The sequence below is a fragment of the Acidithrix sp. C25 genome (assembly GCF_904848545.2).
In genome coordinates, this window is the sequence record NZ_CAJHCI020000008.1 from 57,672 (window position 1) to 173,014 (window position 115,343).

Annotated in this window: 94 protein-coding genes, 2 tRNA genes, 2 pseudogenes and 1 riboswitch (2 of these 99 cut by a window edge); of the genes and pseudogenes, 41 read left to right on the forward strand and 57 right to left on the reverse strand. The window is 47.6% G+C overall.

What is annotated here, in order from left to right:
- Nucleotides 1-17 carry the final stretch of a LysR family transcriptional regulator gene (locus ACIDITHRIX25_RS85595; RefSeq protein ID WP_201733633.1) on the forward strand. It extends 898 nt beyond the left edge of the window, so 17 of the gene's 915 nt are visible here — the last part of the coding sequence; its start codon lies beyond the left edge, outside the window; the stop codon is at nt 15-17.
- A 315-nt stretch (nt 18-332) separates the two neighbouring features.
- Here the strand turns inward: ACIDITHRIX25_RS85595 and ACIDITHRIX25_RS85600 are convergent, their stop codons facing one another.
- Nucleotides 333-1,535 carry an alpha/beta fold hydrolase gene (locus ACIDITHRIX25_RS85600; protein ID WP_201733634.1) on the reverse strand — a complete coding sequence of 401 codons (1,203 nt, stop codon included), beginning with the start codon at nt 1,533-1,535 and terminating at the stop codon, nt 333-335.
- 1,265 nt (nt 1,536-2,800) lie between these two features.
- Here ACIDITHRIX25_RS85600 and ACIDITHRIX25_RS85605 point away from each other — a divergent pair.
- Complete coding sequence (locus tag ACIDITHRIX25_RS85605) at nt 2,801-3,421, forward strand: hypothetical protein (RefSeq protein WP_152626102.1); 621 nt, start codon at nt 2,801-2,803, stop codon at nt 3,419-3,421.
- Here ACIDITHRIX25_RS85605 and ACIDITHRIX25_RS85610 read toward each other — a convergent pair.
- The 5 genes from ACIDITHRIX25_RS85610 to ACIDITHRIX25_RS000000104355 all read right to left on the reverse strand — a co-directional run bounded on the left by ACIDITHRIX25_RS85610 (nt 3,378) and on the right by ACIDITHRIX25_RS000000104355 (nt 9,988).
- Nucleotides 3,378-3,686 (reverse strand): hypothetical protein, encoded by a 309-nt coding sequence (locus ACIDITHRIX25_RS85610; RefSeq protein WP_201733635.1) that lies wholly within the window; start codon nt 3,684-3,686, stop codon nt 3,378-3,380. The two genes, ACIDITHRIX25_RS85605 and ACIDITHRIX25_RS85610, sit on opposite strands and share 44 nt — an antisense overlap.
- 1,101 nt (nt 3,687-4,787) lie before the next feature.
- Nucleotides 4,788-6,116, reverse strand: a complete 1,329-nt coding sequence (locus tag ACIDITHRIX25_RS85615) for a hypothetical protein (RefSeq protein ID WP_201733636.1) — start codon at nt 6,114-6,116, stop codon at nt 4,788-4,790.
- Nucleotides 6,117-6,193: 77 nt separating this feature from the next.
- Nucleotides 6,194-6,928, reverse strand: coding sequence for an ABC transporter ATP-binding protein (locus ACIDITHRIX25_RS85620; RefSeq protein ID WP_201733637.1), 735 nt, complete (start codon nt 6,926-6,928; stop codon nt 6,194-6,196).
- A 1,934-nt stretch (nt 6,929-8,862) separates the two neighbouring features.
- Nucleotides 8,863-8,935: transfer RNA gene (locus ACIDITHRIX25_RS85625), tRNA-Gln, on the reverse strand.
- 246 nt (nt 8,936-9,181) lie between these two features.
- The gene (locus ACIDITHRIX25_RS000000104355) at nt 9,182-9,988 is read right to left on the reverse strand and encodes a zinc ribbon domain-containing protein (RefSeq protein WP_201733638.1); all 807 of its coding nucleotides are present in this window, start codon (nt 9,986-9,988) and stop codon (nt 9,182-9,184) included.
- Nucleotides 9,989-10,199: 211 nt separating this feature from the next.
- On the opposite strand from ACIDITHRIX25_RS000000104355, the gene ACIDITHRIX25_RS85630 reads away from it, so the two are divergent.
- Nucleotides 10,200-10,370, forward strand: coding sequence for a hypothetical protein (locus ACIDITHRIX25_RS85630; RefSeq protein ID WP_201733639.1), 171 nt, complete (start codon nt 10,200-10,202; stop codon nt 10,368-10,370).
- Nucleotides 10,371-10,911: 541 nt separating this feature from the next.
- Nucleotides 10,912-11,010 (forward strand): 30S ribosomal protein bS22, encoded by a 99-nt coding sequence (locus ACIDITHRIX25_RS85635; RefSeq protein ID WP_082058765.1) that lies wholly within the window; start codon nt 10,912-10,914, stop codon nt 11,008-11,010.
- A gap of 174 nt (nt 11,011-11,184) precedes the next feature.
- On the opposite strand, the gene ACIDITHRIX25_RS85640 is transcribed toward ACIDITHRIX25_RS85635, so the two are convergent.
- The 8 genes from ACIDITHRIX25_RS85640 to ACIDITHRIX25_RS85675 all read right to left on the reverse strand — a co-directional run bounded on the left by ACIDITHRIX25_RS85640 (nt 11,185) and on the right by ACIDITHRIX25_RS85675 (nt 20,268).
- Nucleotides 11,185-12,087, reverse strand: a complete 903-nt coding sequence (locus ACIDITHRIX25_RS85640) for a 4-(cytidine 5'-diphospho)-2-C-methyl-D-erythritol kinase (protein ID WP_052606536.1) — start codon at nt 12,085-12,087, stop codon at nt 11,185-11,187.
- A complete protein-coding gene (rsmA, locus tag ACIDITHRIX25_RS85645; RefSeq protein ID WP_201733640.1) occupies nt 12,084-12,971 on the reverse strand; it encodes a 16S rRNA (adenine(1518)-N(6)/adenine(1519)-N(6))-dimethyltransferase RsmA in 888 nt (295 codons plus the stop codon). Before rsmA ends, ACIDITHRIX25_RS85640 begins: the two co-directional genes overlap by 4 nt.
- Before the next feature lie 44 nt (nt 12,972-13,015).
- Nucleotides 13,016-13,570, reverse strand: a complete 555-nt coding sequence (locus tag ACIDITHRIX25_RS85650) for a septal ring lytic transglycosylase RlpA family protein (protein ID WP_201733641.1) — start codon at nt 13,568-13,570, stop codon at nt 13,016-13,018.
- A gap of 565 nt (nt 13,571-14,135) precedes the next feature.
- Entirely contained in the window at nt 14,136-14,942 is an 807-nt protein-coding gene (locus ACIDITHRIX25_RS85655) for a TatD family hydrolase (protein WP_052606533.1), read from the reverse strand.
- Nucleotides 14,943-14,953: 11 nt separating this feature from the next.
- On the reverse strand, nt 14,954-16,456 hold the full coding sequence (locus ACIDITHRIX25_RS85660) for a class I tRNA ligase family protein (RefSeq protein ID WP_201733642.1): 1,503 nt from the start codon (nt 16,454-16,456) through the stop codon (nt 14,954-14,956).
- A 1,198-nt stretch (nt 16,457-17,654) separates the two neighbouring features.
- On the reverse strand, nt 17,655-18,560 hold the full coding sequence (gene rsmI, locus ACIDITHRIX25_RS85665) for a 16S rRNA (cytidine(1402)-2'-O)-methyltransferase (RefSeq protein WP_052606531.1): 906 nt from the start codon (nt 18,558-18,560) through the stop codon (nt 17,655-17,657).
- Nucleotides 18,544-18,900: a hypothetical protein gene (locus tag ACIDITHRIX25_RS85670; RefSeq protein WP_052606530.1), complete on the reverse strand. Its 357-nt coding sequence runs from the start codon at nt 18,898-18,900 to the stop codon at nt 18,544-18,546. The genes rsmI and ACIDITHRIX25_RS85670 overlap by 17 nt, the downstream gene beginning before the upstream one ends.
- Nucleotides 18,901-19,101: 201 nt before the next feature.
- Nucleotides 19,102-20,268 (reverse strand): serine hydrolase domain-containing protein, encoded by a 1,167-nt coding sequence (locus ACIDITHRIX25_RS85675; protein WP_201733643.1) that lies wholly within the window; start codon nt 20,266-20,268, stop codon nt 19,102-19,104.
- A gap of 1,045 nt (nt 20,269-21,313) precedes the next feature.
- Here ACIDITHRIX25_RS85675 and ACIDITHRIX25_RS85680 point away from each other — a divergent pair.
- Complete coding sequence (locus tag ACIDITHRIX25_RS85680; RefSeq protein WP_201733753.1) at nt 21,314-21,976, forward strand: SDR family NAD(P)-dependent oxidoreductase; 663 nt, start codon at nt 21,314-21,316, stop codon at nt 21,974-21,976.
- Between the two features lie 249 nt (nt 21,977-22,225).
- On the opposite strand, the gene ACIDITHRIX25_RS85685 is transcribed toward ACIDITHRIX25_RS85680, so the two are convergent.
- The 3 genes from ACIDITHRIX25_RS85685 to ACIDITHRIX25_RS85695 form a co-directional block, all read right to left on the reverse strand.
- Nucleotides 22,226-23,698 carry a beta propeller repeat protein gene (locus ACIDITHRIX25_RS85685; protein ID WP_201733644.1) on the reverse strand — a complete coding sequence of 491 codons (1,473 nt, stop codon included), beginning with the start codon at nt 23,696-23,698 and terminating at the stop codon, nt 22,226-22,228.
- A gap of 335 nt (nt 23,699-24,033) precedes the next feature.
- On the reverse strand, nt 24,034-24,504 hold the full coding sequence (locus tag ACIDITHRIX25_RS85690) for a hypothetical protein (protein WP_201733645.1): 471 nt from the start codon (nt 24,502-24,504) through the stop codon (nt 24,034-24,036).
- 152 nt (nt 24,505-24,656) lie between these two features.
- The gene (locus ACIDITHRIX25_RS85695) at nt 24,657-25,790 is read right to left on the reverse strand and encodes a cysteine desulfurase family protein (RefSeq protein ID WP_201733646.1); all 1,134 of its coding nucleotides are present in this window, start codon (nt 25,788-25,790) and stop codon (nt 24,657-24,659) included.
- 459 nt (nt 25,791-26,249) lie between these two features.
- Here ACIDITHRIX25_RS85695 and pcaDC point away from each other — a divergent pair, with 459 nt between their 5' ends.
- Nucleotides 26,250-27,386: a bifunctional 3-oxoadipate enol-lactonase/4-carboxymuconolactone decarboxylase PcaDC gene (gene pcaDC / locus ACIDITHRIX25_RS85700; protein WP_052606565.1), complete on the forward strand. Its 1,137-nt coding sequence runs from the start codon at nt 26,250-26,252 to the stop codon at nt 27,384-27,386.
- Nucleotides 27,387-28,563: 1,177 nt separating this feature from the next.
- On the forward strand, nt 28,564-30,561 hold the full coding sequence (locus ACIDITHRIX25_RS85705; RefSeq protein ID WP_201733647.1) for an MFS transporter: 1,998 nt from the start codon (nt 28,564-28,566) through the stop codon (nt 30,559-30,561).
- 1,054 nt (nt 30,562-31,615) lie between these two features.
- Here ACIDITHRIX25_RS85705 and ACIDITHRIX25_RS85710 read toward each other — a convergent pair.
- The gene (locus tag ACIDITHRIX25_RS85710) at nt 31,616-31,828 is read right to left on the reverse strand and encodes a hypothetical protein (protein ID WP_201733648.1); all 213 of its coding nucleotides are present in this window, start codon (nt 31,826-31,828) and stop codon (nt 31,616-31,618) included.
- A 72-nt stretch (nt 31,829-31,900) separates the two neighbouring features.
- Here ACIDITHRIX25_RS85710 and ACIDITHRIX25_RS85715 point away from each other — a divergent pair, with 72 nt between their 5' ends.
- From ACIDITHRIX25_RS85715 to ACIDITHRIX25_RS85730, 4 genes are all read left to right on the forward strand, one after another.
- A complete protein-coding gene (locus ACIDITHRIX25_RS85715; protein WP_201733649.1) occupies nt 31,901-32,224 on the forward strand; it encodes a hypothetical protein in 324 nt (107 codons plus the stop codon).
- 33 nt (nt 32,225-32,257) lie between these two features.
- Nucleotides 32,258-33,253, forward strand: a complete 996-nt coding sequence (locus ACIDITHRIX25_RS85720; protein ID WP_201733650.1) for a hypothetical protein — start codon at nt 32,258-32,260, stop codon at nt 33,251-33,253.
- Between the two features lie 33 nt (nt 33,254-33,286).
- Complete coding sequence (locus ACIDITHRIX25_RS85725) at nt 33,287-34,159, forward strand: hypothetical protein (RefSeq protein ID WP_213333499.1); 873 nt, start codon at nt 33,287-33,289, stop codon at nt 34,157-34,159.
- Nucleotides 34,160-34,790: 631 nt separating this feature from the next.
- Nucleotides 34,791-34,984, forward strand: a riboswitch (cobalamin riboswitch).
- A gap of 38 nt (nt 34,985-35,022) precedes the next feature.
- Nucleotides 35,023-36,489: a purine-cytosine permease family protein gene (locus ACIDITHRIX25_RS85730; protein WP_201733652.1), complete on the forward strand. Its 1,467-nt coding sequence runs from the start codon at nt 35,023-35,025 to the stop codon at nt 36,487-36,489.
- Between the two features lie 553 nt (nt 36,490-37,042).
- On the opposite strand, the gene ACIDITHRIX25_RS85735 is transcribed toward ACIDITHRIX25_RS85730, so the two are convergent.
- Nucleotides 37,043-38,920, reverse strand: coding sequence for a G1 family glutamic endopeptidase (locus ACIDITHRIX25_RS85735; protein WP_201733653.1), 1,878 nt, complete (start codon nt 38,918-38,920; stop codon nt 37,043-37,045).
- Nucleotides 38,921-39,671: 751 nt separating this feature from the next.
- On the opposite strand from ACIDITHRIX25_RS85735, the gene ACIDITHRIX25_RS85740 reads away from it, so the two are divergent.
- Entirely contained in the window at nt 39,672-39,869 is a 198-nt protein-coding gene (locus ACIDITHRIX25_RS85740) for a hypothetical protein (RefSeq protein ID WP_201733654.1), read from the forward strand.
- Nucleotides 39,870-40,172: 303 nt separating this feature from the next.
- On the opposite strand, the gene ACIDITHRIX25_RS85745 is transcribed toward ACIDITHRIX25_RS85740, so the two are convergent.
- Nucleotides 40,173-40,613, reverse strand: coding sequence for an SRPBCC family protein (locus ACIDITHRIX25_RS85745; RefSeq protein WP_052606950.1), 441 nt, complete (start codon nt 40,611-40,613; stop codon nt 40,173-40,175).
- 536 nt (nt 40,614-41,149) lie between these two features.
- Between ACIDITHRIX25_RS85745 and ACIDITHRIX25_RS85750 the strand changes: the two genes are divergently transcribed.
- Together ACIDITHRIX25_RS85750 and ACIDITHRIX25_RS85755 are read left to right on the forward strand one after the other, a co-directional pair.
- Nucleotides 41,150-41,551 carry a hypothetical protein gene (locus tag ACIDITHRIX25_RS85750; protein WP_052606949.1) on the forward strand — a complete coding sequence of 134 codons (402 nt, stop codon included), beginning with the start codon at nt 41,150-41,152 and terminating at the stop codon, nt 41,549-41,551.
- Entirely contained in the window at nt 41,551-42,312 is a 762-nt protein-coding gene (locus tag ACIDITHRIX25_RS85755; protein ID WP_052606948.1) for a hypothetical protein, read from the forward strand. Before ACIDITHRIX25_RS85750 ends, ACIDITHRIX25_RS85755 begins: the two co-directional genes overlap by 1 nt.
- Before the next feature lie 578 nt (nt 42,313-42,890).
- On the opposite strand, the gene ACIDITHRIX25_RS85760 is transcribed toward ACIDITHRIX25_RS85755, so the two are convergent.
- Nucleotides 42,891-43,811 carry a serine hydrolase domain-containing protein gene (locus ACIDITHRIX25_RS85760; RefSeq protein WP_201733655.1) on the reverse strand — a complete coding sequence of 307 codons (921 nt, stop codon included), beginning with the start codon at nt 43,809-43,811 and terminating at the stop codon, nt 42,891-42,893.
- Between the two features lie 369 nt (nt 43,812-44,180).
- On the opposite strand from ACIDITHRIX25_RS85760, the gene ACIDITHRIX25_RS85765 reads away from it, so the two are divergent.
- The 5 genes from ACIDITHRIX25_RS85765 to ACIDITHRIX25_RS85785 all read left to right on the forward strand — a co-directional run bounded on the left by ACIDITHRIX25_RS85765 (nt 44,181) and on the right by ACIDITHRIX25_RS85785 (nt 49,588).
- Entirely contained in the window at nt 44,181-44,996 is an 816-nt protein-coding gene (locus ACIDITHRIX25_RS85765; protein ID WP_201733656.1) for a winged helix-turn-helix transcriptional regulator, read from the forward strand.
- A 146-nt stretch (nt 44,997-45,142) separates the two neighbouring features.
- A complete protein-coding gene (locus ACIDITHRIX25_RS85770) occupies nt 45,143-45,505 on the forward strand; it encodes a hypothetical protein (RefSeq protein ID WP_201733657.1) in 363 nt (120 codons plus the stop codon).
- A gap of 860 nt (nt 45,506-46,365) precedes the next feature.
- Entirely contained in the window at nt 46,366-48,738 is a 2,373-nt protein-coding gene (locus ACIDITHRIX25_RS85775) for a putative bifunctional diguanylate cyclase/phosphodiesterase (RefSeq protein ID WP_201733658.1), read from the forward strand.
- A 2-nt stretch (nt 48,739-48,740) separates the two neighbouring features.
- Nucleotides 48,741-49,205, forward strand: coding sequence for a DUF4383 domain-containing protein (locus tag ACIDITHRIX25_RS85780; RefSeq protein ID WP_201733659.1), 465 nt, complete (start codon nt 48,741-48,743; stop codon nt 49,203-49,205).
- Nucleotides 49,206-49,375: 170 nt separating this feature from the next.
- Nucleotides 49,376-49,588 (forward strand): hypothetical protein, encoded by a 213-nt coding sequence (locus ACIDITHRIX25_RS85785; RefSeq protein ID WP_213333500.1) that lies wholly within the window; start codon nt 49,376-49,378, stop codon nt 49,586-49,588.
- Between the two features lie 234 nt (nt 49,589-49,822).
- Here the strand turns inward: ACIDITHRIX25_RS85785 and ACIDITHRIX25_RS85790 are convergent, their stop codons facing one another.
- The 3 genes from ACIDITHRIX25_RS85790 to ACIDITHRIX25_RS85800 are packed head-to-tail and all read right to left on the reverse strand — an operon-like array spanning nt 49,823 to nt 52,901.
- Nucleotides 49,823-51,091: a BREX system ATP-binding domain-containing protein gene (locus ACIDITHRIX25_RS85790; RefSeq protein WP_249685846.1), complete on the reverse strand. Its 1,269-nt coding sequence runs from the start codon at nt 51,089-51,091 to the stop codon at nt 49,823-49,825.
- Nucleotides 51,092-51,093: 2 nt separating this feature from the next.
- Nucleotides 51,094-52,113 (reverse strand): BREX system ATP-binding domain-containing protein, encoded by a 1,020-nt coding sequence (locus ACIDITHRIX25_RS85795; RefSeq protein ID WP_052605267.1) that lies wholly within the window; start codon nt 52,111-52,113, stop codon nt 51,094-51,096.
- Nucleotides 52,110-52,901, reverse strand: a complete 792-nt coding sequence (locus tag ACIDITHRIX25_RS85800) for a hypothetical protein (protein ID WP_201733662.1) — start codon at nt 52,899-52,901, stop codon at nt 52,110-52,112. The genes ACIDITHRIX25_RS85795 and ACIDITHRIX25_RS85800 overlap by 4 nt, the downstream gene beginning before the upstream one ends.
- A 1,191-nt stretch (nt 52,902-54,092) precedes the next feature.
- Between ACIDITHRIX25_RS85800 and ltrA (ACIDITHRIX25_RS85805) the strand changes: the two genes are divergently transcribed.
- Genes ltrA (ACIDITHRIX25_RS85805) through ACIDITHRIX25_RS85815 form a run of 3 tightly spaced genes read left to right on the forward strand, consistent with a single transcriptional unit; the run spans nt 54,093 to nt 56,409 of the window.
- Complete coding sequence (gene ltrA / locus ACIDITHRIX25_RS85805) at nt 54,093-55,025, forward strand: group II intron reverse transcriptase/maturase (protein WP_201733663.1); 933 nt, start codon at nt 54,093-54,095, stop codon at nt 55,023-55,025.
- A gap of 29 nt (nt 55,026-55,054) precedes the next feature.
- A complete protein-coding gene (locus tag ACIDITHRIX25_RS85810) occupies nt 55,055-55,996 on the forward strand; it encodes an IS1595-like element ISAxf1 family transposase (RefSeq protein ID WP_052604138.1) in 942 nt (313 codons plus the stop codon).
- Nucleotides 55,997-56,001: 5 nt separating this feature from the next.
- Nucleotides 56,002-56,409: a group II intron maturase-specific domain-containing protein gene (locus tag ACIDITHRIX25_RS85815; RefSeq protein WP_201733664.1), complete on the forward strand. Its 408-nt coding sequence runs from the start codon at nt 56,002-56,004 to the stop codon at nt 56,407-56,409.
- 116 nt (nt 56,410-56,525) lie between these two features.
- Here ACIDITHRIX25_RS85815 and ACIDITHRIX25_RS85820 read toward each other — a convergent pair whose 3' ends face one another.
- The 4 genes and pseudogenes from ACIDITHRIX25_RS85820 to ACIDITHRIX25_RS85835 form a co-directional block, all read right to left on the reverse strand.
- The gene (locus ACIDITHRIX25_RS85820) at nt 56,526-58,973 is read right to left on the reverse strand and encodes an IS1634 family transposase (protein WP_201733665.1); all 2,448 of its coding nucleotides are present in this window, start codon (nt 58,971-58,973) and stop codon (nt 56,526-56,528) included.
- A gap of 240 nt (nt 58,974-59,213) precedes the next feature.
- Complete coding sequence (gene ltrA, locus ACIDITHRIX25_RS85825) at nt 59,214-60,455, reverse strand: group II intron reverse transcriptase/maturase (protein WP_201732520.1); 1,242 nt, start codon at nt 60,453-60,455, stop codon at nt 59,214-59,216.
- Between the two features lie 735 nt (nt 60,456-61,190).
- Nucleotides 61,191-62,459, reverse strand: coding sequence for a group II intron reverse transcriptase/maturase (gene ltrA, locus ACIDITHRIX25_RS85830; protein WP_201732343.1), 1,269 nt, complete (start codon nt 62,457-62,459; stop codon nt 61,191-61,193).
- Nucleotides 62,460-63,070: 611 nt separating this feature from the next.
- A pseudogene (locus ACIDITHRIX25_RS85835) lies at nt 63,071-64,084 on the reverse strand (IS1595 family transposase).
- 645 nt (nt 64,085-64,729) lie between these two features.
- Between ACIDITHRIX25_RS85835 and ACIDITHRIX25_RS85840 the strand changes: the two are divergent.
- Nucleotides 64,730-68,191 carry an indolepyruvate ferredoxin oxidoreductase family protein gene (locus ACIDITHRIX25_RS85840; protein WP_201733666.1) on the forward strand — a complete coding sequence of 1,154 codons (3,462 nt, stop codon included), beginning with the start codon at nt 64,730-64,732 and terminating at the stop codon, nt 68,189-68,191.
- A gap of 656 nt (nt 68,192-68,847) precedes the next feature.
- Here ACIDITHRIX25_RS85840 and ACIDITHRIX25_RS85845 read toward each other — a convergent pair.
- The 4 genes from ACIDITHRIX25_RS85845 to trxA all read right to left on the reverse strand — a co-directional run bounded on the left by ACIDITHRIX25_RS85845 (nt 68,848) and on the right by trxA (nt 72,697).
- Nucleotides 68,848-69,693, reverse strand: a complete 846-nt coding sequence (locus tag ACIDITHRIX25_RS85845; protein ID WP_201733667.1) for a crotonase/enoyl-CoA hydratase family protein — start codon at nt 69,691-69,693, stop codon at nt 68,848-68,850.
- Between the two features lie 265 nt (nt 69,694-69,958).
- On the reverse strand, nt 69,959-71,002 hold the full coding sequence (gene holA, locus ACIDITHRIX25_RS85850; RefSeq protein ID WP_152626131.1) for a DNA polymerase III subunit delta: 1,044 nt from the start codon (nt 71,000-71,002) through the stop codon (nt 69,959-69,961).
- Between the two features lie 49 nt (nt 71,003-71,051).
- On the reverse strand, nt 71,052-71,903 hold the full coding sequence (gene folP / locus ACIDITHRIX25_RS85855) for a dihydropteroate synthase (RefSeq protein WP_201733668.1): 852 nt from the start codon (nt 71,901-71,903) through the stop codon (nt 71,052-71,054).
- An 83-nt stretch (nt 71,904-71,986) separates the two neighbouring features.
- On the reverse strand, nt 71,987-72,697 hold the full coding sequence (gene trxA / locus ACIDITHRIX25_RS85860) for a thioredoxin (protein ID WP_201733669.1): 711 nt from the start codon (nt 72,695-72,697) through the stop codon (nt 71,987-71,989).
- A 120-nt stretch (nt 72,698-72,817) separates the two neighbouring features.
- On the opposite strand from trxA, the gene ACIDITHRIX25_RS85865 reads away from it, so the two are divergent.
- Entirely contained in the window at nt 72,818-73,846 is a 1,029-nt protein-coding gene (locus tag ACIDITHRIX25_RS85865; RefSeq protein WP_052606734.1) for a phosphotransferase family protein, read from the forward strand.
- A 308-nt stretch (nt 73,847-74,154) separates the two neighbouring features.
- On the opposite strand, the gene ACIDITHRIX25_RS85870 is transcribed toward ACIDITHRIX25_RS85865, so the two are convergent.
- Nucleotides 74,155-74,454: an antibiotic biosynthesis monooxygenase family protein gene (locus ACIDITHRIX25_RS85870; protein ID WP_213333501.1), complete on the reverse strand. Its 300-nt coding sequence runs from the start codon at nt 74,452-74,454 to the stop codon at nt 74,155-74,157.
- 455 nt (nt 74,455-74,909) lie between these two features.
- On the opposite strand from ACIDITHRIX25_RS85870, the gene ACIDITHRIX25_RS85875 reads away from it, so the two are divergent.
- The gene (locus ACIDITHRIX25_RS85875; RefSeq protein ID WP_201733671.1) at nt 74,910-75,524 is read left to right on the forward strand and encodes an HAD family hydrolase; all 615 of its coding nucleotides are present in this window, start codon (nt 74,910-74,912) and stop codon (nt 75,522-75,524) included.
- A gap of 483 nt (nt 75,525-76,007) precedes the next feature.
- On the opposite strand, the gene leuS is transcribed toward ACIDITHRIX25_RS85875, so the two are convergent.
- A complete protein-coding gene (gene leuS / locus ACIDITHRIX25_RS85880; protein WP_201733672.1) occupies nt 76,008-78,518 on the reverse strand; it encodes a leucine--tRNA ligase in 2,511 nt (836 codons plus the stop codon).
- 383 nt (nt 78,519-78,901) lie between these two features.
- Here leuS and ACIDITHRIX25_RS85885 point away from each other — a divergent pair.
- Nucleotides 78,902-78,977, forward strand: a tRNA-Ala gene (locus ACIDITHRIX25_RS85885).
- Here the strand turns inward: ACIDITHRIX25_RS85885 and ACIDITHRIX25_RS000000104360 are convergent.
- The 14 genes from ACIDITHRIX25_RS000000104360 to ACIDITHRIX25_RS85950 all read right to left on the reverse strand — a co-directional run bounded on the left by ACIDITHRIX25_RS000000104360 (nt 78,940) and on the right by ACIDITHRIX25_RS85950 (nt 88,857).
- Nucleotides 78,940-80,769, reverse strand: a complete 1,830-nt coding sequence (locus ACIDITHRIX25_RS000000104360; protein WP_502756227.1) for a recombinase family protein — start codon at nt 80,767-80,769, stop codon at nt 78,940-78,942. The genes ACIDITHRIX25_RS85885 and ACIDITHRIX25_RS000000104360 overlap by 38 nt on opposite strands.
- Nucleotides 80,747-81,157, reverse strand: a complete 411-nt coding sequence (locus ACIDITHRIX25_RS85890; RefSeq protein ID WP_201733673.1) for a helix-turn-helix domain-containing protein — start codon at nt 81,155-81,157, stop codon at nt 80,747-80,749. The genes ACIDITHRIX25_RS000000104360 and ACIDITHRIX25_RS85890 overlap by 23 nt, the downstream gene beginning before the upstream one ends.
- Nucleotides 81,158-81,243: 86 nt before the next feature.
- Complete coding sequence (locus tag ACIDITHRIX25_RS85895; RefSeq protein WP_201733674.1) at nt 81,244-81,843, reverse strand: antirestriction protein ArdA; 600 nt, start codon at nt 81,841-81,843, stop codon at nt 81,244-81,246.
- Nucleotides 81,844-81,953: 110 nt separating this feature from the next.
- A complete protein-coding gene (locus tag ACIDITHRIX25_RS85900) occupies nt 81,954-82,271 on the reverse strand; it encodes a YlcI/YnfO family protein (RefSeq protein ID WP_201733675.1) in 318 nt (105 codons plus the stop codon).
- Nucleotides 82,268-82,408, reverse strand: a complete 141-nt coding sequence (locus ACIDITHRIX25_RS85905) for a hypothetical protein (RefSeq protein WP_201733676.1) — start codon at nt 82,406-82,408, stop codon at nt 82,268-82,270. The genes ACIDITHRIX25_RS85900 and ACIDITHRIX25_RS85905 overlap by 4 nt, the downstream gene beginning before the upstream one ends.
- A complete protein-coding gene (locus ACIDITHRIX25_RS85910; RefSeq protein ID WP_201733677.1) occupies nt 82,405-83,496 on the reverse strand; it encodes a DNA-methyltransferase in 1,092 nt (363 codons plus the stop codon). The genes ACIDITHRIX25_RS85905 and ACIDITHRIX25_RS85910 overlap by 4 nt, the downstream gene beginning before the upstream one ends.
- On the reverse strand, nt 83,493-84,296 hold the full coding sequence (locus ACIDITHRIX25_RS85915) for a replication-relaxation family protein (protein ID WP_201733678.1): 804 nt from the start codon (nt 84,294-84,296) through the stop codon (nt 83,493-83,495). Before ACIDITHRIX25_RS85915 ends, ACIDITHRIX25_RS85910 begins: the two co-directional genes overlap by 4 nt.
- A 328-nt stretch (nt 84,297-84,624) precedes the next feature.
- Complete coding sequence (locus tag ACIDITHRIX25_RS85920; protein WP_201733679.1) at nt 84,625-86,781, reverse strand: type IV secretory system conjugative DNA transfer family protein; 2,157 nt, start codon at nt 86,779-86,781, stop codon at nt 84,625-84,627.
- The gene (locus tag ACIDITHRIX25_RS85925) at nt 86,778-87,032 is read right to left on the reverse strand and encodes a hypothetical protein (protein ID WP_201733680.1); all 255 of its coding nucleotides are present in this window, start codon (nt 87,030-87,032) and stop codon (nt 86,778-86,780) included. Before ACIDITHRIX25_RS85925 ends, ACIDITHRIX25_RS85920 begins: the two co-directional genes overlap by 4 nt.
- Nucleotides 87,033-87,281: 249 nt before the next feature.
- Nucleotides 87,282-87,476 carry a hypothetical protein gene (locus ACIDITHRIX25_RS85930; protein ID WP_201733681.1) on the reverse strand — a complete coding sequence of 65 codons (195 nt, stop codon included), beginning with the start codon at nt 87,474-87,476 and terminating at the stop codon, nt 87,282-87,284.
- Nucleotides 87,473-88,027, reverse strand: coding sequence for a hypothetical protein (locus ACIDITHRIX25_RS85935; RefSeq protein WP_201733682.1), 555 nt, complete (start codon nt 88,025-88,027; stop codon nt 87,473-87,475). The genes ACIDITHRIX25_RS85930 and ACIDITHRIX25_RS85935 overlap by 4 nt, the downstream gene beginning before the upstream one ends.
- The gene (locus ACIDITHRIX25_RS85940) at nt 88,014-88,241 is read right to left on the reverse strand and encodes a hypothetical protein (RefSeq protein WP_201733683.1); all 228 of its coding nucleotides are present in this window, start codon (nt 88,239-88,241) and stop codon (nt 88,014-88,016) included. The genes ACIDITHRIX25_RS85935 and ACIDITHRIX25_RS85940 overlap by 14 nt, the downstream gene beginning before the upstream one ends.
- 17 nt (nt 88,242-88,258) lie before the next feature.
- Entirely contained in the window at nt 88,259-88,531 is a 273-nt protein-coding gene (locus tag ACIDITHRIX25_RS85945) for a hypothetical protein (protein WP_201733684.1), read from the reverse strand.
- A 5-nt stretch (nt 88,532-88,536) separates the two neighbouring features.
- Nucleotides 88,537-88,857 (reverse strand): hypothetical protein, encoded by a 321-nt coding sequence (locus ACIDITHRIX25_RS85950; RefSeq protein ID WP_201733685.1) that lies wholly within the window; start codon nt 88,855-88,857, stop codon nt 88,537-88,539.
- A 220-nt stretch (nt 88,858-89,077) separates the two neighbouring features.
- Here ACIDITHRIX25_RS85950 and ACIDITHRIX25_RS85955 point away from each other — a divergent pair, with 220 nt between their 5' ends.
- The 10 genes from ACIDITHRIX25_RS85955 to ACIDITHRIX25_RS86000 all read left to right on the forward strand — a co-directional run bounded on the left by ACIDITHRIX25_RS85955 (nt 89,078) and on the right by ACIDITHRIX25_RS86000 (nt 102,822).
- The gene (locus ACIDITHRIX25_RS85955; protein ID WP_201733686.1) at nt 89,078-89,362 is read left to right on the forward strand and encodes a hypothetical protein; all 285 of its coding nucleotides are present in this window, start codon (nt 89,078-89,080) and stop codon (nt 89,360-89,362) included.
- Nucleotides 89,363-89,446: 84 nt separating this feature from the next.
- Complete coding sequence (locus ACIDITHRIX25_RS85960) at nt 89,447-90,694, forward strand: hypothetical protein (RefSeq protein WP_213333502.1); 1,248 nt, start codon at nt 89,447-89,449, stop codon at nt 90,692-90,694.
- The gene (locus ACIDITHRIX25_RS85965) at nt 90,691-91,344 is read left to right on the forward strand and encodes a YdcF family protein (protein ID WP_201733688.1); all 654 of its coding nucleotides are present in this window, start codon (nt 90,691-90,693) and stop codon (nt 91,342-91,344) included. The genes ACIDITHRIX25_RS85960 and ACIDITHRIX25_RS85965 overlap by 4 nt, the downstream gene beginning before the upstream one ends.
- The gene (locus tag ACIDITHRIX25_RS85970) at nt 91,337-92,068 is read left to right on the forward strand and encodes a WbqC family protein (protein ID WP_201733689.1); all 732 of its coding nucleotides are present in this window, start codon (nt 91,337-91,339) and stop codon (nt 92,066-92,068) included. Before ACIDITHRIX25_RS85965 ends, ACIDITHRIX25_RS85970 begins: the two co-directional genes overlap by 8 nt.
- A gap of 30 nt (nt 92,069-92,098) precedes the next feature.
- On the forward strand, nt 92,099-92,269 hold the full coding sequence (locus tag ACIDITHRIX25_RS85975; RefSeq protein ID WP_201733690.1) for a hypothetical protein: 171 nt from the start codon (nt 92,099-92,101) through the stop codon (nt 92,267-92,269).
- 464 nt (nt 92,270-92,733) lie between these two features.
- Nucleotides 92,734-94,716 carry a type I restriction-modification system subunit M gene (locus tag ACIDITHRIX25_RS85980; RefSeq protein ID WP_201733691.1) on the forward strand — a complete coding sequence of 661 codons (1,983 nt, stop codon included), beginning with the start codon at nt 92,734-92,736 and terminating at the stop codon, nt 94,714-94,716.
- Nucleotides 94,713-96,824 carry a GmrSD restriction endonuclease domain-containing protein gene (locus ACIDITHRIX25_RS85985; protein ID WP_201733692.1) on the forward strand — a complete coding sequence of 704 codons (2,112 nt, stop codon included), beginning with the start codon at nt 94,713-94,715 and terminating at the stop codon, nt 96,822-96,824. The genes ACIDITHRIX25_RS85980 and ACIDITHRIX25_RS85985 overlap by 4 nt, the downstream gene beginning before the upstream one ends.
- Nucleotides 96,821-98,257 carry a restriction endonuclease subunit S domain-containing protein gene (locus ACIDITHRIX25_RS85990; protein WP_201733693.1) on the forward strand — a complete coding sequence of 479 codons (1,437 nt, stop codon included), beginning with the start codon at nt 96,821-96,823 and terminating at the stop codon, nt 98,255-98,257. Before ACIDITHRIX25_RS85985 ends, ACIDITHRIX25_RS85990 begins: the two co-directional genes overlap by 4 nt.
- Complete coding sequence (locus ACIDITHRIX25_RS85995) at nt 98,254-101,226, forward strand: type I restriction endonuclease subunit R (protein WP_201733694.1); 2,973 nt, start codon at nt 98,254-98,256, stop codon at nt 101,224-101,226. Before ACIDITHRIX25_RS85990 ends, ACIDITHRIX25_RS85995 begins: the two co-directional genes overlap by 4 nt.
- Nucleotides 101,227-101,322: 96 nt before the next feature.
- A complete protein-coding gene (locus ACIDITHRIX25_RS86000) occupies nt 101,323-102,822 on the forward strand; it encodes an RNA-directed DNA polymerase (protein ID WP_213333503.1) in 1,500 nt (499 codons plus the stop codon).
- Between the two features lie 130 nt (nt 102,823-102,952).
- Here the strand turns inward: ACIDITHRIX25_RS86000 and ACIDITHRIX25_RS86005 are convergent, their stop codons facing one another.
- The 6 genes from ACIDITHRIX25_RS86005 to ACIDITHRIX25_RS000000104365 form a co-directional block, all read right to left on the reverse strand.
- Nucleotides 102,953-103,828 carry an IS3 family transposase gene (locus ACIDITHRIX25_RS86005; protein ID WP_201733755.1) on the reverse strand — a complete coding sequence of 292 codons (876 nt, stop codon included), beginning with the start codon at nt 103,826-103,828 and terminating at the stop codon, nt 102,953-102,955.
- Nucleotides 103,829-103,833: 5 nt separating this feature from the next.
- The gene (locus ACIDITHRIX25_RS86010; RefSeq protein ID WP_201733696.1) at nt 103,834-104,091 is read right to left on the reverse strand and encodes a transposase; all 258 of its coding nucleotides are present in this window, start codon (nt 104,089-104,091) and stop codon (nt 103,834-103,836) included.
- A gap of 226 nt (nt 104,092-104,317) precedes the next feature.
- Entirely contained in the window at nt 104,318-105,187 is an 870-nt protein-coding gene (locus ACIDITHRIX25_RS86015) for an SMODS domain-containing nucleotidyltransferase (protein ID WP_201733697.1), read from the reverse strand.
- A complete protein-coding gene (locus tag ACIDITHRIX25_RS86020; RefSeq protein ID WP_201733698.1) occupies nt 105,187-106,080 on the reverse strand; it encodes an S-4TM family putative pore-forming effector in 894 nt (297 codons plus the stop codon). Before ACIDITHRIX25_RS86020 ends, ACIDITHRIX25_RS86015 begins: the two co-directional genes overlap by 1 nt.
- Before the next feature lie 4 nt (nt 106,081-106,084).
- Nucleotides 106,085-106,948: a CBASS oligonucleotide cyclase gene (locus tag ACIDITHRIX25_RS86025; protein WP_201733699.1), complete on the reverse strand. Its 864-nt coding sequence runs from the start codon at nt 106,946-106,948 to the stop codon at nt 106,085-106,087.
- Between the two features lie 11 nt (nt 106,949-106,959).
- Nucleotides 106,960-107,229, reverse strand: coding sequence for a DUF3892 domain-containing protein (locus ACIDITHRIX25_RS000000104365; RefSeq protein ID WP_201733700.1), 270 nt, complete (start codon nt 107,227-107,229; stop codon nt 106,960-106,962).
- 113 nt (nt 107,230-107,342) lie between these two features.
- Between ACIDITHRIX25_RS000000104365 and ACIDITHRIX25_RS86030 the strand changes: the two genes are divergently transcribed.
- Nucleotides 107,343-107,705: a helix-turn-helix domain-containing protein gene (locus ACIDITHRIX25_RS86030; RefSeq protein ID WP_201733701.1), complete on the forward strand. Its 363-nt coding sequence runs from the start codon at nt 107,343-107,345 to the stop codon at nt 107,703-107,705.
- A 3-nt stretch (nt 107,706-107,708) separates the two neighbouring features.
- Nucleotides 107,709-108,317 carry an ImmA/IrrE family metallo-endopeptidase gene (locus ACIDITHRIX25_RS86035; RefSeq protein ID WP_201733702.1) on the forward strand — a complete coding sequence of 203 codons (609 nt, stop codon included), beginning with the start codon at nt 107,709-107,711 and terminating at the stop codon, nt 108,315-108,317.
- Nucleotides 108,318-108,394: 77 nt separating this feature from the next.
- Here the strand turns inward: ACIDITHRIX25_RS86035 and ACIDITHRIX25_RS86040 are convergent, their stop codons facing one another.
- Nucleotides 108,395-108,724: a hypothetical protein gene (locus tag ACIDITHRIX25_RS86040; protein ID WP_201733703.1), complete on the reverse strand. Its 330-nt coding sequence runs from the start codon at nt 108,722-108,724 to the stop codon at nt 108,395-108,397.
- A gap of 210 nt (nt 108,725-108,934) precedes the next feature.
- Between ACIDITHRIX25_RS86040 and ACIDITHRIX25_RS86045 the strand changes: the two are divergent.
- Nucleotides 108,935-109,894 (forward strand): annotated as a pseudogene (locus ACIDITHRIX25_RS86045) (IS1595 family transposase).
- Between the two features lie 526 nt (nt 109,895-110,420).
- Here ACIDITHRIX25_RS86045 and ACIDITHRIX25_RS86050 read toward each other — a convergent pair.
- Nucleotides 110,421-112,634: an MMPL family transporter gene (locus ACIDITHRIX25_RS86050; protein ID WP_201733704.1), complete on the reverse strand. Its 2,214-nt coding sequence runs from the start codon at nt 112,632-112,634 to the stop codon at nt 110,421-110,423.
- A gap of 180 nt (nt 112,635-112,814) precedes the next feature.
- Here ACIDITHRIX25_RS86050 and ACIDITHRIX25_RS86055 point away from each other — a divergent pair, with 180 nt between their 5' ends.
- Both ACIDITHRIX25_RS86055 and ACIDITHRIX25_RS86060 read left to right on the forward strand, forming a co-directional pair.
- Entirely contained in the window at nt 112,815-113,414 is a 600-nt protein-coding gene (locus tag ACIDITHRIX25_RS86055) for a TetR/AcrR family transcriptional regulator (protein WP_152626168.1), read from the forward strand.
- A gap of 286 nt (nt 113,415-113,700) precedes the next feature.
- Nucleotides 113,701-114,417 (forward strand): M48 family metallopeptidase, encoded by a 717-nt coding sequence (locus tag ACIDITHRIX25_RS86060; RefSeq protein WP_201733705.1) that lies wholly within the window; start codon nt 113,701-113,703, stop codon nt 114,415-114,417.
- A gap of 275 nt (nt 114,418-114,692) precedes the next feature.
- Here the strand turns inward: ACIDITHRIX25_RS86060 and ACIDITHRIX25_RS86065 are convergent, their stop codons facing one another.
- Nucleotides 114,693-115,343: the 3' portion of an aldo/keto reductase gene (locus ACIDITHRIX25_RS86065; protein WP_235347889.1), read on the reverse strand. It continues 204 nt past the right edge of the window; the window shows 651 of its 855 coding nt (coding positions 205-855); the start codon falls outside the window, past its right edge — the gene reads right to left on this strand; the stop codon is at nt 114,693-114,695.

Sequence of the window (115,343 nt, forward strand, 5' to 3'; positions counted from 1 at the left end):
CCAAGTCTGCCTTGTAGGCGAACAGTTACGCCCCGGTGGTAAAGGTGGGTGATTTAGTCCCATTGTCGTCATGGCACCTCAAATGACACAAGGTATGACCTTCGACAAAGGAGTGGACTTTGACTTTAATTCGAAGAATGCTTTGAGGGCGCCGCTTTTACTCAAAGCAGCTCCCTCAAAAAAATCGATTAGTCAAAAGGAATTGCCACAAAAAAACCCTAACTATAAATTGGCTATTCCATCTCGAAACCTCGCCGTCACAACCCTCCTTTTGCAAGAAAACCCCTTGCAAAGCATCAAGATCCGACCTTTTATTGGCGAGATCTCAAAGACTATTGCCTATCCAAAAAGGATCTGACTGCAAAATTCCACGCCTGGGGATCTTCAAAATATGGAGAGTGGCCACAGCCGGTAATCTCCGTAATGCGGGCATCGGGAAGAAGATCGGTAAGAGCCCGAATCGATCTAGGAGGAAAGAGAGGATCTCTATCTCCAACGAGACATAAGATCGCCATGGTGAGTGAGTCCGCATCTTCCTTTGAATGAGTATGTGCAAGCAAACGCGGGATCATGACCTGACCGTCGACACTTCCCATTGCGGATAGGCACTGATAGAGGTGTGCTCGATCTGGAAACCTTTGCGTAAACGAAAGAGACAGGGCTGGGTGACCACCAAGATGATCGGTGGACTGGATCTCAAAACCCTTCGAGGATGCGACAGCCGCTTGAATTTCAGGGGTTATAAAACCACCTAGTGTATCCGCTAAGACCAACCGGCGAAATAAAGATGGCTCCATTAGTGCAGCTCCAACGACGCTCCATCCTCCCATGGATTGTCCGACGAAGTCTGCCTTGCCAATAGACAGCTCCTTTACCAACGCCAAAAGATCTCGTGCCGCCACTTCTGGTCCAGACAATCCCGCACGATCGCTGGAGCGCCCATACCCCCTATGGTCCCAAGTTACGACCATACGATCACGAGCGAACTCAGCCACCTGCTGATACCATGAAGCGTGATTTCCTCCCGCACCATGGCTCAAGATTAACGGCACTCCACCTTCACCAATAACTTCATAATAGAGGGACTCGCCTTCATTGTCGAAAAAACCCGTCCTGCGTGGAATATCTTTCGCTCTCCAGACCCTCTCAGGACGATGACGCCTTGCCACACATTCGATCTCCACCGCGGCGCCCAACGCTAAGACGACCCCGCCGATTGTTATCCGAGCTGGTGGCTCCTGGTCAAAGAAGCTGGCATAGGAACGATTCATGGCATCAAAGTTAGCCATATCCGCAACGAAGACGCTCACCTTCAATACGTCGTTCCAGGACGATCCGACCTCGTTTAAGATCCGTTCGATATTCCCCAGACATTGGATCGTCTGTGGTCCGATCCCACCATCAACTAGTCCTAAATCTTCAGAGGTTCCCAATGTGCCCGATACAAAGATCAAATCATCACTCATAGCGGCGTGAGAGAACTCTCGAAGACGCCCTAGCCCTGCCACAGAATATCGATCTAATTGCGAAGTCATATCCTACCCATCGTTCAAGCTTCCTAGATAATGCGACTATAGACGATAAAAAGCGAACGGACCATCTGGTAATTGCCACATCTGGTGCAAGCTCGCCTAAAAAACCAAAGAAAACTACACCAATTAATCCAGAGCAATATCCAAAACACCCACATGATCGCTTGATTGGATCAATGATTACTTCGTCTTTCGACCAATCAACCACGGTCAGTCAGTTCTAGAGAGTCGATGGTCGTCATGGTAGGCAGCTCTTTCAGCGTCATCCTAAGGCTTTAGATCTTCTAAAAACGAAGATTCAAACATTACCTTTGGACAGGGAGATTCGGGGCACAAATCTACAAATCCGTGACAAGTAGAAACACTAATCAAAAAAGCTATGCCCTTTGTTGTGCACGAGCCTGAACCGTTAGGCATTTTCAATCGAGGAAGTCAACTCGGTGCTCTCAGTCGCGCCTTTATGTCATCGATAATAAGGGCTTAATACGGTTCGAAAGGGGGCCGATTTGAAGGGGGCCGGGTCTCGGGTGGCTTTGGCAAATGGCATCTAGCGTCACTTGGGATTTACGAGTGCCTTGGAGAAAAAGGATCCTTTACGTGAGGTCACTTAGGCTATGAGCTCGTGCAGCCACAACAGACTTGGGAATTCGCCAGCATCGATCGCCGATCTTTCCCAGAACTCATTTCCACACACTGTATCTACAGATAGATCGATAGATTTGTCGAATTGGTTCCATCGAATTGGTTCATTTTTGAGGGCTGATGATTAGCGGTGACCGTCAGTGTATTTGCTGGTTCGAACTAGATCCAACTCCTATCATCCTTTCGCGCGCGAGATAGATGAAGGCGACACCAAACACATTAGGTTCCCCTCCATAACTATTGGCGCACCCTATTAATCTTCGAACTGGCACAACCTGATAAGGACCTAAGGCTTGCCGATGTCGCCTGCAGGACATAAGGTCACACAGGCTCATTAGAACTCTCGTTAAATCAGCCATCCATTCCACAAGATCCAAAGTGCATCACGCTACTTCAGTCAAGGAAAGGAAACTGCAAGAATGCAAAACCATGCAATGCAAAAGGGTCACGGAGAGCTAAAGATCGAGTCACGATAAACTCAATATCATGTAGTCGAAAAAGAGCGGAAATATCCGTATCGACCGTATTATCGACAGAATTATTTGCCATGGAACCTTAAAGTGATGAAATCGCCCAAATACGCCCGGTGGCAGGTCCGAAAGCGACTGACCCAAGGTCAATTGTTAGTGTGTTCTACGATCCTATTGTCCGCCTGTGGTACGTCGGTGGCGACCTCAAGCACTACGTTGACGCCACGAACCAGTATTACAACTACCTCTACAACACTTAGTGTTCCTAACTCCACCACCACAACCGCGGCGGTGACGACGAGTTTAGCCGCTACTGAGGCAAAATTGGAGTCCGATCAATCGCTATATCCTCCTCCTCTCGCTGGCACCAAATACTCTTCCTGTCCCAATCCCCTTGGAGTTGGTGCTGATGCAAATCCTACTGGGCAGCTGCGAACCTCCTTGATCCAGACGACCCGAGAGTGGCTCATGGCCTCTTCAATAGCGACGCGGCTTAGCTTATCGGATAGAGCCCTATGGGCCCAGGTCTCACTAGGACCCTCACAAAATCCAGTCATGTCTGCCGCGAGCGCAGAACACGTACAAATACAGATCTCTCGACCGACACCTCTTAGCGCCTACTCAGGTTGCTTCGCAAAGATAGTAAGAGACAGCCCCTTGATCGTGGTCTGCAATTCAGCAACCGCAACGGTAGCAGCCTGTGACCCAGGACTCTCCATTGAGCTATACGTTCTCAATCGATCAGGTCATTGGCTAATGTGGCAGGAACTTGCCTAGCAATAAATGTCATCTTGAACAATCGCATATAGCTATTTCCCACGAGGAGCCAATGGACAAATGGCCTAAGACCAGTGTTAGTCTGACGGTTGGCCTCGGCAGCTATAACACCTAGCCCATGGTCTTCGTCGAGATCAACAGGGCCTGCTTCGGCTGGGTCACCTGTCGCAGCATTCCACTCGATGGTACCGATCGTTCCACCGAGACCCTCCCGGGCGGCCACAGCCAAAAAGCCTGAACGGCCAAGATATAGCCCATTCACCATCTGCAATCACTCGAATACTACCACGGAGAGATCTCAGATGGATTATTTGCTTGGAGATAGCCAAGAACTGAAATTGGCTTCGTCCAAACTATCAACGCTGCCAAACGCCTTAGAAGTCGGCTAAAGGAATTCATCTGTCGAACTTTATAGATCCCCTGGAAACACCGGAGCAATTTGGCCCCAATCGGCTTGACTAGGTGGCCCCACTCTTAGACACAATATTTCCTATTATTGAGTTTATGGGAAACGACTCGAAAGATGGAAAAAGATGCTAACAGTGCAACTATATGAGACTATCAGAACCTCGCCAAATAAAGAAGGCATTTCCATAAGAGGTGCGGCAAATAGGTTCAAAGTTCACCCAAGTGTGGTATCGACGGGCGCTACTAAATTCAATGCCGCCAGAACGAAACGCTAGTTCTATTAGACGACCAAAACTAGGCCAGTACGAACTCATAGTTCGCAAAAGGTATCTTTAGAACTACCAACTCATGAGAATTTGGTTTTAAAAGTTTTCAACCGTCAGCTACCTGGCAATTGCGGTATCAAGAATTGGGTCAGCGACGATCTTCTCTAGAACACTGATCTTTATATTCGCCTTCTTTGTGAAAGTTACCCGTCGGTTCCCTTAAATGCATCGTAGGAATGTTTACCAAGTAGTATCCCGATCACAGCGCGATTGGATTTTAACGATAAATTGACAACATCACTTTGCGTTGCACCCTCACTGAGCACGTTCTCCTCATATGTGAGCTTCTTCAGCACAGCTGCTCAGCTGACCTCGGATGCATAGGGTATCTTCTTTGGAGTTCACAATAGTTTCTTCCTTGTACACCACGCATGCCAAACTCACACCAGCAGTTGGCCAATTAATCGGTGGCCTTGCGCTGAGGTCAACGAAGATGCCACCTTCAATCTCTTACCCATTTAGCCAACCATACCCGCGACATAACGATAAAACTGACGCCACAAATCGAAAGTAAGTCACTCTAACAATCAACTTGGCATCAAGTAGTTGGAAGCAACAATTGGAAAAATGCCCATCACCGGTAGACAGACAATCATAAAAAAACGGTCTCTTCCAAGCGGAACCAGCGTTCTTCAATTGGCCCAAAGGTAACGCAAAGGCTTGGAATTATTTAGCAAATGGCGGCCCGTGAAAAACGAGCTAAGAATAATTGCCAAAGACAAAATTGTCCCAAAAAGCGCATGGCTATAAGAGAGAGTTGCTAACCCAAACGGGATTGCCACCAGCACAAAAACCATAGATAATACCATTATCACAGTTCTTCGCTTTTTTGGACTCTCTGTTTTTGATGAATCGATATCGCCCGAACGAAAGACAAATTGTACTACTGAAGCAGCTATGAAGCTCGCGAAGGCCACTGCGAGACTGGTTACCATCTCAACGACAGCTAAATGGCCCAATGACGCTAACGCTACCAAAAGTGAAAGTACCCAAAAGGCAACTATCACGGGCAAAGATGAGATGATGCGCGAATACCATACCTTCGAGAGAGAGACGGGTGCTACGAACAACAACGGCAACCCTTTGACCCCAGTTAAGTAACGAAGTTGTGAAGCTCCCAATATCCCCGAAGCAATCGCCACTCCAGACATCCACATATGGTGTTGAAAAAAGGTGAAGGCAAATATCATAAGGATAGGGGCGATGAATTCAGCCCTTCGTCGCTTGTAGTAGATGGCCTCAACCCAATGAAGCATATTATTCAAACCATGAGGAGCGCTCTTTGAACGATAGATCTTGCTAGTTGACTTGAATTTCATAACCTTGATCTCTTCTTGCGAGCGCAAGGTGACAACGACACGCAAACAATAGCCACCAATGCCGATGATCATGGCGACAGCCACTATCGGAAATGCATGCGTGTTCAGAGTTCCAACGTCAAGAATTCCTTTCCCGACCTTCTCAAGCCAAGGTTTACTTTGCTTGCCAAAGATAGCCAAAGAGAGGAAACCGAGCATCATTATCAAAAAGCCAGCAAGGGCAAATACTTTTTGAGGCTCCTTTGGCTTGAATGTTTTGATCACCAATTCAAGTAGTGCAGAAAACCCAAAAGGCATACCAAAGAAGAATACAAAGGCGCAGGGGAAGATGACAAGACCTCCCAATGGCGATAGTCGAATCGCCACCAATATGCCCAAGGCTAAGCCAACACCAAATGAGCTGAGAAAGTGGTTGATACTTAACATCAATAGTACCCAAGCCGACTTGGCAGAAGAAGGAAGTGGAGAGATACCAATGATTCCTTGGGTGGTGGCTAACTTCTGGGTACTATATCCAACAACGGCCTGTGGCATTGAGTACAAGAACATAAATAGAACAACTTCCCCAAGGGGTCTTTCGAGACTCCTTCCGCCTCCAAGAAAAAAAATGAGCAAAACGCCCATCTGGATCACTGTTGACATAATCAAGGGAAACCAGTTTTGAAAGGATCGAAGCTGCCGTTTCAGCAAAAAGAGTTGCCAACGTATGACGAAGGAGATCATCGTTCAGTTCCTTTGGTCAAGGAAAAAAAGTAATTCTGAAGGTTGCTATGTGATTCGAGCAAGTTTTCATCAATACGTTGATCTGCCAGCAGAACCCCCTTGGACAAAATGAGTACGCGACTACAAATTCCTTCGGCCATTTCAAGCTGGTGCGTGGACAGAAGAATTGAATTACCAGATTCCACATATTCGCGAAATGTCTTTTGCATCTCCAAGATTCCGTCAGGATCTAGCCCTACGCTCGGTTCATCGGCCAACAGGAGATCAGGCTCGTGAACCAACTGCGCAATAAGTGCGATCTTTTGCTGCATTCCGTGAGAATATTGATCAGCTCTTTTGTAAATGGCACCAGTCAGCCGAAATCGCTCTAGATAGGGTTCTGCTCGGCACTTAGCCGTTTTGCCGTCGATACCATACATTCCAGCAACAAATTCCACGTACTCAATACCCGTCAGATAAGGTATGATCATAGGTTGCTCAGCCACATAACCAAAGTGTCTACGGGCATCTATGGGATCATCAGCAATGTCATAACCGCGATATGTGACGCTACCTTTCGAAGGCGCAACGAGACCGGTAAGCATTCGCATGGTAGAACTTTTGCCCGCACCGTTTGGACCTAATAGGCCTACAAGCTCACCTGGATAAATTTTCACAGTAAAGTTGTCTACGGCTGTAATCGTTCCATAGACCTGACTGAGTTCCTCCGCGTTCAAAATCGTTTGATTCATTGCGCTGTCTCTTCCGCATAGAAGCCCACTCTGTTTTTGCTCCTTTGATCCCATGCATTGCAATGATTTACGCTACGATAAGCCCGATAAGCTTCCAAACAAAAACCTATCTTAGGACCAAATGCACGCATCCGACGTATAAAAGAGCTCTAGTTCGCCAATTCAAAGAAATTTAACGATCCAGAATCAATCATTCTCATTCCTTTGAGATCATAGCGGACGAACTATCTCTTTTTAGGATTTCAACTCTAGTTAATGAGTTGGAAGGCTACCATTTAATTGATCCGCTACCAATGTGAGTCTTGTATCCATAATGCAGATGGAGGAAATTATTGTGAAGTCCAAAAGGCATACCCGTTCTACTCAAGGTAAGCAGGGCGCAGGTGCGCAAGAAGATCGCCGAAGGGGACAAGATGCTAAATGACAGTGCAACCATAAGTGAAGTTGCCGCTTTGCCATAAAAGCCCTAAGGCGCTGCAGTTACCGAGACAACCTGGTACCGATGGAAGGGTACCTACGCTGCATTGAAGGGAACCAAAGTAAAGCTTACTCATTGAACTTGAATCTAAAGAACCGTCGCCTAAAGAGCATCGTTGTCGACCTAACTCTTGATGTCTCCATGCTTAAGGAGGTGACGATAAGAAACTTCTAACCCTAAAATCTCACGTCTTTGGTAGTTCGCAAACTACAGATACGATTCGGGGTTTCTAAAGAGACGAGCCTGCAAAGTAGCAGGTCAAAATCGTTCTACGCAGCGTACCGTAGCACCTGAACGCAAAAGTGCAGATCTAGACGAAGAGATCACGCAACTCCTAAGAACGTTTGTCCTAGAACACAAGGCTCAGGGTTACAAAAGAGCATATCGCTACGTCATAGACAAGGGATACCATGTCAATATCAAAAAGGTAAGGTCTCTTTGGCGACAGGCTTAACAACCTACTACTACTTAACAAAAAGCTCTATGAATTTTCCTTAGAGTCGCTAACATATAGAAACAACCCGATCCAAAAATCACATTAATTTTGGACCATTAAATGGAGACCCGCCAGAGTGACCTTGTTTTTTAGCAATCCCTCTCCAGCAAAGACGCCATAGGACTGGCAACACCCTCTTTCGATGGCTCTTTGTCCACATTTAGCCATAATGCTCCTCTTTTGCTTTTAATCCACTGCCATGGCAATTACTCGTGCCTCGGGCACTAGAATTTCCGACTTTATCAAGCAGGAACACCTCCATTTGTTTAGTGCTCTAACAGAAATATTAGGTCACCAGACCAAACGGGTTCATATGATTTTGGCTAATCAGATTCGACCAGGCATGCGGGCAAATCGTAAATAAGCCGGGGCTTCCAATCACTCATCTCCTTGGCATTGCCAATTTCCTAACTTTCCCAAGCCCGCTAAAAAATCAAAACAGGAAAACCCTGGCTTCAAATGGTGAGAGCTAGATTACCCTGAATCGCCATTTCAACCCCGGATGGTCCTTTGGGGCCAGAAGCACAAAAGCCAATCATTTTCGGATTACAGGAGAAAGAACCCTCTGGAGGACAGCTCCCGGAAAATCTCCCAGCCACACGGTCTCAATAGTCAAAGAATCCCAAAAGCCAAAGTCATGGCATCCTGAACAACCTCAAAAAGTTCTCGATTGATCCGGTCATATTAGCCCAAAGATCAAGCATACGACTGGTCGAATGCGATAGCGGAACTTTCAACCACCGTAGCACTATCCGGCCTCGGTCTGCTGAGGGTTTGCCGTGGCCTTACCCACTGCACACATACTCAACTCTAATCGATGGCCCTAATGACCCCAGTGATAAGAGTACACCCCAATTCAGAGGGTGCGCATCAAAAGCATCTCAAAAGTTTTGAAACAAACAGCCTGAGTAGCTGCGCTAGAGATCAAGACACCTCGCTGCACGGCTATCGCTGGTATTGCTGGCGGACCAGGACTCGAACCTGGAACCTCCTGATCCAAAGTCAGGCGTTCTGCCAATTGAACTATCCGCCAATAGATCGCGCACGCGATTCAACATGAAAAGTCTAGCGAAAGTTCTCAAAACAAAGTACCTGCAATTTTCTAATAAATTGGAAAATTGAAAAAAAAGATCACCCAACGACCACTACCGCCGACTCAAGCCGAATCATGAGTCGGGATGAACGAAAAATAACAGAGAGGGTACGTGAACCTCCACGCCCTTACAGACGGGGCTTCTGGCTCCGTCTGTTTGGTTGGGGTTCCCTGACATCGCTCCCATCACGCCACCGGGACCGACTGGTCTGGTACTAATGAATTGGTACTGGTGGATGAGTTCGCTAGTTTCGGCTTGCTTGTCTGAGATGTCTCAGACAAGGCCCGGTTCTGGGCACTACTTCGGGCTCTGGCCTTAGGGCACTGCACCTTTTGGTGTGTCTTGCGTTGATCGGGTGACCAATGTTTTTCAGCTCGAAGATACGTGACTAAGATTGTTGTATCTAGTCCAATTGGAGAGTGCTCTGCGTATATCGCCTTCTGGAGAATGTTTATTGCTCCTAGGGCGTCTCGATGACAGCTGAACCCACAGATAGGGCTCTTGCATCGGTAGTGCCGACCTGATGGTCGGTTGCGTCTTAAACACGCTAGACAAGTTTGGCTAGAGTATGACTCGTCCTGGTGAACCAACTCTAGCTTGGTCTTTTCTTGTAGATAGCGCCCTTGGCGTCCTCTCGACCACTGGAATAGTTGCTGGCGACCGTGGCGACCCATGGATCGTTTGGCTTTACTATGTTTTTCTATCCCTCTTACGTCACCAACTATGAGTGTGGCGGTGTTGTGGTTAATGACGTGATTGGCCGCCTTGTGCGAGACTTGATGGTCAAAATCACAAAGTGCTAGCTTTGTCTTAAAGTTGACTTTCTTCTTCGCCGCAACTAGACGGCGATGCCTAGGTGATCCATTCTTACACTTGCTGATCTTATGTTGGAGCTTGCCTATGGCCTTATTTCTTTGGGAATTGATTGCTCGGGCTTTGCCAGCTGAATGACAAGTTCCTCCTTTTAGAACAGTTAAATTCGGCGACCTCATGTCGCACGCCTGTTACTGGCCATAGGGTTGATGATTTTCTCGTCTATAGCGGTGGTGGCATCTCCATGTGAGCCTTCACGCACCGTCTTGTAAGGGATATGGAGGCTGAAGCGTCTGTGGTCTTGGTCCCAACACAGTTGTATCTCACCCCCATAGCTTGGGTTAACACTTCAGGGTCAACATTCTTGTTAGACATAAGAGTCCAAAATAGTTGGAATCGCTACGTCAATACGTGGACGGCCTCTTCCTAGTGATAGGTGGAGTTGGCCTTTGGAGATACGCCAACCGTACCCCCTTAAGTACGATAGAGCTGAGAACGATAGAGCTGAGAACGATAGAGGGCGGTAGTTCTTCTTGCGCCAAGGAGATCGAACTTTCATAGCTGTTTTACTGTTCGTCCTAAAGGTGGTTATGACCTCGTGTAAATCATGTGCAATTATTTCAGTGGTATGGGCGTGCAGTGGACGATCTTGTCGATCTAGCGAGTTGAGAAACCTTTGGATGTCATACTTGTTCGCAGAGCGTTTGGCTTTCTACTCTCCTTGACACCTAGGGCCATGAACCCAATCGACGCCTTGGTTCCATGACAGTGCTGCGTTGTGGTATGAACGGACCAATTGGCTGATCGACTTAAATCCAATGACAAAGATACCCAAATGATGACCACTACAAAAAGTAGATGAGCGAGGCTAGGTCGATACCATGGCCATGAGATCTCAGCCGTCACCACAGACTCTCAGCTTGATAATCAAAATATAAGTTATTCATAAGCCACAAACAGAATACTCCCAAGCCGATCATCGAGGAATTACGGACGATTTCAAGCTAAAAACGACGAAAACAGGAGGTTCGAGAACAAATTATCTAAAAACCGCCCTTCGATTACACATCGAGCTCAATTAGCGGCTAGCTTTTATCTTTCTATGGGATCACTTATTAAAAAACGAAGAAAGCGCATGCGCAAGAAGAAGCATAAGAAGATGATGAAGGCCACACGCTGGCAGCGTAGGGCTGGTAAATAGCTGATTTAGGGCTATAGATGCATTTGCTAAAATATGGCCCTAAACTCAAATTCCCGATCATTGCACAAAAGCTACATTTAAATAACCCACTACAGCGGTGATGAGCAAAATGATGACCGTTATTATCTATTTAATATGATCGAGGCTCAATCATCAGCTTCACTGAGTTCAACCTCAATCAAGATCCGACCGATGAACCTCTTGTACACTAACCGCTAAAACCGCCCCAAGACCATCGTCGCCAAAATCAACGTAACTCCATTCAGCACCCGCAACTTCACCCATCGCCCTTAGGTCCAAATCGTCAAAGTCTCCATTACAAAAGTACGTAGAGCCAGAGCCAGCCATGCTCGGCACCCTTTTAAACCGATCGGTCAACGCACTGCGATAACGACCAAGGATGGGAGACACAGCAATCGCTGCAGATTCAAGATCATTTTCGAATTCTCCAAGCTCACCCAAGGAGTCAAGGTTCGGACCCATCTCATCGAATCGTCGATAGACCTGGGGTGTAGAAGAATGCACAGGGAGCAAAAACAATACGAACTTATCGCGCCGGGCCACCCCAGGAGCAAATACTTCACCAATACCGCTAATGAAAGCTCGATCGACCCCAACGCAAAAAGGAACATCTGCACCGATTCTAAGAATTGCACTGGAAAGTTCAGAGGCATTGAGCAATGGTTCATACTTTGAAGTGCAATACCTAATCATTGCTGCCACATCACTCGAACCGCCACCAAGACCACCACCGGGAGGTATCCTCTTGTACACAATACAGTGGCCCCCCATTCCAAACAATGCAGCCCCTTTTGTTATGGTATTGGAGGAATCTAGAGCGACTGAGCAGATGTTGAAATCAATCTCCTCAGAGCCGAACGAGTCAACAATAGAAAGGTCAAGCGCAGAACCAGAAGCAGGTTCGTATTCCAAGGTATCAAATAAAGAGACCGACACCATCTCGGAGTCGATCAAATGATATCCGTCGTCACGTAGACCAATCACCTTCAAACCCAAAGTCAATTTTGCTGGCGCGTAAAGTAAATTAGGAGATCGCTCTAAGCCAAACCATCTCATTGTTGGTCCACAACTCCGTTCTCAGGGCCCTGGTAGCCTTGCCTCGCCAACCAATCTCCCAGATCCAGCCATTGGGTGGTCGTAACTTCCTCAGCTCGCTTTTCCTGCGAAATCTCAAGCGCTACCATACCTGCTCTTATCATCGGATCAGTTAAGTTTCTTCTCAGCATCTGGCGACGATGGCTGAAGCCAATCCTAGCAATCGAAAATGCGATATCGATTGCACCAGAAGAATAGCGAGATACATTACGACTCGTTGGCTTTAATACAATTACAGACGAAGTAATATTTGGCTTGGGCACAAAGGCATCATTGGAAACGTCTAACTCAACCTTTGAGTCGCAATAGACCGCGAGTTTAAGCGAGACAAAAGAACAGTTTTTACCGCCAGGAACTGCACACAATCGGTGAGCTACTTCCTTTTGAACTAAGAAAGATAGACTCTCTAAACTGCTTGGCCTTTCAACCAAAGAAAGTATCAGGGGCACGGATATGTTATATGGGAGATTACCGGCGACTGTTCTAATTTGTCTATCATCACAGTAGCCCAGAATATCAAAGAGAAGCGCGTCTCCATTTATAACCTCAACATTTGAGATCTCTCGGCGGGCCAATACTTTCTGTAACGACTCGGCAATCTTTTCATCTTTCTCCAGCACAACAACGTCTTGTCCCAGAGTTGCTAAAAAAACGGTTAGAGATCCTAGACCAGGTCCAATCTCGAAGATTCTTCGTCCATCTGGATCTGCCAAGCGTGCAATTGCGGTTGCGACGCTCGAATCGATTAAGAAATTCTGCCCTAGTGATCTCTTCGGAGAAAGCGAGGCATCTCCAAGGAGAGCTGCGATCTCACTCTTGGTTATGCCCACATCTTTTATATTCAACCCAGACCGCCTAGCATTATTAGATTCAATCTATCTAAGGTTAGCTACCAGGAGATCTTCACGGGTATCAGACCATTCGACAAAGAAGACAGCTGAGAGAATACATCCGGCGAAAGATCTATAACCCGCCCAGTTACATAGGGTCCTCGGTCATCTACCCTACAGGTAGTCGACTTGCCTGTAGATAGGTCAGTAATCGTAATAATCGTCCCAAAAGGAGCCGACAGGTTAGCACAACTGCCAAAGAACGTTGCGTACCAAGAACCGATGCCACTCATGACGTGAGTCAGCGCTGACGACACTACCACCGGCGCTGGCGGCACTACCACCGGCGCTGGCGGCACTACCACCGGCGCTGGCGGCACTACCACCGGCGCTGGCGGCACTACCACCGGCGCTGGCGGCACTACCACCGGCGCTGGCGGCACTACCACCGGCGCTGACGGCAACGCAACTGTCACTGGAATCGCTGGCGATACCACAGTCGAAATTAAGGCCACATCGATAGGCATAAGGGCTCCAAACGAGAGAGCCTCTACAGGGACGTTTGATGGATGGCTTTTATTAGCCACTGCATTAGTCAGGGCTTTTGCACTCATGATCGATAGATTGCGCCTACCAAGCGAGAGATTCTGGCCTTGTGGATCGGATAATTTGGGTGCAATCGCGCTGATTTGCGACCCACTTTTAGAGTTAAAAGTAGAGTTATGATTTTGGAGAAGTTGCGGTGAAATTAAGGTTGCGCTAAAACTTAATGGCAATACGACATAACTTCTCCAGTAGTTTTGAACCGTCAAGTGTAAACCTTTCGAGCGTTCAGTACGACTGGATAGAACTATTCGTGTGTCTTGGGCGTTATCGCTTCACTTTCTTTTGGGCCAAAACTATTTTTGGCATGCAATTAGCTGCAACTCGAGATCAAAGAGTTAGTCCTCTCCCGGAATGGAGGACAAATGCAACTAGTCGCTACGAGCAAGAAGGCGCCTAAATCCTCGTATTGATTATTACGAGAACTGGCTTGCCGCTCTCTGGGGAAACTACCTTTTCTCTGGCGTCTCCGCGGCTCTATATAAACTACCATAAGTTGGACCAAACAAGGTCAATTACTATCAAAAACCTATGCAACCAGCACTTTAATGCGCCAAAATAAGATGAGCAAACTTCCTAGCCTAGCGCAAAGGTACGCAGGGTATTTTCAAAAGTTTGCCTAGAAAAGACAAGGGGATCCATCGCCTTTAAATTAGCGATAAACCCACCCGTTAGTGAAACAAAGTGAGGAACATTCGGCTTCCCTCGGTGTGGAACCGGAGTAAGAAATGGCGAATCTGTCTCAATAATAATCCTATCCATGGGGCAAATCTTGGCAGCTTCCGCATTCAATTGAGCGGTTTTAAAAGTGACAATTCCAGAGAAAGAGATCATCGATTCAAAGGTCAAACATCGTTCCATTTCAGCTGGTCCCCCGGTGAAACAGTGAAGCACATAGGGATGATTTGGATAATTCTCCATTATGGAAAAGGTATCTTCCCAGGCATCTCGAGTGTGAATCACGACCGGAAGACCCAACTCTGCGGCCAAAGCGATCTGTCTATCAAAGATATCTCTCTGGGTGGCTCGGTCACTGTAGTCATAAAAATAGTCGAGGCCGCATTCACCAACTCCACAGATCAAATCAGGGAAATTTGTCTTAGCCTCCTTAGCAAAGTCAGAAAAACCCCCAAATTGATCGCCAGCAACCTCCTCGGCATCGTGAGGATGAATACCGACAGTTGCGCCAAATATCATACCTTCAAAGTCAAGGGCTACCTTGGAGGTAACATCGACCGCTTGACGAGAGGTGGCGAAAGTCGTACCTACGTTGATCAATCCGCCCAGATTATTTTGGCGGCACTCCTCGATTATCTCATTTGGACTCTGTGCCTCCTGGATATGACAATGTGAATCAAACCATAGGGGTTCTAAATCTAGCATTTTACTCCTACCTAGCTAATTCTGGGGAACAAGGGCTTAGCCTTTAGCACCTTAGCCCCACCTTGATACTCACCCCAGGACAATTGACCACTAAAGTCAAAGTCTATAATTGTTGGATCGATTCCAATAGCACTCAGGATTGTGCGGGACGATCGTACTAGAACCGGAGAGGTCAAAAGTGCTACGAGACGCAGCACTTCAAGGGCGTCTCCGAGTATCTCACCCAGTTCGTTTAGGTCACTGACCTTCCATGGAGCTCTATCCTCTAGAACCGAATTTGTATATCGAACTAGATTTTGAACTTCCTCTAAGGCCCGGGACGATGCATAGCCATTCCAAAAGTCCCGCGCACGATCGACATGTCCCTGTACGATCGAGGAGTCGATAACCCGTCCGGTCGAAGAGGGAGAGATGGAATCTAAAGAGCGCTCCACAATGTTAGTTACCCGCGATAGCAAATTACCGATATTGTTCGCCAATTCAACGTTGTAACGTTGCTCAAGAGCTTCAAGTGAAAAGTCACCATCTGAACCTAATGCATGCTCGCGCATCAGGTAGTATCGGACCGCCTCAACGCCATAGGTCTCTACCAAGTTGATCGGGTCCACTCCGTTCCCGCCAGATTTTGCCATCTTCTCGCCTTGAACCAGAAGCCAACCATGCACCAGTGCCTGAGTTGGTGGCTTCAAACCGGCCGCCATGCACATAGCTGGCCACCAGACGCAGTGAAACCTAATAATGTCTTTGCCAATAAGATGATGTGAATTCGCCCACCGCGCCTCAAACTTTGGGCCACCTTCTCCATAACCTATTCCAGTCAGATAATTGATCAAGGCATCAAACCAGACGTAACAGACATGACGTTCATCCCAGGGAAGCGGAATTCCCCAAGAAATTGAGGTACGGGAGATAGATATGTCCTGTAAACCTCCTCTTACAAACGAGAGGGCTTCATTCTTTCTAAAATCGGGAAATACGACGTCATTACCGCTTTCGTACCACTTCAAGATATCTTCTTGAAATGCGGAAAGTCGAAAAAAATAGTTCTCTTCAGCCATTACAGAAAGTGGTCGCTTATGGACCGGACACATCCCCGATTCCATTTCAGCATCGCTATAGTAAGCCTCGCAGGAGACACAGTAGTGGCCCTCGTATTTGGCTAAATAGATATACCCATTGTCATAAACCGCCTGCAGGAACTTCTGCACCGATACCCTGTGGCGATTCTCGGTAGTACGAATGAAGTCGTCATATGTGACCTCTAGTTTTGACCATGCATTCCTAAAGCGACCAGAGTAGGAGTCACACCAGTCTTCGACAGACATATTGGCCTTTTCAGCAGACTCTGCGACCTTCTGGCCATGCTCGTCTGTGCCCGTGAGGAAATACACGTCGTCGCCCATTCCTCTATGCCACCTTGAAAAAGAGTCGGCATTGATCATGGTATATGCATGGCCCAGATGAGGTACGTCGTTCACATAATATATCGGCGTCGAGATGAAGTAATCTGGCACGGTGACTTCCTTGCAATGGACTTCCAGTTGTTTGGAAGTTGATCCCGCCCAATTGAAAGTCACTTATTAATTGAAACTTTTACCATATAAGATTAGGAGTCCGATCGACAAAGGCGGGTTGTTCGGCGGGTTTCTACCTCAACTGCTACCTAGTATCTCGTTTAGGCCAGCGCAAAGAACACTGACTAACCTACTTCATCAAGTAGGATCCTCCCAGGCAAGTGATTAAATTAAATCGCCTTTAGATCGATCCCTTCAACCGACAAGATCAAAGTAACTATCGGGCACATTGATAAATTACCCATCTTTGAGTTGAAGTACCAACAAATGAAATTCCATAACTGACACCGATCATGTCCCAGTTTCCTCATGTCCCAGTTTCCTCATGTCCCAGTTTGTAGAGTGGCGGGAGGGATCTTCCCCCTCCCGTTCCCGTCAAACCGGACGTGAAAGTATCCCTTCATCCGGCTTCTCGCTCGCAACTGCTTTGTGTTAGCTCCTCCTCGTTGCTGAGTTGGCTAGTCCATTGCAGTCCGTTCGCCTTTAGCCTTTACTCAAAGTCTCATTACAAGACCCACGTCGCTAATACACCCCAGTCCGCCCCGCTGCGTAGCATCCGGTACTCTTACCTTTTGCTTTTGGCCTCGGCATACTCCCGCTCTCTCTGTTTCCAAAGGGACAACTACACGACTGGTTCCTTAAGTTCAACATGAAAGCCCATCTTGGGACCCTCCTGTGTTCACCCCTACTGTGTCCACCCCTACTGTGCTCATGCCACCTTTGCACGAAACCTTTGTCTGGCCAAGAACGAGACAACCTGCCAAGCTTATCCCAAGGATATGAGCCGACCTTGGTTCTGATGTCAACCATCTGGGTTTCGATGCGTCATCGGATGGTACGCTTTCGCTCATCTTCGTAGTACTTACCCAACGGAGGTATCTCCGCCTTTTAACAAAACGCTCGCCACCTTAGGCTCTTTACCAACGCAGCTTGTGCCGGTTTGATATCCCTTTCTCGTAAGTTGGATATCGAAAGGCCAGGGAGCTAAAATCTCCTTCTGTCATCTTTCAAATTGCATTGCTTGGCCAGCGACCTCAAAGGTCGACTTATGGTTAGCATTCACAGCACACGATCATGGCCAAGTTTGCTCAGGCCCCAGTTGGCGTCGAGGGTATCTAGGGTCACTTGAACACCTCTGTCAATTCTCAGAAGATCGACCGCCTCCATCGTCTCCCAAAAGTCCATAAGCTGCAGATCGAGAAATTGATGCTAACTTAGTCAGTCGACGTGCCTTTTCGGATCGAGAAAGTGTTACGTCTCTTACCACCTTGATGATCTCGATCGCATGATCCTCCTCTATTTGCCTTGGTTGATTAGAGGTCGATGGTACAACAAGGACATACTCACCCTTGGGTGAGAGCACCCGCTCATGTTCGAGCAACTCTTTGACACTAAGGTCGATTCGAGATTGAAATAACTTTGTCATCTCTCTGCAAAGAACGACTCGAGACAGCTCGCCGATAACGTCACCTAGTATTTTTAAGGTTCTCTGTAAATCGTGTGGTGCAACGTAAGCAACGACAGAACAACCACTATTTGCAGCACTTGAAAAGACAGTTTCAAAGCGATCTTTCGCCAAGGGCATAAATCCGACAAACATATACGGCCCATTCACCACACCAGAGAGTGCAACTGCCATTGATTCAGCCGACGGCCCTGGTGCTACATCGATCTTGAAACCATTCCTAATAACGAGATCAGCCAATTGAGAGCCGGGATCCGAGATAGCTGGCATTCCGGCATCGGTAACAAATCCTACGTCGTTACCGTCTCTAAGTTCACGCAGAATCGCCTGCTCTCCTGATGTGCGGTCATGATCGGAATATCTAAAGACGCGCCTATTGGAAGCACCTATGTGTGACAAAAGGGCCTTGGTCTTTCGCGTGTCTTCTGCAAAGATTACCTCTATCTCGCCAAGAAGTCGCTTAGCTCGAATTGTTATATCCTCGAGATTACCTATCGGTGTGCCAATTAGATATAGACACGGCGTGGAATTGGTGGCCTCACCGTCTCTCTTTTCTTGCCTATTAATCTCTGATTTCAAGCTGGTCCCCGATGTGGATGTCTAATTTGGCCGCGATGCGAATCGGGATATAAAAGGTCAAGGTATCGCCGAGAACGGGAATCCCGATACGATTACGCTTTAGCCTTCTGATTGAATTTACCTTAAGGTCGCCATCCGAACGCACCAAAAGCACATCCCCAGAATGAAAAAAAGAATTTATAAAAGTTCGGCCTCGCACTATGACAACTTCGTCCTTATCAAGCGTCGAGCTCCTCAGTGTCGCATTTACCTTCTTGGTCGAATCGAAAATTAGAGCACTCGCCAGAACTTGTGCATCCTTTAGTAACCATCCCATATCAACAAACCCCCGTGGATGCATTTGCAGCCAAACGCGCTAGCTGGTCGTGCGAACCAACCAAATAAATAAATATAGATAATGATCGATTTGCCAGCCGTCTACGTGAAATCATCAAATCAAACAGGTTTCGACTCAACGATCCCACCAACCTTCAAAGTTTGTCACCTCAGCATTTCATGGTTATCTAAAAGGAGGAGGCTCCCATTGGCGACACTTCACAACCTAGCCCAATACTCGATATAGCGCAGCGGCCAAAGCATTTGATCGCGAGTCGTCAATTAAAGCATTTGCCATTCGATTCATGGCATAGCCAAAACCTATACGTGCATCCAGATCACCAAAGCCAAGGCTCCCACCGGCTCCAGGATGGCCAAACGCGCTAGCTGGCAGCGACTCGCCAAGCATTGGCGCCAATGCAAACCCCATGCCAAAGGCAGTCTCGACACCCAAAACTTCATCGATTCCCCTAGAGCGTGGAATGATCGCTTCACGCACAATTTCGTCGCTAAGTAACCTCACCCCGTTATGACCAAATACGACTCCTTTGTAAATTTGCGCCAAAGACAAAGCTGAGGTCATTGCGCTTGAGGAGGGCATAGCCAGTGATCTGTAGGCAAGACTATTCCATCGCTGATCGTATGCAAATAGCCTTCCTGGACCATGGAAAGCACTAATGGATACCTCAGCTAGGCCAGCACTTCGCTCCATCTCGATCAGCTGATCTACGTCAGCCGCGACCGGATCGGTTACTAAATCAGCTATCTCGCCTTCAAGTGAGTCATTCCACTCCAAGGCGACGCTGACACCTAGCGGAGATGTGACCGTCTCAGAAATCGCAGAAGCAACACTGGTCGAATACAGCCTTCGCAGCAGCTCCCCATGTATCCAGCCAAAGGTTCTCATATGGTAGCCATGCCGTGATCCTGGCTCCCAAATAGGCCGCTGTCTTTCAATAGCAGCTATAACCTTATCCCAGTTAGTAACGTCTTGGATTGACAGAAGCTCATCATCGACGATGGCTACGCCTGATCGATGAGTCAAAGTGTCATAAAGAGTGATAGAGGCCTTTCCCGAATCCCCAAAATTAGGCCACACCTGCGAAATTGGTGTGTCATAACCAATTAGTCCCTGCGAAATTGCTACATGAATCGCAATCGCAGTGATTCCCTTTGTGGAGGAAAATACTATAACAGGGGTTTGACTCGTAAATGGTTTGGTTCGGCCCAAGTCTCGGTATCCCCTTGAAATATCTACCACCTTGATGTCACCGATGTAGGCCACAACCGCGGCACCAACTTCAAGGTTCTCGTCAAAATGGCGACGAAAAACGTCGGCCACTTCGCCAAAGCCCTCATCTACGAATTCTCTATCATCACTTTTTTGATTCATCTCCCCACGCTAGCCCATCGAAATCACTCGCGAATTGAAAAGATCACCCTCGTTTAAAAAAAAGCTCTGTGCAAAATTAAGGTTGGAAAGGGTACATCCCGTTGCTCGAGCTGACCTGACCCACACAGCACCACCAAGGTTGGGTTTTGCGAGCCATAATCGAGTAGATTCCTAGCTTCAGTGGTTGGGACGCCTATTCTCCCGCTGTCGGCCAACCTAGTCGTACTCCACATCTTGTGGGATTCTTTGGCGTGTGGCACCTTTGCCCGGAGGATCTCAACACTATACCCTGAGCCATTGCGATTGGCGATTTTGATCAGACCGTTCAGACTCTCCGTGTAAACCTTCGTAATCTACACCCGAGAATCACAGTACGCAAAGGTCTCAGCGTGGTGGCTTCGAACCGTCATCGCAAAGGAATTTGACTCGTTTGTCTCCTTGTTTAGGATTAAGCTCTCCCGCTCATCGAAGGTTCGCATTGAGAAGCTTTATAATGGCTGTCATAGATCCCGTAGAAGTTTTCCTTTGAATCGTAGGCCAGTGCAAGTTCGGGGTAGCTCGAGCGCAGCGCTTCGACCGCTCCAAATCGCAATTGAGAAAATTCATGGGTGCGCCAGGAAACTCAATCCACGATCCAAAACAAGAGCGATGTGACAAAAGGACAGCGTTTTAACTGACAAGCCTTTGATGCCAAGGCCAAGACCTAGTCCATTGTGCATGATAGCCACCTATCGCTTTGTGAAAGGCAAAAATTGGACAAGGTCGCCTGATGCAACCTATCCCTGAGCAATCTTAATGACTGTAACAACTACTCTGAGGGGATAGATTTTCGGGCGCGAGCGCTGGTAACAACTGATCTTAGATTTAAAAGACAACTTGCAGTGGCTGTTTCTCTCTTGATAGGTTGCCAGAATATGGAGATCACGGCAACCCCTTTCAAAGGACAAAGGAGATTACCCATTGAATCGCTTTAATGGCAGATACGGACCATGGGCTTTGATTGTGGGAGGGAAGCCAAGGATTAGGCGCCCAATGGTCATAAGCACTGGCTAAGCGAGGTCTCAATCTGGTAATAGTTGCTAGACGTGATAATCTTCTAAGCGATTTCACCAATGAGATACAAAATAAATACGGTGTCGAAGCTATAGCACTAGCTATCGATCTATCGTCACCAGAAGCCGTCGATGAAATATTTAATGGCATCAAAGACCTAGATATCGGGATAGCGATATACAACGCAGCCCTCTCGCCGATAGGAAATTTTTCAGAAGTTGATCCTGCGGTGACGAGAGAGACAATCACAACCAACCGCACAACACCGACTCTCTTTTCCCAAAGGTTTCTGAAGCGTCAAAACGAACGTGGCATGGATGGACTAATTGTCGTCTCGTCACTATCGGGGTACGTGGGCTCACCAAGAGTCGCGACTTATGCAGCAACCAAAGCCTACCTCCATGTACTAAGCGAAGGACTTTGGGGCGAGGTAAAAGATAAGAATATCTCCATATTGACGATAACACTGGGAGCCATATCCACGCCTGGACTAATCTCTCGAGCACAAAAAAAGACCCCTGGGCAACTCGATCCGGCAAAAGTCGTTGACCAGAGCTTATCCCACCTTGAGGGAGGGCCAACTTACACACCAGGGCTAAATAACAAGATCGGTCTGACCGTGCTAAACAAAATCCTCCCCAGGTCCTTTCAATAAAAATGATCGCCCTTGCATCTAGCGCAATCACCAAAGGAGATTGACTGCGGCGTGTAAAGTAAAATAGATCCGTCCTAAACACACCTGAGTGTTTGTTTGCACCTAAATTCCACAAACATCCTTTGGTTTACCAATCCAATTAACCACATTGCTAAAGGCACTGATTAGTTATGGAAAAAGAGGGTTCAGAACGAATAGCAAACACCTAAGGGTTGAAGAAGTTTTTCCAGAGAGACTCTCAAAAAGCTTCTATGATGCTCCGGATGCTAAGGCTTGGTCCCATGTGTAGGTAAAAGCACTGGGGGAAACAACTCCCTTTACGTATACCAAAAGAACGCCCTGAGAGACAAAAGAACCATTAGTTACAGATGCTGCACCCATAACTATTGATGTACCTGGTGGAGGTGTCGTCAAGATTGAGTCTCTGTGACCCCAGCAACCGAGAGAATATACAGAACTGCAGTCTATGTTCGAGGATCCGAGGCCATCGTTGTACATCCAGTCGTAGATTGACGACGGTGAAGAGTAGTCATTGGACCAAAGAGTTGTATAGCCAAAAACCCCAGTCGCCCCAGGAATACTTTCATTGCGATAGATAGGGTCAATAAAGCCATTCGCACCTACCGCAGCATCGGAATTCAACTGAGAGACCAAACCCAAGACTAAAGGTAACCCTCGTGCTTGGCGCTCTTGGTTGATCAAGATAAAGAGTTGCTGATCCATAGACATTGACGCAAAGTCACCAGGCAATACCATAGGGCCTAGCCCTTCTAGCGAGGCTCGTGCGTTATTTATGGCAGCGATTGAATCCGAAAGGCAAGTTGCTTCATTATTAGCCAGACATGGCGAAGCGTAGTTAGGCACGGGAGGTACATTGGTAGCTGGATTGCTAGGTGGAAGTATCACCCGAGAAGAATGATTAGAACTGGAAGTTTCACCTGAACCATAAAAGGCTGCGTCTCCATAGGTGAAGATTCCACCGTCGCTTGCGACCATTGAGTAGCCTTTTCCATCTGGAGTAGATGCCATTCCAACTATTGGCTTATTCAGTGGTAGGGCTCCGGCTGAACCGTAAAAGCCAGCATCTCCATAGGTGAAGATTCCACCGTCGCTTGCGACCAACCAATAGCCTTTTCCATCTGGAGTAGATGCCATTCCAACTATTGGCTTATTGAGTGGTAGGGCTCCAGCTGAACCATAAAAGCCTGCGTCTCCATAGGTGAAGATTCCACCGTCGCTTGCGACCAACCAATAGCCTTTTCCATCTGGAGTAGATGCCATTCCAACTATTGGCTTATTTAGTGGTAGGGCTCCAGCGGATCCGTAGAAACCAGCGTCTCCATAGGTGAAGATTCCACCGTCGCTTGCGACCAACCAATAGCCTTTTCCATCTGGAGTAGATGCCATTCCAACTATTGGCTTATTCAGTGGTATTGCTCCAGCTGAACCATAAAAGCCTGCATCTCCGAAGGTGAAGATTCCACCGTCGCTTGCGACCAACCAATAGCCTTTTCCATCTGGAGTAGATGCCATTCCAACTATTGGCTTATTTAGTGGTAGGGCTCCAGCTGAACCATAAAAGCCTGCGTCTCCATACGTGAAGATTCCACCGTCGCTTGCGACCAACCAATAGCCTTTTCCATCTGGAGTAGATGCCATTCCAACTATTGGCTTATTAGAAAATGACGAATTGATCAAAGATGCTCGAGAAGAAAGAGACAAGGAAACATTCCTAGATACTTCAACGAAGTTAGAACCCGTCAGGAGAGGTAGCCCTAAAGACAACATTAAGCAAAAAGAAATCAAGCCCATTATGGTTCGACCCCGGCAAATATGATCTTTCGCTCGTTGATACTTCAAGCAAACCCCCTCAAAAGCCTCTGCATCTAGATCGGCTTCAAAACTTTAGAATTAGCCCTTTTTTAGAGACCACAGTTTCACAAATTAGTCTCTTTCATTACGATAGCCACCAAGTTGCGATTTACCCAGAAAAAAACCGAAATACCACCAATAGATTTATCTAGCGATAAACAAGGAAGCGGCGGGATTGGTCCAAACTAACCATGACCTGGCTGCGTTACCATCAAAATGAGCGCCAAAGAAAATGCAAGGTCAACGATCAAGCTCAACCTTAAAATCTTCTTCATTGCAACCCGAACTTCAGCAGTCATCTCGAAGTTGCCGGTAGTTATCAAACGCCTAACCGTCGCCTCAATTGGCCAGATTAAGGCGCCAGAAATAGTGGCAGCTATCAGATATGCGATAAACGCAATTCGAAGCCATGGAGCATCTACGAACAGTAGGGGATGCTTAGAGAGCGCAATAAGAACGAGTCCAAATAAAAGCGCTACAACAACAAGTACTTTTGGTCCAATCCGCCGCGAACTAAAGTACTTTATACTTTCGGGGTCACCAGTGCTCAGTCGCGATGCATAGAGGCCAGAGAGCCCTACCCCGCCAAACCCAAAAGTGACACTTCCAAAATGCAGACCAAGTAAGACAATATAGATTGGGCTATTTGGGTTCATTTATCATCCAATCTCAAAAGCGCCAATCCAAAAAAACTCATTTAAAATTACTTTAGAGGCAAGATCCTTTTTAGCTTTAGCGATCTCGCAGCTCGAATAGTCTAGAAAACCTCGAAGATTGCAAAGGCGCCAAAAACTTTGAGAGATGATCACTAAAGCTGACCCCCAGTAAGTTGCAAATAGACCTTAGCCACAATCTCGCTAGCTTCGATAATCTCCTCGGCCGTGTTCGAGGTTGAAAATGAGAACCGAAGTGCGCTCTTGGCAAGAAGTTTGTCAACTCCAAGGGCCATGATTACATGACTTGGGTCAAGTGCACCCGAAGCGCACGCCGCTCCACCTGACGCGTACACACCGGCACCATCTAGAAGATACAGCATCTCTTCATTTGTGGTACCAGGAAACAATAGATTAGAAATTGCAGGCGAACGATCGCCATTCAAAGCATTGACGCTCACGTTTGGGAGCAAAGCCGTCAACCTCTCCTCAAAGAGATCACGAATCTTAATCAAGTATTCATGGGTTGTTGACCTTTGAGATTGTGCTTCTTCTAAAGCGACAACCATGGCTCCTATCGAAGGCAAATCATGAGTTCCAGGACGTATATCGCGTTCTTGAGAGCCACCTCGAACAATCGGTCTCAGGGCCGTCCCCTCCTTAACCACCAAAATTCCAGTGCCTTTTGGGCCATTGAACTTGTGACCACTCAAACTAAGACAATCCACCGATGCCACGATCGGGGCTAGATTCAAAATCTGACTGGCCTGAACACCATCGCAATGAAATATCGCTCCACCGCTATGTTTGTGGACCATCCCCGCAAATATCGGTATTGGATTAATGACACCGATCTCATTGTTAACGGCCATTATTGAGACCGCCGCAAGATTACCTCTCTTTTCTTTTAGGTAATCTCGAAAAAGATCTTGATCAATCATACCATCGCCACTGACGGGCACCTTTTCTCCACCGCCGTACTCCACAGGAGAAAGCACCGCCTTGTGCTCAATGGATGAGCACGCCAAGTCGCCCAACTTTCGATGCGAACCCAGAAGCGCTAAATTATTAGATTCAGTAGCACCGGAGGTAAAGTAAACCTCAGAGACGGCACAGCCCAAAACTTGGGACGCACGTTGGCGGTACTCGTCCAATTTCCTGAGTGCCAAGCGCGAAACAGTATGGTTCCCTTGGGGATTTCCATAAAAATCACTAGCGAGCATCTGGTACTCATTAAGTGCCGCCGCCGACATAGGAGTCGTCGAAGCATTGTCTAGATAAATACCCACTTCGACATCTTACCAATTTACTGCCAGGGAGAGATCCCGGAAAGATTTGAAACCCCGGTTGGATCAGCTTGTCAGAACTCTGGGCTTCCCCCAAAGATCAGACCAATCAAACGCGATTTTATGCAGGCTCGAGATCGACCGCCATCGTTTTACCATCAATTCTGCCCACTCGGGGCAGAATTAGTGCCTTGGAGATACGGCTACTCAACTACTCAAGAGCAGCCCTTGCCTTTATCGTTCAAAATGATAATTCAAAAGTCTAAATTACCCTTTCAGAGCGAGCCAATCAACTGCCGTAGCCTAAAGACGCCTATCGATCAAGCTAGTGGTCGGGGCTACCAAGGATAAAACAAAATGCCTCAGCCTTAGCTTTTTGGTAATATCGATCAAAGCCGGGAATGGTGATGAAAATCAAAATAATGGCTGTGCCCTAATAGGAGATCGAAAAAAGGTAAATCAATGATCCCAACCTCATACAAAATAGATGGACCAGATTCAGCGCCACCCCTCGTACTCCTAAACTCGCTCGGTAGCACGATGGATATGTGGAGATATCAACTACCCTTCCTAACTCAGAGATTCAAGGTAATCAGAGTCGACACTCGCGGCCATACGAGAGATACAAAACCACCGTCGGGACCATACTCAATCCAAGAACTTGGAAGCGACATAGTTGATCTCATAAAGCATCTGGACCTTAATATGGTATCGCTATGTGGCCTCTCACTAGGTGGGATGATAGCCATGAATATAGCGGCCAACCAGCCAAACCTCGTAGATAAGCTGATAGTATCATCTTCATCTTCTTATCTACCTCCGCTGCAAGGTTGGCAAGAACGGGCCCACACCGTTAGGACAAGCGGAACTGCATCTATCGCCGAAGCTTTGATCAAACGATGGTTCAGCGAAGCCTTTATAGCTTCTCACCCGCAAGAAGTTTCTTCGGTTATACAAATGATCGAATCGATTCCTGACGAAGGTTACGCTTGGTGCGCAGAGGCAATTGGCCACATGGACCAACGTCACCTTTTAGCAAAGATAACAGCGCCAACACTGCTCGTAGGCGGCTCCATGGATCCAGTAACGCCACCATCAATGATTTTTGAGACACACAGCGCCATCAAATCTTCATCTCTAACGATAGTTCCCGACGCATCGCACCTGTTGAATATTGAAAAACCCGATCAGTTTAATCAAGTCGTATCGAATTTCCTCTTAGACTCCCAAACCAGCAGGGGATCTCGAATCCGCCGAAGCGTACTTGGAGACAAACATGTCGACAGATCCATAGCTACTGCAAATTCATTCGATCAAGACTTCAAAGACTTCATTACAGGTTATGCATGGGGCGAAGTTTGGTCACGACCCGGGCTAGATCTAAAGATGCGCTCGGCAATCACGATTGCCGCCCTAACGGCGCTTGGTCGCGAAAAAGAGCTCTACCTTCATATCAAAGGAGCACTTAGGAATGGCATTACGGAGGCTGAACTGAGCGAGATACTTATTCATGTTGCTATTTACGCTGGTGTTCCTGCTTCAAATTCAGCATTCGAAATTGCCAGCAAAGTTCTAAGCGAGGACCCAGCCACATGGTAGCAAACGCGACTCAATTCCAATCTCGACCATGACAAGGAGACCCACCGCTAAGCCTTGGCTTTTAGCTGGCAACAGTGGTGTTTGGATTGTCTTTACTTGAATGCAAATTCCCATTGCACCTGGCGAATTACCTAACCGTTCATGTCAAGCCAAGAACTTTTAGGTAGTAGTAGAACTATTGCAGCCTTAGGCACAAGACTAAAAAGCCATATCAAACTAGCCATCGGTTGGAGTGGCTACGATTACCCTTATAGCTTTTCATTTCAACGCTGAACTATTCGTAGTGATTGAGAAATGGCCCGAGTCATATGCAAGATAGTGATCACACCTAAGATTATCGTAATACCTATCTTGGTAAAATATGGTCTCTTAGATTCAGGTTCGACACCTTCTCACCTTTTAAATTCTTAAATTCGCGCCTAGCAACTTCGAGCACCGCGTCCATATGACAAGTAGAAATTGACGGACCTTTTGGATTGGCAATGGCGACTGATGAGTTATGGATAAAGAGGCGACGATCTATCTTCCTCCTCGGTCACTTGCGCGGTAGTGATCCGAGGGTTATTCAACATCTTCGATCGGGGGTAAATGGCGATCTCAATCCACAAAAAGCGCCAAAGAAACAAGAACCAATGAGGGGCACTTTGTCTTTCCATGAAGAGTTCTTTCAGAATTAGCTCTATTGCTGCATTAGCAATTGAGCTAATTCACCCGAGAGGTGGTAATGTCCCTACTCTTGCAATACCTAGTCCCCGAAATGATTGTTTAGAGCTATTGGTGCAATGTTGTGGCTTTATCGACTCGTGATCGGTGGAATTAAAGACTTTCTATACGACTTCTAGACTCTAGGTGATAATTAATCATGGCTTTAGCAGTCGCCGAAAAAGATGGCACTCCCCCCAAAAAGTCAAAGACGCTCCCTGGAGGCAGGCAATGTGCTTATTCTGAATTAGAGCTACGATCTCGTCATTTACCCCCGAAGGCTCGCTTGCCTCGACTCAGAGTAACGCGAAATTAAAATCACCAATTTTTCGACGTTGGTTTAAAAGGAGTACCCATATGTGTCAAATGTCACGCAATACCGATCCTCCATGTTGTATCATCGGTTCTGACACCAGAATTTAATTTGGTGCAGTAATCAACCGGGGGGTTGTAAGTGCAATCTTGGGGGAAATATATGACTACATCAGTAACTGATCGCGTCTCGGGGGAAACGCCCAAAGGAGGATCGGGCTTTAGTCTTACCAATCGAAGACTTGAGTCCTATCCAGAGTTTGGACCCCGCATGGTGCAATTAGCGATTGTCGTTTTAGTGACAATCGCACTTTATTACGAACTTTACGTGGGTGGATCGGTTACGACCATTCTGCTTCCAAAGCTAGGAATGAGCTTCACATTTTACGTGACAGCCCTTGCCTTTGGTAATCTAATTGGAGCCTTTGGATCGCTGGCCGCTGGCCTTTCTGATCGTCTCGGCCGAGCGAACATAGTCGTCGCGGGTCTCTTGATAACGGGCCTCGCTACCGCTTTCGTGATACCATCCATGACTTCAAAATGGTCGTTCGTTATCGCGACTTACCTAGTCGGAATCGTTGAAGGAATCGCCCTTGTTGCCACTCCGGCTCTAATCCGAGACTTTTCGCCACAAACCGGTAGGGCAACCGCGATGGGACTTTGGACAACTGGACCAGTCTTGGGAAGTCTCGTAGTATCTGTCGTAGGTTCCACCACCATAACAGCTACGACACAATGGCCATATGAATATCGCATCTGCGGAATCGTTGGCCTCGTAATCTTTGTTATCGCGCTTTTCGGCCTCCGCGAGCTCTCGCCAAACCTTCGCGACCAGCTAATGGTTTCTGTTAAAGACCGAGTTCTAATTGAGGCAAGGGCAAAAGGAATCGACATTGAGGCCTCCCTGAAGAACCCTTGGCGCCAGATGTTAAAGGCTGATATTATCATATCGGCCGTGGCGGTGTCGATCCTGCTTTTGATCTACTATACGGCTGTAGCCTTTGGCACGGTCCTGCTTACCACCGTCTTTGGCTTCTCTCTCAAAAACGCCAACGGAATTGCCAATTGGCAGTGGGCTGCCAATGCTATAGCCCTGATCCTGGTGGGTATAATCTCCGACAAAGTAAGGGTCCGTAAGCCATTCATGATCGTTGGAGGTATAGGAGCTATAATTCTTACGATCGTATTCATCTTCAAACTTGGCCACACAAACAGCTACTACGAGATTGCATTTTTACTGGCCGGAATCTCCATCTTCCTAGCCTTCGCATATGCGCCATGGATGGCCAGCTTTACCGAAACAGTAGAAGCCAGAAATCCGGCACTGACTGCGACTGGTCTTGCAGTTTGGGGATGGATCTTGAGAGTGATCGTCTTTGTAGCATTTTTGGTAGTCCCGGCCGTCGTCAATTCAGCAACTCCTTTGGTTGAATACGGAGCTCAAGTCCAGGCTTACGCCACGCAAGATCAAAGTCAACTTGCCTTCGCGGCCTCGCATGGACCTCTACTCGCATTTGTCCAGAGCCACGGCTCTTTGATCGCTTTCGCCCAGTCTCACCCTACAATAATTCAAACGGCCACTACCTACTCAGCACAGCTAGCTGACGCGCAAAAATTTGCACCGGAGTTAGCCGTAATTGAGGCCCACCCGGCCATCTTCACTCAATTGGCTGGTTATTCAAATCCCGCTACGATCCCACCTGCACTCTTATCCCAAGCACTTACCGCTGCTGGAGGCGGAGCTAAAGGTGGAGCAATCCTTGCCTCAATCTCGGCGAATAAGGCCGCCATTGAGGGAGTCATAGCTGTAGCTTCACAATTGCAGAGCCTCGCTCCATATGCGACCCAGCTCAAAGCAATCGCTGCAAACGCTACGCAGTTCCAAGCACTTTCGGCTAACGCCTCGGAATTGGGGGCGCTGCAAAAAGCATCTAGCCAACTCAACTTCCTAAAGCTTCATGCGCCAGCTGTTCAAAGCGATGCAAAGCAGTCGCCTAAGCAATGGCAAACTTGGTACTGGATCTGCGCAGCTGCTTGTGTGCTATTTTTAGCCAGCGTACCGCTCATGCGAGGGCGCTGGAGTCCTAAAAAGGCAAAAGAGGATGAGGATGCTCACGAAGCAATGGTTGCAAAAGAGATGGAAAATTTGCATCTCGTCTGAAGTACATAGTCTGTCCACATAACCAAAACTCTTAAGACGGTCGTGAACTAGCCTTCCATTCGAAGTAGTTCACGACCGTCTTCCAATTTATGGAGCACCTTCGCGATCTAAAATTTAACTACGATGGTTCAAATTGCTAAAAAAAGATCAGCAATGGATCCAATGGGTCAACACTTGGAGATATTAGAAATTAAATAGGATTGACGGTGTTAGCTCAAGACGAAAAGATCTCTAGAAACCTAAATCACATCAGGATAAACACCTCTCATCGACCCCCAAACGCTCTCGATCTGAAACATAAATCTTCGATTCAAGGTAGCGCACTGATCTTCCAACACTATTTTAACGAAATTCCTCGTTACTTCGATAGCCATGAAACTCTTGATAAGCCACCGATAGGTTTCGAAATCGGAATCTTGTTAGACCTCTAGACATTACATCAAGTGATATCCGTGCGAAGTTTAGCTTCGAAAATAACTTTTATTCCATTTTCGGCCCGCTGCTTTAGCAAATTGAAACGACCTAACCTCACCACTTTCTGCCCTAAAAAGTCCGATAAGCAAGAGACCTGGCAAATCATTTCAAATATAGCCAAAGCGCTACATCGACGTAACGCTCGACTAGCAGATCTACAATTCGATCCTCTTTATTGATAGACATCTCGAAACGAATTATTCTTTTCCATCACGTATTCAATGCTCGCAACTCAAATTTTTGATAGGATCTATTCAATGGTTACTCCCTAAGATTAGCGATGGAAATCTTGCTTATCTTAAAGAGGCTTAAGGCTTACTGGAGGGCCTGGGTAGGTCATGGCTGATGGTTTTGAAAAATCCATACAAAAATTTCAATTCCAACATCATCTCTCGAACTCATTGACCTCCGCCATCATTTCAACTCGAGAAACTGTAATAAAATCGACTCAAGGTGATAGACAAATACCGGCGTTACCAATAGGTCCTGAATCTGACCGTTTTAATAGAAAGATACACTCCTTGAAGCCAAGCCATGATCAATCTACATACCGTCTTAGCTAAAGATATAGCCTCAAAAGTTAAGCCTGAAGACAAAGCCACGCATCCCGCTCCATCTGAGCTCGAGCAAATTCACGCCAAACGAACATCTTTGTGTAGCGATGGTGAATGTAGTGTCCCTTGGGTTCGTCATATCCGATCCGATGTAACGCAGAGATAGCCCCGACCCTACCTATGGCATCTTCAAAGCGACTTGGGTGCAATTTAGGTAGTGAAGCTGCTGAAATAAACACAAAGCATTAAGCACTACACCTTCACAATATTTTAAGGTAGTTGATAGCTGTCGCCAAGAAAGGCAAACCGATATGAGTGAGGTTTTCGAACAATTCAATGCCGGGCCATATGATCTTTGGCAGATCTGCGATAGTTCTTTAGATGCGAGCGAGAATATTCTTAGCACTATGAGTGTAATGTCGGAAAATTCCTTACTCGATAGGGGCAATCAAGCCATGATCAGTGATGACTTTCCAACGCCCACGCACCCACCGAGAATAGTTCTTCGACCACTCTCCATAGAGTCGACCACACCTGGAAGCCGAGCCAGCGCCGGCATTCTCTCTCGCCTTGAGCGGGTACTGACTCTCAACCCGAGCCACGAAGGCGAAGCACTCGAAGATCTTGAAATCTAGCTTAGGCGACTTCTAATAGCAGTAAGGATTGCTATGATTGGCTTCCCAATCTTTGGTCTACTTGCTTATTTTGGCCAATACGCCCATCCCTATCTCGTCGCCGGCGGAATCGCAGTAGCAATTCTTGGCGGGTGTTGTGAAATTTCACTTTTGCGAAAGGGAGCACAACTCGGCGGACGCATCATCCTCCCCTTTGACTTAGCTATCATCGCCATCGTGGCTCTACTTAGCATCATTGGCGCAGGACCACTCGGAAGGAGGCATGGCCTCGATGGCTTTACCCCATATGTAATGATGATCGCTGGCCTTGCCGGAATTGGTGCCGGAATGTCCTGGCGTGGAATAACGATCACCGCAATTGCAGGGGCAATTTGGGCCGTAATGCCTTTAGGAAGAGGAGCAATTATCTGGAATGACGAAGGGGGTTTTCTCCTTTGGCTCATATCAGGATCACTCGTCGCCGCCGCGTTACGCCTCTTTGCCACGCGGCTCGACCAAGCTGTAGCGGATCGGATCATAGCAGAACGAGCGGCAGAAAGAGCCGAACAAGAACATTGGATCCACGAGGACCTCATAGGTCTATGTGAAAGACTTGCACACGGAACCAGTGCGCCTGGAGATCGCCGGCTTGCCAGAAGAATCGCTGACCGTGCACGCGTTGGCGTTCTTGGGGATGCCCGATCCCATTCCGGAATAGTCGAAGGCCTCTCCGATCTACGCGACCAAGCCGTTCAGCTAGGAGCACGCCTTGAAGTCGTCCCACTCATAATACAAGAGCCACCGCTGACCATTACAGAAACCGCCCTGCGGCTGCTCGAGGGTTTTCTTGGCAACGCAGTTCATGACGGCGGAGCTACCGTCTGTGAACTAGCGGTAGAATCCGACCAAATGAGCCTCAACATGCACCTCTTGGGCCATGGATTGGGATTCGATCCAAGACACACCAAGTGGTCTCCACACACACACAATAAGACTAGTCAACGATGCCCGTTCGGTGAACTTGCAGATAAGCGTGCAAAGCGACCCTGATCTGGGAAGCCGATGGGAATTGAGATGGCAAGCATGAATCAACAATCGAGAGTTAAACACACTCAAGAGTTAAGGGACGATTGTGTCGGTAAACGTGCACTCGTGATCGACAACGACGCAACAGCCGCTCTCGGACTGAGCGTTGCGCTTGAACGTCTAGGAGTAAGCGTCGTCGCTGAGATCTCTCGGATTGAAGAGTCCGTTGACTATCCCGCCGAAATCGTCTGCTGCGACCTTGTTTTAAGTCGAGAAGGACGCGCGCTTCAAGGAGCCGCCGGCGTTGCTGAACTGGTTTCACAAGGTAGAAATATCCTAGCTCTTTCCAGTGTAGCTCGCGCCAACGAGGTGGGCGATGTTATCGGCGTTGGCGCACTAGGTTTTATAGACCGAGACAATTTAGACTGGGGGGACTTTGGCATTGCAGTTGGTGATATCAGCAGTGGCCAACGCCATCTTTCACGCTCGCTAGCGGCACGACACCTCTCCGACATCAATGATCGGCCCCTTCCCGGCAACTTTGAGCTCTCCCAAAGCTCGAAGCACTTACTTGAGGAACTCTTCGCCAAAGGCGACGAGGTTCTCAGGGCCATTCCCACCCAAGAGCTTGATGCCATAACAAGTCAAATTTGGTCAACGTGGTCGCGCCGTACGATCCGTTATCGGCTGAACCTTAGCAAGCGTTACCTTGAGCTTCTCCGTCGATTTCACGATGGTGCAAGCCCTGAAGCAATAGCCAAAGCTATGAATGTCTCGATCGGTACCGTCCATGCGGACCAAGATCGCATCAAAGCAGCCCTTCTTGCCACCTACGGAAAAGACTTAAGGCGAGAGGCTGCTTGTCGGCTCGTCTGGCAACTTGTCGACGGGCAACTGAGGTGGGGGGATAGAAGCGGTGAGTTAAAATGACATTGCAACTATCTGGATAATCCACTACTCCCTCCCCCAAACTAGATCAGCACTAAAAGAAGAAAAACTCTAGGGCAAAGATGTAAAACATTGCTCTGCCAATATCTAGCGACCAAACAAGAAGGTCACCTACCTAATCTTTAACCGTGGGGACCCGCCAGCACTACCGTAGAAATAGGCGACAGTACCGCTGACATAAGACTGCTCAAGGGGAATCTATTGGACTACTAGGTCTGTTACTTTTGACTAACTACCATGCAAACTTGCGAAGCCTCTGTGGGTTTCATCGCAATCAGGTTGCCTAAAGTAATAACTTCCCTCAGTTCAGCTATCTACCCGTTGCATTGAGGTCTAGATAAAAGAGTTAGACAGGCGCTGGCATGTCACCAATCCCGGCCTCAATAAATCCGTGGTACTAATCACGCCTTGGTGGAACCGTGAAACCCCCGATATCGCTTATATCAAAACCCACATAAGGCCCTTCGCTCAGACCAAGACAAAATAGTCAATTGGATACATTAGATCTTCAGGGTCAACGCCAAAAAGTCGTACTATCCAAAGCTTCAAGTCCCCAATAGATCAAATTACTGCCTTTAAAGATTTGCGCAAGCGCCTAGTGAATGGTATCGTCTCTACTACGTTGTCACGAGGTGCCCAAATCGGTCTTTGACCGAGGGAGAATCGGGAACTAGGTGAAACTCCTAGGCGGGCCCGCCACTGTAAACGGAGAGTCTATGTTCAATATGCCACTGAGAATTCCTCGGGAAGGCGAACAGTGACGTTTGATCCGCAAGCCAGGAGACCGGCCTCGATGATTTCGTAAACTACCCCTGGAAGCGGTAGTCAACCTTAAGGGTATAACTGTGTCACTTCTTTCGAGAGTAAAGACGTCACTAGAAAGTCAGCAGTTGTCAAAGACAACTCCAAACCAAAGATGGAAGCCCGAGACCTACGGTCTTGGAGCTATCTACGACCATGACCGAATCTCAAAACCTCGAGATCTGATCTGGATTTGGATGGCTGCGAACATCGGACTCGTTGCCGTCGTATACGGGGCAATAATGGCCGCAATGGCACTCGATCCCCTCCAAGCGATCATCCTCGCGATAATCGCGTCAATTGGATCATTCATTCCAGTTGGTCTACTGAGCATCTCGGGAAAACGTTACGGCGAACCCATGCTCGGCCTGTCCGTAAGAGTCTTCGGCAACAAATTCAACAAAGGACCCGCCTTCGCTAGTTGGCTCAGCCTATTGGGTTGGGAGACAATTACAGCAGTCATTGCGACCGAAGCCATCGAATCATTCCTTGGTAGCCACTCTTCTAGCCACAAAAATGAATTATCCATTCTGATCCTCACCGCCATAACAATTATCTCCTTATTAGCCAGTCGCCTAGGCCATAGAGCGATAGTCACTATTCAAAAGATCATTGCATGGATCTTCGGGTCAGCTACAGTCTTACTAATATTGGAAGTCGGTAACAAAACCGCCCTGGGCGTCTCTAATCAAGCGCATCCCGCGCCACTCACCTCAGTTTTGGCATCAGCCTCAATAATTGCAGCAAGTGGAGGGATTTCTTGGCTAAATGCAAGCGCTGACTATTCCCGATATCTTCGACGAACTGAACCTTCGTTTAAAGTAACGATTTACACAGCGCTGGGAGCTGGGATCCCATTTTCGATATTAATAATCTTTGGCTATCTGCTCGCCAAGTCGATTCCTTCGTTGGCTGGAAGTGAAAATCCAATACACGCTCTTGGCGTCTTACTTCCAACTTGGATGGTTGGCCCATATATCACACTGGCTATTGCTGGATTGATAGCCCAAATGATCCTTGGCCTTTATTCTTCGGGCCTAAGCCTACTGGCTCTTGGCATTCGGACCAAGCGCACCAAGACCGTGTTCGTTGATGCTGCTATAGTCGTCGCATTGGGAGCTTGGATTGTAACAAAACCAGGACCGATCCTTACAACCTTGGTGAGTCTGGTGGAACTCTTAGCTGTGCCAATTAGCTCATGGGCCGTCGTCTTTGCAATCGGAATCATTGCCGAAAATGGCTCCATGATCCAAAAAAGTGGTTTCATCAGTCGTTGGAATTCGTTCGTATCTTGGATTACAGGGACATTCGCAGGATTAGCATTGACCAACTCTTCGGTCTTTAGTGGCCCATTTGGCAATGGCACCATTGGAAAAGATAACTTAGGATTCGTAGTTGGCGCTATGGTAGCACTCGGGTTATATGTGACCGTAAGCACTTTGGATCGACACTTCAAAAAAGATAAAGAGCCCTTATCGGTTGTCGCCTTGACAAACGAAGCCCGACTCTGAACACCGAGCCGAGATAAAAAAGTCGAGTTAGAAAAAATCGAGTTAGAAAAAGTCAAGGCAATTGAGGTAAATGTGATCGGAATCCACATCAGACCTTCTCAGTCAAACATTTGGCCAAGGTTCTCTTGTCCCAAATAACCTCTATCAACTCTGGCTTCTTCTTCGGACAGGGACGTTTGGCAAGAAAAGTCAAATTCCAATTATCGTTTAACTCTCTGATTTGAAATGCAACTCTTCAATCTCAGCTTCCAAAAGTTCGAACCAATTGATAGCAAAAGCTAACTCGCAACCACCAGCATTAGTCATCCAGGTGGACCAAGATCCAAGGAGTAAATCAAAGGCACTACGTCATAGGCACTACGTCATAGGTGCTACGTCATAGGTGCTACGTTTTGCACAAGGAGCAAATACTTCCCAAAACTTGTGCCTCTCGGTCTATGTACGTATTATCAAATCTCAACATAGCACCTTCTTCAAGAACACCTTGGGATGCGGTTTCTTGCCCAGACGATAGCATATCCCGGCAAGAAACCGCCCAAGGGCATAAGAGCAGCTAGAAGTAACTAACGGTGAACGAGCCAGAGGAGGAGATCGGCCCCGGCGAAGCAACCAACGAACCACCTTGATACATATCAAAAGGAATCAAGGAATTCAAAGTTGCCGAAGTCGATCTACTCGCATTCACAAACTTAACATCGCTAAAGGGTGTCAAAGTAGCAACTGAACCATTGATCTGAGGCGCCTCTACGATCCACTCGGCCGAACTAGCAGGCCCGCTATAAGAAGATACGGTGGAAAAACTCTCTCCATTTGTAGTATCCGTAACGTTGATCTGCCATTGCCCACCAGACACCTGAGAAATGGAAACCGCAACAGAATCACCTGGTGAAACGTTGATCGATGAGATCGGGGTAGCGGACGCTGGTAGCACTTCCCACCAAGCATAGAGCTGAACCTGATTGCTACCTACTACCGGTTGCTCGGCAATTCCAGCCTGAATCAAATTTTGATTAGACGAAGGATAGCCATCAACGCCAACCCAAACAGATGAAGCACAATTTTGACTAACCTGTCCTGGAGTCCCTAGGTTACAATTGGCCGGCAATGCAGATGGAATGGCGGGAACATTAAATGTTGCGCTTACCCCTGTGAATCCACTTCCACTTGCAATATAACCCGCCCAATTAGTCGACCTGTTGCCAACAACCATCGGCAATGAAGATGACGCAGAGACACCACTGGCGTCTACAACACTAAGAGATATTGTGAATACCCCATAAGCAAGTGGTATTCCACTAATAACCCCAGTAGAAGAAAGTGCTAACCCAGGCGGCAGACCCGAACCACCCCACGTATAGCCACCAACTCCTCCACTTGCACCAAGTTGAAAGGAATAGTTCAAACCAACCACCGCTCCAGAAATCGAAGTCGTGGTTACCGCTAATGTGGAATTGCCAAGAGGTGTGGTTGGAGTACCTCCTACCGAAGTCGACGGCGCACTACTCGATGGAACAATCATTCCAACTATTGGCTTATTGAGTGGTATTGATCCAGCGGATCCATAGAAACCTGCATCTCCATAGGTGAAGATTCCACCGTCGCTTGCGACCAACCAATAGCCTTTTCCATCTGGAGTAGATGCCATTCCAACTATTGGCTTATTTAGTGGTAGGGCTCCGGCTGAACCGTAAAAGCCAGCATCTCCATAGGTGAAGATTCCACCGTCGCTTGCGACCAACCAATAGCCTTTTCCATCTGGAGTAGATGCCATTCCAACTATTGGCTTATTTAGTGGTAGGGCTCCGGCTGAACCGTAAAAGCCAGCATCTCCATAGGTGAAGATTCCACCGTCGCTTGCGACCAACCAATAGCCTTTTCCATCTGGAGTAGATGCCATTCCAACTATTGGCTTATTGAGTGGTAGGGCTCCAGCTGAACCATAAAAGCCTGCGTCTCCATAGGTGAAGATTCCACCGTCGCTTGCGACCAACCAATAGCCTTTTCCATCTGGAGTAGATGCCATTCCAACTATTGGCTTATTGAGTGGTAGGGCTCCAGCTGAACCATAAAAGCCTGCGTCTCCATAGGTGAAGATTCCACCGTCGCTTGCGACCAACCAATAGCCTTTTCCATCTGGAGTAGATGCCATTCCAACTATTGGCTTATTGAGTGGTAGGGCTCCAGCTGAACCATAAAAGCCTGCGTCTCCATAGGTGAAGATTCCACCGTCGCTTGCGACCAATGAGTAGCCACCAGCGACTGACACAGGGGATGAACTTAGCTTACTAGAGACCAGTCTCTGTCCCATAGGAGGATAGACAATCCCCATGGCACCGACGAACAGCGCCACGACAAAGAAGATTCTACCCACAAAAAGCGCTAAAACACGAGAAGTCAATCTCGACGGGACATTAATTCGATACAACTTCACTTGCCTAAACTCCCCACAAACCCAAAAACGTGCTCAAAAAACTAATCTTTCCTTAGCATTATGTTGAAACACCACAAAGAATATCGACTAGAACGAGCGCGGGGTTCAATCTACATTGACATAAATGCTCGCGTTATCGCAATGTCCAGAGCGGGGATCAATTACTCATACGCAAAACAATAGCTTTCCCCGCATATAAGTCCCACGCTAAGGGAGCGATTCTTACATTTTCAAGAATACCACTTTAAAAACACCATCTAAAAATGAAGCGTAGACTCATATAGCTCAGTTGCGCCTCGCGCATTAAAGCAGTACATCCTTCTCAAGTTCGTAAGTTTTATCCCTAGTGAGATTGGAAAACTCCAAGCTGCTAGTGCTTGAAGGCTCCTAATTAATTGATCCGCTACCTATGTGAGCCCTGTATCCATAATGTAAATATAAAGAAATTGACATGCATTCCAAAAGACCTTCCCGATTGACCCAATAGTAATCAAGCATTGTTCCTGAAGAAGATCGCCGATTAGGACAAATAACTCGGCTAAGACTTTGCTTATGCCACAACCCTAAGTTACCCGTTTAGCAAAAGCACCACCGCACTTCGATCTTCAAGAATACGATTTTCAAGAATTCTTGCACATCGGTACGAATACCTAACGGCAATAAAAGAAGCCGACCTAAAGCCAACAGTGGGTTCCGGAACGGTTGGCACATCTGCTCAGTTTCAGACCGATGGTACCTTGGTACCACCAAAATGATAAAGCTCACCAGACCAATCCAAAAATCACTTTCTCTTTATACCGTAGAATGGGGATCCATCACTAGCAAAAGCCAAGCAGACAAATTCTCTCTGTTCCGAGATGAAGAGTTCCGAGATGAAGAGTTCCGAGATGAAGAGTTCCGAGATGAAGAGTTCCGAGATGAAGAGTTCCGAGATGAAGATAAGGATTAACCCGAAACCAATTGACCAAAGATAGAATATCCATGCAAAGACAGCTAAAGAAAAACCCGATCAAAAAGCCTCCATGCCCTAACAATCATGGCTAGTTGACAAGCAAACCAGTTTATTTAAATATGCATGAGCAACTATAAAACTACAAGATTTAAGCTAATATCCTATCATATTGCGAATCATAATATCAATAGAAACCGACAATTTCAAGCTACATTTCTGTTCATATCCAAATGCTCTCATTATAACTACGTGGTCAAATCAAACCTACATGGTCCAAATGTTGACACTCATTTAGAATTATTAGCTCTCTAAAATTCGCTTGAGATTATCTAGATCTTTCTGAAAAACGATCCGTAAAAGCGGCTTCATCACCCATTGCAATCCAAACCAACTTAAGTAATTGGGAAGAGTGAGATATTCATTCCAGGTAAAAAGTGTCTTCCCTATGCCGTAGTCGCGAAGTTCAAATCTGCCCAAGCCTTTGACTCTTCCTCCATGTGAAATCTCAATCAAGCTACCATCTTGCCATTGCGTCACCAACATAGTGTCCTTGGTTCTTAGGGGACCAAGGCGAGTGTGACAGACAAACTCAAGGCCGACGCCCTCCTGAGCGATGGAAGTTATCTCGATTCGCTCGGCATCTACCATCCATTTTGTATGCGTCCTCACGTCACGGATTGATGAAAAAACATCCTCAGGCACACGAGAAATAATTACTGCACTTCGTATATGAACACTCACTCGGTAAATCCTAGTTGAATCAAAGATCATACGACGATAGAAAAAGATCTGCTAGGCAAGCGAAGATCAAATATTAACTCGAAAAAAAATAAATAAGATATGCTAAAGGTTTGGATCTAGATATTTTAATTTACCCCAGGGACCAAATTCGCACCATCACAATGAGCGCGAAGGCATCAATTACTATCCATATCTACCATCTATCTTGATATAAATATCATCAAAATTCAATCACGTAAAGAGAGACGAGAGCCAGCGGTCTTTGACCTGGGGCCCGATAGCCTCATTCCAAACCACAACATCAAAAACTAGGGTCCATGGTCGTGTAGCTTTCCCCAAGATTAATCTCTAGGACAGAATCCAAAAAATAACCCAAAATATTCACCAAACAAGCACTCCGACAACGGCGCCCCAAAGATAATCAAACAATGTAGGGATCCCTAACCATTCATTGATCCAATCATCACAATTCGATAACACAATCCCTCGAGAATCTAAAGCACTGATCTAAAGCACTGGAAAAGAAAGGAGTAAGAATGAAAAAGAAACCGATCAGATTTTTAGCGACCTTTGGCGTATTAACGGGTTGCGTGCTAGCTGGATGCGGCACTTCAAGTGCGGTCCTAAATCCGGCCGGTTCGGCTCAGGCGGCAAAGACAACGGGAGTTACTACTTCAATCGTTACCCACAATGCAATCGCTCAAAACAGTGGCAATCAGCCAAAACCAACCACAAATCCAATATCGCTGACAAATCTTTCGAATCGACCACAAAGCCTAACACCAACGAGCACTTTAGCGACAAACAATACCTTGGCGGGTACATCCCAGGGCACCCTCCAAAATAATATCCAATCAATCGACGCCCAACTTGCAAAATTGAATGCCGACATCACCTCTGCGAATTCAGATATAAACAACTCAGGATCGGGAAATTAATGAGACCTAAAATAGCAATTCTGTTATCGACCTTAGCGACAACGAGCACAATTATGTTCATGCCAGGAGTAGCCAGCGCAACCTCTTCTAGCGCGGGAACAACAACAAGCAGCAGCTCAGCAATCAATCCTTCGCCAACTACCAATAGTGCACAAAACTTCACATCGGCTCAGTCAGCCTTGGAAACACAGATTCAGGATCGCATTTCCAAGCTTGAAGGACTCAGTTCGAAGATTGCCAGTTCAACGACACTTACTCCTACAGATCGTACGACGCTTAGCGCCTTAGTCGGCAGTAGTTCAACCGGAGATCTAGGCACACTCAACGCGACGCTGACCAAAGTGCAATCGGACACCACAATGGCAGAACTAAAAGCTGATCGCACTGCAGTGATTCCAGATCTTCGCGTCTATGTAGTTGTGGCTCCAGTGGTAAACATCACAGTTACCGCCGATAAAATCACTTATATCAATAGCCTCATCACTTCAATTGAACCTAACGTATCAACCGTGGTGACCGACAATGGGAACTCCGCCACAGACACCACTGCCTACAACCAGATTCAGACCAATGTGACAGCGATAACTTCTAGCATAACGAACATTGATTCCGAACTTGGCTCCCTGACGCCCTCGGCCTTCAACGCCAATCCAACGGGGATCCATAGCCAAGTACTTTCGATGTGGCAAAGCGTAAAGAACGATTGGGCTACATTAAAACAAGATCACCAAGATATCAAAACAATAACAGGAATCGCTTAGTTTACTAAGCCCAGTTGAGTAAAAGGTTGATTTTTGCATCTGCTCAACTTCAGCCTAACTAGTCCCAAGATAAAACAAAAGGTGACTCGTCGATTTGACTCACGAGTCACCTTTTGGATTAAGGAAATCAGCTCTTCGAAAACTGCCCAAACAAATAGCTATCGCTAAATTCAATATGCCACCAAGGGCCAACTCTGGCTATCTTAGAATAAAAAAATAAGAAAACTTTGTCCGCCTAAATCAATGCCACATCGCCTAAGAACGGTTGAAGTTCCAACTTCACCAGGAAGGTCTTTCGGATTCAATCTCGAAGTGTAGCTTATCTAAGCGACAAGCCACGATGTAGCTTTTGATAGTTCAACCCTCCAAAGGAGTAGATAACTCTTTTGCTTCCGGTACCTGGACTAAGATCAATTCCATAACCCGATAGTTCCATCTATTGTCTTTGCATCGCAGTTCCGCCCAATTAGATATGATCTATCATCAAAGACACTAGATCAGCTACCGGAAATTGAAGAGGTCATCCAAAAAACGCCCTAGTTACCACTGCGACTAAAGGCTCTTTTCCGCACCTCTTACTATCGCAGTGATTGAATGATCGCCTTGGATAGCGCTGGCCATTGCACCTTCGCAAATGAATCAAACGGCCGATCAGTCAGCAGTCCAACACAAAGCGATAGACTCGGGTCACACCACAAAAAGGTCCCACTCGCACCAAAATGACCATAGGTCGAGGTCGAGGTCAGCGAGCCACTCCAATGGGGAGACTTTTCACCCTTGACTTCAAAGCCATAGCCCCAGGAGTTATCGTCAAAATAACCATAGCCAGGAAGGATTCCTCCAAGGCCTGGTTGGCTAGCGCTAGAGGCAAAGTCACGACTCCTTAGGCTCACAAGAGTTGGATTCATAACTTCATAGGCAAATAAACTGAGATCGACCACAGATGATACAAAACCAGCAGCAGCCCCCGAACGACCGGCACTTGGAAAGACCGACGAGGAGATCGAAGTATTGCTCAGCGACAGGGGTGCCAGTACTGCCTCATGAACATAATCCTGAAAACCAAAACCCGATAGATACGTCAATATACGTGCCAGAAGCTCAAAGCCGATATTTGAATAGATACGCCTCGATGCAAGCGGCCGCTCAAATGCGATAGAAGCACGTCCCTGCGATAGCACCGAATCTACAATTTCATCCGAAACCACACCGCCACTATCAAACCGGAGCCCACTTCGGTGACTTAGCAAGTCGCCAATGGTAAAATCCAACCCCTCAAAGTGGGTAGACGAAGAGGCCAAGCCTTCCTCAAGAGCAACCAGCCAAGCGTAAGTAGAGAACATCTTGCTCAGCGACGCCAATCGAAAGCTACCGCCAACGTCTCCGAAATACTCTATGGAATGAGCCTGGTCCGGACCCAACGCATCAATTACAAAGCCTCCAAAACCAACGCTATCCCACGTAGAAGTTATCGAATCGATCTTTTCTAGCAACTGCATAACCTATAAAACTAGTTGCCCTTGGTAAAATCTGCAAAAGCTCAACCTGTCAACCGCGTCTAGGAAAACCCTCCGAAAGACCCCTGCCCTAGAAGTGGCAGCTGACCCTAGCTCAAACGGGAAAACAACCTGATCAGATTACAATAGAAACCCACCAACACCCATGGTCTAGCTTGTAGCTCTTATTTAGGCAAGTATTCGGAGTCGTCAACTATGTAGCTCACGGCCTGACTCTTCGTTTATCTTTGGACTCCCTCGCCGAAATCTTTGGACCACCTCGCCGAAATCTTTGGACCACCTGATTCTTTATCTGATTAACTTGCTTTGGCGTCTTAAAAAATGTGGACGCCAAAGGAGGAATGATCATAAATGAGTTCAAAGAAATGGAAGGTGGATATGAAGGATATCCGTAATTTATTGGCTCTTGTAGCCAAGGGTAGTTACAGCAATAGCGAGATAGCAACATCGCTTGGTATCTCACACCAAAGCGTAAGTCGACATCTCGATAGGCTCGCCAAAGCAGGCGTTAGTACCCAAGAGGCATGCGACCTTGACGATGAGGCACTCTCTGCTATCTGCTATCCAAATAGTCCGGGTCCAAAATCCAATGGAGCGGTAATGCCGAATTTGGATGCAATACTCACAGAGCTAGCCAAGCCGAATCCACCAACTCGTAAAGTACTTTTTGACGAGTATTGTGAGCAATTTCCCGATGAGCACTATGGATATTCGCAATTTGGCGAATTTATCCGTCAAGCCAAAAAAGACCGTAGTCTCACGATGCACTTAGAGCATGTACCAGGGGATCAGTTATTGATTGACTTCGCTGGGGATAAGGTGGGAATCTACTCATCGCCAGGTGCTAGTGATCCCGACTACCAAGCCTCTATTTTTGTTGCTACTCTTGCCTTTTCAGGCAAGACATTTATTTGGGCTACCAGATATCAAGATGTATCTTGTGTGATAGATGCAACCGAAAGGGCTCTCTACTTCTTTGGCGGTGTTGTAGGTCGATTAGTCCCAGACAATATGGCTGCAGCGGTAACTACCGCCAAAGGTCCTAAGACTGCGCTGAAGCTAAATAATTCTTTCAAGGAATTTGCCAACCATCTTGGTACTTTAATAGCTCCGACCAGGGTTCGCAGGCCAAAAGATTATCCCGAAGTTTTAGTTATCCCGAATTAATTGCACAAGTCCTATTCAGGGTGTCAAGGGTAGATAAATCTTCGGGATAACCAAAAGATCAAACCCCAAGTGCATTTACCCAAATCACAACATCATCCATACTTATGACACCGGCAACAACGCCGGTTCGAGCTATGGAGAACCAGATGGAGAAACAGCTTTCACTTGAGGATTTGATCGTTTGTACGAGAAAAGCGATTGCTCTCCTTAACCACAGCAAGTCAACGCTGTGGCAGTACAACTACGGCTGGGAAGAACTGCGCTTTTATTTTATTGCCCATGGCTACGACTCATTTTCGATTGACCTGGCAGGTCGTTATGTTGATGAGGCCAGGGAAACCTACGAGCAGGGTGCGCCAAAGATGTGGAAATTCAAGCTATTTCGTCATACTCAGGCAATGCACTTGTACCAAGCAGGGATGCCAACTATCTTGACACTCACCACACCGGAGCGGAATGCAAATCTATCCAAGGAGAGATCCATTGCCTTGGCGGAACGGAGAGAATAACCTCCCAACCAACCAGCTTCACGAAGGCCTTTTCTCATCTCTGCTATAAAAAGGGCTCTCCGGCCCAAAAATGAGTGAGCTTCTCGGCAAACTCTTCGTCACCCTGAAAACTCTCAAATAGCCGCAGTGACGCACTAAGGCGCTGGTCTAGCTTGCACTCAGGCTGATGGAGCCAAGAATACGATCGACTGTAAGGATCGACTGTAAGGATCGACTGTAAGGATCGACTGTAAGGATCGACTGTAAGGATCGACAGACTGCTCCCGGTTCCAAATTCATCCCAGGTCTGGTCGATACCGATTGCATTGGCTATGTCGAGAATTCTGATATAGGGGTGACTCTCTATCAGGATTATTTTTCGCTTATGGCTTGTGAAAGGGGAGTTACCTGCCAGATTACGAATGTCCTCGACGGAGGGCTACTGTCTGGCTTATGGCCCGTCAGTATTGAAAACCCAACGACGCAATGGCGCGTAATCGCATACCGTAGAAGCGTTTTCGGTATGGCAAAAAACACCAAGGGTGAAATCCCAAATTATGGCAAACAGAAACATGAGTTTTCAGATCGAATGGCCCTCGCTATTGCCCAAGTGAAAGCTGATGGAGTCAGGCCTTAAGTTTCTAGCAAGACCGGGGCATTGCATATTTAAAGACCTTGGAGCTGACCTTTTAATAAATTAATCCGCGAATAAAGTACTCGATATCGTCTAAATCAATAAGTCACCTAAACCAATAATAGGAATCACCGTACCAAATGTCGCTTTATCGAACGCCACACACCCAACTAACGATGGTGGCGCTGCACTCCCCTTTTAATTAACTAGGTCAAGGGCGTCTTTGGTTGGGTCGAAGCATACTGTTATGGTTCGACCCAAGTCAAATCGCGAAAAAGTTCGTGAAAATGCGAAAAAGTTCGTATCTATATTTTTGGTCATCAACCTTGCAATTGGCATGGCGATAAGTGTCATCGCCCTCTATTCCAACGTTTCTGCCTCCAACTCCAAGGTGTCAAAGGCCTATTATCTCTGGGCACTCTCCGAGCAAGAGAATTCATTGCTTTTCGGTGCAACTTCGTCGGGTTCACTTTCGACCTCAGCCCAAAGGACATTTCGCTCAATCGATGGTCAATGGAGCTTCGATCTTGCCCAGCTTACGAAGGACAATTTTATGAATAGCAAGGTTCTTTTAGAGGCGCGAGCACTTCACCTTGCGAATATGAAACTTATGACGCTGCTTGGGAGAAAAAATACCTCTCTCGCTCAATCGGTTATTACCACGAAATCCAATCATGACTTAAAAATTCTTCGAAATGCAATTTCCCGAGCAATAAAGCAACAAGAAGCAGTGGCAGCCAGCTTAAAGTTAACAGCCGACTCGGAGACCCTTGTTTTTACCGTCCTTGCGTCAATACTTGCATTGATGCTCTTCTTTAAAATTACAAACACGAAGATTGCAGGTGCGATGCGAGCGAGTCTAGAGCGAGAGGCCGCTCAGACTCGTTATCGAACTTTAATCAATCAGTCCTCGGATCTTCTGATTGTTTTAGACGCACGTTCAACCATAAAATTTGTCGCACCATCCTGGATAAAAAACTTTGGCCATATTGAAGATGATGCCCTTGGATATGATTTTCTTACATTCGTGCATGCCGATGATTGTCTGCGTTTACTGAGCTACCTTGATCTATCGGTGGAGGGTTCAACGGCAGAAGTTGTCTTTCAGATGCTCCATGGGGACGGTTCTTATCGACATATCTCCGCGTTCATCTCAAATTACCTTGATTTGCCAGAAATTGGGGGCATTGTTATTAACGGTCGCGATATTACCGAAAAAAAGGCGCTTGAAGAGCAGCTCATACGAAATACCCTGTACGATCCACTCACCGGTTTACCTAATCGAATCTTACTCAACGAGCGACTCAAAGTAGAGATTCGCAACGAATCAGGATTGATGCCGGCGATATTATTTATCGACCTTGATGATTTTAAGACTATCAACGATTCTTTTGGGCGCGAGGTGGGGGATCAGTTGCTGGTTGGCGTGGCCGATCGAGTCTCTCAATGCATTGGAAAGCACAGGACGCTAGCTCATTTAGCGGGAGACGAATTTGGTGTGCTTTTGAAGCAAAGCGATGATTTAGAACAGATTGCTCGCAACATTATCGATGAGTTCTCGCATCCATTCTTGCTTTCGACCGGAGAGGTGAATATCCGCGCGAGCATAGGTGGAGCACGAGCAACTAGCCGGGAGAACACGGTCGAGGACCTCCTGCGAGATGCCGACGTCGCCATGTACGTAGCCAAAAGAGGCGGGAAAGCATCATTTTCCCTTTTCGACCCCTCGATGCATGCCTCAGTTCGCGATCGTCTGACACTAAAAGGCGATATTCAAGGAGCGATTGATCGTGATGAGTTTGTAGTAATGTATCAGCCCGTGATTGATATGACAACTAACCTTACCGCAGGCGTGGAGGCTTTGGTGCGTTGGCTTCACCCCCAGCGAGGGCTAATTGCGCCAGGGGCATTTATACCTATCGCCGAAGAGAGTCATGCTATCGTCGACATAGATCGAGTCGTCCTGAAAAAAGCAGCCTATCAAGTTGCGAAATGGAATAGACAACGATCCGGTGAAAAACTATCACTGAATGTCAATCTTTCAGTGGTGGAATTACACGAGAAAGATGTCGTGGAGGCCATTGCTAGCGTGTTGAGCGAAAGCAATCTAGACCCCAAGTTATTGATTCTTGAGATAACCGAATCGGTATTCATGGACAACCCCAAGACCCTCATCGGCAAGATCAATCAGATTAAAGCACTGGGGATTCGAATTGCAATTGACGACTTCGGCACTGGATATTCTTCGCTTAGTTTTTTGGAAGAGTTGCCTATTGACGTGCTTAAGATCGATAAATCATTTACAGATCGTTTAGCAAACGGTGATGCATCGATCACCCTCAAGGCGATAGTTCAATTGGGTCGAGCTCTGGGGTTGAAGCTCGTTGTTGAAGGAATAGAAGAGGCCTTCCAGGTAAAAACCTTGCTAGATCTCGGCTGTATCTTTGGTCAAGGATTTCATTTTGCACCTCCACAGACTGGTGATGACTTCGAGGCAAAGTTTCTAAATACAAAGGTAGCTACGCCACGATCGAATAGTTCTCGCAGCCGATTTCGCCCCGATAACAGCAAATCACCGTCCGAAGTAACTCTATCTAGCATTGTTGAAGAGAGGGATTGAAAATGAAAGAGATTTTTAAAGAGATAAGCGGCTCTACCTCCCAAATTTTCGCTGTGGGTGTTGGTCTGTTATACCTCATAATTGGCATTGGGGGATTGGCTTTCGTAGGAGTTCAGAGCTTTCCGCTTTTGCCCCATGGAACGTTCATCATCTTTGGCATGAATCCCTTGCATTGCATAATTCATCTAGTTGTTGGCATCGTATGGTTAGTTGCATCAATTAGATTTGAATGGTCAAAACGGGTCAATATCATCCTAGGTATTGTCTTTGGCACTTTGACCTTACTCGGACTCTTCAATCTTCTTGGCTTTTTAGGAGTTAACGGAATAGGCAATCCTGATAATTTCCTTCATTTGATGACGGGTGCATTCTCTCTGTATTTCGGAACTACGGCAAGCGAAGGTGCAAAACCGATTATGAAGAATCACCGCAGTTCTAACAGCAGTTCAAGCCCATGGGTGCAATAGTGGACTTCAGAGATGTGCCGAGCGTTTCGTTTTGATCATCGCCATATTAGATTCGCTTTAGAGGGCTATCGTATTGCGTAAATTCAGTCTCTATCGAGCCTAGAATCAACGTAGTTATCACTGAAAAAGATAGCCCATAAAAGTGCAAAAATGGATATCTTGGCCTTGTAATGATCTTTGCCTTAAAATCACAAGTTGAAGATCGTTCGATGCAAATATCAATGGCCCTAAAGAACCACAGAGCACACCTATTACTCCCGACTGAAAAGTTTTCGAAGGAGTTGAGATCCCTCGGTTCAGACATCTATCCTAGGGGAATCAAGATGGTTGTTATTCTTGATAAAGATGGTCAGCTACCACTCGTCTCTCCGACTCAGAACTGAAAGAGTATCTGACCTAACTCAATCGTTTAATCACGTCTTTCGCGCCGCTTCGAAAGCCGCCCTATAGCTCATACCTCATGTCATATTTACCATAGGAGTTGGAGCTGCCCCCCAAAAAAAAACAATCTCGAAGAGCCCAAACCCATCAATTGTCGGACGTTTCAGTGTGAGTGCTATCAGCTGGTATTGGGTTTACGACTTCTTTCATTTGCAGCACACGGGGAAAGACTCTAGCTAAGTGCTCTCAAGCAAATCGAACAATTGTGTCAAATCACCGTCTTCCCCATAGTCAATCTCAACCTTGGTTACGGTAGTCTGCGGTATGAAGGTAGGGTCAAGACGGATCAAATCCCACTCATTGATCCACGCTCGCACATACTGACGCATTCTATTTGAGCCCAACCTCTCTAGCCCACCCACATGTGGTGGGTCCCAGTTATAGGCAGCGCCGTGAATTCTTCGAATTGCCTCATAGGTTGCGTTCAATTCATTATCATTTGGAGACTGAAGCTCTGATTGACGACTGCCCAATATCTTCATCCCAGCTATAGCGTCGATTGAAAGCATTGCCTCCTCTAACCGGTCTTTAGCACCTAAGCGTTGGGGAATCTTGTTATAGTCACCCTTACCGATTAGGACTTCTCCTTCAAAGTCGTCCACACTGGTTAGAACCGAGATAATTGGCGAAGGTGGGTACTTTTTCGAACCCTCCACCCAGCGACGAATCTCCGCATAGGACTTTGCCCGTTGCATCAGGGAGTAACGTCCGATCAATTCAACTTCGTCGATCAAAAGCACCCATCCAGAAAAACCCGCCGCATGAATCAAGCGGGATACAAATGCAAATCTATCCAAGGAGAGATCCATTGCCTTGGTGGAACGAAGAGAATAACCTCCCAACCAACCAGCTTCGCGAAGGCGTTTTCTCATCTCTGCTATAGAAAAGGGCTCTCCGGCCCAAAACTGAGTAAGCTTCTCGGCAAACTCCTCATCACCCTGAAAGCTCTCAAATAGCCGCAGTGACGCACTAAGGCGCTGGTCTAGCTTACACTCGGGCTGATGGAGCCAAGAATAGAGCGCGGCATATCGAGGTGAATCAAATTTCAATGCAGCTGCAATCTCATCGATAGCCGATCCAGATCGTTCTGGTACTTTAGCTGAAGCTATCGCCGCGCGAAACATTGCAGTAGGATTGTGAAGCGGAGTCTCTTTGGAGATGACAATCTTTGAGACCACAAAACGTTTGGCCAATGCGACTTCGCCTAGATATTCAAGCAGGTGACTCTTTCCTGATCCAAAACCACCCTTGATGACCATGCCAAGGGAAGATCGATCGCTGGTAGCATCGGAGGTCTCGGTAAGCAAACCTTCAAATCGATCCACAATCGAACGCTGCGTTGTTCCAAGTGCCTTGACACTCTCGCCATTAGGAACTCCAGATCGAAGTGCCTCTATCGCTCGCCGGGCGATCTGTCGTACATCTTCTAAGCTCTCTTGATCCACGTTCAATGCGACACCTCCTTCAAAGTTGCCAAGTTACCATCTAAGAGATCTTGGGAGAGCTCCTCCGCGGTTGAAGAGGAGAGAGAAATAAGAGAAGAGTATGGGTTGTCACGGTTTTTATCTCTCACCTCGTCATAAATCCGCAGCTTAAGGGCTTGATAGGCTGACAGGCCTCGCGAGTCGTCACTCAAAAACTCTGGTGAGATAACGACGATCGTGGCAAAATTAGAAAATTCGTCCGCATTGTCGATGAGTTGGCGTAATGATTCATAGGCATCCATTACTGCATTGCGACTATAAATTATTCCGGGCGACTCAATGTCTGGTTCTTTTCTCAATTTCTGAAATTGACGGATATCGAGCGTCAATAGAAATCCCTCATAGCCATTCGCCACTATCCATCGAGAGAGAGAAAAGAGCATTGCCCTCGCATTCGAACGAGAGATCTTACGAAAGATTAGAGCACTCTTCAATAGAGAGATCTGCCTTAGGGATCCCTCCAGCCAAGCAATTATTGAATCACGCTCTAGTTCTGTAACCTGTCCGCTCTTGAGTTCGTACTGGCAAAGTCGCATCATTGCTATGCGAAACTCTCCAACCATAGAGTAATCTTTGAAGATCCTTTGCTGAAGAACGATATTGATATCGCGTTTAACTTCACGTTCATCAGCCCCATAAGAAAAAGCCAACATCGCTAGAGAAAGATCCTGATCGTCGTTGGGAACTGGATATCCTGCACTATGGGCTGCAATTCTGGTAAAGCTATTTGCTAGCTTTTGCCAATCGATCTGCCTTGCGATACCAAAAAAAATCTGCTCGATCATCTGCACCTTGGAGGTCGCTGAATCAATTCGTGCCACTAAATGTCCACTCGACTGTGCTTGCGAACAGATAGCATCAACGAAGTTAGCCTCTTCACCGGAAGGTGGTAAGACAAACTTTGTCGTAGTACCTCCCCTGGGTATATAGCTCGTTAGATATTCTTGGGAGAAAAACTCGAGATACTTATCGCTATCTATCATTGCGTCACCTCGAAGGAGATTCCTGCGTATAGCTTGATCTGACCACCTTTAGCAACTGTCTCCATCGTGCCGGAACTTCGAGTCATTGCACTTGCTGGCAACTTCAAGACACGGCCACCTCTGGTGGTATCAATTCCACTTTGATCGAGCAGATAGATATCTCGCACAAACTCCGATTTCGTGTAACTCTTAGCAGCTGGAAGAATCGTCAAAACTCTATAGAGATCCACAAGTTTGACAACTGTACCTGCTGGGAGCTCCTTTTCGGCAACTACTAGGTCATAGGCAGTTGCGATCATCTCAATAAATGTTTCTGGCTTTAATCCAAATTGGCGCTTTGAGAGGCTTTTCAATTGAGCAACCAAAAAACTAGGGCGAATCCCCCGCTGTTTCTTCTTTTCAATGATCACTGTTGCATCTGAGGGAGAAAGCGAGATTATTGTCGGATAGGAGAGGAATTTTCCATCGGATTCAATAATCCTTATATCTTCCTCCTCGCAAAGAGAAAATAGTTCCTCCTTGTAAGAGCCCGACTCCATTATCTTTGAGACATCTACTTCAGCAAGGGAACTAAGTTCATCCACCACCGAGCCAATCCCCTCAACCAATGTTTTCAATTCAGTCACAGCAAGGATGTAATCTCGAACTGAACCAGTTTGAGAGGCCTTCTTAGCCTTTTTCCCCCGAGCGCTGATGGAATTTACAATACGAACCAACTCATCAACCGTTGCTTCGGCCATCTCAAAGTGTCGCTCTAGAGAACTATCCTGCTTCAAATTGGGATTCAAACAATCATCCTTTCGATCGCATATGAAAGCGGCTACACATCTAAAAACACGAAAAGTGCAAATGCAAGTTAGTACTACTTTAATGTATCATCCCAGCTAGTCGCCTAGATACAATTTCATACGCACCCTTCGAAATAGGGATCGAATGTAGTTATCTCGTAACGAAACACCAAGAAATGACCTTGATAAAACCGATCCTCCCCAACCGGATAAGATCAAGAAATCAAGCCTCCTTCTTGCACCATTGACAAATCCGCCTAGCGTATCTTTGAGGGAACTCTACAGTCAAATCCAAGGTTTTGGTAGGATCAAACTGTTCTATCACAAATAACATTTCGCTCGCATCTACGAATTGAATTAGAGCTCATCTAAGCTGGAAAATCTATTTAAAAAAACTAACCGCGGCATGGGTATAAGAGTTAATAGAGCCCTTGCCTCTAGGGGTATATGGGGTCGTTCCGTCATCCTATCGCAAGTCAAATGGCTAAAGCTAAGAGTTCATACACTATAGCTGTGGCAATAATCGCCAGAGATGGACCCCAAAAGCCACTAGCCCTACTTTCGGCGTGCGTCATGAATGAAAGAGGTTGTAAATCATGTAGAAGCTGATAACAATCACACTGCAATGCTACATAGATGATGGAGGTAGGCCCTCCGGGATCGCCTTTTGGGAGGAGATTCCAAACCACCGTACGGGGCATTAGCTAAAGACTGTTGTCCAAAGCGGTACGGAAAAGTTAGAGCAATGACTCTTTCAGGTATGAGTTAAGAAGACGAGTGAAAACAAACCACTGACGAAGCGTTCGAAATTGGTATGGATGATGTCGAAACCGAGGGACGTCGAACTTTCGGGACAACTTGGAGACTAACCCAATTAGTGCTCCTTGGGCATCCGGCGTGTAGGTGGCGTGAGCTTAACATCAGGCGTTTATGTGGAACATGAGAACCCAGTCCTAGACGTTCTTGGCTAAGCCCACATGGGCTAAGCCCAAAGATGAGGAAAAACCTACAAGTTGCAGATCAACAAGAGGGAAAGTACCAAATGCCTATGGATTGGGGGCGGACCATCCCGTAGTAGCTACGAAGTCCTTGTAATGAGGATGGAGCCAAGGGGATGGAGTAAACAGCAGATCTAGTTGTAATTGGCAAATGAACAACTTCTCAAGGTAAAAGTTGAGGGGGAGGGATCAAATGACAAGACCACGACAAGAAAAAGCTTTTGATATCGACAAGTACGTCGTACTTAAAGCATACAAAGAGGCAAAAGCCAATCGAGGAGCACCAGGGATTGATAAGCAGTCCATCTCAGTCTTTGAGATGGATCTAAAGAACAATCTCTACCAACTCTGGAATCGAATGGCTTCTGGAAGTTATTTTCCAGCGGCAACTAGATATGTCGAGATAGACAAGTCAGATGGCGGTAAAAGAATCCTAGGTATTCCAACCGTCAAAGATCGCATCGCCCAAGGGGTAGCTAAAGCCTACATAGAGCCAAGATTGGAAGAGGTCTTCCACGAAGACTCCTATGGTTACAGGCCGAATCGCTCAGCCCATGATGCCATTGAAAAAGCACGCAAGAGATGTTGGAAGTACGATTGGGTCATTGATCTAGATATCAAGGCCTTCTTCGACACAATAGATCATGAACTGCTGCTAAAAGCTGTCTCTATGCACGTATCAGAGCCATGGATAATTCTCTACATCAAACGTTGGTTGAAAGCTCCAATGCAAAACAAAGATGGACAACTAATAGATCGAGAGCAAGGATTACCCCAAGGCGGGGTGATTTCTCCGATTTTGGCGAATCTGTTCTTACATTACGCTTTTGACAAATGGATGGTAAAGAACTTCCCGGATGCCCCGTTTGAACGATACGCGGATGACCTTTTGGTACATGTGAAAACAAAGAAACGAGCCGAAGAGATCCTAGAGGCTATAGGTCAGAGAATGACGCAGGTCAAGTTGGAGTTACATCCACAAAAGACCAAAATCGTCTATTGTAAGGACTCCAACCGTAAAGGAGAGTTCGAACAAATACGCTTTGACTTTCTAGGATTTACCTTCATACTTATCAAGTTTCGTAAGTTTCGCCTCCACCGAGACCAGATTGGAGCTAATCTTTAGTAGAACAGATGTTCGATTAAGGAGGCATGGTGGATATCTCAGGCTTTATGGTACGCTTCGCTTCAGAGGAAGCATGTGAAGATCATTTGATCAAATTGCGGTGGAAAGAGGGATTTAGATGCCCAAAGTGTGACTCTGACCAGTTTACCTTAATCAGGCCAAACCATCGAAGAAATGCAGCATCTCGAGCTCCACTTTTTCAATGTAAATCTTGTCACCGTCAAACTAGCGTTACCTCCGGAACCATCTTCCATCGAAGCCATATCTCTTTATCCAAGTGGTTCTCCGCTATCTATCTATTGTCCAACGACAAGCGTGGTCTTTCGGCTACTACCATTGCTAAATTCGTTCAAGTATCTTATTCGACTGGCTGGTTGATGCTAAATAAGCTACGAAAAGCAATGGCTGACCGAAATGGTTTATATAAACTTGGAGGAAACGTCCAGGTAGATGAGTTCTTTTTAGGTGGTGAGAGCCATGGCGAAGGCAGAAGAGGAAAGGGAACAAAACAAACCAATGTCCTAATTGGAGTGTCGATTAGCAATGGTGCTCCTACTCATTGCTTCATGGAAGTAATCAAAGATACCACTGCTAAATCATTCAAAGATGTTTTTGTGAGACGTTTAGATTCCGATACCAAGCTGATAAGTGATGGTAACCCAAGTTACGGGGTATGTGCTCGAGACCTTGGACTAGCGCATTCGATCACTCTATCCAAAGACGAACAAGCACATGTAACATTCAAATGGCTCAACATCCTGATAGGGAACTGCAAGAAATTTATCGACGGAACATACCACGGACGTGAGGAACATAAGCAACTTTACCTCGAGGAATTCGCATACCGATTCAACCGAAGGCACTTTGAAATGTCCTTGGTAGAGCGACTTCTCAATACATGTGTGTTTGCGTCTCCACATCCGCTACTCCGCGAATCTGATTCCAAAATGGCTCTTGCTTACGAAACTTGATAAGTATGTTTACCTTTGCACCACGCTACGCCCGCAATAAGTTCAAGCAGCAGTTTAACAACTTCCTGCCAGCGGCTTCAGATAAAGCGGTAGAAGAAATGGGCAGAGAACTTAGGCGGTTTCGTATTCACCTCCAAACAGGCCAAACCATAGCCGAACTCGCCAGGCTTTACAACCCGGTGATCTTAGGCTGGATCAACTACTATGGACGCTTCTACAAATCCAGATTAGGCCAACTCCTCCGACGTATCAATATCTATTTGATTAGATGGGCACGCAAAAAGTACAGGCGACTTAGCATACGAGCAAATGCTTGGAAATACCTATCTCAAATAGCCGAACGTGAACCCAATCTTTGGGCTCACTGGTCATTTGGGGTAATACCAAAAGTCGGTTCGCTAGGAGCCGTGTGAATTGAGAGGTTCACGCACGGTTCTGTGAGAGCGGGGAGGGGAAGTTCCTCCCCGCCACTCGACAACCACCCCATGAAAGCCCAGGTCATGACCATATTGGTGTCTGGATTTGGGCACTACAGTTGAGCAATCACCTTCTTGGTTCGAGCTAGGGTATCTACTACTCCAAGAATAGAGTAGATCTCTTTTTGGGTAGAGTTTGGAGTAGAGGAGATACGAAGGTTATGTAGACGTTTGTTATCATCTAACATCGTTACGTTCAAGCGGCTATGGGTAGACACTTGAGCAAGAATGCTGTGAACACTTCTTTTGTCACCGGCTTGAGATAAGCTAAGTGCAATTGCTCCATAGAGGTGATAAGCAACTACCGAGATAAATAGATGAGCAGCGGTACGACTAGCTAGTTGGTAATAGATCGGTCTCATCCCAAGATTGCTCTTTAGGGCTTTGAATGCATCCTCTACCTTTGTTAGGGTCATATAGAGCTTCCAGATCTCTTCTGGTTCTAGATCGTTCCTATTGGTCTCAATCACATATGCACCATAGAGAGTCTCAGCTGCTTCTTTTACTTTTGGTTTCTCGGTCAAAACCAGCTCTTTGACTTTTTGGTCATCGCCAGTTATGGCATCTATCTCATAGCGACGTGCAATAGAGCGATGCTCTTGCTTTAGCTTTCCTATTCTTGAAGCCACAGTTGTGGCATTGGAATATTGACCACGCTTAACTGAGTCAGCTAGTTTGTCAAATGCACTTTGGAACTTAGTTTGCATACCTATAGCAATTGCCTCTTCTTTATCCCTGCGACGCTCTGAGATACATAGGATCTGCTTTATCTTGTTGTCCATTGAGTCACTTGCGTATGGTTGAGCGCCATTGGAGTGGTTGGCTTGGGGTTCATTGCTCTGGGAGTGCTTGGCCTGTGGACCGCCAACTTGTGGAGCAGTATCCATCGAATCGATACCGAGGGACTCGCCGCCAAGTGAATGGTTAGCTTGTGGATGAGCGCTGAGTGATCCAGCATCGATGAAATCAACACGCATCGACTCACTGCCCATCGACTCGATGCCCATCGACTCACTGCCTTGTAGATGAACAACTATTTGCTCAGAATCCACCTCAGCACCCAGGTTACCACCCGACTCAGCAGCTTCTCCCTCGGCACCCGACTCAGCAGCTTCTCCCTCGGCACCCGACTCAGCAGCTTCTCCCTCGGCACCCGACTCAGCAGCTTCTCCCTCGGCACCCGACTCAGCAGCTTCTCCCTCGGCACCCGACTCAGCAGCTTCTCCCTCGGCACCCGACTCGGCAACTTCTCCCTCGGCACCCGACTCGGCAACTTCTACCTCGGCACCCGACTCGGCAGCTTCTCCCTCGGCACCCAGGTCAGCACCCGCCTCGGCAGCTTCTCCCTTGTCATCCATCTCACCACCCAGGTCATCACCCAGTTCTTTGATGTAGATGCTCTCATTGGAGGAGTTCTTGATCTCTAAGAAGGTATCTTTTCCTTGGCGTAGTTCAGCTAGATAGTGTCTAGCTGCATTAGCGCGTGTAATTACCAGATAGCTAAGACCATAGGACTCAATCAGTGCGATGTTGTCATAAGTTGCTATCCCTCTATCCATGATAACCGTTGGGAGATCTTCGCTAAAGAGTCCCTGTCTTAGGTGACTAGAGATACTAGATAAGACATCACCAAGGGTTTCAGGCTCTGACTGATTACCGGGATATATGTGGCTATAGATCGGTAGTCCACGATCATCCACCAAAAGGGCAAGACTTACTAAAGTACAGTCGAAGCGCTTCTCTTTGAAGTGGCCATATTGGGCTAGATCATTACCAAGTGTTCGTCCCTCAAAATAGGCATTGGTAAGATCAAATAAAAAGAGACGCTTATTAGTTGGGTAAAGCTCATTCTCGGCTTTGATAAGTGCCATCTCGATTGAGTCTTTGGCTTCGTAGATAGCATCAGCTATCTCATAAATAGCATCTTTACCGATATTGCTAAGGTCTTGGTCTACCAATTCATAGAGTGCAGAGTCCTCTTTTAGGAAGCGATGTGTTTCAAGATCAGAAGAAGGAGCAACCAAACGAGCACATATTACAGCTTTAGCAATTGCTGTCTCTTTTTCACTAAGGCCACACCGTAGTAGTTGCTCTTTGATCTTCAATCTGTCATAGAAGCTACTAGCTATTAGTTCAGGACCTAAGCGCCTAATATCAGATGCCTCTAGAGATGATGTATTGACATTTAGGAACTCGGCATCTTTTGTGATTACTTCACGATCAGAGCGAAGTGTTTGAGTAACAGAAAAGCTAGATAGAACTTTATCGGCGATTGACTTTAGTTCTAGATCACCTTCAAACAAAGACTCAGAGCCAGCTAGTCTCATCGTCAATATCTGAGCTAGCTTCTTGTAGTCCTTAGGATCGATCTCAAGTCGTCCTAGATCCATAACTATCTCTTGGCGTACTTTATCTCCTTCGCGATAAGACCTAACTAACTGATGCTTTATATATTTAGTTCCAGTTGCCTTATTCTTAGTGGTCTTCTCGCGAATGAACATATAACAAGTATACCAGATGAATTACCTTGTAGGTCAATATTCGCAGCTAACTCTCAGCTTAGGGCACTACATTCGCCACTTGAGAAAACCGAACTTCATCTACCAGCATCTCCAAATAGGGGTTACCCCTAAATAGGGGCTAAAAGGGGGCTTAAACGGGGTCTTGGGGGAAATTCAGTCGAGTGGCGGGGAGGAACTTCCCCTCCCCGCTCTCACAGAACCGTGCGTGAACCTCTCAATTCACACGGCTCCTAGCGAACCGACTTTTGGTATTACCCCAAATGACCAGTGAGCCCAAAGATTGGGTTCACGTTCGGCTATTTGAGATAGGTATTTCCAAGCATTTGCTCGTATGCTAAGTCGCCTGTACTTTTTGCGTGCCCATCTAATCAAATAGATATTGATACGTCGGAGGAGTTGGCCTAATCTGGATTTGTAGAAGCGTCCATAGTAGTTGATCCAGCCTAAGATCACCGGGTTGTAAAGCCTGGCGAGTTCGGCTATGGTTTGGCCTGTTTGGAGGTGAATACGAAACCGCCTAAGTTCTCTGCCCATTTCTTCTACCGCTTTATCTGAAGCCGCTGGCAGGAAGTTGTTAAACTGCTGCTTGAACTTATTGCGGGCGTAGCGTGGTGCAAAGGTAAATCCTAGAAAGTCAAAGCGTATTTGTTCGAACTCTCCTTTACGGTTGGAGTCCTTACAATAGACGATTTTGGTCTTTTGTGGATGTAACTCCAACTTGACCTGCGTCATTCTCTGACCTATAGCCTCTAGGATCTCTTCGGCTCGTTTCTTTGTTTCCACATGTACCAAAAGGTCATCCGCGTATCGTTCAAACGGGGCATAGGGTAAGTTCTTTACCATCCATTTGTCAAAAGCGTAATGTAAGAACAGATTCGCCAAAATCGGAGAAATCACCCCGCCTTGGGGTAATCCTTGCTCTCGATCTATTAGTTGTCCATCTTTGTTTTGCATTGGAGCTTTCAACCAACGTTTGATGTAGAGAATTATCCATGGCTCTGATACGTGCATAGAGACAGCTTTTAGCAGCAGTTCATGATCTATTGTGTCGAAGAAGGCCTTGATATCTAGATCAATGACCCAATCGTACTTCCAACATCTCTTGCGTGCTTTTTCAATGGCATCATGGGCTGAGCGATTCGGCCTGTAACCATAGGAGTCTTCGTGGAAGACCTCTTCCAATCTTGGCTCTATGTAGGCTTTAGCTACCCCTTGGGCGATGCGATCTTTGACGGTTGGAATACCTAGGATTCTTTTACCGCCATCTGACTTGTCTATCTCGACATATCTAGTTGCCGCTGGAAAATAACTTCCAGAAGCCATTCGATTCCAGAGTTGGTAGAGATTGTTCTTTAGATCCATCTCAAAGACTGAGATGGACTGCTTATCAATCCCTGGTGCTCCTCGATTGGCTTTTGCCTCTTTGTATGCTTTAAGTACGACGTACTTGTCTTTTGTCAAAAGCTTTTTCTTGTCGTGGTCTTGACATTTGATCCCTCCCCCTCAACTTTTACCTTGAGAAGTTGTTCATTTGCCAATTACAACTAGATCTGCTGTTTACTCCATCTCTTTGGCTTACATCCTCATTACAAGGACTTCGTAGCTACTACGGGATGGTCCGCCCCCAATCCATAGGCATTTGGTACTTTCCCTCTTGTTGATCTGCAACTTGTAGGTTTTTCCTCATCTTTGGGCTTAGCCCATGTAGGTTTTTCCTCATCATTGGGCTTAGCCAAGAACGTCTAGGACTGGGTTCTCATGTTCCACATAAACGCCTGATGTTAAGCTCACGCCACCTACACGCCGGATGCCCAAGGAGCACTAATTGGGTTAGTCTCCAAGTTGTCCCGAAAGTTCGACGTCCCTCGGTTTCGACATCATCCATACCAATTTCGAACGCTTCGTCAGTGGTTTGTTTTCACTCGTCTTCTTAACTCATACCTGAAAGAGTCATTGCTCTAACTTTTCCGTACCGCTTTGGACAACAGTCTTTAGCTAATGCCCCGTACGGTGGTTTGGAATCTCCTCCCAAAAGGCGATCCCGGAGGGCCTACCTCCATCATCTATGTAGCATTGCAGTGTGATTGTTATCAGCTTCTACATGATTTACAACCTCTTTCATTCATGACGCACGTCGAGTGGCGGGGAGGAACTTCCCCTCCCCGCTCTCACAGAACCGTGCGTGAACCTCTCAATTCACACGGCTCCTAGCGAACCGACTTTTGGTATTACCCCAAATGACCAGTGAGCCCAAAGATTGGGTTCACGTTCGGCTATTTGAGATAGGTATTTCCAAGCATTTGCTCGTATGCTAAGTCGCCTGTACTTTTTGCGTGCCCATCTAATCAAATAGATATTGATACGTCGGAGGAGTTGGCCTAATCTGGATTTGTAGAAGCGTCCATAGTAGTTGATCCAGCCTAAGATCACCGGGTTGTAAAGCCTGGCGAGTTCGGCTATGGTTTGGCCTGTTTGGAGGTGAATACGAAACCGCCTAAGTTCTCTGCCCATTTCTTCTACCGCTTTATCTGAAGCCGCTGGCAGGAAGTTGTTAAACTGCTGCTTGAACTTATTGCGGGCGTAGCGTGGTGCAAAGGTAAATCCTAGAAAGTCAAAGCGTATTTGTTCGAACTCTCCTTTACGGTTGGAGTCCTTACAATAGACGATTTTGGTCTTTTGTGGATGTAACTCCAACTTGACCTGCGTCATTCTCTGACCTATAGCCTCTAGGATCTCTTCGGCTCGTTTCTTTGTTTCCACATGTACCAAAAGGTCATCCGCGTATCGTTCAAACGGGGCATAGGGTAAGTTCTTTACCATCCATTTGTCAAAAGCGTAATGTAAGAACAGATTCGCCAAAATCGGAGAAATCACCCCGCCTTGGGGTAATCCTTGCTCTCGATCTATTAGTTGTCCATCTTTGTTTTGCATTGGAGCTTTCAACCAACGTTTGATGTAGAGAATTATCCATGGCTCTGATACGTGCATAGAGACAGCTTTTAGCAGCAGTTCATGATCTATTGTGTCGAAGAAGGCCTTGATATCTAGATCAATGACCCAATCGTACTTCCAACATCTCTTGCGTGCTTTTTCAATGGCATCATGGGCTGAGCGATTCGGCCTGTAACCATAGGAGTCTTCGTGGAAGACCTCTTCCAATCTTGGCTCTATGTAGGCTTTAGCTACCCCTTGGGCGATGCGATCTTTGACGGTTGGAATACCTAGGATTCTTTTACCGCCATCTGACTTGTCTATCTCGACATATCTAGTTGCCGCTGGAAAATAACTTCCAGAAGCCATTCGATTCCAGAGTTGGTAGAGATTGTTCTTTAGATCCATCTCAAAGACTGAGATGGACTGCTTATCAATCCCTGGTGCTCCTCGATTGGCTTTTGCCTCTTTGTATGCTTTAAGTACGACGTACTTGTCGATATCAAAAGCTTTTTCTTGTCGTGGTCTTGACATTTGATCCCTCCCCCTCAACTTTTACCTTGAGAAGTTGTTCATTTGCCAATTACAACTAGATCTGCTGTTTACTCCATCTCTTTGGCTTACATCCTCATTACAAGGACTTCGTAGCTACTACGGGATGGTCCGCCCCCAATCCATAGGCATTTGGTACTTTCCCTCTTGTTGATCTGCAACTTGTAGGTTTTTCCTCATCTTTGGGCTTAGCCCATGTGGGCTTAGCCAAGAACGTCTAGGACTGGGTTCTCATGTTCCACATAAACGCCTGATGTTAAGCTCACGCCACCTACACGCCGGATGCCCAAGGAGCACTAATTGGGTTAGTCTCCAAGTTGTCCCGAAAGTTCGACGTCCCTCGGTTTCGACATCATCCATACCAATTTCGAACGCTTCGTCAGTGGTTTGTTTTCACTCGTCTTCTTAACTCATACCTGAAAGAGTCATTGCTCTAACTTTTCCGTACCGCTTTGGACAACAGTCTTTAGCTAATGCCCCGTACGGTGGTTTGGAATCTCCTCCCAAAAGGCGATCCCGGAGGGCCTACCTCCATCATCTATGTAGCATTGCAGTGTGATTGTTATCAGCTTCTACATGATTTACAACCTCTTTCATTCATGACGCACGTCGAAACTGGGGCTAGTTTCGCTAGCAAAAACCATTTTGGAGTCAAATTCTCGGAGTAGCGGATGTGGAGACGCAAACACACATGTATTGAGAAGTCGCTCGACCAATGACATTTCAAAGTGCCTTGCGTTGAATCGGTATGCGAATTCCTCGAGGCATAAGTTGCTTATGTTCCTCATCTCCGTGGTATGTTCCGTCGATAAATTTCTTGCAGTTCCCAATTTAGGATCTTGAGCCATTTGAATGTTACATGTGCTTGTTCGTCTTTGGATAGAGTGAACCAGTGCGCTAGTCCAAGGTCTTTCAGCACATACCCGTAACTTGGGTTACCATCACTTATCAGCTTGGTATTAGAATCTCAACGTCTCACAAAAACATCTTTGGGTGATTTAGCAGTGGTATCTTTGATTACTTCCATGAAGCAATGAGTAGGAGCACCATTGCTAATCGATATTCAAATTAGGACATTGGTTTGGGTCGTTGCTTTTCCTCTTTAGCCTTCGCCATGGCTCTCACCACCTAAAAAGAACTCATCTACCTGTACATTTCCTCCAAGGTTGTATAAGCCATTACGCTCAGCCATTACGCTCAGCCATTACGCTCATCCATTACGCTCAGCCATTGCCTTAGGTAGCTTATTTAGCATCAACCAGCCAGTCGAATAAGATACTTCAACGAATTTAGCAAGGGCTCTGATGGCTGGGGGAGGTAGTAGCTGAAAGACCACGCTTGTCGTTGGACAATAGATAGATAGCGGAGAACCACTTGGATAAAGAGATATGGCTTCGATGGAAGATGGTTCCGGAGGTAACGCTAGTTTGGCGGTGAAAAGATTTACATTGAAAAAGTGGAGCTCGAGACGCTGCATTTCTTGAAATGATTTGGCCTTACTAAAGTAAATTGATCGAAGTCACACTTTGGACATCTAAATCCCTCATAGCATAAGCAATTTGATCAAATGATCTTCACATGCTTCTTGCGACGCGGAAGCGTACCATAAAGCCTGAGATATCTACCTAGACAGCTTTATTGAACATCTGTTCTACTAAGGATTAGCTCCAATCTGGTCTCGGTGGAGGCGAAACTTACGAAAGTTGATAAGTAGGTTTATGTAGCATTGCAGTGTGGCTGTTATCAGCTTGTAGGTGATTTACAACCTCTTTCATTCATGACGCACCAAGGAACTTCCCAATAGGGACACTAGCAGATAGCAAAAATAGCTAGGCCATGGGTGGTGCCTAGGGCTGTCTTGGAGTCAAAAAGCCAGCGAATCTGGCTTTCATCATACGAATTTTGCCCCAGGAGGCAAGTTCACTGCGACTAATCACACTAAGATTGCCTTAAACCTACAAAGTTAAAAATATACGCCAGGTTAAACGCTTACCCAAAGTCGTTCGGATAGAAACGATAGTCGAATCTAAGTAATTTCGACTTTGGATTCGATGCGCTAGCTTGGGCTATAGGGTTAACTTTACGGAATAAGATTTCGCTAGGAGCAGTCAAGAAGGGGTGGGGTCGAGACAATTGTCAACTGTTGTATTTCCAAATGGAATGGAAATGGACGAAGAGATCTGTTTGAAACTCGATAGATACCCCATATACCATCTTTGCCAACTCATCGATAGCCAAAGCATGGAGACGTTATGACCAATGCAGTTCAAACCAAATTCCAATCGCTCTCGGACCGCTACTCCCTGCAAACGGGATGGGTTCCGCTCTCTGGCATTCAGGGAATAATTAGAGCCCTCATAGAGATTCGAAGATACGATATCAAAAACGGTCTCAACACTTCAGCCTTCGTCAGTGGCTATCAGGGCTCACCGCTAGGCGGATTAGATACCGAACTATTGCGCGCTCATAAATCCATCGACAACCTCGGAATTGTCTTTCAACCTGGCCTAAACGAAGAGTTGGGTGCGACGTCGATAACAGGGACCCAGCTGCTAGCTTTGAATCGATCATCAAGCGTAAGCGGCGTAACTGGTATCTGGTATGGTAAGAGCCCCGGTGTGGATCGAGCTAGCGATGCGATAAGACACGGCAATCTCATCGGAGCCTCATCAAAAGGCGGAGTATTAGTATTAGCCGGGGATGATCCAGCAGCGAAATCCTCTACAGTTCCGGGTTCGTCGGACGCCACTTTAGCGGCTATGGGTCTTCCAGTTCTATTTCCTGGGAACACCCACGACCTGATCGGCCTAGCTCTCCATGGCATAGCACTCTCTCGCGCAAGTGGACTATGGAGCGGCTTCAAAGTCGTCACCAAAGTCGCGGACTCTACAGGTATATTCCCGGTAGGGGCCGACTTCAATCCGATTATCCCGACTCTCGACTATCGGGGCACCCCGTACCACCACATACCTGATGCGGAACTCCTTGGTGCCCACCTTTTGGAGTTAGAGGAGCGTCTCCTTGGGATCCGATTAGATATCGCCAAAGAGTACATCTACCAAAATAAGTTGAATCCAACCACCAGATCTTCAAATGCACGCCTTGGAATCGTAGCCGTTGGAACTGTCTATCATGACCTCTTGACGGCGCTTGCAAACCTAGGCATAGCCGATTCTGACGACATTGCAATAAAGAAAATGATGGTCACATACCCGCTGGATGAACGTGATATCATCGAATTTGCCAATGGACTTGAAGAGATTCTGGTCATCGAAGAGAAACCAGCCTTTGTCGAGCGACAAATCAAAGAGATACTTTATGGCCGCGCGCAAGCGCCCATCATCACAGGCAAAAAAGACGACCGGAACAATGCCCTTGTTCCCTCCCATGGTGCACTTGAATCCGACGATATCGCCAAAATTGTAGGTCGACGCTACCTTAGCCGTCACCGAACAGAGTCAATTACCAAATACTTAGACAAACTAACCAAGATTGATTCGAGAGAGCTTCTCCAAGTAGAGCAAAGAACTCCGTTTTTTTGTTCAGGATGCCCTCATAACACATCTACCCGCACCGAGGACTCAAACATAGTCGGCGCTGGAATTGGATGTCATACTCTTATCCTTCTCAACCCAAGAGGCAGAGGAGAGATTACCGGAGTTACTCAAATGGGAGGAGAGGGAGCCCAATTCATCGGAATGGCTCCATACCTTCCCGGCAAGCACTTCATTCAAAACATGGGAGATGGCACATTCCACCACAGCGGCTCCTTGGCCATTAGAGCCGCTGTCGCAGCCAAAATCCCCGTCACCTACAAGATCCTATACAACGACGCGGTAGCAATGACAGGGGGCCAGCGCGTCGAAGGACAACTAACAATTCCCGAGATGATCGAATCGCTCTATCTCGAGGGCGTATCAAAAGTGGTGGTTACAACTGACAATCGGGAAGCTTACGACGGCGTTAACCTGCCAAGAGGTACTGCCGTTTTTGATCGAGGGCAGCTAGATAAGGTCCAAAGCGACCTATCAAAGATCAATGGTGTTAGCGTAATCATTCACGATCAACTCTGCGCGATAGAAAAGCGCAGGCGTAGACGACAAGGGACCCTCGATGCTCCGAAGACTCTCATCGTTATAAATGAACGAACATGCGAAGGGTGTGGAGACTGTGGCGACAAATCCAATTGTCTCTCGGTCGAACCGGTTCTAACTGAATTCGGAAGAAAGACCAGAATCAACCAAGGCTCATGTAGCTCTGATCAGACGTGTCTTCAAGGCGATTGTCCTTCGTTTATGACAATTCCAAACGGCCCCAAATCACACAAGCCCATTGCGCTACCCAATGTCGATCTCGTGAAACCAAATCTCAAAGACTTCCGGGGGGCGACCAATATACGTCTAGTGGGAATTGGGGGGACTGGGGTTGTAACCCTGGCCGCGATCATTGAAGTTGCCTGCATTCTGGATGGAAAGTATTCTCGTGGGCTAGACCAAACCGGACTTTCGCAAAAAGCAGGACCGGTCATATCCGATATAGTGATCTCCTCCATTTACGAGGAGGGTTCAGCTCCATTGACATCGGGAGGAGCCGATTTGATCCTAGGATTCGACCTCATCGGCACCGCTGCCACCAAAAATCTAAAGGTGGCAGATCGAGACCGAACCATTGCCATCGTCTCTAGTTCGGTAATTCCCACCGGACGTCAAGTAACGGATGTAAAGCACGCTAAAACTCCCGACTCTAGCGCCATAGAGATGATAAACGAGTTCACCAACAGTGAGTCAAATCGATTTATTCCAGCTCAGGAACTCTCCGATATCTTATTCTTAGACCAAATACCGGCAAATGTAATTATCTTTGGTGCAGCTTGGCAGCTTGGACTTATTCCATTAAGCCTCGAAGCTATCGATGGTGCATTCAAACTCAACGGGGCGAACCTAAAGACGAATAAAGACGCCTTTGCATGGGGACGGATCGCAATAACCCATCCCGACAAGATCTCTGAATTGATTGATCCGATGTCAGCTAGAAATCAGCCGACACATAAGACCCTCACCTTAGTAAAAGAGGCACTCCCGATCAACGAACAGTCTTTGGTCGAAACTGTAGCAATTCGATACGAAGATTTGATTCGCTTTCAAAATAAAAAACTAGCCAAAAACTATCTCTCATCTGTGGTCACCTTTGCCAAGTCGGCCTGTTCTAAATTTGATAATCCAACCAAAGTGATCGATGAATTTACAAGAGGTCTCTACAAATTCACCGCCTATAAGGATGAGTACGAAGTGGCGAGACTGCATCTTGAATGGGTCGCCTCTCAAAACTACAGCGAATCCCCTACGATTCTGTTACATCCGCCGATTCTGCGTTCATTAGGGATGAAAAACAAGATCAAACTCAACAAGAGTGCGGCAGTAGCTATGCCAATTTTAGCGAGATGTAAAGTGCTCCGAGGAGGAAAACTTGACGTCTTTGGTAAGACTCCGATTCGAAAAGAAGAAGCCAAGTTAGCACTTGAATACCGAGAAACCATCACCAACGCACTGGATATCGTAAGCGCGGCTGACTATGCACTATTTCTAGAGCTAGTAATGCTATATGACAAGGTTCGTGGTTACGAAGAGATCAAACTAGCAAACCTCGACCGATATCGTGCTCGTGTTAGAGAGATCCAGGATACGTTGGCTCAAAGTAAAGTGTCAAAAGCATAGCCAGGCATCTCTAGCTCAATAGTAAAAGTATTGAGTTGAAGTCTAGGTCAACTTATCGACTCGACAATTCTTTACAACACCATGAATAGTCGAGGTATTTGAATCCAAGACAGACCTTCTAAAGGACCATGCATCGATTATGAAACGAGAGTTAAACCAATTAGGAACTTACTATCGTCGCTGTAGCAACTCTGAATCTTTGGGATCGCAGAATCAATCTAAAGATTCAGAGTTGGAGATCCGCGCGACATTTGATCCAACATGACCCAATTAGAGGCCAGATCAATTGAAAACATCCTCAAAACAACTACTGCACTTGGACGACAGGACGAAGATCTATAAAATTAACTTTCTACAGCTTTCACCCTAGATGGGGGTGGCTCTCAGGGATCATCCATTCCATGAAAGCAAGTGGCCACCTAGCGAACATTCTAACCATCGCCGATACCGATAATAAAAATAAGTTGATAGCACAGACAAACCAAAATTCCATAGATCGTGCCAATGACCAGTGTACCGCTATGGAAATAACTCCAAAAGGAGCCTACCCTGGTAAAATACTGACTAGATACCATCGGAAACTATCCTGAAATAGCCATCACAATCAAATCGAATTGATCAACTATAAACCTGTATTAAAGTGGCTTTTAGTACTATCAAAATTCATCGAGTTTAGGAATCAAATCTGGCACATCAACTGAGACTAAATCCATGAAATTGGGCTCACGCTTTTGAAGGAAAGATTCGATCCCCTCGTATGCATCGCCCGAACGACCCCTCGAGACCATCGCCTTTGAATCTAAGCGATGAGCATCCATTGGACTTCCTGCGCCCATCATCGTCCAAAGCATCTGTCGCGCCAATGCCACTGATACCGGCGAAGTTCCTAATGTCATTTGGTTAGCACGCTCAAGCGCCCTATCTATCAAAAGGTCCGGCTCAATGACCTCCGACACCAAATTCCCCGCCAGAGCCTCTTGGGCGTCGAAAACCCTACCACTCAAAACCCAATCCAGCGCTTGGGAGATTCCGACTATCCGAGGTAGAAACCAACTCGATGCAGCCTCTGGTATCACTCCACGGCGAGTAAAAACGAATCCAAACTTAGCCTTCGTTGATGCAATCCTTAGGTCCATCGGGAGGGTCATGGTTACCCCAATTCCAACCGCTGGACCATTTATAGCTCCTACGATGGGCTTTTTAGATTGAAAGATCGCCAGCGACACCTTTCCTCCGGTATCTCGCGTTTTACCGTTTGAGCGTGCTTCATCTTTTGAATAATCAAACGTTTTTCCCCCGCCAACAAGATCAGCGCCTGCGCAGAACCCTCGCCCTGCTCCAGTCACCACCACAGAACGAATGGCATCATCATTGTTTACTTGGTCAAAAGTTTCAATAAGTTCGTATGCCATAGTCTTGGTGAAGGCATTCAGCCGCTCAGACCTATTCAAAGTGATGAGCCCAACTTTTCCTACAACCTCAAAAATGATCTCGCTAGCCACGCCCGCCCCTTGTTTGATTAAAATGTCTCACACAAATTCTTATTCCAACTCAAACACTAGCCAAAAGATCACATGAGATGGTCCAAAGCGCCAAAAGCTAAAACAAATCTGCTAATTCGCCTCACGAAAGTACCCAGAGGGGCAAAGCTAATACTTATAGCTCTGTTTTTGGACGATCTTTCTAACAATGGCCTAGCCAAAGCACCTTATCGTGGGCCAAGTTGTCATCGATCACAACCAAAAGAGAAAAACTAGTTGCATCTACCTATCGGCGAGAGGAAGATTGATTCCGCCGGCCAAAAAGATTGGTCAATCGCGCAACTAAAAGCTCAAGAGCAAATCGATCTGAAATGCCATCGAGTCCTTTCATTCGCCCCTCAGTCTCTGCACAATACTCCAGTGCTTTCAAAACGTCATCGTAGGTAAGCACAGAAGCGGCGCTCGCTAACTTCTTCGCGGGAAAATCGTTTTTCTTTCTCATTCCGCTTGCTACTAAGGCCCGATTGATTTCGTCGACTGAGTAATTTAAAAGTCCGTGTACCGCCGCGATCTCAATGATTCTCCGCGAGATGGTGGTATATACCAGAAGAGGATGGATCCGGCTATCGTCTATAAACCGACGCAACTCTCCCAGCACCTTTGATTCAGAATTAGCCCGTGCCTCTTCAATGGCAGAGGTCAAAAGATAAAGTGGCTGAGATCCAGCCCGGTTCAAATACGGCTCAATCTCCTCGACTCCTAGCCTAGATCCGCTCCCAAAAGTCGCCTCTAAAACCTCTAGAAGCGATCGAACCCTAGCGACATCCTCGCCAAAGTGATTGGCAATCAAATTAGTCACACCGGCTTCAAATGACAAAGAAGACGATCGAATCTCGTTTTCAAGAAACGATCTCCGGTCCTTGGCATCTCCTAGTTTAAGATCTATCACCTGGCCGCAGGTGGTAATAGATTTCAAAAGCTTTGAATCTATAGTTCCGGTACTACTTGAGAGAACCAAATAATTATCGAACAATCGCTCTTCGGTTGCTTTGATCAAATATTGGCCAAGCATCTCTGTTAGCGAACTATCCAACGCATCAATGGATCGCAACGTCACTATCGCCCCGTCGCTAAACATATAGGCTTGACTCAATGCCATAACCACCTGAGAGCCCTCAACAGAAGACGACTCAAAGGTCACAACTTCAAGTTGCCCTTTTTTCTGTAATGATTCAATTGCCGCTGCCTCTCCATCTTGGACAAGGCGAGGATCGTTCCCTCTAATCAAGAAGATCCGCTTTTGGTGGTCTAAGCTTAGTTCGTTATCCATAGCATCTCTAGATCCAGGCTCAAGGGCCAAGCTAATATTATTATCGCCTTTAGAGAACTTGCCTCGACGGAGAAACCGAGTCGGCGATAGCCTCTGATATTTCGAGGGCGCGACGAGTTCCTTTGACGTCGTGAACTCGAAAGATTCTTGCTCCTTCTAGATACGCAATGATCGCAGACGAGATAGAACCAGGACCCCGTGCCGAAACGTCATACCCTAGCAGGCCACCTATAAAGTCCTTATTCGAAGCCGAAAGCAAAAGCGGAAAGCCAACATCGTCTATCAGTTCGCCAGTGCGAGCTAACAATTCGAGCGAATGAGCGGTCGTCTTACCAAGATCGAGCCCTGCGTCGATAACTATCGATTGACGGTCGACGCCACTAGAAATGGCATCGTTTACCTTTAATGTCAAAAATTCACAGACCTGGCCGTAGAGATCGTGATAAACGGGATCTGGGTCCGGAACTCTGGGCGCCAATCGAATATGAGTGGCTATGACTCCACAATCATGACGTGCGGCAACCTCCAAATATTTTGGGTCTCCAAAGCCGCTGATATCATTTCCACATACACCACCGACACTAAGCGCCTCATCTAAGACGATTGAGTTCCAAGTGTCGATGGAAACTGCAACATCGAAACGCTCCACCAAAGCTGAAACCGCCGGAACTACCCTATCAAGCTCCTCCTGCGTTGATATTGCAGGGCCAGCGCCTGCCTTTACTCCACCTACATCTAAGATCTCGGCACCACTTGAAACAAGCTCCTCAGCTCGCTCTAAAAATTTAGAAAATTCAAAGTAGGCACCCTTATCAAAAAAAGAGTCGGTCGTACGATTGAGAATTCCCATCACAAGGCCATGTGTTGCAATGTCAAATGTGTACTTGCCAAATCTAAGCATTCATACCACCGAAAAACAATTGTCTCGATTCCGCCCCAATCTGGTTTTATAGAAAGAAAGCGGCTCGAAGATGCTAAAAATCGTCAAAATAGACGAGCGGCCATCGCCCGACGATACTTGGTAGCTAGCTCCCTATCGGGCAAGACCTCGAGTAGATCGCGAAACTCTTGACGAGCGTCCTCATCATCTTTGACTAACTCTAAAAGGACTGTCAATCGCTCAGTAGCGTCAACCGACGAAAGCGCACCTTCACCTCCAAGGCGAGCCATTGCCTTTAAGCGAATTACATCCTCGCTCTCAGGAATTCTACTCAAGAGGCCGAGGGCTTCTTCGTTTTCTCCACGCTCAATAAGAATCGTAGACAACGCAATAATGGCTTTTTCATGACCCGGTTCGAGAGTTAGGGCCTCTCGTAGCGCCTCTTCGTCACCTGCCTGGACAAGTACATCGGCAGGCGACTGGTTTGCTTCTACCAACTTATCGACAAAAGCTCTAACCGTTGCCTCGGGCTGAGCGCCAACAAATCCATCGACAACCTTGCCATCTTTAATGGCATAGACAGCCGGTATGGACTGGACTTTAAACGCGCCTGCTATCTCTGGGTTCGCGTCAACGTCGATCTTTACAAGGGCAACGTCCCCATTTTTTTCATCTACTACTCGTTCAATAATTGGACCGAGAATCTTACAAGGATTACACCACTCTGCCCATAAATCCACAACGACAGGGACTGTCATTGAACGATTTATTACTTCGGCCTCAAAATTTGCATCTGTTACATCAATCGCACTCACATAACCAATACTAGCAGCGACGCCATTACGCCACCCATGAGAGTTTTATAGGTTGCTATTGACGATTTTTGTGGAATTGAGCCACATGTGCAGCCATAAGGGGTATAAGTTTTATGGGCAATGGAAGGCATCAACGAACCCGCAGTAACAAATTGGATCAAGTCGGCACTGCCAGACTTTGAGAGTCCCTACAACTACGAGCTCATCGCCGGAGGTAGGTCCAACCTTACCTTTGCAGTAACAGGGGCGACAGGAAAGAAGATCGTACTTCGTCGACCTCCAGTTTCACATGTCTTACCGACGGCTCACGACATGGAACGGGAATTTAGAATAATCTCCGCCCTAAAGCCAGTGGGATTTGAAGTTGCAACCCCCTTGGCGGTCTGCCATGACAAGGAGGTAAATGACTACCCTTTTTACCTAATGAGCTTCGTCGACGGCTACATATTGAAAGAGCCGGAGCTACTTTTAGAAAAATTTCCCAACCCAAATGATCGAAAAACAATCTCAGAGTCGGTCGTAGATACACTTGTAAAGCTACACAGTTATGATATCGACGAGATTGGCCTCGGAGACTTAGCGCGCAAAGAAGGATACATCGAGCGCCAACTCAAACGATGGTATAGCCAGTTCAGATCTAGTGCTTCTGAGATCGACCATAGCGTCCCCGAAGTTGACGAAATGTTTACTCGCCTCAGTGCAACAGTTCCAGAACAAAAACGCGCCGCCATAGTCCATGGGGACTATCGCCTTGACAACACCGCTGTTGGACAAGATGGCACAATTGCAGCGGTTCTAGATTGGGAGATCTGTACTTTAGGCGATCCATTGGCCGATATCGGACTTTTATTGGTCTACTGGACCGAACCGAGTGATACCAATCCACCACTGTCGTCGGTGACTTCTCTCGATGGATTCTACACAAGAGCCGAAATCGCACAGCGCTACGCTAATGCCGCAAAGGTAGACCTAGGGTTGATCAATTATTACGTATCCTTTGGTTATTGGAAGTTGGCCTGCATCCTCGAAGGCGTCTACTCCCGGTATGTCCAAGGAGCCCGTGGCGGCGATCGTAGCGAAATTACCGATTATGCAAAACAAGTAATGCTCTTGGCGCAATCAAGTTTCGCTGCCCTCGAGAAGTTTTAAACGCAAAGATGCAGCTGACTCTAGAGTCAGCTGCATCTTTGCGTTTCCATCTTGGTCCAAAAAGTACCAGATGAATAAGTACCCTGATGAATAAGCAATGGCATATTTGTGAACTTTGATGAAAAGAATTCATGCCACAGCGCAACGCTATTTGGCAATCCTAATAAGACCAAAACAACTCATAAAAACAAAAAGTCCGACGTCAAAGAAGCTGCCTGCCACGACTCGACGAATATTGGATTCACACAGGGGTTTCGAGATCGTCTTCAAATGATCAAGCGACTCCAACCCCAAATCACACCTATAGGTCAATTCCTGAGATCGGCCACGATTTCATACGAATCGGCTCCTGGGGCTTCCGATCCTGAAGAGCCGCCTCGATCTCCATGCGCCGCCCTAAAGGCGTCAGATTGACGCCAATTAATAAAATCCTCTTCGGATTCAAATTCCATAGTGGCCAAATAAGGAGATCCTTCCTTATTTGGTCTCATTAGACTCGCCCGAACAAGACCAACAACCTCTTTGAGGGTAGAATCCATCGAAGTCGAAAATCCCTTTTCAAAAGATTCACTAACGGGGGCGGCTATACGATTCACAACAAAATACATCTATACCTTCTCTAACAGATAAAGCAGTTCAAGCCGATAAACCTCCAGGGAACCTGGGAGTCCAATCCGTCGCTTAAAAATCAAACTATCAATGACCTACTTACCCTCTGAGCATAATTACTAATAACGATTTTCTCCAATAGATGATGTAGATACCACAGCTTTCGCCCAAAGTCCAAAAACCCAATCCTCACCGAAAATGCGACATTATGAAAAATAGGTCGCAGGGCAGCGGGGTCGCGGTCAAAGTGAACCAGCTCAAGATAACGCTAAAACGCCCGCACTCCCCCTTTGCGATCCAAAAATCAAAAGAAACCGTAATAGAAAAATGTAAAAGCCATTTATCTCAAAGCTGCGAAATCAATGCCGATTCGATGCCTGCTAGCGATATCCATTAGCCAGCGGTCTAGAGTTGCAATCGCGCAAAGGGAACGCTTTGGCCGTAAGATTTCTATGTGACAAAGAAACAAAACCCAAATGATATTGTAATTTTCGATCTAGGTGGGGTCCTTGGAGATTTCGGTGGAATAAATACACTTCATGAGATTGCCGATCTAAAGGACGATAACGAACTTTGGAATAAGTGGCTTACCTCAAATAGCGTGAGAGAATTTGAATCCGGCCGCTCCACATTTGATAAATTCGCTATTCAGATCACAAAAGAGTGGGAATTCACGATCACTGCGGATGAATTCAAATCACAATTCCTATCCTGGGTCAACGGACCGCTGGAGGGTTCCTTGGAACTTTTGAAATCGGTCAAGGAAAAGGTGCAAATAGGCTGCTTGAGCAATACCAACGAACCCCACTGGACTAACACGATATCAAAATGGGATTTCATCGAACTCTTCGATTTCCCCTTGCTATCATTTCAAATTGGCTTGCTAAAGCCAGACCCTGAGGTATTCGCGCACCTAACCCGGGTCACGAACCGTAACCCCCAGCAGATAATCTTCTTAGACGATAACCAAATGAACGTTGATGCCGCATTGGAATTCGGATTGAGGGCATACCAGGTAAATGCAATCGAGGGGTGTCAACGGGTTTTGAAGGAGATTGGGATCCTATAAATCGACTGAAATCGGTTCGCATTGGAAAAATAGCAATTCAATTTTTAATAAGATGCATCAGCAAATTGCGCAAATACATCCATTAATCTCAAAGACCACAAACACCACAACTTGTTTGGATCTTTTGTGGCTACTTCTCGATCGAACAAGATCCATTTAGGATACTCAGACTCGAAGGTTCAAGCCACTTAAAAATCTTGCCAGTTAAGAACCATATTGGCCTGATGGCTCTAGATGCGCTCAAAAAAAAGAGACTTCAGAGATACAAAAACTACTTCCAAACAGAAAGTAGAGTAAAAAGCTAAAAGGCCAATGGCGCGAGCGGTGGAAATAACTATTACCGACAACTCGATGGCTTAAATGTGAATTAACGAATCAAACGCCCCAAAGGTGTCATTGGGGCGTTTGATTGTTCTGAGTCAAATAGCTTCGCCCATCCAATACGCGAACTCGAGAATATCTCAATGATTCACGAAAAATGGACTAAGGAATCAAATTGATCAACTTTGGAAGTCTATAGACCACTCTTGATGCAGAGCCGTTAGCAAGGAATGATAAAACTTTTTGGCTGCCCATGCTGAGGGCAAGAGCCTCTTGCTCTGTAATAGATCCATCAACTTCGAACTTCTCTCGCACCTTCCCAGCAACCTGTACGACCAAGGTCTCTTTGACGCTAGAGAGCAGTGCCTGGTCAGGAGTTGGCCATTTCTGAAGATGCACGATCTCGCCATCATGGCGAATCGACCAAAGTTCAGCACAGATGTGCGGAGTCATAGGCGCTAAAAGTTTGATCAAGATATCGATCGCTTCGTCGACGCTTGAAGAATCTGCTCCGTTTGAGATCCCTTTATATATCTGGTTGCACAGCGACATAGCTCCCGATACAACTGTATTGTAGGACCAGCGCTCGTAGTCTATTGTTGCCTTTTCGATGATTCGATGGGTAAATTCTCTGAGCAATTTCGACTCTGAATCTTGAACCTTAGTGGGTACATATTCATTGACAGCGACGCGATAGACGCGCTTGAGAAAACGAGAGCAACCCTCTATCATCTCATCGGCTTGACCTGTCCAATCAAAGTCGTCGCCGGGAGGCCCAATAAAAAGATGAAAGAGCCTAAGTGCATCAGCACCCACTCCATCAAAATATTGCTCTGGAGAAATTAAATTACCCTTTGATTTGGACATTTTTGATCCGTCCATCCTGATCATCCCTTGGGTAAAAAGACGAGCAAAAGGTTCCTTTAGTGACTTTGGAACCAACGAAAGATCTGAAAGCGCACGCGTAAAAAACCTAGCGTACATAAGATGCAAAATCGCGTGTTCGATACCGCCGATATATTGATCAACCGGCATCCACTCTTCAAGTGCCGTCAGAGAAAATGGCTCTTTGGAATTGAACGAGTCACAAAATCTGAGAAAATACCATGACGAGTCGACGAAGGTATCCATTGTGTCTGTCTCTCGAGTTGCTGGACCCCCACACTTTGGACAGACAGCCTTTGAAAATATTGCATGGCGCGCCAATGGAGATTCGCCTGTTGGAAGAAACTCAACATCATCAGGAGCCAAAACCGGAAGATCATCCACTGGAACCGTTGAAGTGCCACACTTGTCACAATAAACGATCGGAATTGGACATCCCCAATATCTCTGTCTGGAGATCAACCAATCGCGCAACCGATATTGCGTAGAGGCAACACCTAAGTCACGCTCTTGCAACCAAGAGATCGCCTTAGATTTGGCCTCCTCGATGGAAAGTCCATTCAAAAATTCAGAGTTTATCTTCTCGCCGCTTCCGGTATAGGCATCGCCTTCAAAGCCCTCTGGTGGTGCCACGGTTCGAATAATAGGCAGATCGAAGACTTTGGCAAAGTCATAATCCCGTTGATCCTCACCAGGAACGGCCATGATTGCGCCGGTTCCATAAGTCATAAGCACGTAATCCGCAATATAAAGTGGGACCAATTTTCCGGTGAATGGATTCATTACCGAGCATCGGGTAAAGATTCCTCTCTTTGGTCGTTCGGAAGTAGTCGTGACCCTATCCACGTCAGAAAGGTTCTTCACCGATTGAACGAAATCCTGGATCTCTCGAGAATTCTGTTCACTTACAGAAAACTCGGGACTAACCACATTGTCAATCTTCCACTTTTCATCTTGGATCTTCGAAGACGTGATCAACTCGACAAACGGATGCTCAGGGGCGATAACGGCATAAGTCATGCCAAAGGAGGTATCAGGCCGGGTTGTGTAAACCTCAATCGAATAGTCAGACAGCCCTGCAACTTTGAGCTTCATCTTAGCGCCGACAGACCGACCGATCCAGTTACGCTGCATCGTTTTGACTCGCTCTGGCCAATCCAAACTGTCGAGGCCTTCAAGAAGATCATCGGCATAGGAAGTAATCCGAAAGAACCACTGCGAAAGGTTCTTACGTTCAACGATGTCACCGCTGCGATCACACGTACCGTCGGAATTCACTTGCTCATTTGCCAACACCGTTTGGCAACCTGGACACCAATTGACTGGGGCCTCTGCCTTGTAAGCAAGGCCCGCTTCATAAAGTCTGGCAAAGATAATCTGTGACCATTTAATCATCGATGGATCGTGACTCTTTGATTCACGTCGCCAATCAAAGACCGCTCCAAGGCGCTTTACGCTGGAACGAAGTTCGTCAATTCGTGCATCGGTATATTCCCTAGGATGAATCTTGGTCCTTATGGCAGCATTCTCTGCAGGAAGTCCAAACGAATCAAAGCCAAATGGCGAAAGGACGGCCTCGCCCTTCATTGTTCTAAAGCGAACATTTAGATCGCCGAAGGTATAGTTCTTAACATGGCCCTGATGCGCAGCACCCGATGGATAAGGATACATGCACAAGACATATGATCTTGGCCGGGTATCGTCCTCATCGACTTGGTAGATTCCCGATTCTTCCCAAATCCGTTGCCACTTACGCTCAACTTCTTGTACGTTATAAACCTCAGTCATTGACCCTCATGTCGTTACAAAATTACAACCATTCTAAACGGGGCGTCGTTAGAATACATTTTTGTGTGTCAAAAGTGTATTCTAACGATATAGGTTTCATTGATGGAAAATCACCCCATTGCTAGCGCCCGGGAGCTCCATACCCAGAGATTGCCTGAGGCCAAGAGGCAGCACCGACCTAGTGCAAGCTAGTATCGACACATTGGAACTGACCTATTGCCCTGTAAATGACCAAATCCGACCTTGCTAATTTTTGTCAAAGCTATGGCTCCACCTTTCACATTTACCACTCGGTCAGGGTGTCAGAAGGACAAAAGTTCATTAATTCGACTTGAGGCTAACCGATCAAACAATTTTGCAATATACTGTCATGGTGACCTCTTGGGGGTGTAGCTCAGCTGGAAGAGCATTTGACTGGCAGTCAAAAGGTCGTGGGTTCGAGCCCCATCACCTCCACCAAATGTGGGACGTTCAAACCCACGTCATTAAAAAAACCGGCACTACTGTTGTTATTAGATCCTTCGGCTATTAAGTCGGAGGATCTAATGCTTTCATAAACCCGCACCTCGTCATGTCGCATCGGCATGGCTACTACTCTCGGGTTGTTTTGGAGTAAAAGTCCCATCCCTTCGGTGTACTCATATGCTGCAACTCCGTCTTCAAAGACCATCAGTCGAGTAAAGACTGCCTGATTGAGTCGCCGCCGAACGCTGTTGCCAGCGAATTTATAAGCCTGTGGCAAATCGGCTGCCCAACCTATCGCCCGATTCAACTTCAGCTCAATGTTGCCAAATTCTTGGCTGGAATCATCCAGACGCTTTTGAGCTTGTGTCATCGCAGAACTAATGCGCTCCTGCTCAGAATGCAACAGATCCATTGGCACTGCACCGACGTAGTAGGCATCAAGCAACTTCTTGCGTTCAGTTGTTAACTGTTCGATCCGACGTTTCTGCAAGCGCTGTTCTCGCTCGGCATCAGCCCGGGTGTCGGCCAGACCTTCTTTCAGCACCGCTCGAAGTTCTTCTGAGCGTTCCGGCGTAATTCGAACATCTTGCCAGAACTCCTCCACTCGTTGTTCGACAAGCTCCACCTGTAAGGCTTTCTGCCAGCAGGAGTTGCCGTTGGCCCGACGGCCCAAGCAAAAGAAATAGACGTATGACCCCCCGTGTCCATTAGCGTGCGTCAGACAGAGCCGGGCCCCGCACTTGGCACAAAATACCGTGCCCTTGAGATAATGCTCGTGCCGCCAATGTTTCTCGCCAGATGTGTTATGCAGTGCCAGCACTTCTTGTACACGATCAAATAGCTCTGGTGTTACCAGCGGTTGATGCTTGCCTGGGTATTTAACGCCGTGATATACCACGACCCCTTTGTAATAGGGATTGACTAAAAATCGTTGCACAAGTGACAGATGTAACGGCTGGGATGGTTTCTTTAGTGTCGGACGAGTCATCAATCCTCGCATGGTCAGCTCTTCAAGTAATTTAGCGAGTGTCCAGTTCCCAGTGGCATATGTCTCAAAAGCCCAGGTGATATGCGGAGAGCGTTCTGGATCGGTCTCGATCCAACGCTTGTCCTTCTCCGCATTTGCGCCCTGGACGTTGAGATAGCCGATTGGCGCGAGCGATGGAGTGCCACCGTCTTTGACTTTCTGTAGCGTCTTGCGCTTGATGTCGTCACCTTGATTGCGCGATTGGTACTCATTGACGACTGCCAACATTCCCTGAAGCATCCGGCCAGAAGCAGTCCGGTCGATGCCGCCCTCCATGCAAGAAATCAATGTCGCACCAGATGCTTCCAAGCGCATGGTGATGCTGGCATCATCCAGGCGGTTACGGGCGAAGCGACTTAGCTGGTGCACGATCACATAGTCGACATCGCGTTCCTGGGTCACCCGATCAATAAGCGCTAACATGGCCGGACGCTTGTCAACACTGGTACCGCTGTCCTTGTCTATGTACTCGTCTACGATTATCGCTCCAAGCTGGCGGGCCCGGCTTGTACAAGCTGTTCGCTGAGTCGGCAGTGAATAGCCCTCTGGATTTCCATCACGTTCTGCCTGTGCCTTGGTGCTGACACGGATATAGGCAACGGCACGTTTGGTGGAAATATCCTGGGAAGCTGTATCGATATCCTCAGGATTTGAACGTTGGTCGCGCGCCACTTCCGCTGGAAGTGTAAGAGTGCTTTGATCAGTGATTGTCATGGCCTCTGTTGCTCCTGACTCATCATGCGCTGTCTCTGGTTCCATAATCACCTGCCTCTTCTGTAATTGGAACTGCTTGGTTGTTGTCTAGGCCATGGCGAGCTGAGAGTTCTTCGAAGAGTTTCTTCAGTTCTATAACCGCAGTGGCTGGTAGATCCTGGTACTTGGTTTTCAGATAAGACTCGAAGCTGGGCAGTTCTTTGGGCACCAGGTATCCGGCCCGGGCGTATACATCGGCTAAGGGTATCCCCAAAAGACTGGCGAAACGGGCCAGCTTGTCGGGCCGGGGAGCGGCGAATTTGCCTTGTTCGAAACGCACTACCGTTGAGCTTCTGACTCCAGCAGCATCGGCCACCTGATAGACCGAGTATCCCAGTTCCTTGCGTTTCTGGCGGAATAATTCTCCGAGTGCCTTTGATTGTTCTGGATTCATGAATATTGTTCCTTTTCCCAATACCCATTCTACCAGGAATAATGCGCGTACGCATCCCATTGTTGCCAATTCCACAACGAGAAAATTCAATAAATTTCATCAAATACATAAACACCCCCGTCTCCCTCACTTGTGGAAATGCTCCCAGATAATTCAAGGTCTCGGGCAAAGGCTTCAATGTCAATACGGACATAAGACCGAAGGTGCTCTGGCACGATGGTTTCGATCAGATCGTTATAACCTAAATCATCAAAGAGTTGACTGGCATAGTCAACCAGGCTGTCGAAGTGTCCACGGTAGGCATCTTCAAAACGACCCAGTGTTTCGGGACTGTTCTCGTCAGCCAGTGTCGCCCAGTGGGCATAGGCCACTCCGTGTTCACTGATTCCCTGGGCCAACCGAGCAACAGTTGCAATGCTCTCGTACTCATCAAGTTTTAGCGGTCCAAAGTTCTCATAATCATGTATGGCGTATTCTTCAGCTCCAGGTGTTGGAGACTTTGTCAGCATGTCTTGTATCGCTGTGTGGATATCTTCCGGTTCCTGTGCAGCGCTGATCCATGCGCCGTGCAGGTAACCGTCGTTGTAGTCACTCAGGCTGGCCACGTAAATGCGTGGCTCTGCTTCTAAACATTCAGTTTTGTCTTGTTCTTGTTCACCCTCTGGTATTTTCGGTTCGTCTTCCATTGTTCACCTCCTTAGTTATTCGTTATCTTTTTATGGGTTGATGACAGGGACTTTCTTGAGGTTCGCATAATTGCGATTCAGAAAGTCCCTGTCAGGGTGGAAATGGGTGCTCAGCTCAAAGCTGGCTCATTTTCCTTTGAGCGGTTGGACCGTTGGGATTTTGCTCCCGTTGGACTACCTGACTCCGGCGCTGCACTTTCGCCCCCAAATAGGGTGACGATGGCTTCACGCCGTTTGGCGGCATCGCTCTCGATTTCAGCGAGAACGGCTTCAGCCCGTCCAGCCAGTTGCGGATTGCCGCGCTTTGTCTCGATGAAACTCTCGATGGCTTGGCGAATAGCGTCGCTTATCGTAAGTTCCTCGAGCTGGGCAATCATTGTCAGCTGGGCGTGTAGATCTTCTTCCAAGCGAATGGCAAGTGATTTCACAGTGCCACCTCCTGGCAGAAGTACTTGAGTGCAACATGGCTCATAACCATATCCTCCTCGGTTTGGTGCGACCGGCGATCCCCGAATGGCATCTCCTCGTAAAGCCGCATTTCACCGACGAGGCATTCATGCGTCATGAAACCTCCTCCTTTGCTTGTTGTCCAGCGCTATCCCCAGTTATCCGGTCCCTGGTGATTCGAGCCTCAGTTATCCGTTCCATGGCCAGTTTGGCAAAGCGGGGGTTCAGCTCAATACCAAGCCAATCCCGCCTGTGTGCTTCAGCCACCAAACCAACAGTTCCGGCTCCGAAAAACGGATCGAGCACCACCCCTGGACGCCACCCCTTGCGGCACTTACACGATGGACGCAAATCACCAGGTACTGTGATATGCCCAACGGTCTTGGCTTGATTTCGTTGCCAGGGACTACCGCAACGAATACAGACCTTTTCCGGACAGGTTGCCAGTAGGGGCTGCTCCACGAGGCGGGGCGGGAAAGTGGCGAAATGCTCACCCCGGAAGTTCGCTGATGCCATTGTCCAGACATCCCCGGGATTCTTACCGAGCGGATGACCACTCAACCCCTGGGCTTTTAGCTTTGCCAGTCCAACGTTGTTGCCAGCCAGCGGTCCGGCCCAATTTGGTGGACTGGCCGATAATGGTGGGTAGGGCTTTAGTGCTTTGGCGGGGTGTTTGAGTGACGTGAGATGCGGTATCCGGATGGCGTCAAGATCGAAGTAGTAATGATGGGAACGGGTCAGGAAATAGATCACTTCCCAGGTGCACGACAGTCGGTCCCGAACGCTGCTTGGCATGGAACGGGTCTTGGCCCAGATAACCTTGTTTCGAATCGTCCAGCCGTCTTCTATAAGAGCAAGTGCCAACCGCTCCGGTCCCAGCAGCAGACTTTTCGACGGTGCACCAAAATGCGGGTGACGACTGAAGCTGTCTCCCAGGTTCAGCCAGACCGATCCGGTCGGCTTGAGCACTCTTGAAAGTCCACCCATTACCAGACGTAGCTCATTGACCCAGGCCGATACGTCAGGCTCCAGACCCATCTGATTCTTGCTTCCATAATCCCGTAGCTGAAAATACGGCGGCGAGGTAACAACAGAATCCACTGAAGCCTCGGGGATTTCCGCCAGCCGCTTTCGGGCATCACCTACTATAACGGTGTTGGTGATAATAGAGCTGCCGGGCAGATTCCTGCCTGATTGGCCGCTCATGAACTGCCTCCGCTAAGTGTCGATAACCCCTGATCAAAAGTGGTTGTCACAAATAGTTCCTTGGTCAATCGATGATCACGGGCAATGGCTGTTTGTAACCGCGCAACACGTTTGTTGTCTGGCATAATCCAGCAAACCTGGGGATGGAGACCGTGAGCCGCCTGTTCCTTACCGGAGCGGTAGTAGGTGTCATAGATGCGGCACTTGCGAAGAAGGGCTGGCAGGTGTTCACTGCCCCTGTCGATCTCGATGAACCATCGCTGTTCGTAGTCGCCCACACCGAGTGCCAGAAACAGATCAGGCCGTAAAAACATTGGACCACCCAGTCCGGAAAATTCCCGCCAACAGCGAGGTTCGCTCTGACAGCTCAGAATCTCGAACGCACCTTGACGGCTGGCTAGGGTCACGTCAACCACAACCTGGGAGACAGCCAGAGTGTGATCGACGAAAGTGGTGGTTGGTTCCCGAAACCTGGGACGATTGCCACCTGATGTAAGTATCCGGTGGCCAACCGGACCAAGGGCGTAAATATACGAGGCCGATCCGGCCCTAACCCCACCGACTCTACGATCAAGTCGCACCAGCAACCGGTCTCTAGTCAGTCCGGCCAGAACTCGTCGACAACTGCGAGCCGCCGATAAGGTACTGGCGTGATCTTCGCCCGAAAAATAAAGAGCTTCGATCTGGCGGCCACTCATCAGCCGCAACTCAAAAACTCGGCTGATTATCTCAAGATCCCGGGTCGAGAGTTGTTGGCGGGATCTCCTCAGTCCCTTTGAGCTGGTCCGTTGATCACTCATCGAAACCTCCCTGAGTTGCATACCAATTCCGCGCCTTTAGAGAGAGTATGAAAGGTGTAAGTGAGTGGGAATTTGGCAACACGAAGGGACAGACAACCCCCTGGAGCTATCTGATTATTGATTGTTCTGGGACTTCTGTCCGTCGAGTAATAGCCTTCATTGGTCGCCGTTGGCTCAGGCCCCCGGCCTTTGGCGAAAAAAGGGAAAGTGCAGCGAAGCAGCAATAGAGTCCGCGCCCTTGTTGAGGTATTTATGCCTTCTGGCCAGGTAGTACCCACCCCTGTTGACCACACGACCGGTAGAGCGAGCGGACACTGCCATAGGCCGCTCATAAGCTATCCCCGCGGTTACGCCTGCGGCGGCCAAGATCCTCTGTTGGCTCAGTTTTTCGTCCATAGGCAAGATCACGGATTGCGGCCTCGACAACACTTCGGTCAATGCCGTAGGCATCACGTGATGCAGTTCGAATAAGCTCCGGATCGCTCGTGGAATTGTCTGGCATAAGGGTGCGGGCGCTGCACCAGGGCTGAACCGAGTTTCGGGCCAACAGTTGCACGTAGCAGTGATAAGCACTCAGACTTTGAAAATCTTCTGGTTCCAAGTTGCTACCGGCGGCAATCAATTTGGCATCTTCGTTTGGCAGTCGAAAGGCAATGCGGGACTGGGCGTTGTTCATTACCGCTGAACGTATTGGCAGATCCAGTTGGTGCATGTACTGATGTGCTAAGACGAATCCGACACCCAATCCCCGAGCTTGAGCCATGGCATCTGCAAAGTCAGTAGCAGCCCGCAAATAATTTTGAAATTCATCGACGTATATGAAGACCGGGTGCCGTTTCTCCGGGGCAACTGTTGAACGGTTCAAGGTAGCCTGCCACAGTTGAGCAATTACCAAACTGCCAAGCAGTGCTGCCGTCTCCGGTCCCAGTTCTCCCTTAGCCAGATTGACGAGCAGGATTTTTCGTTTGGTAAATAGATCGCGGACATCGAATCGGGGCTTAGCTTGTCCGATAATGGCCCTAATTTGGGGCCGCAGTAAAAATGGACGGAGTTTATTCATAACCGGCGAGATGGCGGTTGTTCTCTCAGCTTCGCTCCAGTTTTCATAGGAGGCCCAAAACGGCTCCAGGCCAATCGGATCATCAAGGCTGGCCACCATTCGGCGGCGAAATCCGGCATTGGTTAGAAGCAGCGGCAAAGCCACAAGTGTCATGCCGGGATTACGGGCAAGGGTTAATAAGGCACTGCCCAAAATGTCCTGGGTCCTTGGTCCCCAGTTTGCAACGTAGAGGTTGTGAAAGACGCCAAGCAACTGATCGGCTACCAGTTCAGGTGAACGACCATGGGTAGATAAGGGATTGAGTCCCACTGGTTGTTTGTCATCGGTTGGATCGAGCAAAACCACGTCACCTGCGCGATGTGGCGGAACGTGGCTCAAGATATCTTTTATCAGATCGCCTCTGGGTTCGATTACCGCAACGCCCCTGCCATCTGCCATGTCTTGGACAACAAGATTGAGCAACAGCGTCGATTTACCAGATCCGGTTGGACCAAGCACATGGAAATGGCGCAGCGAGTCGGCTGCCGAGATAGCCAACGGTCGTTCCCTACCTGGGAATGTCGCTTCGCCAATAATGCGTCCCGATTTTGGTATCGCCGATGTCGGGGCCAGCATTCGACTGCCAACCTTGGCAACCGGAAGATCGCTGGTGGCACCGATTGGCCAACCAGACACCGTGGCCAGTTCAAGTGCATTGAGCCGCAGCGGAATGAACAAGGGCAGGTGAAGACTCGTGATTCGTTTAGGACTGGTCGAACGAGCCCGGAAACTGACACCGGGGGCTTCAGAGGTGCGCAGTGCTCCGAGAACCTGGCGAATGAGCTGGCGCTGCCTTGCCTCACTCTTAGCCATAACGCCAATTCGCCCGACAGCTTGCCAACCCGAGACGCCTTGCTTGGAACGCAGGGCAGTGCGAAATTCACTGTCAGCTGATTGTGATTTACCAAGAACGGTATCGGCCACATCAGCCAGCCAGAATTCATGAGAGGCGTTGATTTTGTTGGGAACCGGACTTGAAGACAGCTGACGGCCAAGTACCCATTGCAAAACCAGATGCTCATTGGCACCAAGGTGAGAAAGGGCACTCAGCAGTGCCGTACTGACAATTTCAGGATCGTCGGTACCAAGTGGTCGGCGGCGGGTCGATAACCGCAGTTCTACCGCCCGATTGAATGCACTGTTATTGTGGTCTATTGTCTCAACGGCCAGTCCAGGCAGACCAGCGCGTAGCTGATGGACGATGCTTCCGACCCGGTCTCTTGGCAGTGCCAGACGATGCTCCACGAAGTCAGCACTGCCAACTGTTTCAATTACAACTGGGGTTCCAGCTGTAGCGCTGAGCAGCAGAAAAGCCTGTTCAACCTGCTGGGCTGAGACATTTCGGGGCCAACGCAGCCGGTACCAGATAAGGAGTCCCGCCTTCACGCTGCATCACCCTGGTTACTGGTGTTGTCCTGATCTTTGACGGGTTTGATTGTCCGGTTAGCTCTGCTACGCTTTGCCCGGATTTCTGCCTTGGCTTGAATCCCGGCTCGAGCTTCAGCCTCGGCCTCAGTTTCGGCTTGAGCTTCAGCCAGGGCAATCAACGCCCTCGCCAAACGTCGCAGATCAGGTGGATCTTTTCTGACACCTCGGACTCTGATATGATCGTCATTATTGTGAAATGTTCTGCTCATAGCGTTACCTCCTTTTTCTGTTAGTTATGGGTTAATAAACAAGGGCGTTTGGTCCCAGAGCTTTGAATGCAAATGGGATGGACTTCATGGGTTATGCCCGCACCGATCCATTTCGCCTGATGCCAAAACGCATTGCTATGGACTGATAAGTAAATAATGCTTTTACGCATTAGTCAATGATGATTGTTAATTCCACAACACCGATTGGACATCATCCACCTCTGGCATTGTTCTCATAGTGGCCTCCAGTTACCACCCTTGCCTCCGGCGATGAATTAACCGCAACACGTAAACAATGGCTGCTGCCAGGCCCACTGCGATAAGCACCGGTAGCATTGCCTCGATAAGTCGAATGGCCATGTAAATAGCGAAAGTTGAGACCAATAGGGTGAAGGCGGCACCTGTCAGTGACTTGCGCCAACCCGACGAACCTGGTGTGGTCATATTGCCGTTCCTTGCATGAGGCTCCATCTGGCCTCACGCTCCAGTGCCGTGTCGAAGTCAAACCGGATGCAGTCGAGCGCAAACTGGAGCTGGTTAATAACGAAGCGGTGGGTACGAGCTGTATACAATGTCTGGTTCACTGTGTCCGCCAACAACAGGGCATATTCCAGTGATTCAGGACTAAGCCCTTCGGCTTTGGCTCTAGCCAAGTGACAAGAAGCCACCACCAATTCTGCCTCAGTTGAGAAGTCGGCCGAGAGCCAGACATGTCGAGTGTCATGCACATAGCGGAAGGCCCAGTTTGTGGCCGGGCGATCATAGATGGTGACATCTGAAAAGTCCCGTAGAACCCGCAGTGGCAGACCAGAGGCATGACAGGCTTGGAACTCAGTCCGTAGGGCATCCAGGTCACTCGGAGCTAGGGATGCTGGACGCCAGCCAAATCCGAGTTCGCCTGCTGTGCGCCGTGCCTCTGAACGAATGAATCTACTGAGGTGTTGCCGGGCAGTCAAGAGTTCGGTATCTGAAAGTTCTTTGCTATTGTTGGTCATCTGAATCCTCCTTCAGTTCGGCCCACCACATCTCCCTATCAAGTTCCCGCCGTAGCCTTGCCGAGGTCGCCCGAATCTCTGCCTTGCTTTGGGCTACGGCAAGGCGGGTTCGGGCTTCATGGAGACGTACTGTTGCATCAGCTGCTGTCTGGTAAAGCGATCTGCCGATAAAGCCGGTAAGCAAGAACAGGCCGACGATTAGCAAGGCAATCATGAGTACCACCACCGCTATCACCGGAACCGCCGAGGCTGACGTCGCTCTTGCAGAGTCGTCCCAAGCCGTAGCTTGTTGGCGATAACTGTTTCGGCTTCAGGACGCCCGTGGGCGGTAGCCCATTGTTTGGCGGCCTGGTCAATCCAAGCGTCGGTAGCTGGATCAAAACTGGGAATTGTCTGATCGATAGGCTGTCGATCAACTGTGCGGCGACGGAACCGACCGGCAATTCCGCCAGCCAAGCCGCCACATATCGTGGCGGCAACGACCGTGATGACGCTTTCGTACATGGCCATCACCGCCCGAACCGGCGGGCGATTCGCTGGTTGTTAATGTTTGACATCAGGTTGACCTTGCGGGCTACTAACTCGGTCTTAGCGACACTGTTGCCTGAAAGGGCCAGGCCGTAGTCAAGAAATCGCAACTCCTCTTCGGTAGCGGTAGTCATGACATCGGCGATGGCCTGGCTATCTTGGCGGTCAAGTTCTGTCATAACTGCCGTCTCAAGACTGTGCCGGAAAACCGTCACTTCTGCTCGGTACTGCGCTCTAGTAGCCTTTATCGTTTTTAGCTGAGCAAGCCCGTTGCTACGACTTGCGGGAATGAGTGTTGACATAATGTTGCTCCTTTCGGTTGGTATATGGGTTAAAGAAATTGGTGTTTGCAGGCGATCCAGCGGGTAAGGCAGGCGGTGTTAGCTGACTCAGTGTTTTGGGCACTTCGTACACCGGGCTTGGTTTGATTGCTTCGGGGGCATAGCGAATGGGGAAGACGGTAATTCCGGTCAGTACTAGCTTTGAAAAAGTTGGCCGATTGACTTGGTCTGTGGCGATAGCTTGGCGGATAATGTCGAGATCCTGTTGCAGGTTCGCGGCGTAGTGCGTCGCGGTGTCGACACCAGTAGGGTTCGTCATGCAGCACTCACCAAGCACATCGCAACGGACGCAGTGGTCGCAGCTTGCAATATGGTTTTGACAAGGATGGCAAGTCATGAATCCTCGCCAACGCTGAGTATCATTGCTACACGCTTAAGTGAAGACATTGATTTTGGTGGTAGCTGGCGAAGTGAAGTAATAATCGTATGGATCATCAGCGGACTCGTTCCCTATCTTTTTTACTAGCAATGAGAACCGTTCTCGTGCTGTGCCTATGCTTATTGAAAGAAATCGGAACATCTAATGAATTTTCGGGAGATTTCCGGGGTGATGAATTCAGACCTTGATGTGATGAACGAGATTGCTCGCCTACGCAAGGCGACAGTTTCCGATGTGGCTGAGCGTCCAGAGCGGTATTCATGTCTCGTTGCGATGATGAGCTCGATTGCCTGTCGACCGTTTCCTCGCGATTTTGCTAGTCGACATGATTTCACTCGAGATGTATTCGAGTTGGTTCTTCAGTCGCTACCGACAGAACAGCATTTTGCGGAAGCTATTCGCGAGCTATTTGGGATTGAGGGGTATCAAACAGTTGGGTTAAATGCGAGACGCAGATTAGCGAGTGCTGCGTGGGACGGTATGTACCGGGGCGCCGACACCTTCTATCGCGATATTGAGAAAGTTCTTGATCATCAGCTGTTCTTGACTCTAAAGCAACTTGCAGACGAGCGACCAGTGCATAGAGTAGGAAACGACTTACATTATGAAGAGGGCCTTGAAAACTGGGAGTACGATCTCGAACGTGCGGGGAGTTCCATTGCACAGCAGGCTTTTGCCGACGCCGATCGTCTACTGACACCGCGACTGTCTATCGCATTTCGGCGAGAGCACCTCAACGGGCCGGCGGCGACCACTCTTTTGGCTCGCTCGTTTGAACTTGCGGGGGATGCCCAACGTGATCGAGGTAATCTGGACGGACCGAATGGAGCTCGGCATAGATACCGCGAAGCACAGGAGCTGAACCTCCAGCTTGGTCGCTTGCCTAGAGCAAACTCGAATGAGTTGATGATCGCGGTTTGCCAAGAGATGGCTGGCCACCTGGTAGTAGCCCATCGGAGCTATCAACGGCTTACTCTGTCAATTGATGAGCCGGTGCTCGACTTTGACCGAGAACGAGCACGCCTGTGGACGGGCACCGTGCTGGCGAAACAGGGCGATGGCGAGTCTGCTCTCCCTCCAATTTATAGATCAATCTCATATTTCGTCGACGCAGGCGATCATCGAATGCTCGGTAATGCATATCAGAAACTGGCACTGGCTCACCTTAAGACTCGACATCCTCATCTTGCCAGCGGTGCGATGGAATTCGCCGAGGAGTTCTCCGATACAAATACACCGCTTACTCACGTTCGCTTTATGATCGCTAAAGCTCATGTTCTCTGGATGTGCGGTGAGCGATCAGTCTCGGAAACGTTGTTCGAGAACGCACGCATGCTCGCACGAACAAATAATCTTGAGCACCAACTTTCGTCGATTGAAGCACTTTGTCGTACACTTGAATTAGAGGAATCAAAATGATTGATGAAGAATTGAATGCTGCTCGTATTCTCTGGGACTATCACCAGATAGATCAAGATGCGCAAAAGTCCGATGTGGGAATTGGTCTTGGTTCACACGATTTAGGCGTAGCGCAAAGAGCAGCTAAATTGTACTTTGAAGGATACTTTCCAGTCCTTCTTTTTACCGGAGCAAATAGTCCAACCACGAAGGACCGTTTTCCAGACGGCGAGGCGGCGTCCTTCGCCCAATACGCAATTGGACAAGGCGTGCCTGAATCTGCACTGATAGTTGAGCCCACGGCGACTAATACCAGTGAGAACTTCACTAAATCACGGGGCTTACTTCAAGATGAGGGGCTTTCTCCTTCTTCAATTTTGGTTGTCTGCAAACCGTACATGCAGCGCCGAGCTTATTTAACCTGCGGCAAAGTATGGCCCGAAGTCACCGTGACATGTGCTTCTGAATCAATGACGCTCGAGGAGTACATATGTTCAATTGGCTCTGAGGACTTGGTCTTGAGCATGCTGGTCGGCGATACTCAACGAATCGAAATCTACGGGATAAAGGGATTCGCTCTCAAAGAGTCGTTATCAGCTGAGGTGAAATCTGCTTATGATTTCCTAGTCCGCAGAGGATATACGTCACGGCTTTTGGTAGACAGTGACTGATCCTTTCCTTGATTTACGACAACTTGTTTCTATCCATCAACCGAATCTATTCCCTCGCGTTACGACGCTCACAAAGATTCTACTCAGCAACATCTACGTGCCGCTTACAGAGGTGCAATTCACACAGCGTGACTATCAACATCGCTTTAGAATCTCTGACCGGCTTGATCACGAACAAATTCGATGGTTGACGGTGCCAGTGCATCTGACAAATGGGCAGAAGACTTTACTTACAGATGTCCAAATCGTAAAACCACAAATGTGTGCACAGCATCTCTTCGACACGCTTCGTTACCATTATGGATTGACCCCAGGGTGGGATATTGCAACTAACTGTGTTCTAAATGTGTGCAAAGCCATTGTGTCAAATGATCTCGTCGAGGCCAATCAAATTTCTATGAACTTCATGCTTGAATTGATGGATTGGCCAGGCACTGTGATTGCTAATGCAACTCAGCCACAGTGCGAACGATCTGAACGTCTTGCACGCATCACAAAGTCGGTTCGGGGAAACGCCTACATCTGTGGTACAGGAGGGCGAAATTATCTCAAAGAGAGTACTCTAAAGGACGCTGGTATTGATGTCATAAGTATCGACTATGCCGGATTGCAGAGCGTTTTAGGACCGTCGTGGAAGTCACGAAGCTCTATTGATCTCCTCTGCCTCAGTGGACTTGACGGATTTCGCTCAATACTTCAACGATGCCAGATGGTTCTAACTTAAAAGTAGGTTTCCAACCACAAGTACAAGAAATTGACACAAATAATAGACATTATGACAGTTGAACGCAACCAGTGCAATGTAGCAACTCCACCTTTCTTGAAGACCTGGGGTGATTTAGACGCAGCACTTCGGGAATTTTCAATAGCAGAAGCAGTCGTTCCGGCAGCGGGTGGTTGCATTTCTGGCGGGCTTTGTGTCTAAAACAACACGGGTTGGACGACGAATCACGGGCTGCACTTGAGCGAGCACTTCAAGCCAATGCGGCGCCGCTCAACCGAACTAAGCGGGAGCAGGCTATCCAGTTGCTTGGAAATTGGAAATCAATCTGAGCGTACCGCCCTGCAGGTATCACCAGTTGAGAAGGTACATGTAACACTGAGTCGCTATAGTTCGTTTACCAGCTATTTTTCGAACAATGTTATATAATCGAAGGTAAGTATGATAAATAATCCTGCAATGACTTCCACGGATAACAACCGATATTCCAAATTCACGAGGATGGCATATCTGAATAAGATCTCCATTCTTGGCAAGAATGCCCATCGACCAATCACATTACACAGTTTGCGGGCTATAACGTTGTTCGAGATGGAGGGATTGTGGCCACATGTTCCCTCAGAATATGGGTCGAACACCAACCATCAATCGTGCACGGAGATTGCCCAGTGAACGGCGAACAGCACAACCAGATCGTTAGTCTCATTTGGGGCATTGCAGATGATCTACTTCGGGATCTCTATGTCCGAGGCAAATATCGTGATGTAATCTTGCCTATGACGGTACTGCGTCGAATTGACGCCGTATTAGAGCCGACCAAACAAGCGGTCCTCGACATGAAGTCCTCGCTTGACAAAGCTGGCATTACCAACCAGGATTCAGCACTGCGCCAAGCATCGGAACAAGCCTTTTATAACACATCAAAATTCACCATGCGTGATCTCAAAGCCCGTGCCAATCAGCAACAACTAAAAGCTGATTTCGAGGCTTACTTAGATGGGTTCTCACCAAATATTCAAGACATACTTGACAAGTTCGAGTTTCGAAACCAGATTCCACGTCTGTCGAAAGCCGACGTACTGGGGAGCCTTTTGGAGAAGCTCCTCGACCCGAGTATCAACTTGAGTCCATACCCGGTGATGAACTCCAACGGGACTGAAAAACATCCTGGACTTGACAACCATGGAATGGGAACGGTCTTCGAGGAACTGGTACGTCGTTTCAATGAAGAGAATAACGAAGAGGCAGGCGAGCACTGGACCCCGAGAGACGCCGTAAAGCTCATGGCTCGTCTCATGTTTTTGCCGATTGCCGACCAGATCGAATCCGGAACCTATCTCTTATATGACGGCGCCCTTGGCACCGGTGGCATGCTCACCGTGGCGGAAGAGACCCTACAAGAATTAGCCGCCGAACATGGCAAAGAAGTGGCAACACATCTCTATGGCCAGGAAATCAACGCTGAGACCTACGCCATCTGCAAGGCGGATCTGTTACTCAAGGGAGAGGGCGAAGCTGCGGACAACGTAGTCGGAGGACCGGAGTTCTCGACACTTTCCAACGATGCATTCCCCTCCCGTGAGTTCGACTTCATGCTTTCCAATCCGCCTTATGGAAAGAGCTGGAAGAGCGATCTAGAGCGCATGGGTGGCAAATCCGGCTTGCGAGATCAACGCTTCATCATCGCACACGCTGGTGACCCCGAGTACTCACTGGTCACTCGCTCAAGTGATGGCCAGATGCTTTTTCTCGCCAACATGGTCTCAAAGATGAAACATGCCACGCCCCTTGGAAGCCGGATCGCAGAAGTCCACAACGGCTCGTCGTTGTTCACTGGCGATGCTGGCCAGGGCGAAAGCAACATTCGACGATGGATCATCGAAAATGACTGGCTCGAAGCCATAGTCGCGCTGCCTCTCAACATGTTCTATAACACTGGCATTGCCACCTACATCTGGGTGATCACTAACCGCAAGCCTGAGCATCGCCGAGGTAAGGTCCAGCTAATTGACGCCACACAGTGGTTCAAGCCTCTACGCAAGAACTTAGGCAAGAAGAACTGTGAACTCTCCGAGGACGACATCAACCGCATCTGTCAGACCTTCTTGGATTTTGAGGAAACTGAACAGTCAAAGATCTTTCCCAACAAAGCCTTTGGCTACTCAAAGGTCACCGTAGAGCGTCCACTGCGACTAGTTGGCATCGATCCAAACCGTGTGTATAGCCCCAAGGAAATTAAGTCACTGAAAGAGAGTACTGAGCGCAGCGACAGTGCTTTACCGGTGATCCGAAAGATTCACAAGAGGGACACCAATCCAGATCCCTTGCGTGGTCTCTTCGAAGTCACTATCGGCTCCAAGCATTGTGTTGCCGAATACGAGCCAGATCCTGATCTCCGTGATACCGAACAGATACCGCTAAACGAGGATGGCGGCATCGAGGCATTCCTGAAGCGCGAGGTATTGCCCTATGCGTCGGATGCATGGTATCTACCCGATAGCGTCAAGATTGGTTATGAGATCAGTTTCACCCGCCACTTCTACAAGCCTCAACCTTTGCGTACACTCGAGGAGATTCGCGCCGATATCTTGGCACTTGAGCAAGAGACCGAGGGATTGCTAAGTGAGATAATCGGGGATAGTGCGAGATGAAGGCTAACGAGGCGCAGCTACTGAAATTCCTCAAGGATGTAGAACAGCTTCAGATCCCGATCTACCAGCGCATGTACTCCTGGACCGAACGTGAATGCCAGCAACTTTGGGATGACATATTGCGCACCGGAGCTAACGATGACATTTCTGCTCACTTCGTCGGCTCAATTGTGTACATAGAGAGGGATCTTCACCAGGTTGCAAACTTCTCGCCAGTATTGGTGATTGATGGTCAACAGCGTCTTACGACCGTAACCCTTTTCATAGCTGCGCTAGCCAAGGCTTTAGAGAAGGCCAAACCGCATCAGCATGAGTCAGATGACGACTTTACGCCGAAAAAGCTGCGTAACTACTACCTAGTCAACCCGGAAGAATCCGGCGATCGTCACTATAAATTGCTATTGTCGCAGACAGACCGGGACTCGCTCATCGCGGTCGTTGAGGGTACCGAACCGCCCAAAGAGCCGTCTCTAAGGGTGATGAAGAACTTTGCGTTCTTCGAGGCAAAGCTAGACGAGCACAAAAGCGACCTCACGTCGTTGTTCAAAGGCATATCCAAGCTAATGGTGGTTGACCTTGCACTCAATCGTGGCCAGGACAACCCACAACTTATCTTCGAGAGCATGAACTCGACAGGCCGTGAACTAAGCCAAGCGGACTTGATCCGCAACTTTCTCTTGATGGGCATCGAGCCCCAGTTGCAGACAAAACTGTACGATCGATTCTGGCATCCCATCGAACTTGATTTTGGACAGGAAGCTTACGATACGCATTTCGATGGCTTCATGCGGCATTATCTGACGGTGAAGACCGGAACAATTCCCAAGCAGGACGAAGTCTACGAAGCATTCAAGTCTTATGCCCGTTCACCACAGCTAGCCGAGTTGGGCATCGAGGCTTTGGTGGGCGACATTCGCGAATTTGCGCAGTATTTTTGCGCTATGGCCCTTGGTGCCGAGACCGACACAGATCTGAAGAGATCATTCCGAGATCTTCGTGAACTGAAGGTGGATGTTGCGTATCCGTTCCTATTGGAACTGTACCGGGATTACCGTGCGGGTATTTTGGCAAAGGATGATCTCGCTGAAGCTGTCCGTCTAGTAGAGGCGTATGTCTTTCGGCGTGCCATTTGTGCCATTCCTACTAATTCACTTAATAAGACCTTTGCAACTTTCACCAAGGCTCTCAAGAAGGATCGATATCTCGAAAGTATCAAGGCACACTTCCTTGGACTTCCCTCATACCGCCGATTTCCAAGTGACGAAGAATTCCACCGCGACCTACAGACCCGCGACCTGTATAACTTCCGAAGCCGTAGCTACTGGCTTCGGCGTCTTGAGAACTACGGCCACAAGGAATGGGTGCAGGTAGACGAATACACCATTGAGCACATCATGCCTCAGAACGAGAACTTGTCTTCTGCCTGGAAGGAAGCTCTCGGCCCAAATTGGAAGACAATTCAGCAGACCTGGCTTCACACGCTTGGGAATCTAACCCTCACGGGCTACAACTCAGAATACGGCGATCGAGCCTTCATTGAAAAGCGCGACATGAAGGGTGGCTTCGCCGAGAGTCCCATCAGGCTTAATGCGGGCCTCGGCAAACTTGAGCAGTGGAATGAGGACACAATCAAGGAGCGGGCGAGCACGCTTGCTGATTTGGCGATCGACGTCTGGAAGTCTCCAACGCTTTCCGCAAGTATTCTGCAGACATACCAGGGAAAAACCCAGATCAGTGGCTACCGTCTTGCCGACCATCCATATCTTCTCAGTAGTCCCGTACGCGAGCTGTTCGAGGCTCTTCGCCGAGAGGTGCTCGCTCTCGACCCTTGCGTTACTGAGGAGTTTTTAAAGCTCTATGTCGCCTACAAGGCGGAGACCAACTTCGTGGATGTGGTGCCGCAATCTAAGCGACTACGGCTGTCACTAAACATTGGGTACGTAGAAATTGACGATCCACGTGCCATGTGCAGAGACGTGACACTCCTCGGACGTTGGGGCAACGGAGATGTCGAGGTTGGCTTTGCCTCTTTGGAGGAACTGCCTTATGTAATGGGACTTGTTCGTCAAGCGCTTGAGAAGCAGCTAGGCAACGGGGGTGACCAATGAAAGCCACATTAACGGCGTATCCAACATACAAGGAATCGGGTTCACTGTGGCTTGGCGATGTACCCGAGCATTGGAAAACGCATGCTCTCTGGACGATCAGCAAACTTAGGAACGAGAGAACACTCGGTGCACTCCAGCTACTTTCTGTATTCTTAAACCGCGGCGTGATTCGTTATGAAGAAGGTGGGGGCCAAGTCCATGCTCCGAGCTTGGATTTGACTAATTACCAAGTGGTTCATGCTGGCGACTTGGTACTTAATAATCAGCAGGCATGGCGGGGCTCAGTTGGTGTATCTTGCCATCATGGTATTATTAGTCCTGCATACATAGTTCTTGAGTTGCCGTGTGGGATCGATTCCGAATTTGCGAATTACCTAGTACGTTGCCCTGCGATCGTTGACCAGTTTGTGATCGCCTCGAAGGGTGTGGGTGATATCCAACGTCAAATCTTCTGGCCTTTTTTGCGATATGTGCAAATTCCTCTCCCGCCTCTAGACGAACAAGCGGTGATCGTAAAGTTCCTCAACTATATGGACCGACGGATTCGGCGCTATATAGGCGCAAAGCAGAAGCTGATCAAACTGCTGGAGGAGCAGAAGCAAGCAATCATACATCGAGCGATAACCCGTGGTCTTGATTCCGATGTCCGTCTCAAGCCTTCCGGTGTGGAGTGGCTGGGCGATGTACCCGAGCATTGGAAGGTAGAGCGACTCAAGTATCTTGCAAAAATGAATCCGTCAAGGACTGAACTAGATGAACTTGCCAGTAATACAGTGGTTACGGTCTTACCGATGGAGAATGTTAGCGAATGGGGCCAAATCGATAGCTCGAGGACCTCTGAACTAGGTTCCGTAAACCCTGGTTTTACCTACATGCGCGATGGTGATGTGATTGTTGCAAAGATTACCCCTTGCTTCGAAAATGGAAAGGGCGCTGTCTGCGCTGGACTAGCGAATCGCGTCGCATTCGGGTCAACCGAGTTTCACGTACTCAGGCCTTTTGCAAGAATACTACCTTGGTATCTGTACTATTTGACGCGAGAGCAGGCCTTTCGTGCGCACGGTGCTTTCAATATGCGTGGGTCTGCTGGCCAGCAGCGAGTTCCAACTGAGTTTTTGGCAAGCTGGTACATACCGATTCCGCCCGTCGCGGAACAACGAGATATCGTCGCAAGCATTAATCAAGAGTTACACGAGATCAACGACACAGCTGAACGTTTACATCGCCAAATCGTGCTCTTAAGCCAATACCGAACTCGTCTCATTGCCGACGTGGTCACCGGCAAGCTGGACATACGTGAAGCTGCAGCGAGATTACCTGACGAGCAGATTGAGTCGGAGCTGCTTGACGAGGAGAATACTCCGATGGTTGACGATGAATTTGAAGGTAGCGATGATGACCTCAATACGGAGCTGGAGGAGGTTGAGGCATGACCACCGACACTAGCGAAGGCGGTCTTGAATCTCTCATCGTCCATGACATGACGAGCACGAACGGCGGATGGATGGAGGGCGAAGCATCTGACTATGACCGAGAGTACTGCGTAGATCTAGCCCAACTGACTGCCTTCCTAAATGACACTCAGGCGGAAATATCTGAGGCGCTCGATCTCGAAGCGGATAGCCCTATGCGGCGCAAGTTTCTTGCCCGCTTGCAAGGAGAAATCGCCAAGCGTGGAATCATAGATGTGCTGCGCCATGGCATCAAGCACGGTCCCCACGAGATTACATTGTTCTACGGCTCACCCTCGCCCGGAAACGATAAGGCTAAAACTCAGTACGAGGCCAACCGTTTCAGCGTCACTCGTCAACTCCGTTACAGCCGTGACGAAACCCAGCTCGCATTGGATCTGGCTATATTTCTGAACGGTCTGCCCGTCGCCACATTCGAACTAAAGAACAACCTCACTAAACAGACGGTCGAAGATGCCGTCGAGCAATATAAGCGAGATCGAGACCCAAGGGAATTGCTTTTCGGCTTTGGGCGCTGCATAGCCCACTTTGCAATTGATGATCAGTCAGTTCGCTTCTGCACTCACCTAAAGGGCAAGGCGTCCTGGTTCCTGCCTTTTGATAAGGGATATCAAGATGGAGCAGGCAACCCGCCCAATCCTGACGGACTAAAGACCGACTACCTCTGGAAACACATTCTCTCGCCTCAAGGGCTGACCGATATATTGGAGAACTACGCACAAGTTGTTATTGAGACGAACCCCAAGACGAAAAAGAAGTCTTCTACGCAAATATTTCCTCGCTATCACCAACTTGATGTCGTGCGCAAACTGCTCGCCGACGTTTCTGAGCATGGAGCGGGTCGGAGGTATCTTATTCAGCACTCAGCGGGTAGCGGCAAGTCGAATTCCATCGCGTGGCTTGCCCACCAATTGATCGGGCTCAAAAAAGATGATGCTGAGGTATTCGACTCAATCATCGTCGTCACCGACCGACGTATCCTTGATCAACAGATCAAAGATACCATCAAGCAGTTCGCCCAGGTAGGGGCGACGGTAGGCCACGCGGAACGCTCCGGCGATCTACGCACATTCATCCAGGGTGGCAAAAAGATAATCATCACGACGGTGCAGAAGTTTCCATTCATCGTACAAGACATCGGAAGCGAGCATCGAAATCGCAAATTCGCCATTCTGATCGATGAGGCGCACTCCAGTCAGGGAGGTCGCACAACGGCGGCCATGAGTACTGCGTTATCAGAGGTAGGAGCCAAAGATGACGATGAATCACCCGAGGATGCCATCAACCGGATCATGGAAGCTCGAAAGATGCTGCCCAATGCCAGCTACTTTGCCTTCACGGCGACCCCGAAGAACAAGACCCTGCAGATCTTCGGTGAGCCGGTTCATGAAGGTGGGAATATTACCCATCATCCATTCCACAGCTACACGATGAAACAAGCCATCCAGGAAGGTTTCATCCTTGATGTACTCAAGAATTACATGCCAGTCAACAGCTACTACAAATTAGTAAAGACAGTCGAGGCCGACCCGGAATTCGATATCAGAAGAGCGTCAAAGAAACTTCGCCATTACGTTGAGAGCAACGACCACGCTATCGGTCTCAAGGCTGAGATCATGGTTGACCATTTTCTTCAACAGGTGATCGGTCTTAAGAAGATTGGCGGTCAGGCCCGGGCTATGGTTGTCACAGGCTCCATTGAGCGGGCGATCCAATACTACTACGCCATTACCCAGTACCTAATCGAATGCAAGAGTCCCTATCGCGCTATCGTCGCATTCTCAGGTGAGCCTGAATACCACGGTCAGGTTGTTTCGGAAGCTTCACTCAATGGCTTTTCGAGCAGGGAGATTCCTGACCAGATCCAAGAGGAACCCTACCGGTTCTTGGTGTGCGCCGACAAGTTCCAAACAGGTTACGACGAGCCTCTTCTGCACACGATGTACGTCGACAAGCCTCTCTCTGGCGTCAAAGCCGTTCAGACTCTGTCTCGGCTGAATCGTGCCCATCCTCAAAAACACGATGTGGCAGTACTGGACTTTATGAACAACACGGATGTGATCGAGAAGTCGTTCGCTCCTTACTACCGCACGACAGTACTTGCCGAAGAGACGGATCCCAACAAGCTACACGATCTAAAAAGTGAGCTGGACGGCTACGAGGTCTACGACGACAGCCAGATTACCAACTTCGTTAAGCTGTATCTTGGAAATGCCGATAGAGATCAGCTCGACCCAATTCTTGATGCTTGTGTTGCTGCGTACAAAGACAATCTCGACGAAGACGGGCAGGTGGATTTCAAAGGTAAGGCAAAGGCCTTTACTCGTACCTATGGATTCCTTGCTTCTGTTCTCCCATACTCGAACGCCGAATGGGAGAAACTCTCGATCTTCCTCAATTTCCTAATCCCCAAGCTTCCAGCACCGATAGAAGAAGACCTCTCGCGAGGCATCCTTGAAACCATCGATATGGATAGCTACCGAGTCGAGAAGATGGCCGCCATGCGCATTGCTCTCGCCGACGAGGATGGGGGAATCGGACCGGTCCCTACTTCTGGTGGCGGCCACAAGCCTGAACCTGAACTCGAACGACTATCAAACATCCTGAAGGCCTTCAATGATCAATTCGGAAATATTGATTGGATTAACTCCGATAGGGTGCAGCGCCAAATCGCCGAAGACATCCCGGCCCAGGTTGCGGCTGATAAGAGATACCAGAACGCACAGCGCAACAGCGACAAGGGAAATGCTCGGATCGAACACGATAAGGCGCTAGGCCGTGTAATGAATGCGTTCTTGAAAGATGATACCGAATTGTTCAAGCAATTCAGTGACAATGAGTCATTCCGGCGCTGGTTATCCGACTCGATCTTCTCGGCAACATATCGAAACGACATGGAGAATTCACACGAGAAAGCAGCGGCGGACTGAAGGGATGTACACCTATAAGAAAAGCATTGACATCGGGATGAGTCCCCATCGGATATTGAGGGCTAGATCATCAGTAACTTCACTTCTGCGGTAGCTATGCGCCCAACAATCCTAGATACTGACCACACACGTGTAAGACGTTTCTTTTTAGAAGATAAAGCATACACTACACTCGACTTGCCTAAATATTTTACATTTCAGACAATGTTATCGCAGCTTTCTGTCGTACTAAACGGCACCTTTCTAGGAATCACGGCTATCAGCGCAGCCAAACGACTGGATACCGTTAACCACGTCTTATATGGAAATAAGGACGGTAAGTACGACTGGCGGAAGTATGAATTGATAAATCCCCTACTCTACGTCTCTCTCGTCAACGCGGTTACTGAAGAGAGCAACTGGTGCACAATCACCTCCCGCTTCGACGAACTACGCGTAACTCGATCGATCCAGTGTATGAGCATCCCGGTACTGCCGGACCGCGGCGCTTCACAAAAAGCCACGCAAGTTAGCGAATGGCTTGAAACAATCGAAAAGGCATCACTTCGATATGCTCTCGATTTCGAGCACATCTACCAGACTGACATTACCGATTGCTACGGGTCAATCTATACACATTCGATATCTTGGGCGCTACACGACAAAATAACAGCCAAGGCTAATCGCCGTTATGACGCCTTATTAGGCAATTTAATTGATCATCACTTGCAGGCAATGTCTAACGGGCAAACCAATGGAATACCTCAGGGAAGTCTTCTGATGAATTTCATTGCCGAAATGCTTCTTGCGTATGCCGACCGCGAACTATATCAGAAGATCAATAGCAAGGTTCCGGATGATGCTTATCTTATTCTTCGTTATCGGGACGACTATAGGATCTTCGTTCGTGAACCCAGCCACGGTGATTTGATTATGAAAGCATTAAGTGAAGTCATGATCGATTTAGGTTTACGCTTGAATACTTCAAAAACGAAACGAAGTGATGACGTCATACTGAGTTCGATTAAGCCCGCAAAGATCGTCATGCTTGATAAAAAAATACCTTCAAAGTTGTCGCAAGCTGCAATGAAGGTAGAGCTACTCCAAATTTACGAACTTGGAAGATCCTATCCGAACGCCGGAACAATAAAAACTAGGCTTACAAAACTATATGGGATTGCAAAGGAACGACATTACAAAAACCAGAAATACGAATTATTGAGTATTTTAGTTAACATCGCTTTTGATAGTCCTGATTGCTTTCCAATGGTAGCTGCATTCATAAGTAGCATTGTTGGTACCTTGAATATAGAAGCGAAGAAGACCGCTATGGAACGAATCTGGCGAAAGCTTAGTTTGCTCCCTAATTCTGGGCTCGTGGAGATATGGCTACAGCGTGTCATGCTTTCGAATTCGTCTGATCATGACTTTAAAGAAGATATTTGCAGAAAAGTTACAGATAACGAGGTCGCGCTGTATCAATGTGGCTGGATCGCTGACCAATCGATAAGAGATATAATTGTGAACGCGGAGTTAATCGATACGAAGATCCTAAGAACGATGGATCCTGTAATAAGCAGTGAGGAGATTCAGCTCTTTGCGATAGAAGATTACTAACATATTGCAATCGAAATGCGATAGTGAGGCCTACTGTCCCATGCAGGTGAGTCGCTCACCTATTACGGGCACCGTTCAGGATGCAAGCTCGCTACCCCTGGTGAACGATTGGTATCCCAGAATCTACTTGTCAACCTCTACTTTTAATGAACACCTTGTCTGGACTTTTTTGTAGCCCTGCAGCGTAAGCTACTGGCGTGGTTTTTAAAGCTGTGTGGATTCTTTTTGTATTGTAGTAGTGGATCTGCAAAGCAACGGCTTCGTGTAATTCAGCTATATCCTTGAACCTGTTTAGTGGGCCAAGCTCTAGTTTGAAGTTACCGAACCAGCGTTCCATGAAACCGTTTTGCCAAGGCGAGCCTTTGTCACTAGCTGACAAAGTTATCTCCATCTTTTCACACAGCAGTTCATGTTTGTGACTCAAATATTCACTGCCTTGGTCACTATGCAAGATAGCTGGTGGCTCATGTTTAGATAGAGCGTCAAGTAAGGAGACATAGGTTAACTCGCTACTATGGTTGGCACCTAACCGCCAACCAACTACTTGCCTGGTTTTTAGATACATTACTATGGCCAGGTAGTACCAGCTTCGCTCAAACCACAAGTGAGTAAAGTCTTGTACCCAAGCCCCAGCGTTAACCATGCCAGAGTAATCCTGGCCATCCTGTGGCCGGGCCTCGTCCTTAAACACGGCATAAGGCTTTAGGGCATTAGCTGGAGCCATTATCTCTGCTTTACCCTTGCGATAGCGATGTTTTTTAGTGGCTCTGGGTATGACCATGCCGGCTAGATTACGTATCCGTCTGGTTTTCTTTTTACTCCAGTGTAAACGCATGCTCAAACGTCCAACACCATCGTAAGCATGCTCTTCGTGGACGGCTAATAGCTGACTCACAGCCAGTTGATCAGCCTGAGCCCGTTTAGTTGGCCGGCAGTAGTAGCTGGTTATGGATATCTCCAGGACAGTGGCAAAGTGTCTGCGCCATCCTGGATCGACCTCATCCAGTAGGCTTAGCCTTTTGGGCGTTTTAGTTCGGCTGTAGCCCGCCCCAGTAAGTTGTAGAGTTGTTCGTTCTCTTTCTTAAGGCGGTTCACCTGCAGGACCAGGCTGGAGTTGCCGTTAACAACGCCGTCCTTAAGCCAACCATAAATGGTTTTGTAATGGACACCATACGTACTAGCGGCATCGGTTACCCGCATACCCTCATCACGTATTTTTTTCACTATCTCGGCTTTAATGGCCGGGTCAGTATGTAAACCAACTGGCATAAAAAACTCCCTTCTAAAATGTTACATATATTGTACCGCCTGTTAGCAAGACAATGTGTTCATTTTAGCGGGAGGGTGACAACTTACTCATTTGTATACGATGGGAAGGTTCATATGAGATCATGCACCGACGCTCAACTTGAACTGCATCGATACTTTCTGCCTACGGTTAACATCCAAGAACATGAGCTCGCGAGCTACCGTGACTACGTGCAGAGACAATAGATCAGCGTGAGGGAAATTGACCACCAAAGAGCAGATCTAGATAAGTGAACGCTGTCACAGGATCACTGTTGTTGCACGCGTTAAGAGCTTTTCGAGCTCTGACCGCAGCCGTATGGACTTTGGAGAGCGCGTCTGTTGCTTTGGCCGTGCTCGAGCAGGCATAGATCCACCCCGTCGCTCCCTTGGGGTCATTCATAGCCGCCAGCTGCGTCGAGTCCAGCTTTTCGAGCACCTGGCAAACGTCCCACACGTGTATGTAAGTTGCTTGCGTGGCCACGTGTTGTGCACATCTCATCTCCAAGTAAAACGAAGAAACTGGAACATCGCAGTAGTACTTCCAAGCCTTGATAAGGCGTGATAACGCTTTCGCATCACCCTTATGTGGTTTGAGATTGCAGTCGTTTACATAGGACAAGTGTTCGTTCGGAGCCGAATCAATCCAGCTCGGGTTATCACTTGCGCCGGGAATATCGTAAACTAGTTGATTGACTCCTCGGTTGGTGAGAAAACCTGGAATCACTTCCCATGTTTCATAACCGCCTGCAAATTTAATAACTACTGCTGGTCTACGTATCTGCACAGTAGTCAACGGAAATCGCTTTTCCATAGCTTCCTTCACCCAGGCAATAGCCGTATACGAGGTCTCTGGACGACTATTACCAATACTTACAAGCACGTCGATGTCACTAAATCCTCGAAGTCCGGTGCCATGTGAAAATGAACCGGTCTCGAAGTACGCCATGATCGTGAGTTTTGCTTCAAGCGCGGCTTTGATAGACGCTCTATGGCTTGAACCCGCATCACGCTCTGCTTGCGTCGGCGTCAGGCGCTTTAGAAACTCTTCGAATCCTTCGTTAACAGTCCTGGCCATCAGTCGCGACCCGCTCTTTCCTTGGCAGCATAACGCATGTCTTCTTCGTAGGTCTTGGACAGAATCCAGTAGAACCACCCGGCAACTGGCGGAGCATCCCGTCGCAAATCGAATATCTGATCTTGAATCTCCCGCAGCGCCTCATGCGAGGAATCGTTCTTGTCGAACATTGCATTCGTCTCGTCTTCAAGATGTTGGCGGCGGGATGAGGCCAGGAAGTGCTTCTTCGACAGATCAACAGCATCAAGGACAGCTGGGAGCGACGGGAGGGCAACTGTAGTCAGGTACCCGGCGAGCGTTGCTTGTTGTACAAGTGCAATAATCACACCGAAGATTGCCCATACGAATGCCGAGACCAAGAGAAAACATCCATAGGCATGATGTTGACGTCTGGCCCAGACGGTATTCGATCGTTGACAAGTGATGACACTTCTTGGCCAGGCAATATCAATGTCGGTGGGATACCAGCCACAATGCTTCTTTGTTGACTTCGGATCTTTGAATCTTTTACTTGCCGATCGGATCTCTTCCTCCGAAGGCTGACGAATCAGTGCATCATTCCAAGTAAGGCCAAGGACATCGCAATCGAACATTTCTTGGGCAGAGGCCCCTTTTACCTGGCAGCCCTGCTTGAGAGGTTCGAAAAGGAGGCGGGACATGAAGATCCATACTCCAGCGATTGCTCCGAGCAACGGACCCCAGTCTGGTTCATACACGAGCACAAGTGGCGATGCCAGAGCCAAGATAATGGCTGTTGAAGCTCCCCAAAAGTGCCAACGGTTTCCTATTTTATAGAAGCGATCTTTGGCTTCTTGCCTGCGAAGATTGCGATTGCTGTCTTGCGCAACACCAATGTCATGCATAGATGGAGTCGAAGGGGAAAATTGTGCCATAGAATTAACCGTATGCCGGAAAGTAATCCCCGAACACCTTTCTCCATTCAACTATCGCAGCGGAAGTATTGCCGTTCTTAGCAAACTGCTCAGCCTTGATCGCTCTGTCGTAAGCGACCTGAAAGCGGTTGACTGCGTCAGAGACAGTCTTGGTCGCCAAGAGCGGATCAATCTGCTCTCCAAGTCCAGCAGGGTCCTTGACTTTCGTCTTGATCCGTTCACGCCCCTTATCAAAAAAGTAACGAACTGCGCTCGAATCAGAGCTGAGTGTTACGCCAGAGAAGATCTCTACAGCGACTAGCTCCAGGTAGAACGGAACGAAACTTCCTGAAATTTCCCGATTCCAGGCCTTAATCATCTTGGCAACTGGAACCACTGTCCCACCATGGTCCGCGTTCGACTTACTCATGTAGGTCTCATGAATAGTTGGATCTGTCGATATCCACCGTTTGTTACTCGAGTCTGGTATCAAAAAGCCACCACCGTTGCGGTTAAAGGCTGGGACCACGTCAACTTTGAAATCGGTAAATGAGATCGTTACGGCATGTCCATTGCGGCTGATTCTGGGAGTGTCGGGATATGTCTTCAATAGAGTAGCCCGTACTTTGTCGAGCAAAGATGCGTGCCCGTCGCTCTTGAAGTAGCTGGGATCCAGTACTACAAAGATGTCAACGTCAGCTTGACGCAGAGGTGCGATCATTGTTGATCGCTTGTATGAGCCCGTCAGGAACGATCTCAGTACCGTGAAGTCCTTTTCAACGGCTTTTCTTACGTTCGTTTGTCTCGTCGAGACAGTTGAAGCCTGAAGATCCGTGATCTCCAAGTTCTGTCGCAGTTTAGCGAATGATGCGGTGATTGTCGTGGCCATCAGTTCATCTCCTAATACCTTGGTAAGCTCAGTAAGTTATCCGTCCATGTGCTATCGGCATAGGTTTGGACGTAAGGTGGGGTTGCCTCACGTACTTGCAAAAACGCTCTCATCGTTGGCCCTTGAACGTAGGCTTGGTTGGGATTACTGCGAACGAAAGTGACCATAGCTTCGCGAGTGCTTGCGCCTGTGGCGCCAGTGCCAGAATTGACCCACTTCATTTCAGCAATATGTTTGTGATGTTCTGTCCCGACCATATGAATCGCAGTGATTTGGACCATTTTGACACTTCCTTTTCGTGTTGAGTTATGATACTCTTTTAGTATATGGCAGGTCAATAGAATATGTCAACAGTTATAGGATATTTACTTACTAAAACAGGAGGATATATTTAATGACAGATGTTTTGAAATATGTGGCAGGCAGAATACGGCAGCTACGTACCACCTACGGAGAGACAGGCCTCTCACAGGAAGCACTAGCAAAAGAGTTAGGTATAGCCGCTAATACAGTGTCGAGGTGGGAGACTGGAGCATACAAGCCCGATCTGGCTGACTTGGATAAGCTAGCTCGCTTCTTCCACCAGTCCATACTTACTTTCTTTCCGCAAGATACTGATCCCGTCAAGAAAGAGACAGAAGCTTTACTACGAGCAGCAGAGGCTTTACCGGTTGACGATGTTGAGGAACTAGTCCGTTTCGCTGAGTTCAGACGCGCAAAATATATACACAAAGCAATCGAAAAAAACAAAGGCTGAGCAATGAGCCGAAGCCAAACTTATGCTCATGCCAAAGCCGAGGCTCTCCAAGTTCGAGAAACATATGGGATTGATGGCCCATCCCTCAAACTTCAGCAAATGCGAAAGATCTATAAGCATCAGGGAATCGATCTTATTTATTGGCCGTTCAAACTTCGTGTTTTGCGAGGGGCATACATCTGTGACGAAGATGGTCCGACGGTAATGGTTTACAAAAAACTGCCAGATGACCCGAAATTATTTACGCTTGCACACGAGCTAAAGCATCATCTGATCGATAACGGTGCTTGTAGCACTGTAGATAACAGCTCAGATGTACGTGAAATCGCCGCAGAAGTTTTTGCAGCGGAATTGCTCCTACCTGAAGCCATCTTCATTGAAGAACTCCACCAGCGTGGCGTCAGCCTTCACCAGCCCGTGGGTTTGGAAACAGTACAACGAGCTATTATCGACCTGAAGCGAGAGACTGGTACCACATTGAGCTACGCGGGTCTATCCAAGCGCGGTGAACGCTTAGGGTACGCCGCCACGGGCAGTTTGATTCAGACAAAGTGGAAAATATTGGAAGAATCAATTTATGGCAAGCCTTTTCATAGACAAAAGTATGCATAAGGTTGACTTTGGCACCGAAGTTCCTCGCGATCAAAACCCATGAACTTGAGGGCTGATTTTAAATTTGCCGACAATTTTTAGATAGATTGTGTCTGCCGAAAGCGCTTATTCACTCCCTGTCGCTTCAATATCGCTGATACCGTTCGGCGATCAATCTGGTAACATTTTGCCAACTCTTTCACTAAGATTCCAGCTTGATAGGTCTCTATCAATTCGATAACCTCATCAGGATCCAGTCGATGTTGGACTTGTTTTGGTATGAACTCCTTGATTTGAGAGCCATAGTCACAATTATTCAGATTGACAGGTTGTTTTTTGTTTTTTCTCTTGTTATCTGAAGGCTTCCAGCTCATAATCAAAGATTGAGCAGGGTGAACGGGGTTGTAAAGTCCTCGCATCACCTCCACTCGTAGTCATTACCTTGGAACTTTCATCGACAAACCAGGCGATGCAAGTTCCAAGGTAATGAATTGGCATCTTAACGAGCCACACCTCCTAGCAATTACCAACCTACTTATCAACTTTCGTAAGTTTCGCCTCCACCGAGACCAGATTGGAGCTAATCCATAGTAGAACAGATGCTCAATAAAGCTGTCTAGGTAGATATCTCAGGCTTTATGGTACGCTTCCGCGTCGCAAGAAGCATGTGAAGATCATTTGATCAAATTGCTTATGCTATGAGGGGTTTAGATGTCCAAAGTGTAACTTCGATCAATTTACTTTAGTAAGGCCAAATCATTTCAAGAAATGCAGCATCTCGAGCTCCACTTTTTCAATGTAAATCTTGTCACCGCCAAACTAGCGTTACCTCCGGGACTATCTTTCATCGAAGCCATATCTCTTTATCCAAGTGGTTCTCCGCTATCTATCTATTGTCCAACGACAGGCGTGGTCTTTCAGCTACTACCCCCTAGCCATCAGAGCCCTTGCTAAATTCGTTCAAGTTTCTTATTCGACTGGCTGGTTGATGCTAAATAAGCTACCTAAGGCAATGGCTGAGCGCAATGGCTGACCGAAATGGTTTATACAAACTTGGAGAAAACGCCTGAGTAGATGAGTTCTTTTTAGGTGGTGAGAGCCATGGTGAAGACTAAAGAGGAAAAGCAACGACCCAAACCAATCTCCTAATTTGAATATCGATTAGCAATGGTGCTCCTACTCATTGCTTCATGGAAGTAATCAAAGATACCACTGCTAAATCACCCAAAGATGTTTTTGTGAGACGTTGAGATTCTAATACCAAGCTGATAAGTGATGGTAACCCAAGTTACGGGGTATGTGCTGAAAGACCTTGGACTAGCGCACGGGTTCACTCTATCCAAAGACGAACAAGCACATGTAACATTCAAATGGCTCAAGATCCTAAATTGGGAACTGCAAGAAATTTATCGACGGAACATACCACGGAGATGAGGAACATAAGCAACTTATGTCTCGAGGAATTCGCATACCGATTCAACCCAAGGCACTTTGAAATGTCATTGGTAGAGCGACTTCTCAATACATGTGTGTTTGCGTCTCCCCATCCGCTACTCCGCGAATCTGACTCCAAAATGGCTCTTGCTTACGAAACTTGATAAGTCTGAAAAGATACGACTTTGGGGAACACGGAGTCGCCGACTACCACTGATCAGGCGACCTCTCACCTGCCTATCACCGATCTATGAAAGGTTCCACACCATCAGAGGTCTCCGGCCAAGGACGAATCGCTAAAAACCTGTTATTCAGAGTTTTACCCAGCGCCTTTTACCCTTGTTTGGCAGGTCGCATCGGAGCAACAATCTAATCAACACAGACCAACCAAAAGGCCGTTAAAACAAACTTTCCCCTATCCATATCGGAAGTAACCGACTATCGACGAGGGAAAGCCAAATGGAATTCAAGCTGCCCAAGGAGATAAAAAGAAGTCGTACCGAAACTGATCTCCGAAAGATCATCGACTCTAGGTCAGAGATTTTCCAAGAATCAGTGCGACCGGATTATCCATTGAAGGCCAAACAAAGTGACTCTCGCAAGCATCTCTGATAAGTGCTCGGTTCCGGAACCCAACAAACTTGATTAGCAGCTAGCCATGAGAGCTATTTCTGAATTCTTAGACCAACCTCAGTCGACATCAATTCTTGGCACAACTTTATCCAACCACTTTGGAAACCACCATGCGGCATCGCCGAAAAGTTCCATAACTGATGGGACGAGACAGAGGCGAATGATGGTCGCATCAATAATGACACTCACGCCCAAACCCACTCCCAACATCTTGATGACAATATTGGTAGAAGCAACGAAGGCGAAAAAGACTGCCGCCATGATGCTCGCGCCAGAACTGATCACTCGTGCCGTTTGCGAAAGGCCTGATGCAACGGCTAACGACGAATCCTTAGTACGCAGAAATTCTTCTTTTACCCTTGAGATCAAAAAGACTTCATAGTCCATCGACAGTCCGAAGGTAATCGCAAACATAATCATCGGGACGTAGGACTCGATCGGAACCTTCTGGTTCATTCCAACCAACGACGACCCCCAGCCCCACTGGAAGACAGCAACAACAACTCCATAAGCCGCTCCTATCGAAAACAGATTCAACAGGGCTGCCTTGATTGGAATCAATATGCTTCTGAAGGTGGCCATCAAGATGATAAACGCTGCAAGGATAACGAACAAAATGATGATTGGCAATTTTGAAACTACCAACTCTAGGAATTGGATTCCCGAAGCGGTATTTCCGGTAACATATCCCTTTTCTCCACCATTCAAGACCTTGGGAAGGGTAACATTTACCAAATTATCAAAGAGCGCCTTTGTCTGAGAGGCTTGTGGTCCATAAGTCGGAACAACATTGAAATACAAGATGGCTTTATTTGGAGAGAGGTTAGGCACCGTAATGTGAGCAACGTTAGAAAGAGAAGAGATCGAAGTATTTAAATTTTGTTCGAGAGTTCCAAGCGCACTAGAGGAGTTTGCAACGCTTGGGGGAAGCGTTACAACTATCACAAATGGACCATTTGCCCCTTGACCAAAGGCCGAGGCAACGGCGCCGTAGGCTTGCCGGTCTGAATATGTGGTTGGATTGGAGCCTGCATCTAGACGACCAAGCTGCATTGAAAAGAGTGGGATCACTAAAACACCGGCAATAATCGAACCTAAGACCAAAAAGGTCCATGGTCTCTTTTGAACAGAGCGCGAAAATCGATGCCAGAAATCTTCACCCTCGCCCGTCTCTGCAACAGCTTTCCCAAAGTGGATCCGATCCATACGGGTTCCCAAAAGTCCGAATAAGCCAGGGACTAGGGTAATTGCGCCAATGGCAGATGTAACCACACCCACCATCGCCGCCAAGCCGAGCTTACCTATAAAAGTTAGCCCCGAGACGTATAGTCCCAAAAGTGCAACCGAAACCGTGGCCGCAGCAACAATTACGGATCCACCAGAGGTAGAAACCGTTACTCCAGCCGCCTCCGCTGGTGATAAACCATCCATCAGCTTCTGGCGATGCCGGGTAGTCAGAAACAGACAATAGTCAATTCCGACCCCCAAACCCAACATCGTCGTAAGGGTAGGTGAAGTGGTTGAGAAGGTGGTAACTTTGGCGAGCAAGGCCATTATCCCCAGCGACCCCAAGACGCTAATCAAGGCAGAGACGAGTGGTAATCCAGCGGCATATAGCGACCTGAAGGCAAAGGCGATGATCAACAATGCAAGCACAAGCCCAATCAACTCGGACCTAATATCACTTGCCTTGGGATTCGCCAAAAGGCCAAGAGGGTCATTGTAGTAGACATTCACCTTCGCATTTGTTACCGACTTCATCGCAGTTTCAACCGAGGAGATGTAACTAGGCGAGAACAAGGAAGGATTCTGATTGAAGGCAACAGATATGTAAGCCGTCTCACCAGAGACAGAGACAGCGCCGGTGGCGGTTAGGGGATTCGAAACGGAGACGACATTGGGCAATTTGGACAAGCTGGTCAAAGCTTGAGATATTTGCGCGGAAAAGTTACTCAATGGCTTATTTGGGTCAACGAGAACGATCTGACTCGAATATCCAGTTACAGCTTTATTGTTTGCTTGCAAAATAGAAAGACCAGTTGAAGCCTGGGTGTTAGGAAGTGAGTAGTTGTTGGAATAAGTTCCGCCAATCTTTCCCATGAGCACCACTAGAAATACAACTACCAATAACCAAACCAAAATCGAGGTCTTGAAGTGTCGCGCATTCCATGCACCTAGGCGGTATAAAATCCCCGTCGAGGAGGGCCCTCTATTTGAATTGCCCTCCGATGCTAAAGAATCTCGAAACGACCCATCTAGGAGTTCATCCACCTGTTCCTCCAAAAGTAAATATTGTCATAACTGCCATTTAAAATATAATTCAAATTTATGGCACTTCTGCCATTTGTCATAAGCGTCTATAATTAAAGGGGTAATCCAGTCCAACGGAGGAAGATTCTTGAACGAACTTGGTCTAAGAGAAAAAAGAAGCTGCAAACACGGGTTGCCATCATGAAAGAGGCTGGACGATTATTCCAAGAAAAAGGCTTCTTTGATACCACGATTCGAGAAATTGCCGAGTCAGCGAACGTCTCAGAACGCACCTTTTACAGGTATTTCGAGAGCAAAGAGGAGCTGTTATTTTCAAATCTCAAGGAGGTGCTCGCCAAATTCATTCAAAATTTAAAGGTAATCCCCATGTCAAGCGACCCCATAGTCGCTATCAAATTCGCGTTAAACGAAACCTTGGAGGATTCGCCGCCCAATCTAAGCCAGATCCGAAAATTCATAGGGAGTTCGACCATCGTCGACGTCCACAAAGAACTATTGGGGATCATCTTCAACTGGGAGTCATCGTTGGCTCAAGAGATGGAAGGGCGTGCTCGTTACCTCGAACCAGAAGGAAACTCACTCGATCTCAAGATCTGGTCGCTGGTGCTCGCTAGGGCTGTATTCGGAGCGGCTCGAACGGCGCTAAACATATCTAATGACACTGCGATAAGCGCGCGAGAGCGCGATGACCTGATTAGGAGCACCTTCGATAAGTCACTAACGATAATGTTAAGCGGATTCAAGATACCCGCCCTGAAGACCTCGGCCATCGATGCTTAAATCTACCAAATTCTCGACATAAGTCTTGACACCACTAGGGACGCTCCAGACCTTCACTTATTTTTGGCAAAGCTAGAGGCTCAAGGTCAAATAGCCACATAGAACCAGTTCCCTTTTGGTCCCGTGGATCAATACTCACCTTAGAAATCTAACCATTTGCTCAAAGATTCAACCCTACCAAGAAAAATTTCAGCTACCCAAGCGTAAAAGACAGATACTGAAGTAGAAAGATCGAGCTGTTGTATTACGATAGCTCTATGGAAATCGGCACTTTAGGGACACGTAATTGCAGGATTATTCAATCACAGTCAACCACAGGTTAAAATATGCGCGCATCAAGGTCAAGGCTGACCAAAGCGTAGAGGTAGTGGTCCCTTTGGGATTTGACAGGTCCAAGATAGAGCGCTTCGTCCACGAACAGGGTGACTGGATCAGCCAAGCTCAAAACCGACTTGCAAAGCGCGCTGACATTTCTGGACTGCCACAAAAACATGAGCTCCCCGAAACCTTCTATTTGGCCGCAACCAATGAACTTTGGACGATTAAAAAGATATCTGGAGATCCAGCTCATATCTACCTCGAAGAAAAACACCCAAACATCTTGGAATTCACCGGCGGAACCAATAAGACCTCCCTGCAAGCGATTCATCTATTACGCGACTGGACGAAACATAGGGCCAAAGTGGAGTTCACCCCACTAGTGACTAAGCTCGCCTCGGAGATGGGTGTATCTCCAAAAAAGGTGGCCACTCGTATCCAAAAGACTCGCTGGGGAAGCTGCTCAAGTTCAGGGACAATCACCTTAAACGCAAGGCTGCTCTTCGTGGATCCGACTCTAGTGCGTTCGGTCATCTATCACGAACTAGCACATATCACGCACATGAACCATTCTAAAGAATTCTGGCTGCACCTAAGCAAATTCGATCCGAACTGTCATATCAATAAAACGCATCTAAATAGATCGTCTAAGGCAATTCCAAACTGGATGTTGCCCACCTTGTAGAGTCCAATAAAACCCTCTTGCCTGCCTCGAAATCTGAAATTAACCCAAAATTAGCGATCGTCTTAGTGGAAGGGGTCGCCTAATGCTGTTCAAATCAATCCTCAAGATCACTTCATCCTCACATAGTCCATCAATAAGTATTAAAACCTAAGTTTAATAAAGAGCGGAGCACCCTGTTAGAATTGGGCACTCCGCTATCGATCTATTTAAAATAAAGGAATCTTATCGACTTTTAGATCAAATATAACGATCTAAAGCGCCGAAAAAAATCGCGACTATTTATTTCCAATCTCAAAAAGTCTCTTAAACTGATCATCAGAGAGTTTCACCTTGTCGGCGTTGGAATTTTCTACCAGATGGTCCACCGAAGAAGTTCCTGGAATCGGCAGAACCACTTTAGATCTATGTAGCAACCACGCCAACGAGACCTGAGCCGGAGTGGCATCCAGCTCTTTTGCGACTTCGCCTACAACACCAGAACCTCCGGCTAAAGACCCCATCTGAATCGGAAACCAAGGTATAAAACCGATCCCATTTGCTCCACAATACTCCAGGACTGCTTCTGATGAGCGATTCGTTAGATTATACAGATTCTGAACTGTGTCTATCTTTGCGTACTTGGATGCTTCTGTGATATCGCTTACGCTCACCTCTGAGAGACCGATTCTATTCACCTTACCCTCCTTCTGGAGATCGCTCAAAAGACCAATCTGATCCGCAAGATCAACCTTTGGATCTATCCGATGAAGTTGAAAGAGATCGATCCTATCCACGCCCAAACGCCTCAGGCTCATTTCGAGCTCCTGACGCAAATATTCAGGCCGTCCAACTGGATGCCACTGGTTTGGCCCGGTGCGGACGAGACCTGCCTTGGTAGCAATCTTTACACCAGAGGCATATGGATAAAGTGCCTCTCGAATAAGCTC

Coding starts and splice junctions, on each gene's coding strand:
- ACIDITHRIX25_RS85930 (WP_201733681.1), bottom strand. CDS start 87,476: ATGACCACACCAGGTTCGTCGGGTTGGCGCAAGTCACTGACAGGTGCC.
- ACIDITHRIX25_RS85715 (WP_201733649.1), top strand. CDS start 31,901: ATGAGTGAGGTTTTCGAACAATTCAATGCCGGGCCATATGATCTTTGG.
- ACIDITHRIX25_RS85940 (WP_201733683.1), bottom strand. CDS start 88,241: ATGATTGCCTTGCTAATCGTCGGCCTGTTCTTGCTTACCGGCTTTATC.
- ACIDITHRIX25_RS85785 (WP_213333500.1), top strand. CDS start 49,376: ATGATCTTTGCCTTAAAATCACAAGTTGAAGATCGTTCGATGCAAATA.
- ACIDITHRIX25_RS85720 (WP_201733650.1), top strand. CDS start 32,258: ATGATTGGCTTCCCAATCTTTGGTCTACTTGCTTATTTTGGCCAATAC.
- ACIDITHRIX25_RS85995 (WP_201733694.1), top strand. CDS start 98,254: ATGACCACCGACACTAGCGAAGGCGGTCTTGAATCTCTCATCGTCCAT.
- ACIDITHRIX25_RS85965 (WP_201733688.1), top strand. CDS start 90,691: ATGATTGATGAAGAATTGAATGCTGCTCGTATTCTCTGGGACTATCAC.
- ACIDITHRIX25_RS000000104360 (WP_502756227.1), bottom strand. CDS start 80,769: ATGGAACCAGAGACAGCGCATGATGAGTCAGGAGCAACAGAGGCCATG.
- ACIDITHRIX25_RS85610 (WP_201733635.1), bottom strand. CDS start 3,686: ATGGTGAATGGGCTATATCTTGGCCGTTCAGGCTTTTTGGCTGTGGCC.
- ltrA (WP_201732343.1), bottom strand. CDS start 62,459: ATGTCAAGACCACGACAAGAAAAAGCTTTTGATATCGACAAGTACGTC.
- ACIDITHRIX25_RS85670 (WP_052606530.1), bottom strand. CDS start 18,900: ATGCATCCACGGGGGTTTGTTGATATGGGATGGTTACTAAAGGATGCA.
- ACIDITHRIX25_RS86015 (WP_201733697.1), bottom strand. CDS start 105,187: ATGGCCAGGACTGTTAACGAAGGATTCGAAGAGTTTCTAAAGCGCCTG.
- ACIDITHRIX25_RS85620 (WP_201733637.1), bottom strand. CDS start 6,928: ATGAATCAAACGATTTTGAACGCGGAGGAACTCAGTCAGGTCTATGGA.
- ACIDITHRIX25_RS000000104365 (WP_201733700.1), bottom strand. CDS start 107,229: ATGGTCCAAATCACTGCGATTCATATGGTCGGGACAGAACATCACAAA.
- ACIDITHRIX25_RS85750 (WP_052606949.1), top strand. CDS start 41,150: ATGAAAAAGAAACCGATCAGATTTTTAGCGACCTTTGGCGTATTAACG.
- ACIDITHRIX25_RS85840 (WP_201733666.1), top strand. CDS start 64,730: ATGACCAATGCAGTTCAAACCAAATTCCAATCGCTCTCGGACCGCTAC.
- ACIDITHRIX25_RS85795 (WP_052605267.1), bottom strand. CDS start 52,113: ATGATAGATAGCGATAAGTATCTCGAGTTTTTCTCCCAAGAATATCTA.
- ACIDITHRIX25_RS85895 (WP_201733674.1), bottom strand. CDS start 81,843: ATGGAAGACGAACCGAAAATACCAGAGGGTGAACAAGAACAAGACAAA.
- ACIDITHRIX25_RS85615 (WP_201733636.1), bottom strand. CDS start 6,116: ATGTCAACAGTGATCCAGATGGGCGTTTTGCTCATTTTTTTTCTTGGA.
- ACIDITHRIX25_RS85990 (WP_201733693.1), top strand. CDS start 96,821: ATGAAAGCCACATTAACGGCGTATCCAACATACAAGGAATCGGGTTCA.
- ACIDITHRIX25_RS85760 (WP_201733655.1), bottom strand. CDS start 43,811: ATGCAGTTGCTAGAAAAGATCGATTCGATAACTTCTACGTGGGATAGC.
- ACIDITHRIX25_RS85905 (WP_201733676.1), bottom strand. CDS start 82,408: ATGACGCATGAATGCCTCGTCGGTGAAATGCGGCTTTACGAGGAGATG.
- ACIDITHRIX25_RS86035 (WP_201733702.1), top strand. CDS start 107,709: ATGAGCCGAAGCCAAACTTATGCTCATGCCAAAGCCGAGGCTCTCCAA.
- ACIDITHRIX25_RS85945 (WP_201733684.1), bottom strand. CDS start 88,531: ATGTACGAAAGCGTCATCACGGTCGTTGCCGCCACGATATGTGGCGGC.
- ACIDITHRIX25_RS85925 (WP_201733680.1), bottom strand. CDS start 87,032: ATGAGCAGAACATTTCACAATAATGACGATCATATCAGAGTCCGAGGT.
- ACIDITHRIX25_RS85820 (WP_201733665.1), bottom strand. CDS start 58,973: ATGTTCATTCGCGAGAAGACCACTAAGAATAAGGCAACTGGAACTAAA.
- ACIDITHRIX25_RS85690 (WP_201733645.1), bottom strand. CDS start 24,504: ATGAACCCAAATAGCCCAATCTATATTGTCTTACTTGGTCTGCATTTT.
- ACIDITHRIX25_RS85780 (WP_201733659.1), top strand. CDS start 48,741: ATGAAAGAGATTTTTAAAGAGATAAGCGGCTCTACCTCCCAAATTTTC.
- ltrA (WP_201733663.1), top strand. CDS start 54,093: ATGACAAGACCACGACAAGAAAAAGCTTTTGATATCGACAAGTACGTC.
- ACIDITHRIX25_RS85655 (WP_052606533.1), bottom strand. CDS start 14,942: ATGCTAGATTTAGAACCCCTATGGTTTGATTCACATTGTCATATCCAG.
- ACIDITHRIX25_RS86025 (WP_201733699.1), bottom strand. CDS start 106,948: ATGGCCACGACAATCACCGCATCATTCGCTAAACTGCGACAGAACTTG.
- ACIDITHRIX25_RS85890 (WP_201733673.1), bottom strand. CDS start 81,157: ATGAATCCAGAACAATCAAAGGCACTCGGAGAATTATTCCGCCAGAAA.
- ACIDITHRIX25_RS86055 (WP_152626168.1), top strand. CDS start 112,815: ATGAAAGAGGCTGGACGATTATTCCAAGAAAAAGGCTTCTTTGATACC.
- ACIDITHRIX25_RS85725 (WP_213333499.1), top strand. CDS start 33,287: ATGAATCAACAATCGAGAGTTAAACACACTCAAGAGTTAAGGGACGAT.
- ACIDITHRIX25_RS85935 (WP_201733682.1), bottom strand. CDS start 88,027: ATGACCAACAATAGCAAAGAACTTTCAGATACCGAACTCTTGACTGCC.
- folP (WP_201733668.1), bottom strand. CDS start 71,903: ATGCTTAGATTTGGCAAGTACACATTTGACATTGCAACACATGGCCTT.
- ACIDITHRIX25_RS85985 (WP_201733692.1), top strand. CDS start 94,713: ATGAAGGCTAACGAGGCGCAGCTACTGAAATTCCTCAAGGATGTAGAA.
- holA (WP_152626131.1), bottom strand. CDS start 71,002: ATGGATAACGAACTAAGCTTAGACCACCAAAAGCGGATCTTCTTGATT.
- ACIDITHRIX25_RS86020 (WP_201733698.1), bottom strand. CDS start 106,080: ATGGCACAATTTTCCCCTTCGACTCCATCTATGCATGACATTGGTGTT.
- ACIDITHRIX25_RS85635 (WP_082058765.1), top strand. CDS start 10,912: ATGGGATCACTTATTAAAAAACGAAGAAAGCGCATGCGCAAGAAGAAG.
- ACIDITHRIX25_RS85765 (WP_201733656.1), top strand. CDS start 44,181: ATGAGTTCAAAGAAATGGAAGGTGGATATGAAGGATATCCGTAATTTA.
- ACIDITHRIX25_RS85865 (WP_052606734.1), top strand. CDS start 72,818: ATGGAAGGCATCAACGAACCCGCAGTAACAAATTGGATCAAGTCGGCA.
- ACIDITHRIX25_RS000000104355 (WP_201733638.1), bottom strand. CDS start 9,988: ATGAGGTCGCCGAATTTAACTGTTCTAAAAGGAGGAACTTGTCATTCA.
- ACIDITHRIX25_RS85650 (WP_201733641.1), bottom strand. CDS start 13,570: ATGAGTGCAAAAGCCCTGACTAATGCAGTGGCTAATAAAAGCCATCCA.
- ACIDITHRIX25_RS85755 (WP_052606948.1), top strand. CDS start 41,551: ATGAGACCTAAAATAGCAATTCTGTTATCGACCTTAGCGACAACGAGC.
- ACIDITHRIX25_RS86000 (WP_213333503.1), top strand. CDS start 101,323: ATGCGCCCAACAATCCTAGATACTGACCACACACGTGTAAGACGTTTC.
- ACIDITHRIX25_RS85675 (WP_201733643.1), bottom strand. CDS start 20,268: ATGAATCAAAAAAGTGATGATAGAGAATTCGTAGATGAGGGCTTTGGC.
- ACIDITHRIX25_RS86030 (WP_201733701.1), top strand. CDS start 107,343: ATGACAGATGTTTTGAAATATGTGGCAGGCAGAATACGGCAGCTACGT.
- ACIDITHRIX25_RS85705 (WP_201733647.1), top strand. CDS start 28,564: ATGACTACATCAGTAACTGATCGCGTCTCGGGGGAAACGCCCAAAGGA.
- ACIDITHRIX25_RS85915 (WP_201733678.1), bottom strand. CDS start 84,296: ATGAGTGATCAACGGACCAGCTCAAAGGGACTGAGGAGATCCCGCCAA.
- ACIDITHRIX25_RS85600 (WP_201733634.1), bottom strand. CDS start 1,535: ATGACTTCGCAATTAGATCGATATTCTGTGGCAGGGCTAGGGCGTCTT.
- ACIDITHRIX25_RS85740 (WP_201733654.1), top strand. CDS start 39,672: ATGATAAAGCTCACCAGACCAATCCAAAAATCACTTTCTCTTTATACC.
- ACIDITHRIX25_RS85950 (WP_201733685.1), bottom strand. CDS start 88,857: ATGTCAACACTCATTCCCGCAAGTCGTAGCAACGGGCTTGCTCAGCTA.
- ACIDITHRIX25_RS86010 (WP_201733696.1), bottom strand. CDS start 104,091: ATGCCAGTTGGTTTACATACTGACCCGGCCATTAAAGCCGAGATAGTG.
- ACIDITHRIX25_RS85910 (WP_201733677.1), bottom strand. CDS start 83,496: ATGAGCGGCCAATCAGGCAGGAATCTGCCCGGCAGCTCTATTATCACC.
- ACIDITHRIX25_RS85640 (WP_052606536.1), bottom strand. CDS start 12,087: ATGAGATGGTTTGGCTTAGAGCGATCTCCTAATTTACTTTACGCGCCA.
- ACIDITHRIX25_RS85870 (WP_213333501.1), bottom strand. CDS start 74,454: ATGTATTTTGTTGTGAATCGTATAGCCGCCCCCGTTAGTGAATCTTTT.
- pcaDC (WP_052606565.1), top strand. CDS start 26,250: ATGATCCCAACCTCATACAAAATAGATGGACCAGATTCAGCGCCACCC.
- leuS (WP_201733672.1), bottom strand. CDS start 78,518: ATGACTGAGGTTTATAACGTACAAGAAGTTGAGCGTAAGTGGCAACGG.
- ACIDITHRIX25_RS85775 (WP_201733658.1), top strand. CDS start 46,366: ATGGTTCGACCCAAGTCAAATCGCGAAAAAGTTCGTGAAAATGCGAAA.
- ACIDITHRIX25_RS85960 (WP_213333502.1), top strand. CDS start 89,447: ATGAATTCAGACCTTGATGTGATGAACGAGATTGCTCGCCTACGCAAG.
- ACIDITHRIX25_RS85815 (WP_201733664.1), top strand. CDS start 56,002: ATGTTTACCTTTGCACCACGCTACGCCCGCAATAAGTTCAAGCAGCAG.
- ACIDITHRIX25_RS85770 (WP_201733657.1), top strand. CDS start 45,143: ATGGAGAAACAGCTTTCACTTGAGGATTTGATCGTTTGTACGAGAAAA.